Annotated in this window: 109 protein-coding genes, 1 tRNA gene and 1 riboswitch (2 of these 111 cut by a window edge); of the genes, 67 read left to right on the forward strand and 43 right to left on the reverse strand. The window is 63.0% G+C overall.

From position 1 onward, the window contains the following. Positions 1-1313: the 3' portion of a xylulokinase gene (locus AC3YMN_RS13300; protein ID WP_489890368.1), read on the forward strand. Its footprint begins 133 nt before the window's first position; only the last 1313 of its 1446 coding nucleotides appear in the window; its start codon lies beyond the left edge, outside the window; its stop codon occupies positions 1311-1313. Positions 1314-2005: 692 nt separating this feature from the next. On the opposite strand, the gene AC3YMN_RS13305 is transcribed toward AC3YMN_RS13300, so the two are convergent. Both AC3YMN_RS13305 and AC3YMN_RS13310 read right to left on the reverse strand, forming a co-directional pair. Then, entirely contained in the window at positions 2006-2797 is a 792-nt protein-coding gene (locus AC3YMN_RS13305) for a DUF2243 domain-containing protein (RefSeq protein ID WP_489890369.1), read from the reverse strand. 26 nt (positions 2798-2823) lie between these two features. After that, a complete protein-coding gene (locus tag AC3YMN_RS13310; protein WP_489890370.1) occupies positions 2824-3570 on the reverse strand; it encodes an SDR family NAD(P)-dependent oxidoreductase in 747 nt (248 codons plus the stop codon). 205 nt (positions 3571-3775) lie between these two features. Here AC3YMN_RS13310 and AC3YMN_RS13315 point away from each other — a divergent pair, with 205 nt between their 5' ends. After that, positions 3776-4225 carry a Crp/Fnr family transcriptional regulator gene (locus AC3YMN_RS13315; RefSeq protein ID WP_489890371.1) on the forward strand — a complete coding sequence of 150 codons (450 nt, stop codon included), beginning with the start codon at positions 3776-3778 and terminating at the stop codon, positions 4223-4225. Beyond that, complete coding sequence (locus tag AC3YMN_RS13320; RefSeq protein ID WP_489890372.1) at positions 4203-4490, forward strand: Crp/Fnr family transcriptional regulator; 288 nt, start codon at positions 4203-4205, stop codon at positions 4488-4490. The genes AC3YMN_RS13315 and AC3YMN_RS13320 overlap by 23 nt, the downstream gene beginning before the upstream one ends. A 4-nt stretch (positions 4491-4494) precedes the next feature. Here AC3YMN_RS13320 and AC3YMN_RS13325 read toward each other — a convergent pair whose 3' ends face one another. Together AC3YMN_RS13325 and AC3YMN_RS13330 are read right to left on the reverse strand one after the other, a co-directional pair. Next, entirely contained in the window at positions 4495-5229 is a 735-nt protein-coding gene (locus AC3YMN_RS13325) for a DUF4336 domain-containing protein (RefSeq protein WP_127752451.1), read from the reverse strand. Positions 5230-5302: 73 nt separating this feature from the next. Beyond that, positions 5303-5494, reverse strand: coding sequence for a hypothetical protein (locus AC3YMN_RS13330; RefSeq protein WP_127752452.1), 192 nt, complete (start codon positions 5492-5494; stop codon positions 5303-5305). Positions 5495-5791: 297 nt separating this feature from the next. Between AC3YMN_RS13330 and AC3YMN_RS13335 the strand changes: the two genes are divergently transcribed. Continuing rightward, positions 5792-6895 carry a M24 family metallopeptidase gene (locus AC3YMN_RS13335; RefSeq protein ID WP_127752453.1) on the forward strand — a complete coding sequence of 368 codons (1104 nt, stop codon included), beginning with the start codon at positions 5792-5794 and terminating at the stop codon, positions 6893-6895. A 67-nt stretch (positions 6896-6962) separates the two neighbouring features. Here the strand turns inward: AC3YMN_RS13335 and AC3YMN_RS13340 are convergent, their stop codons facing one another. Continuing rightward, entirely contained in the window at positions 6963-7520 is a 558-nt protein-coding gene (locus AC3YMN_RS13340) for a hypothetical protein (protein ID WP_489890373.1), read from the reverse strand. Between the two features lie 186 nt (positions 7521-7706). After that, a complete protein-coding gene (locus AC3YMN_RS13345) occupies positions 7707-8777 on the reverse strand; it encodes a LacI family DNA-binding transcriptional regulator (RefSeq protein ID WP_489890374.1) in 1071 nt (356 codons plus the stop codon). Between the two features lie 234 nt (positions 8778-9011). Between AC3YMN_RS13345 and AC3YMN_RS13350 the strand changes: the two genes are divergently transcribed. From AC3YMN_RS13350 to scpA, 16 genes are all read left to right on the forward strand, one after another. Then, complete coding sequence (locus tag AC3YMN_RS13350; RefSeq protein WP_489890375.1) at positions 9012-11378, forward strand: CaiB/BaiF CoA transferase family protein; 2367 nt, start codon at positions 9012-9014, stop codon at positions 11376-11378. A gap of 2 nt (positions 11379-11380) precedes the next feature. After that, on the forward strand, positions 11381-12193 hold the full coding sequence (locus tag AC3YMN_RS13355; protein WP_489890376.1) for a hypothetical protein: 813 nt from the start codon (positions 11381-11383) through the stop codon (positions 12191-12193). Continuing rightward, on the forward strand, positions 12186-12635 hold the full coding sequence (locus AC3YMN_RS13360; protein WP_172122843.1) for a MaoC family dehydratase: 450 nt from the start codon (positions 12186-12188) through the stop codon (positions 12633-12635). The genes AC3YMN_RS13355 and AC3YMN_RS13360 overlap by 8 nt, the downstream gene beginning before the upstream one ends. 153 nt (positions 12636-12788) lie before the next feature. Next, a complete protein-coding gene (locus AC3YMN_RS13365) occupies positions 12789-13226 on the forward strand; it encodes an acyl-CoA thioesterase (RefSeq protein ID WP_489890377.1) in 438 nt (145 codons plus the stop codon). An 11-nt stretch (positions 13227-13237) separates the two neighbouring features. Next, positions 13238-14353 carry a mandelate racemase/muconate lactonizing enzyme family protein gene (locus AC3YMN_RS13370; RefSeq protein ID WP_489890378.1) on the forward strand — a complete coding sequence of 372 codons (1116 nt, stop codon included), beginning with the start codon at positions 13238-13240 and terminating at the stop codon, positions 14351-14353. A 34-nt stretch (positions 14354-14387) separates the two neighbouring features. Continuing rightward, positions 14388-15980, forward strand: a complete 1593-nt coding sequence (locus AC3YMN_RS13375) for an ABC transporter substrate-binding protein (protein WP_489890379.1) — start codon at positions 14388-14390, stop codon at positions 15978-15980. 53 nt (positions 15981-16033) lie between these two features. Continuing rightward, positions 16034-17629 (forward strand): ABC transporter substrate-binding protein, encoded by a 1596-nt coding sequence (locus AC3YMN_RS13380; protein ID WP_489890380.1) that lies wholly within the window; start codon positions 16034-16036, stop codon positions 17627-17629. A gap of 57 nt (positions 17630-17686) precedes the next feature. After that, positions 17687-18622 (forward strand): ABC transporter permease, encoded by a 936-nt coding sequence (locus tag AC3YMN_RS13385; protein WP_172122847.1) that lies wholly within the window; start codon positions 17687-17689, stop codon positions 18620-18622. A 1-nt stretch (position 18623) separates the two neighbouring features. Continuing rightward, a complete protein-coding gene (locus AC3YMN_RS13390) occupies positions 18624-19508 on the forward strand; it encodes an ABC transporter permease (RefSeq protein WP_489890381.1) in 885 nt (294 codons plus the stop codon). Positions 19509-19516: 8 nt separating this feature from the next. After that, complete coding sequence (locus tag AC3YMN_RS13395) at positions 19517-21388, forward strand: ABC transporter ATP-binding protein (RefSeq protein WP_489890382.1); 1872 nt, start codon at positions 19517-19519, stop codon at positions 21386-21388. Between the two features lie 42 nt (positions 21389-21430). Further along, positions 21431-22420 carry an oxidoreductase gene (locus AC3YMN_RS13400; RefSeq protein ID WP_489890383.1) on the forward strand — a complete coding sequence of 330 codons (990 nt, stop codon included), beginning with the start codon at positions 21431-21433 and terminating at the stop codon, positions 22418-22420. 3 nt (positions 22421-22423) lie between these two features. Beyond that, the gene (locus tag AC3YMN_RS13405) at positions 22424-23377 is read left to right on the forward strand and encodes an NAD(P)-dependent oxidoreductase (RefSeq protein ID WP_489890384.1); all 954 of its coding nucleotides are present in this window, start codon (positions 22424-22426) and stop codon (positions 23375-23377) included. Between the two features lie 44 nt (positions 23378-23421). Continuing rightward, a complete protein-coding gene (hisD, locus tag AC3YMN_RS13410) occupies positions 23422-24750 on the forward strand; it encodes a histidinol dehydrogenase (protein ID WP_489890385.1) in 1329 nt (442 codons plus the stop codon). 3 nt (positions 24751-24753) lie between these two features. Further along, the gene (locus AC3YMN_RS13415) at positions 24754-26286 is read left to right on the forward strand and encodes an acyl-CoA carboxylase subunit beta (protein WP_489890386.1); all 1533 of its coding nucleotides are present in this window, start codon (positions 24754-24756) and stop codon (positions 26284-26286) included. 100 nt (positions 26287-26386) lie between these two features. Next, the gene (locus AC3YMN_RS13420) at positions 26387-28405 is read left to right on the forward strand and encodes an acetyl-CoA carboxylase biotin carboxylase subunit (RefSeq protein ID WP_489890387.1); all 2019 of its coding nucleotides are present in this window, start codon (positions 26387-26389) and stop codon (positions 28403-28405) included. A gap of 225 nt (positions 28406-28630) precedes the next feature. Continuing rightward, positions 28631-30766: a methylmalonyl-CoA mutase gene (scpA, locus tag AC3YMN_RS13425; RefSeq protein WP_489890388.1), complete on the forward strand. Its 2136-nt coding sequence runs from the start codon at positions 28631-28633 to the stop codon at positions 30764-30766. A 4-nt stretch (positions 30767-30770) separates the two neighbouring features. Here scpA and AC3YMN_RS13430 read toward each other — a convergent pair whose 3' ends face one another. Together AC3YMN_RS13430 and AC3YMN_RS13435 are read right to left on the reverse strand one after the other, a co-directional pair. After that, positions 30771-31802, reverse strand: coding sequence for a hydroxyacid dehydrogenase (locus tag AC3YMN_RS13430; RefSeq protein ID WP_489890389.1), 1032 nt, complete (start codon positions 31800-31802; stop codon positions 30771-30773). Between the two features lie 135 nt (positions 31803-31937). After that, on the reverse strand, positions 31938-32924 hold the full coding sequence (locus AC3YMN_RS13435) for a substrate-binding domain-containing protein (RefSeq protein WP_489890390.1): 987 nt from the start codon (positions 32922-32924) through the stop codon (positions 31938-31940). Positions 32925-33215: 291 nt separating this feature from the next. Between AC3YMN_RS13435 and AC3YMN_RS13440 the strand changes: the two genes are divergently transcribed. Together AC3YMN_RS13440 and AC3YMN_RS13445 are read left to right on the forward strand one after the other, a co-directional pair. Further along, complete coding sequence (locus AC3YMN_RS13440) at positions 33216-33947, forward strand: ATP-binding cassette domain-containing protein (RefSeq protein WP_172122859.1); 732 nt, start codon at positions 33216-33218, stop codon at positions 33945-33947. A gap of 12 nt (positions 33948-33959) precedes the next feature. Continuing rightward, complete coding sequence (locus tag AC3YMN_RS13445) at positions 33960-34976, forward strand: ABC transporter permease (protein ID WP_489890391.1); 1017 nt, start codon at positions 33960-33962, stop codon at positions 34974-34976. 16 nt (positions 34977-34992) lie between these two features. Here the strand turns inward: AC3YMN_RS13445 and AC3YMN_RS13450 are convergent, their stop codons facing one another. Beyond that, positions 34993-36333 (reverse strand): FAD/NAD(P)-binding protein, encoded by a 1341-nt coding sequence (locus tag AC3YMN_RS13450; protein WP_489890392.1) that lies wholly within the window; start codon positions 36331-36333, stop codon positions 34993-34995. Positions 36334-36673: 340 nt separating this feature from the next. On the opposite strand from AC3YMN_RS13450, the gene AC3YMN_RS13455 reads away from it, so the two are divergent. After that, positions 36674-38944 (forward strand): NADP-dependent malic enzyme, encoded by a 2271-nt coding sequence (locus AC3YMN_RS13455; protein WP_489890393.1) that lies wholly within the window; start codon positions 36674-36676, stop codon positions 38942-38944. Between the two features lie 52 nt (positions 38945-38996). Here AC3YMN_RS13455 and AC3YMN_RS13460 read toward each other — a convergent pair whose 3' ends face one another. Then, entirely contained in the window at positions 38997-39755 is a 759-nt protein-coding gene (locus tag AC3YMN_RS13460; protein WP_489890394.1) for a glycosyltransferase family A protein, read from the reverse strand. Between the two features lie 297 nt (positions 39756-40052). On the opposite strand from AC3YMN_RS13460, the gene AC3YMN_RS13465 reads away from it, so the two are divergent. Further along, positions 40053-42572, forward strand: coding sequence for an oligosaccharide flippase family protein (locus tag AC3YMN_RS13465; protein WP_489890395.1), 2520 nt, complete (start codon positions 40053-40055; stop codon positions 42570-42572). Positions 42573-42617: 45 nt separating this feature from the next. Continuing rightward, positions 42618-43676, forward strand: coding sequence for a glycosyltransferase (locus AC3YMN_RS13470; protein WP_489890396.1), 1059 nt, complete (start codon positions 42618-42620; stop codon positions 43674-43676). Between the two features lie 21 nt (positions 43677-43697). On the opposite strand, the gene fdhD is transcribed toward AC3YMN_RS13470, so the two are convergent. After that, complete coding sequence (gene fdhD / locus AC3YMN_RS13475) at positions 43698-44489, reverse strand: formate dehydrogenase accessory sulfurtransferase FdhD (RefSeq protein ID WP_489890397.1); 792 nt, start codon at positions 44487-44489, stop codon at positions 43698-43700. Beyond that, complete coding sequence (locus AC3YMN_RS13480) at positions 44486-46777, reverse strand: FdhF/YdeP family oxidoreductase (RefSeq protein WP_489890398.1); 2292 nt, start codon at positions 46775-46777, stop codon at positions 44486-44488. The genes fdhD and AC3YMN_RS13480 overlap by 4 nt, the downstream gene beginning before the upstream one ends. Before the next feature lie 227 nt (positions 46778-47004). Here AC3YMN_RS13480 and AC3YMN_RS13485 point away from each other — a divergent pair, with 227 nt between their 5' ends. Then, positions 47005-48090 carry an NAD(P)-binding domain-containing protein gene (locus AC3YMN_RS13485; protein ID WP_489890399.1) on the forward strand — a complete coding sequence of 362 codons (1086 nt, stop codon included), beginning with the start codon at positions 47005-47007 and terminating at the stop codon, positions 48088-48090. On the opposite strand, the gene AC3YMN_RS13490 is transcribed toward AC3YMN_RS13485, so the two are convergent. The 5 genes from AC3YMN_RS13490 to AC3YMN_RS13510 all read right to left on the reverse strand — a co-directional run bounded on the left by AC3YMN_RS13490 (position 48087) and on the right by AC3YMN_RS13510 (position 53201). After that, the gene (locus AC3YMN_RS13490) at positions 48087-48338 is read right to left on the reverse strand and encodes a helix-turn-helix domain-containing protein (protein ID WP_489890400.1); all 252 of its coding nucleotides are present in this window, start codon (positions 48336-48338) and stop codon (positions 48087-48089) included. The genes AC3YMN_RS13485 and AC3YMN_RS13490 overlap by 4 nt on opposite strands. 59 nt (positions 48339-48397) lie before the next feature. After that, entirely contained in the window at positions 48398-50215 is a 1818-nt protein-coding gene (locus tag AC3YMN_RS13495) for a YbhB/YbcL family Raf kinase inhibitor-like protein (protein WP_489890401.1), read from the reverse strand. A 133-nt stretch (positions 50216-50348) separates the two neighbouring features. After that, positions 50349-51527, reverse strand: coding sequence for a zinc-dependent alcohol dehydrogenase (locus AC3YMN_RS13500; protein ID WP_489890402.1), 1179 nt, complete (start codon positions 51525-51527; stop codon positions 50349-50351). Between the two features lie 102 nt (positions 51528-51629). Next, positions 51630-52607 carry a TIGR03885 family FMN-dependent LLM class oxidoreductase gene (locus AC3YMN_RS13505; protein ID WP_489890403.1) on the reverse strand — a complete coding sequence of 326 codons (978 nt, stop codon included), beginning with the start codon at positions 52605-52607 and terminating at the stop codon, positions 51630-51632. A gap of 3 nt (positions 52608-52610) precedes the next feature. Beyond that, positions 52611-53201 (reverse strand): cysteine hydrolase family protein, encoded by a 591-nt coding sequence (locus tag AC3YMN_RS13510; RefSeq protein ID WP_489890404.1) that lies wholly within the window; start codon positions 53199-53201, stop codon positions 52611-52613. Positions 53202-53308: 107 nt separating this feature from the next. Here AC3YMN_RS13510 and AC3YMN_RS13515 point away from each other — a divergent pair, with 107 nt between their 5' ends. After that, entirely contained in the window at positions 53309-53590 is a 282-nt protein-coding gene (locus AC3YMN_RS13515) for a hypothetical protein (RefSeq protein ID WP_489890405.1), read from the forward strand. 3 nt (positions 53591-53593) lie between these two features. Here AC3YMN_RS13515 and AC3YMN_RS13520 read toward each other — a convergent pair whose 3' ends face one another. The 4 genes from AC3YMN_RS13520 to AC3YMN_RS13535 form a co-directional block, all read right to left on the reverse strand. Beyond that, on the reverse strand, positions 53594-53974 hold the full coding sequence (locus AC3YMN_RS13520) for a hypothetical protein (protein ID WP_489890406.1): 381 nt from the start codon (positions 53972-53974) through the stop codon (positions 53594-53596). Between the two features lie 10 nt (positions 53975-53984). Then, positions 53985-54281, reverse strand: coding sequence for a hypothetical protein (locus AC3YMN_RS13525; RefSeq protein WP_489890407.1), 297 nt, complete (start codon positions 54279-54281; stop codon positions 53985-53987). A 66-nt stretch (positions 54282-54347) separates the two neighbouring features. Further along, positions 54348-54593, reverse strand: coding sequence for a DUF378 domain-containing protein (locus AC3YMN_RS13530; protein WP_127752492.1), 246 nt, complete (start codon positions 54591-54593; stop codon positions 54348-54350). Positions 54594-54703: 110 nt separating this feature from the next. Continuing rightward, complete coding sequence (locus AC3YMN_RS13535; protein WP_127752493.1) at positions 54704-54895, reverse strand: hypothetical protein; 192 nt, start codon at positions 54893-54895, stop codon at positions 54704-54706. A 114-nt stretch (positions 54896-55009) separates the two neighbouring features. On the opposite strand from AC3YMN_RS13535, the gene AC3YMN_RS13540 reads away from it, so the two are divergent. After that, positions 55010-55204: a hypothetical protein gene (locus tag AC3YMN_RS13540; RefSeq protein ID WP_489890408.1), complete on the forward strand. Its 195-nt coding sequence runs from the start codon at positions 55010-55012 to the stop codon at positions 55202-55204. Between the two features lie 46 nt (positions 55205-55250). Then, positions 55251-56075, forward strand: coding sequence for an MBL fold metallo-hydrolase (locus AC3YMN_RS13545; protein WP_489890409.1), 825 nt, complete (start codon positions 55251-55253; stop codon positions 56073-56075). Between the two features lie 21 nt (positions 56076-56096). Here AC3YMN_RS13545 and AC3YMN_RS13550 read toward each other — a convergent pair whose 3' ends face one another. From AC3YMN_RS13550 to AC3YMN_RS13560, 3 genes are all read right to left on the reverse strand, one after another. Continuing rightward, on the reverse strand, positions 56097-56507 hold the full coding sequence (locus AC3YMN_RS13550) for a VOC family protein (protein WP_127752496.1): 411 nt from the start codon (positions 56505-56507) through the stop codon (positions 56097-56099). 61 nt (positions 56508-56568) lie between these two features. Further along, on the reverse strand, positions 56569-56736 hold the full coding sequence (locus AC3YMN_RS13555) for a hypothetical protein (RefSeq protein ID WP_489890410.1): 168 nt from the start codon (positions 56734-56736) through the stop codon (positions 56569-56571). Positions 56737-56766: 30 nt separating this feature from the next. Further along, positions 56767-57273 (reverse strand): ferritin-like domain-containing protein, encoded by a 507-nt coding sequence (locus tag AC3YMN_RS13560; protein ID WP_127752497.1) that lies wholly within the window; start codon positions 57271-57273, stop codon positions 56767-56769. 302 nt (positions 57274-57575) lie between these two features. On the opposite strand from AC3YMN_RS13560, the gene nagA reads away from it, so the two are divergent. Then, the gene (gene nagA, locus AC3YMN_RS13565; protein WP_489890411.1) at positions 57576-58736 is read left to right on the forward strand and encodes an N-acetylglucosamine-6-phosphate deacetylase; all 1161 of its coding nucleotides are present in this window, start codon (positions 57576-57578) and stop codon (positions 58734-58736) included. On the opposite strand, the gene AC3YMN_RS13570 is transcribed toward nagA, so the two are convergent. Beyond that, on the reverse strand, positions 58737-59471 hold the full coding sequence (locus AC3YMN_RS13570; protein WP_127752499.1) for an SDR family oxidoreductase: 735 nt from the start codon (positions 59469-59471) through the stop codon (positions 58737-58739). Positions 59472-59880: 409 nt separating this feature from the next. Between AC3YMN_RS13570 and AC3YMN_RS13575 the strand changes: the two genes are divergently transcribed. Both AC3YMN_RS13575 and AC3YMN_RS13580 read left to right on the forward strand, forming a co-directional pair. Next, on the forward strand, positions 59881-61344 hold the full coding sequence (locus tag AC3YMN_RS13575; RefSeq protein ID WP_172122877.1) for a hypothetical protein: 1464 nt from the start codon (positions 59881-59883) through the stop codon (positions 61342-61344). 329 nt (positions 61345-61673) lie between these two features. Beyond that, complete coding sequence (locus tag AC3YMN_RS13580) at positions 61674-63110, forward strand: OmpA family protein (protein ID WP_489890412.1); 1437 nt, start codon at positions 61674-61676, stop codon at positions 63108-63110. Between the two features lie 9 nt (positions 63111-63119). Here the strand turns inward: AC3YMN_RS13580 and AC3YMN_RS13585 are convergent, their stop codons facing one another. Both AC3YMN_RS13585 and AC3YMN_RS13590 read right to left on the reverse strand, forming a co-directional pair. After that, on the reverse strand, positions 63120-64055 hold the full coding sequence (locus AC3YMN_RS13585) for an alpha/beta hydrolase (protein WP_489890413.1): 936 nt from the start codon (positions 64053-64055) through the stop codon (positions 63120-63122). A 68-nt stretch (positions 64056-64123) separates the two neighbouring features. Next, a complete protein-coding gene (locus AC3YMN_RS13590; protein ID WP_489890414.1) occupies positions 64124-66229 on the reverse strand; it encodes a lytic transglycosylase domain-containing protein in 2106 nt (701 codons plus the stop codon). A gap of 240 nt (positions 66230-66469) precedes the next feature. Between AC3YMN_RS13590 and dapA the strand changes: the two genes are divergently transcribed. From dapA to AC3YMN_RS13645, 11 genes are all read left to right on the forward strand, one after another. Beyond that, entirely contained in the window at positions 66470-67345 is an 876-nt protein-coding gene (gene dapA, locus AC3YMN_RS13595; protein WP_489890415.1) for a 4-hydroxy-tetrahydrodipicolinate synthase, read from the forward strand. 6 nt (positions 67346-67351) lie between these two features. Next, entirely contained in the window at positions 67352-67849 is a 498-nt protein-coding gene (smpB, locus tag AC3YMN_RS13600) for an SsrA-binding protein SmpB (protein WP_127752505.1), read from the forward strand. A gap of 154 nt (positions 67850-68003) precedes the next feature. Beyond that, positions 68004-68369, forward strand: coding sequence for a DNA-directed RNA polymerase subunit omega (gene rpoZ, locus AC3YMN_RS13605; RefSeq protein WP_127752506.1), 366 nt, complete (start codon positions 68004-68006; stop codon positions 68367-68369). A 144-nt stretch (positions 68370-68513) separates the two neighbouring features. After that, positions 68514-70805, forward strand: coding sequence for a RelA/SpoT family protein (locus tag AC3YMN_RS13610; protein ID WP_127752507.1), 2292 nt, complete (start codon positions 68514-68516; stop codon positions 70803-70805). A 39-nt stretch (positions 70806-70844) separates the two neighbouring features. Continuing rightward, entirely contained in the window at positions 70845-71264 is a 420-nt protein-coding gene (gene acpS, locus AC3YMN_RS13615) for a holo-ACP synthase (RefSeq protein WP_489890416.1), read from the forward strand. Between the two features lie 29 nt (positions 71265-71293). Next, positions 71294-72088, forward strand: coding sequence for a signal peptidase I (lepB, locus tag AC3YMN_RS13620; protein ID WP_127752509.1), 795 nt, complete (start codon positions 71294-71296; stop codon positions 72086-72088). Continuing rightward, positions 72085-72792 carry a ribonuclease III gene (gene rnc / locus AC3YMN_RS13625; protein ID WP_127752510.1) on the forward strand — a complete coding sequence of 236 codons (708 nt, stop codon included), beginning with the start codon at positions 72085-72087 and terminating at the stop codon, positions 72790-72792. The genes lepB and rnc overlap by 4 nt, the downstream gene beginning before the upstream one ends. Further along, positions 72789-73709 carry a GTPase Era gene (gene era, locus AC3YMN_RS13630; protein WP_489890417.1) on the forward strand — a complete coding sequence of 307 codons (921 nt, stop codon included), beginning with the start codon at positions 72789-72791 and terminating at the stop codon, positions 73707-73709. The genes rnc and era overlap by 4 nt, the downstream gene beginning before the upstream one ends. Positions 73710-73999: 290 nt before the next feature. Next, positions 74000-74710, forward strand: coding sequence for a DNA repair protein RecO (gene recO / locus AC3YMN_RS13635; protein WP_489890418.1), 711 nt, complete (start codon positions 74000-74002; stop codon positions 74708-74710). Positions 74711-74823: 113 nt separating this feature from the next. After that, a complete protein-coding gene (parC, locus tag AC3YMN_RS13640) occupies positions 74824-77121 on the forward strand; it encodes a DNA topoisomerase IV subunit A (RefSeq protein ID WP_172122886.1) in 2298 nt (765 codons plus the stop codon). A gap of 29 nt (positions 77122-77150) precedes the next feature. Continuing rightward, positions 77151-77468: a Dabb family protein gene (locus AC3YMN_RS13645; RefSeq protein ID WP_489890419.1), complete on the forward strand. Its 318-nt coding sequence runs from the start codon at positions 77151-77153 to the stop codon at positions 77466-77468. Here AC3YMN_RS13645 and AC3YMN_RS13650 read toward each other — a convergent pair. The 3 genes from AC3YMN_RS13650 to hemB all read right to left on the reverse strand — a co-directional run bounded on the left by AC3YMN_RS13650 (position 77465) and on the right by hemB (position 79866). Further along, a complete protein-coding gene (locus AC3YMN_RS13650) occupies positions 77465-78202 on the reverse strand; it encodes an arginyltransferase (RefSeq protein WP_489890420.1) in 738 nt (245 codons plus the stop codon). The two genes, AC3YMN_RS13645 and AC3YMN_RS13650, sit on opposite strands and share 4 nt — an antisense overlap. Before the next feature lie 61 nt (positions 78203-78263). Beyond that, complete coding sequence (locus AC3YMN_RS13655) at positions 78264-78782, reverse strand: RDD family protein (RefSeq protein ID WP_489890421.1); 519 nt, start codon at positions 78780-78782, stop codon at positions 78264-78266. 70 nt (positions 78783-78852) lie between these two features. Further along, the gene (gene hemB / locus AC3YMN_RS13660) at positions 78853-79866 is read right to left on the reverse strand and encodes a porphobilinogen synthase (protein WP_489890422.1); all 1014 of its coding nucleotides are present in this window, start codon (positions 79864-79866) and stop codon (positions 78853-78855) included. A gap of 98 nt (positions 79867-79964) precedes the next feature. Here hemB and AC3YMN_RS13665 point away from each other — a divergent pair, with 98 nt between their 5' ends. The 6 genes from AC3YMN_RS13665 (at position 79965) to AC3YMN_RS13690 (ending at position 84186) form a co-directional block, all read left to right on the forward strand. Continuing rightward, on the forward strand, positions 79965-80354 hold the full coding sequence (locus AC3YMN_RS13665; RefSeq protein WP_127752517.1) for a DUF6163 family protein: 390 nt from the start codon (positions 79965-79967) through the stop codon (positions 80352-80354). Positions 80355-80438: 84 nt separating this feature from the next. Beyond that, complete coding sequence (locus AC3YMN_RS13670; RefSeq protein WP_489890423.1) at positions 80439-80777, forward strand: DUF4440 domain-containing protein; 339 nt, start codon at positions 80439-80441, stop codon at positions 80775-80777. A 38-nt stretch (positions 80778-80815) separates the two neighbouring features. Beyond that, positions 80816-81628: a class D beta-lactamase gene (blaOXA, locus tag AC3YMN_RS13675; protein WP_489890424.1), complete on the forward strand. Its 813-nt coding sequence runs from the start codon at positions 80816-80818 to the stop codon at positions 81626-81628. A 240-nt stretch (positions 81629-81868) separates the two neighbouring features. Next, positions 81869-82378 (forward strand): transcriptional regulator LdtR, encoded by a 510-nt coding sequence (gene ldtR / locus AC3YMN_RS13680; RefSeq protein WP_127752520.1) that lies wholly within the window; start codon positions 81869-81871, stop codon positions 82376-82378. 340 nt (positions 82379-82718) lie between these two features. Continuing rightward, the gene (locus tag AC3YMN_RS13685; protein WP_489890425.1) at positions 82719-83885 is read left to right on the forward strand and encodes a L,D-transpeptidase family protein; all 1167 of its coding nucleotides are present in this window, start codon (positions 82719-82721) and stop codon (positions 83883-83885) included. A 94-nt stretch (positions 83886-83979) separates the two neighbouring features. Beyond that, positions 83980-84186 carry a DUF6898 family protein gene (locus tag AC3YMN_RS13690; RefSeq protein WP_127752522.1) on the forward strand — a complete coding sequence of 69 codons (207 nt, stop codon included), beginning with the start codon at positions 83980-83982 and terminating at the stop codon, positions 84184-84186. A gap of 42 nt (positions 84187-84228) precedes the next feature. Here AC3YMN_RS13690 and AC3YMN_RS13695 read toward each other — a convergent pair whose 3' ends face one another. Further along, complete coding sequence (locus AC3YMN_RS13695) at positions 84229-84645, reverse strand: BA14K family protein (RefSeq protein ID WP_489890426.1); 417 nt, start codon at positions 84643-84645, stop codon at positions 84229-84231. 184 nt (positions 84646-84829) lie between these two features. Between AC3YMN_RS13695 and glyA the strand changes: the two genes are divergently transcribed. From glyA to nusB, 3 genes are all read left to right on the forward strand, one after another. Next, positions 84830-86131, forward strand: a complete 1302-nt coding sequence (gene glyA / locus AC3YMN_RS13700) for a serine hydroxymethyltransferase (protein ID WP_127752524.1) — start codon at positions 84830-84832, stop codon at positions 86129-86131. Positions 86132-86140: 9 nt separating this feature from the next. After that, on the forward strand, positions 86141-86620 hold the full coding sequence (gene nrdR, locus AC3YMN_RS13705) for a transcriptional regulator NrdR (RefSeq protein ID WP_127752525.1): 480 nt from the start codon (positions 86141-86143) through the stop codon (positions 86618-86620). Between the two features lie 72 nt (positions 86621-86692). Beyond that, positions 86693-87187 (forward strand): transcription antitermination factor NusB, encoded by a 495-nt coding sequence (nusB, locus tag AC3YMN_RS13710; RefSeq protein ID WP_127752526.1) that lies wholly within the window; start codon positions 86693-86695, stop codon positions 87185-87187. A 55-nt stretch (positions 87188-87242) separates the two neighbouring features. Here the strand turns inward: nusB and AC3YMN_RS13715 are convergent, their stop codons facing one another. Then, positions 87243-87695 carry an outer membrane protein assembly factor BamE gene (locus AC3YMN_RS13715; protein ID WP_127752527.1) on the reverse strand — a complete coding sequence of 151 codons (453 nt, stop codon included), beginning with the start codon at positions 87693-87695 and terminating at the stop codon, positions 87243-87245. A 166-nt stretch (positions 87696-87861) separates the two neighbouring features. Between AC3YMN_RS13715 and AC3YMN_RS13720 the strand changes: the two genes are divergently transcribed. The 6 genes from AC3YMN_RS13720 to AC3YMN_RS13745 all read left to right on the forward strand — a co-directional run bounded on the left by AC3YMN_RS13720 (position 87862) and on the right by AC3YMN_RS13745 (position 92076). Then, on the forward strand, positions 87862-88389 hold the full coding sequence (locus AC3YMN_RS13720) for a ubiquinol-cytochrome C chaperone family protein (RefSeq protein WP_127752528.1): 528 nt from the start codon (positions 87862-87864) through the stop codon (positions 88387-88389). Further along, positions 88386-88931, forward strand: a complete 546-nt coding sequence (locus AC3YMN_RS13725) for a YceD family protein (RefSeq protein ID WP_127752529.1) — start codon at positions 88386-88388, stop codon at positions 88929-88931. Before AC3YMN_RS13720 ends, AC3YMN_RS13725 begins: the two co-directional genes overlap by 4 nt. An 86-nt stretch (positions 88932-89017) precedes the next feature. Further along, the gene (gene plsX, locus AC3YMN_RS13730; protein WP_127752530.1) at positions 89018-90088 is read left to right on the forward strand and encodes a phosphate acyltransferase PlsX; all 1071 of its coding nucleotides are present in this window, start codon (positions 89018-89020) and stop codon (positions 90086-90088) included. Further along, positions 90085-91062: a beta-ketoacyl-ACP synthase III gene (locus AC3YMN_RS13735; protein ID WP_127752531.1), complete on the forward strand. Its 978-nt coding sequence runs from the start codon at positions 90085-90087 to the stop codon at positions 91060-91062. Before plsX ends, AC3YMN_RS13735 begins: the two co-directional genes overlap by 4 nt. Before the next feature lie 222 nt (positions 91063-91284). Continuing rightward, the gene (locus tag AC3YMN_RS13740; protein ID WP_127752532.1) at positions 91285-91596 is read left to right on the forward strand and encodes an integration host factor subunit alpha; all 312 of its coding nucleotides are present in this window, start codon (positions 91285-91287) and stop codon (positions 91594-91596) included. Positions 91597-91620: 24 nt separating this feature from the next. Further along, entirely contained in the window at positions 91621-92076 is a 456-nt protein-coding gene (locus tag AC3YMN_RS13745) for a MerR family transcriptional regulator (RefSeq protein ID WP_127752533.1), read from the forward strand. 1 nt (position 92077) lies between these two features. Here the strand turns inward: AC3YMN_RS13745 and purU are convergent, their stop codons facing one another. The 4 genes from purU to AC3YMN_RS13765 all read right to left on the reverse strand — a co-directional run bounded on the left by purU (position 92078) and on the right by AC3YMN_RS13765 (position 95375). Beyond that, positions 92078-92947, reverse strand: coding sequence for a formyltetrahydrofolate deformylase (gene purU / locus AC3YMN_RS13750; RefSeq protein WP_172122903.1), 870 nt, complete (start codon positions 92945-92947; stop codon positions 92078-92080). Positions 92948-93086: 139 nt separating this feature from the next. After that, the gene (locus AC3YMN_RS13755; RefSeq protein WP_489890427.1) at positions 93087-94001 is read right to left on the reverse strand and encodes a DMT family transporter; all 915 of its coding nucleotides are present in this window, start codon (positions 93999-94001) and stop codon (positions 93087-93089) included. Between the two features lie 108 nt (positions 94002-94109). Then, positions 94110-94250, reverse strand: a riboswitch (FMN riboswitch). Next, entirely contained in the window at positions 94227-94655 is a 429-nt protein-coding gene (locus AC3YMN_RS13760) for a glycosyltransferase (protein WP_489890428.1), read from the reverse strand. (Overlaps the previous riboswitch by 24 nt.) An 84-nt stretch (positions 94656-94739) precedes the next feature. Then, entirely contained in the window at positions 94740-95375 is a 636-nt protein-coding gene (locus tag AC3YMN_RS13765) for a methyltransferase family protein (RefSeq protein WP_489890429.1), read from the reverse strand. A gap of 872 nt (positions 95376-96247) precedes the next feature. On the opposite strand from AC3YMN_RS13765, the gene AC3YMN_RS13770 reads away from it, so the two are divergent. After that, a tRNA-Pro gene (locus tag AC3YMN_RS13770) sits at positions 96248-96324 on the forward strand. Between the two features lie 37 nt (positions 96325-96361). Then, complete coding sequence (locus AC3YMN_RS13775) at positions 96362-97339, forward strand: phosphotransferase enzyme family protein (RefSeq protein ID WP_489890430.1); 978 nt, start codon at positions 96362-96364, stop codon at positions 97337-97339. Here AC3YMN_RS13775 and AC3YMN_RS13780 read toward each other — a convergent pair. The 3 genes from AC3YMN_RS13780 to AC3YMN_RS13790 all read right to left on the reverse strand — a co-directional run bounded on the left by AC3YMN_RS13780 (position 97336) and on the right by AC3YMN_RS13790 (position 100625). Then, positions 97336-98859 (reverse strand): undecaprenyl-phosphate glucose phosphotransferase, encoded by a 1524-nt coding sequence (locus AC3YMN_RS13780; protein WP_489890431.1) that lies wholly within the window; start codon positions 98857-98859, stop codon positions 97336-97338. The genes AC3YMN_RS13775 and AC3YMN_RS13780 overlap by 4 nt on opposite strands. 72 nt (positions 98860-98931) lie before the next feature. Next, complete coding sequence (locus tag AC3YMN_RS13785) at positions 98932-100029, reverse strand: glycosyltransferase family 4 protein (RefSeq protein WP_489890543.1); 1098 nt, start codon at positions 100027-100029, stop codon at positions 98932-98934. 44 nt (positions 100030-100073) lie between these two features. Next, complete coding sequence (locus AC3YMN_RS13790) at positions 100074-100625, reverse strand: polysaccharide biosynthesis/export family protein (RefSeq protein WP_172122908.1); 552 nt, start codon at positions 100623-100625, stop codon at positions 100074-100076. Between the two features lie 152 nt (positions 100626-100777). On the opposite strand from AC3YMN_RS13790, the gene AC3YMN_RS13795 reads away from it, so the two are divergent. Both AC3YMN_RS13795 and AC3YMN_RS13800 read left to right on the forward strand, forming a co-directional pair. Continuing rightward, entirely contained in the window at positions 100778-103318 is a 2541-nt protein-coding gene (locus AC3YMN_RS13795) for a Wzz/FepE/Etk N-terminal domain-containing protein (RefSeq protein WP_489890432.1), read from the forward strand. 8 nt (positions 103319-103326) lie between these two features. Then, positions 103327-104361, forward strand: coding sequence for a polysaccharide deacetylase family protein (locus AC3YMN_RS13800; protein WP_489890433.1), 1035 nt, complete (start codon positions 103327-103329; stop codon positions 104359-104361). Here the strand turns inward: AC3YMN_RS13800 and AC3YMN_RS13805 are convergent. Then, on the reverse strand, positions 104358-104567 hold the full coding sequence (locus AC3YMN_RS13805) for a DUF2842 domain-containing protein (protein ID WP_489890434.1): 210 nt from the start codon (positions 104565-104567) through the stop codon (positions 104358-104360). The genes AC3YMN_RS13800 and AC3YMN_RS13805 overlap by 4 nt on opposite strands. A 79-nt stretch (positions 104568-104646) precedes the next feature. Here AC3YMN_RS13805 and AC3YMN_RS13810 point away from each other — a divergent pair, with 79 nt between their 5' ends. From AC3YMN_RS13810 to AC3YMN_RS13825, 4 genes are all read left to right on the forward strand, one after another. Further along, complete coding sequence (locus AC3YMN_RS13810; RefSeq protein ID WP_489890435.1) at positions 104647-105774, forward strand: COX15/CtaA family protein; 1128 nt, start codon at positions 104647-104649, stop codon at positions 105772-105774. Positions 105775-105923: 149 nt separating this feature from the next. Further along, positions 105924-106388 carry a 50S ribosomal protein L13 gene (gene rplM / locus AC3YMN_RS13815; RefSeq protein WP_127752545.1) on the forward strand — a complete coding sequence of 155 codons (465 nt, stop codon included), beginning with the start codon at positions 105924-105926 and terminating at the stop codon, positions 106386-106388. Further along, positions 106388-106870, forward strand: coding sequence for a 30S ribosomal protein S9 (gene rpsI, locus AC3YMN_RS13820; protein WP_127752546.1), 483 nt, complete (start codon positions 106388-106390; stop codon positions 106868-106870). The genes rplM and rpsI overlap by 1 nt, the downstream gene beginning before the upstream one ends. A 358-nt stretch (positions 106871-107228) precedes the next feature. Then, the gene (locus tag AC3YMN_RS13825) at positions 107229-107867 is read left to right on the forward strand and encodes an SdpI family protein (RefSeq protein ID WP_489890436.1); all 639 of its coding nucleotides are present in this window, start codon (positions 107229-107231) and stop codon (positions 107865-107867) included. A gap of 65 nt (positions 107868-107932) precedes the next feature. On the opposite strand, the gene AC3YMN_RS13830 is transcribed toward AC3YMN_RS13825, so the two are convergent. Next, positions 107933-109237, reverse strand: coding sequence for a glycosyltransferase (locus AC3YMN_RS13830; RefSeq protein ID WP_164854767.1), 1305 nt, complete (start codon positions 109235-109237; stop codon positions 107933-107935). Positions 109238-109649: 412 nt separating this feature from the next. On the opposite strand from AC3YMN_RS13830, the gene AC3YMN_RS13835 reads away from it, so the two are divergent. Beyond that, the gene (locus AC3YMN_RS13835) at positions 109650-110864 is read left to right on the forward strand and encodes an LL-diaminopimelate aminotransferase (protein WP_489890437.1); all 1215 of its coding nucleotides are present in this window, start codon (positions 109650-109652) and stop codon (positions 110862-110864) included. 1444 nt (positions 110865-112308) lie between these two features. Here AC3YMN_RS13835 and AC3YMN_RS13840 read toward each other — a convergent pair. After that, positions 112309-112794: a F0F1 ATP synthase subunit B family protein gene (locus AC3YMN_RS13840; RefSeq protein WP_127752550.1), complete on the reverse strand. Its 486-nt coding sequence runs from the start codon at positions 112792-112794 to the stop codon at positions 112309-112311. A gap of 5 nt (positions 112795-112799) precedes the next feature. After that, positions 112800-112832, reverse strand: the final stretch of a protein-coding gene (locus tag AC3YMN_RS13845) for a F0F1 ATP synthase subunit B family protein (protein ID WP_173087532.1). The gene runs 618 nt beyond the window's last position; only the last 33 of its 651 coding nucleotides appear in the window; its start codon lies beyond the right edge, outside the window — the gene reads right to left on this strand; its stop codon occupies positions 112800-112802.

The raw sequence follows: 112832 nt of genomic DNA on the forward strand, positions 1-112832 counted from the left end.
CCGAGCAGGACCCGCGCGACTGGATGGCCGGCGTGTTGGCCGCGCTCGAGCGCTTTGCCGCCGAACATGATTTGAGCGGGCTGCAGGCGATCGGCATCTGCAGCCAAGTCAACACCCATGTGTTCGTCGATGGCGCAGGAGAGCCGCTCCTGCCCGCGATCACCTGGCAGGATACGCGCACGGCCCCCGATGCGGCCGCGCTCGAGGCGCAGGTGACGCCTGAGCAGAAGCTCGCCTGGTTTGGCGGCCCGGTGCCGATCGACGCCAGCCATGCTCTGTCACGCATGGCCTATGTCCGGCGCTTCGATCCCGCGCTTTATGCCCGCACCGCGCATGTGCTGCTGCCCAAGGATTTCTGCGTGCTGCAGCTGACTGGAGCCGTGGTGAGCGATCCCGTTTCGGCCGTGGGATTGGTCAATGAGCAGGGCTATGTCGCTGATCTGCTCGATCTCGTGCCCGGTGCCGCGGCCAAGCTGCCGCCGCTGGCGAGCTTTACCACCGTAGCCGGACGGGTGCGAGCCGGGCTGCCCTGTGCGGGCACCCCGGTGGTCGTGGGCGCCATGGATGCCTGGGGCGGCATGTTCGGCGTCGGGGTCGTGGGCAACGGCGATGCGATGTATCAAAGCGGCACCAGCGAGATTGCCGGGATCGTGTCCGCAACCGTGGTGCCGACGCCGGGGGTGATCCTGTTTCCGCCCTATGAAGGGATCGTCATGCATGCCGCGCCCACGCAAATGGGCGGCGCGGCGCTGGGGTGGTTTGCCGGAGTGCTGGGGCGCAGCCCGGCCGACACCGCGGCGCTGGCCGGCAGTGCCAAGGGAACGGTGCCGCTGTTCTTGCCGCATCTGCAGGGGGAGCGGGCGCCGCTTTGGGATGGGCAGACGCGCGGCGTCTTTGCCCGGCTCGATCCGAGCGCAGGCGCCCCCGAAATGGCGCGCGGCGTGCTCGAAGGGGTGGCCTATGCCGCGCGGCTGGCCTTTGATGCCCTGCGCCAATCGAGCGCTGTCGAGCCCGAGGTCATCAATATCGGCGGGGGCGGTGCCCAATCGGACCTCTGGTGCCAGATCCGCGCTGATGTTTTGGGCAGGCCCCTGCGCCGCTGCGTGGCGCCGGAATCAGCAGCGCTGGGCGCGGCGATCCTCGCGGGGCAATCGCAGGACGCGAGCACGCCGCTCGCCGAAGTGGTGCGCCGGCTGGTGCGGTTCGACCGGGTGTTCGAGCCCGATCCGGCGATGGCGGATTACCATGCCGCGCGCCTGGGGCAGTATCGGCGGCTTTATGAGGATCTGCGGGGGTTCAATAGCGGGTTCTGATGGGGCGGTTCCCGGTTCCGTAGTCTCAGTGACGTGGTGGGGTGGTGCGGTGGGTCGCTGATGGACCCCACCCTAGCCCTCCCCTCAAGGGGGAGGGACGGTTCGCGTTTGTGGCGGGGCTGGCGTTTGCAGCCTTGAGCTCTCTTGTTGTCAGCTCCGTTGAGGCAGTCAGGCCTCCCTCCCCCTTGAGGGGAGGGCTGGGGAGGGGGTGGTGCGGTGGGTCACTGATGGACCCCCACCCGCGGCCCCTCCCCTCAAGGGGGAGGGGAGGCATGAGCCAGGAGGATTGTTCTTGTGGAACAGCCTTAAAGCGCGGGGGTGGTACCCAGACCGAGTGCCCCGATGCACACCCTCCCCCTTGAGGGGAGGGATGGGGTGGGGGTTCAGGCCCGTCCACGAGGTGGGTGGTTGCTTAAGCCCTCGAAATCGGGGGCGCTCCACACAAAACTCCACTCGCGCCCCGACGCCTGCACCCCCACCCTAGCCCTCCCCTCAAGGGGGAGGGGACGGTTCGCGTTTGTGAAGGGGCCGGTGTGTGTTTGCAGCCCTGAACTATTTTGTTCTTCAGTCTCAATGTCGGCAGTCTAGCCTCCCTCCCCCTTGAGGGGAGGGCTGGGGAGGGGGTGTTTCTGGTGATCACTGATGGGCCCCCCACCCCCGGCATGAGCACCTCTATCTGTGCAATTGCCCGCCTAAACCCGGAACCAGTCCAGGCACCCCAGGGGCAGGATGGAGTTGCTGACGAGGAGGGCGCCGTTTTGGTAGAGGGCGGTGGTGTTGCCGCCCTGGGAGAGGTCGACGGCCCAGAGCTGGTTGTTGGGATCGCTCCAAAGGAGCCGGGCGCCTGATTGCTGGATGGCGGTGAGCGCCTCTCCGGGAGTAACGCCGGGGCGGAACATTACCATGACGCTGTCCAAACCCGGCGCCGGAAGGGCGGCGAGGGGAGCGGCGACGACGACGGCGAGAACCAGGGCCAGGGGCGAGCTCATCACCCGGCGCCCGCCGGTGGGACGGCGACGCAGAAACAGGCCGGCGACAAAGGGAATGATGCCGAAGAGCGCGAGCCAGAGCAGGTCCCAGAACAGGGGATTGTCCACATCCATGCGGATGCGGTGAATGCCCAAGAGCCAATGGGAGAGGACGGCATCGATGATATGCCAGGTGCCAAAGCCGAGGAGCGCCATGGCAAGCAGCAGCCGGTCGGCGCCCTGTTGGGCAAAGGCCTGCCGCGAGCGCCACAGCAGCCATAGGCCAATGGCGGTCACGATATACATGAGCAGGTGGAACAGCCCGTCGCTCATCACCAACACGCGCAGGTCCTGGCGGGCCTGTTCGAGCCCGCTCAGCAGATGATGCCATTGCAGCACCTGATGCAGCAGGATGCCGTCGAAAAACCCGCCGAGCCCGAAACCGATGGCAAAACCGGCCCAGCCGAGGCGCCCCCCCAGGTTCTTGCCTTCGGTTGCCGCCATCGCCTGTGCCATTCCTTGCCTCCGGATTTGAGAGTGGCTCAGTAAGTTGCGCGGCCACCCGACAGATCAAACACCGCCGCCGTGGTGAAACTGTTTTCCGCCGACACCAGCCAGGCCACCATATTGGCGGCCTCCTCGACCTCGAGGAACCGGCCGCGCGGAATGCGGCTGAGCATGTAATCGATGAACTCGGGCTTGAGTTCATCGAGGATGCGGGTTTTGGCCGTTGCGGGGGTGATGGCATTAACTGCGATATTGTATTTGGCCACTTCCTTGCCCACGGCCTTGGTCATGCCGATGACACCAGCCTTGGCAGCGGCATAGGCGGCGGCATTGGGATTGCCTTCCTTGCCGGCGATGGAGGCGATGTTGACGATGCGCCCGTAATTGCGCGCCTTCATGCCCGGCAGCACCGCGCGATTGACGTGAAAGGCGCCGTTGAGATCGATATCGATCACCCGGCGCCATTCATCGAGTTCGTATTCATCGAGCGGGGCGTTCTTGCCGGCAATGCCGGCGGAATGCACGACGATATCAAGGCTGCCGGCTTCCTGCTCAACCTGGGCGACGGCTGCGGCGACGGCATCGTAATCGGTGATGTTGAGGGTGATGGTCGAGGTAGCGCCGCCAAGGGCGGTGCGCGCCGCGTCCAGCAATTCGCTGTTCATGTCCCACAGGCACACGCGGGCGCCCGAGGCCACTAGCCGCTGGGCAATGGCAAAGCCCAACCCTTGCGCCCCGCCCGTCACCACAGCCACGCGTTCGCGCAAATCGATCTGGTTCATGCCTTGCTCCTCCGGCTTGTTTTTCGACCGTGTCAGTTCCCCCGTCGCGACGGGGGCTGTCAACACCTCCTCTTAGGCTTTGTGTCCGCTGGCGTACCCAACGGGAAACCAGCGCCCGATGCGCTAGAGGGGATAGCCGTTCGTCGGCGCATGGGCGTGAGCGGTTGGGAGATGCCTTTTGCTCTTGCCCCCAGGATAAGAGCTTATGACACTACAGCAATCCGCCGTCCTCAATCGTTTGCTCGCCCTGTTGCCCCCGGCCGATTTTGATCTTCTGGCACCCCGGCTGGAGCCGGTGCAGCTGCCGCTGCGCACGGTGCTGGCCGAGCCCGACCAGCCGGTGGAGCATGTCTATTTCATGGAGCGGGGACTTGGCTCGATCCTGGCGATTTCAGCAGAAGGACAGCAGGCGGAAGCGGGCATTTTCGGGCGCGACGGCTTTGCCCCGACCGCGCTCGCTTTCGGGGCCGACCGGACCATCAATTCGGTGGTCATCCAGGCGGAAGGCGAGGGCTTTCGCATCACGCGCGCCGACCTCGCCGAGGCCATGGCGCAAAGCGCGGCGCTTGGGACCATGCTCGCGCTTTACATCCAGACCCTGCAATACCAGTCCGGCTTTACCGCGCTCTCCAATGCCGTGCATCCAGTTGGATGAGCGGCTGGCGCGCTGGCTGCTGATGTGCCACGACCGCTATGACGGCGACGAAATGGCGGTCACCCACGAATTCCTTTCAGCTATGCTGGCAGTACGGCGCCCCACGGTAACGACGGCGCTGCATGTGCTTGAAGGCAATGGCTTTATCGCGGCCGAGCGCGGCTATATCACCATGCGCAATCGCGAGGCGATGGAGCGGTTTGCCCAAGACGCCTATGGCAAGCCCGAAGCCGAACATCGCCGCTTGATCGGTCCGATGCGCTAAGGCGTCAGGCGGGCAGCAGCCAGCGTAGCGATTGCTGCAATTGCTGCCTGCCGTTCTGCTCGAACCAGCGGCCATGGGCAAAGATCACCCGTTCCGGATCCAGCGCGACGAGCCGCGCCGCGGCCGCCGATGCCGCCGCACCACCGGCCTTGAAGGCGGCACGGGCATAAACCGGCGCTTTGCCGTCGGGCGCGGCCGAACCCACCAGCTTGGCGCCGATCTTCATCAACGGGGGCAGCTTTTCGGGCTCCACATTGACCACCAGATCGGTGAGCACCAGGCTGTGCGAGGGGCGGTGGAACAGGGCGGCTTCTGCAATGGCGCCGCCGCGCACCACCACCACTTCGACCTCACCATTCCATTCGCCAGGCGCCCCGTCTTCCAGCACCCGATCGAGCTTTAGATCGGCCTTTTGCACCGCCGGCCGCTCCTTGAGCGTCGGGGCACCCCACGAAACGACGCCGGGATAATGCTCCTGCCATTCCTTCATGAATGACCAGTGCACGGTGTTTGGTGCCACCAGATGCCCGATGCGGCCGATCGTCTCCAGCCGCGCGCGCAGCTCGAAGCTGAACTGAGTGGGTGAATGGAGCACCAGCTCCCCATTGCCAAGCCGGATCACCGTCATGCGCAGGGGAATGGGCATGCCGGCCAGATGCATGGGGCCACTATCGACGATCCAGAGATCTGGGGCGACGGGCTTGGGCTCGTTGATGGGTAGATAAGCAACGCTCGTCATGCGGACCTCCGGAGTGGGGAGGTTGGATAACGCCCCCGCGCCGCAAAGGTCGCGCCGCTTTACCTGGAGCACCTCAGCGCGGCGCCGGCGAGGTGTAAAGATCAACCAGCGCCTTGGCACGCTCGACCACGAGGTCGAGCCCTTCTTCATAGGAAGCGGAAACCTTGGTGGGCAGCAAGGCGCGGGTGGCCTGTTCGGTCACTTCTGCTGTCAGGATCTTGTCTGCCAGAACCACGATGACGTGCCTTTTGTAGTAAACCAGCAAGAACCCGACCCTTGAACATTGCGCCCGACAACGCAGAGGGTGGCTGGTGGTTTCGGCCGGTTTCTTGGGAAATCGAGAAAGTTTGCCGGGCGAGAGTGTTGACAACCCGGGAACCGCCGCCCCGCCTCGTGTTTTCTATGCCATTGGAAAATCACAACATTGCGTGGCGATGAGGTGACCAGCGCGGCCGCTAGCCAGGACGTGACGGGTGGTGGCCACGCGTGCAGGGGTGTAGTAGCCATTCCCATCGAGCTCCTTTTTGAGCCAGGTTTCTCCCGCAAACGAGTATCGCCCTCGATGAATCCCGTTCTTTCCACCCGTATGGCCAGGCTGCGCGAGCGGATGGCTGCCACTTCCACCGACCTTGTGGTGATCGGCCCGTCCAGCCACATGCTCTATCTGGCCGATCTGTCGCCCCATGGCGACGAACGCCCGGTGCTGCTGATGGTCAGCCAGAGCTTTGCGGGTTTCCTGATGCCGGCGCTCAATGTCGACAGCGCCCGCCAGCACACCGATCTGCCGTTCTTTCCCTGGGCCGATGCCGAAGGGCCCGATGCCGCACTCGAGCAGCTGCTACAGGCGACGGGCGTGCCGCGCAGCGGCGCTTCGGTCGTGCTCGATGAAACCATGCGCGCCGATTTCGCCCTGCTGGTGCTCGATGCGCTGCCGGGCGCCCAGCGCCGCTTCACCGGCGATACGGTGAGCTATCTGCGTTCGCGCAAGGACGAGGCCGAATATGCCGCGCTCAAAGCCAGTGCCGTGCTCAACGACGCCGCCATGCTCGCGGGCTTTGCCGCGCTGCGGCCGGGGATCACCGAGCGCGAAGTGGCCGATGTGATCGGGCAGTTCTACAAGGATCATGGCGCGGCGCGCGAATTCACCAGCATCTGCTTTGGCCCCAATGGCGCCTTTCCCCATCACCACACCGGCGACACCCAGCTCAAGGCGGGCGATGCGGTGCTGATCGATACCGGCGCGCGCATCGGCGGCTATCCCTCCGACATGACGCGGGTGGGCTATCTCGGCACGGCGCCGGAAGGGTTCGACGAGATCCATGCCGTGCTCGACCGGGCGGTGGAGGCGGCGATCGCGGCGGCCAAGCCGGGCGTCCTGGCGCGGGAGGTCGACAAGGCGGCCCGCGATGTGATCACCGCGGCTGGCTACGGCCCCAATTTCCTGCACCGCACCGGGCATGGGCTGGGGATCGACATCCACGAAACCCCCTATATCACCGCAACCTCCGACACGGTGCTGGAAGAGGGCATGGTGTTTTCGATCGAGCCGGGGATTTACCTGCAGGGCCGGTTCGGCCTGCGGCTCGAAGAGATCGTCATCATCCGCAATGGCGTGGCGGAGATCTTGTCGGATCTGCCGCGCACGGCGATTGCCGGCGGCGCCTGAGCGAAGGGGCAAAGAAATGGGGAGGGCGCCGGGCGCTCTCCCCATTTGGTCGGCACTGGCGGCGCGCCTAGAAGGACCAGCGCACGCCTAAGGTATTGGCATTGGCGCCTTCGCCCATATGCCCAAGCGTATTCCAGCCGCCCGAGCGGTGCTGCAGGCGCCAGAAAAATTCCATATCCGGATTGTCGTGGGTGGAGATGCTGAGCTCCGGGGCCATGTAGAACAGGAACGTGCTGTCGCCATCGCGCTTTAGCTCGCGCACCACTTCGACATCGAGCGGATTGGTGATCAGGGACAGCCCGCCGGTGATGCTGGCCGAGATCTTGATCTTGTCGGTGTTGATGAACCCGTCCGAGCGCGCCACGACGCCTGCCCACACTTCGCCGGCAAAATCGGGGCCCTTGCGCACGGCCGCGCCGCCCTCGAGCCCGAGGCGGAAGCCGTTTTCCTGCCCAAGGAAGAAGTGCTGATAGCCGGCGCCCAGCATATAGGCGTCCTGATAATCGGTGGCGATGAAGTTGAAGGTTTCGCCGACCGATTCGCTGGAATAAACGCCACCGAACAGGAACACATTGCCGTTCTTGTCGAGAGCGGGAACCTCCACTTCCTGGGCAAGAGCCGGCATCGCCAAAGCCCCCACAAGCAAGCTGCAAACCGCAAAGCTGATCACGCGTCCCAAACGAAAACTCCTTACTGCAAGCCTGGCTCACCCAGCATCTCAGATGGTTCGGTCAAAACCAAGGCCGAATTGGCAATTGTGCCCGTCGCGGAGCCGCTTGTGTCGGGAGCGCAACAAGAGAAAGCGGCACCCTTAAGCGGAGGGCGCCTTGAGCGGCAAGGCTTCGGTGTTGCCGCCCATGGTGGAGCGCCGCACGATGAGTTCGCCACTGAGCGGGTTGTGGGAAGGCGCAAGCTCGGGATTGGCGAGCTGGCCCAGGATCAGCTCGACGGCCTTGTCGACCATGGCATCCACTGGCTGGCTGAAAGTTGTGAGCGAATAATGGGGCCAGCGCGTGAGCTCGACATCGTCGAACCCCGCTACGGCGATGTCCTCGGGCACGCGCAGGCCGGCCGCCTCAGTCAGCGCATCCATGCCGCCCGCAGCAAGGATGTCATTGGCGAAAAACACCGCGTCGGTGGCTTCGCCGCGCGCGATCTCGAGAGCCGAGCGATATCCAGCCTCATAGCTGTATTCACCGCCCGCAATGCAGTGGCTGAGGCGCATGCCGAGTTCCGCCACCCGGGTGACAAAGGCATTCTGGCGCTCGAGATTGGTCGAGGTATGGGGCAGGCCGGCCACATAGGCGACGCGCTGCCGGCCGATGGCATAGAAGTGGTCGGCAATAGCGCGGCCCCCCTCGATGTTGTTGCAGCTGACGGAAGTTAGGCTGAGATCGGGAATGGTGCGGTTGACCAGCACCGCTGCCCGTCCTTCGGTGGCCCAGCGCAGGGAAGCGCCGGACAGCACGGTGGCCGAAATGATCACCACCGCATCGACATTGTATTTCCGCAGGGCCAGCAGCTGCTCTTCGATATTGGACCCGCGGGTGATGTTGAACATGAGGCTCTGCAGACCCACCCGCTGCAAGCCGCGCGAGAGCTTTTCGATCAGGCTGGGATAAAACGGGTTCTGCATCTCCGACACGACAATGCCCGCAATATTGCTGCGTCTGGTGGAGAGCATGGAGGCGATGGCATTGGGCTGGTAGTCGAGCTCTTCGGCCGCCCGCAGGATGCGCTGCCGCAATTCCGGTGAGATCGAACTGCCCGGCGTGAAGGCGCGCGACACGGCTGACTGGCTGACACCCATCAGGCGCGCCAGTTCACGCGCCGTACGGGGCTTATGGCGCAGTTGCAGTGCCTCGGGGTCGGTCTTGGTCATCTAGCGTCTCGATTGTCTGGGCAGCATAGCGCATCGCTCCAGCTTAGGACATATCTTTGCATACGGATGCAAACAAGCGGTTGCATCCGTATGCAAGCGTGTTATCGTCGAGCTGTGGCAGGCCAAAGACTTCGTAGAAAAGTCCGGCCAACGCCGATCCGTCCGCGCCATTGGTGCGGCAGGGAGGTGAGTGCGCTGCAATCCTGTTTGCTTGACTTGTCATTGGGAGGGGCCATGACGGGCGCCTTGGACCACCTGCGCGTGGTCGATTATTCAGATACTCTGGCCGGGCAATATTGCGCCCGCCTGCTGGCCGATTACGGCGCTTCCGTTATTCTTGTGGAAGGACCGGACGGCTCGCCCGTCCGCCGCATGGCCCCGTTTTCGCGCCACGGCGATTCCCTGCAGTTCTTCCATCTCAATTCGGGCAAAAGCTCACTGGTGCTCGATCCCGATGCACCCGATGCCGATGAGAGGCTCGCCATGCTGCTGGCCGGCGCCGACATTGCCGTGCTGCCGCCCGGCGCCGATGCGCAACGGATCAGCCGCGACAATCCCTCCTGCATTGTCGTGCAGCCCAGCGGCTTTGGACTGGACGGCCCGCGAGCGCAGTGGCAGGGTCCCGAGATCGTGCTGCAGGCCCTGTCGGGCATGATGCACAATAATGGTGCGGCGGGTCGCGAGCCGCTGTTCGGCACAGGTAACCGCGCCGCCATGGCCAGCGGCATCGGCGCATTTATCGGCGCGCTCGCGGCGGTTTATGCGCGCGGCGAAGCGGGGCCGGGCCAGGTGGTGCGGATCGATGCCGCCGAAACGGCTGCTGCCATGTGCTTCCCCTATGTGATGCAGCATATCTATAACGGCTCCGTGCGCCAGCGCACCGAACAGGCCGTGCAGGCGGGCCAGGTGCTGTGCCGCGATGGTTGGGTGTGCATCTGGATCTATAATTTCCGCTGGCATGCCTTGCTTGGCGCGCTGGAACTGCCGGAACTCGAGCATGATCCGCGCTTTGCCGATCCCGCTGACCGGCGCGCCAATTGGGATACCCTGTTTGCCATCTTCCAGGCCAAGGTCGCCGATCAGGAGGCTGAGGCGCTGGTGGAGCGGCTGCAGCAGGCGCAGGTGATTGCGGCCAAGGCTTATCGCCCATCCGAATTGATCAACAGCCGCCATCTGCGCGAGCGCAATTATTGGCAGACCCTGGACGGCCGGACCGTTCTTGGTGCGCCTTTCCGCTTGTCAGCGACGCCACGCCAATTGCGCTCGCTGGCACCGGCACTGGGTGCGGGCCCGACCGAAAACCTCCCATCGGCGCGGCCCGCGCCCAGCGCGCCGCCTCGCCACGACAAGCCCCTGCAAGATATCCGCGTGATCGAGCTGACGACCGCCTGGGCTGGACCGATGGCTGGCCGGGTGCTGGCCTATTTCGGCGCTGAATCCATCCATGTGGAAGCACCCAACCGCGTCAATTCCTGGCGGCTCAACAAGGACAGGCCTAACCCGGTCAATTTCCCCGACCGTGAACCCGGGGCCCGCTGGTATGACCGCTCATTCCTGTTCAACTCCCAGAACGTCAACAAGCTCAGTTGCATCCTCAACCTCAAGACCGAGGAGGGCAGGGAGACCCTGCGGCGCCTCGTTGAGGTGGCCGATGTGCTGATCTGCAATTTCCGGCCCAATACGCTCAAAAAGCTGGGGCTGGACTACCAAAGCCTCACCGCCATCAAGCCCGACATCATCGTCGCCGAGCTGCCCGCCTTTGGCGTGAGCGGGCCCATGTCCAACCATGCGGCCCTCGGGCCCACCATGGAAATGGCGGCCGGCATGTCGGCGATGATCGGCTATCCCGGCGGGCAGCCCGAAGTCACCGGCCCCTCCTATCTCGACCCGATCGGAGGCTTCAATTCGGCGGCTGCGATTCTCACGGCCCTGGTGCATCGCCAGCGCACGGGGGAGGGGCAATATGTGGAGATTCCGCAGGTGGAAGCGGCCATGCACCTGATCGGCGCGGAAATCCTCAAGGCCGCCGAAACGGGGGATGACCCGCCGCTCAACGGCAACCGCGTGCCCTACGCGGCCCCGCATGATGCCTTCCCCGCGCGGGGCGATGATCAATGGATCGCCATTGCCGCCATGGACGAAGCGCAATGGCAGCGCCTGTGCGCCGCAATGGGCACGCCGGAGCTAGCGAACGATCCGCGCTTCTCGAGCCTCGATCGTCGGCGCGACAATGATGAGGCGTTACGTGCCATCATCGGGAGCTGGACGGCCGACAAGGACAAGCATGCCCTGGCCCAGCAGTTGCAGGCAGCCGGCATTGCCGCCGCGCCGGTGCAGAACCCCAAGGATTTGGCCGAGGATCCCTATCTCGGATATCGCGGCTTTTTCACCGAACTCGAGCATCCCGATGCCGGCCGGCACCCGCATCCGAGCCTGCCCATTCACCTCAGCGCCACCCCAGGCGCGCAGATCCGCTCCGCCCCCACCTTTGGCGGGCACAACCGGCATGTGCTGCAATCCATCCTGCGTCTGCCGCCCGAAGAAATCGCGCGCATCGAAGCCAGCGACGCCATGGGCACCGAACCTTTGGCGGGAGCGTGACCATGCTCGACAAAGCCGATTTTCCCCGTGAGCTTGGGGTGCATGTGCTGCTCGACGACGCCCCGCATTACAAGGGCTCGATCCATGATGATGCGGTGGCGCGGGCGCGCGGCTACAAGGCCGCGTTGATCCCCGGCGCCTTTGTCTATGGCCATATGAGCCGGCTCGCGATCGAAGCCTGGGGCATGGACTGGGCGGAGCGCGGCGCCATGACAGCGCGTTTCCGCAAGCCCGTCTATAACCACGACGATCTGGTCGTGAAGGGCGAGGCGCTGGAGGATGATGGGCAGTTCCTGCGCAGCGCGGTGACCGTGCTGAATGGGGACGGTGAAATCGTCGCGACCGGTTCCATTTCACTTGCCCACGCCCCGCAAGAACCGGCCCCTGGGCGGGAGCTGAGCTTGCTGCTGCCGCCCCACGAGGCGCCGGCGATCAAAGCCGGTGAGTTGCCGGTGGGCGCGCCGCTGCATAGTCGAAATCGCATGCTGACTCCCGAGGACGTTGCCGTCTCCAAAAGTGCCTTTGCCGAAACCCACCCGCTTTATGCACAGAGCGGCATCGTGCATTCGGGCATGCTGATGCGGCTGGCGATGGGCGACACCAATAGCGGCTGGAAGTTCCCCGCGGCCGTGGTGCTGGTGGAAACCGAAACCCAGCATTTCCGCCCGGTTTACCCCGGCCAGGCCATCCGCACCGCTGGCTGGATCGCCCAGACCTATGAGCGCAAGGGCAAGCACTACTTCGTGGCCGAGGAATTTTTCCTGGCTGACGGGGAGATCGCGGCGCGCTTCCGGAGAACGCAGATCTATGGCTGAGAACTGGATCGAAACGGTTGAGGGATTGTCGGTCAGCTACACTGCTTCCCCCAGCGCCGAGGATGTGGCGCGCTTTGTCGAGCTGAGCGGGGACGACTATGAGGCCCATACCGATGAGGCCTTCATGGCCGGCTCGCAGTTCGGGCGGCGCATCGCCCATGGCGCATTGCTGGTGGGCTATATGTCGGCCGCCGGCACCAAGGCGATCCGCGCGTCGCAAGGGCGGGGCAACACTACCGTGCCGGTGTCGCTCGGCTATGACCGGATGCGCTTTGTAGGGCCAGTGTTCTTTGGCGATACCATCACCGTGACCTACACGGTAACCGGTGTTGACGCGGAGCGCCGCCGCTCGGTGGCAACGCTCGAAGCGAGCAATCAGGACGGGCAAACCGTGGCTGTGGCCGAGCACATCATGAAGTGGCTGCATCCGGATGCAAACTAGCTGTTCGGGCCGCTTGCATACGGATGCATATAATGTAAGGTGAATGCAACGCATGGATAAGAACGGCACGCCAAGCCGTCGCCATGCCGCAAAGGGAGAAGCCCCATGACTAGAGCGGAGCTGGCCATGCCTGCTCGCGCGCGCGGCTGAGCGATGGAGCGTCAGCCACCCGCCCGCCGCGCCGACTACCGCTGGTTCTGTGTTGTTTCGCTGCGCTGGAACGACATCGACATCGTCGGTCACGTCAACAATGCGCGCTATTACGAGTTCTTCGACACGGCCGTGTTGCAGTTCCTGCACCAGCAGGACTTCGGCATCGGTAAGGGCGGAGCGAGCCTGGTCGTGGCTGAAAATGGCTGCCGCTTCCTGCGCGAAATCGTCTTCACCGATCGGCTCGAAATGGGCCTGCGGGTGGAGCATGTCGGCTCCTCCTCCGTGCGCTACGGGCTTGCCGCCTTCACCAACGAGAACGAGACGGCCGTGGCCCAGGGCCACTTCGTCCATGTGTTCGTGGACACCCAAACCAAGCGCCCGGCGCCTTTGCCCGAACCGCTGCGCCAGCATCTGCAATCCATCCACCATCCCGCCTGAAAGATCCGACCGTGGCTACAGCTTCAACCATCAGATCCGTCGATGCCTTCCAGGTCGCCTGGAACCCCGGTGATCCGCCGGGCCGCCGCACCGCCTTTGTGCGCGTCACCACCACTGAGGGGCTGGTGGGCTATGGCGAGGCCTCGCCGATGTATGGCGGCGAACACTCGCTCTGGGTGTTGCGCGATGCGGCGGACTCGCTGGTGGGGGCCGACGTGCTCGACCATGCGGTGATCTATGACCGCCTGCTGCACCGCTATATCAAGCTGGGGCCCGAAGGGGCGGTCACCGGCGCCTTGGCGGCGCTCGACATTGCGCTTTGGGACCTCAAGGGCAAGCTGTTCAACCAGCCCATCTACAAGCTGCTGGGCGGCGCCTGGCGCACCGAAGTGCCGTTCTATGCCTCGATCGGCGGCAATGCCAATCGTACCGTTGATGAGACGGTGCGGGTGGTCGAACAGCGCTGGCTGGCCGAAAAGCCGGCCGCCATCAAGATCCGCTGGGATGGCGACCGCACCCGGCAGGACTATGACATTCCCGGCGACATCGCCAAGGCCAAGGCCGTGCGTGAACTTGTGGGGCCGGACTTCCCGCTCGCCTTTGATGCCAACAACCAATATTCGGTCGGCGGCGCTATCCGGGTCGGCCGGGCGCTCGAAGAGCTGGGCTATGTCTGGTTCGAGGAGCCGGTGCAGCACTACGATGTGCGCGCCATGGGCGAAGTGGCCCAGCGCCTCGACATCACCGTTTCGGCGGCCGAGCAGACCTATACGACCCAGGCCCTTGTCGACATGATCAATGCCGGCGTGCGCATGGTGCAGCCCGATATCGTCAAGATGGGCGGTATCACCGGGCTCATGCAATGCGCCGCCATTGCTTACGCCCATGGCGTGGAACTGGTGCCGCACCAGACCCAGCCCACGATCGGCCACATGGCCAATCTGCATGTGCTCGCGACCATCATGCACCTGACCAAGCCGGCCGAATTCGCCGATCCCGACACCCGCATGTATCCCGGCTTCCGCAATCCGCCCAAGCCGGTGGATGGCAAGTTCCAGATCCCCTCGGCTCCTGGCCTCGGGCTCGAACTGGTCGATGCCGAACTCGAACAACGGCGCGTCCGCTAGAGCCGCGCGACCACAAGAACAAGAGGAGACCCCAATGACCCTGAACCGCCGCAACTTCCTGGAACTGGCCGCAGCCGGCACCGCGCTGTCCGCGCTGAGCATTTCGGCCGCCCATGCCCAGGGCGACGACACGATCCGCATCGGCATTGCCGCCAACAATCCGCGTCACTCTGATCCCAACCAGACCACGCAAGGGCCGGACAACTGGGCCGTCGAGCAGATGTACGAGCAGCTCGTGCGTCCCGAAGATGGCAAGTTCGCGCTGACGCCAGATGACTACCAGCCGGTGCTGGCCACCGAATGGACCATGTCCGAGGATGCCAAGACCTGGACCTTCAAGCTGCGCGAAGGCGTGCAGTTCCACCGCGGCTATGGCGAGATGACCGCCGACGACGTGGCGTTCACCTTCCTCAAGGCCAAGGACTTCGGCACCGGCCGGGTGATCTTCGCCAATATCGCCGATGCGGTCGCCAATGGCCCCTATGAAGTGGTGATGAGCCTGCACCAGCCCGATGTCAACTTCCTGGGCACGACGGTCTTCTCGCTCAACGCCAATATCGTCTCCAAGAAGGCCTATGAGGAAATCGGGGTGGAGAAGTTCACCACCGACGCCGTGGGCACCGGCCCCTATGAACTGGCCAAGTACGACTCCGAAAGCGGCACCTATCTCAAGCGCTTCGAGGACTATTGGGGCGAGCCGGCCAAGGTCGGCAATATCGAGTGCCTGTATATTGCCGATACCACGGCGCGCACGCTGGCCCTGGTGTCAGGGCAGGTGGACATGATCGAGGCGGTGCGCGCACCAGGCTGGATCGACTCGATCCTGCAGCGCGACCCCAACATGAAGGTCGACATGACCGTGCCGGGCTCGTTCAACACCCTTCACGTCAATCTCACCCGCGCGCCCTTTGACAATCTGCTGGTGCGCCAGGCATTGATGCATGCGATCGATCGCAAGACCGTGGCCGAAGCGCTGGCACCCATGGGTGGCGTACTGGTCGGCTTGCAGCCCGACTTCTTCCCGCCCGGGCTCAAGACCGAGGATCTGCCGCCCGAGCTGCGCTACGAATATGATCCGGAAAAGTCCAAGGCCCTCCTGGCTGAAGCGGGCTTCCCCAATGGGGTGACCTTTGATGCCCTTTGCAGCCAGCGCGAGGATTATTCCTCCACCATGCTGATCGTGCAGGAGCTGATCCGCCCGGCCGGGTTCAACATGAACCTCATCATCGGCGATCACACCGCCTACCACGCCGACAACCGCTCGGACAAAAACACCCTGGCGATGCATGCCTCGAGCTATCCGCCGATTCCGACCCAGATCTACATCCAGCAGCTTTATTCCAAGGCTGAGGTGAAGGCCGATGGCTCGGGCGGCGGCAATTACAGCCATTATGGCGTGGCCATCCCGGGTGTTGATGCACTGCTCGAGCAGGCGCTCAGCGCCACCGACTACGACACCTATCTGCAATTGTGCCGCGAGATCGAGCTGCAGGTGCTGCGCGACCTGCCCCTGATCGGTCTGTCGACACTGTCCTACACCATGGTGCGCAATCCGCGCCTCGACCTCGGCTACGAGGTGGAGAGCGGCTACGCACGGTGGCGACTGCATCGCGCCACCAAGGCGTGATCCATGCCGGCGCCGGACCCATCCGGCGCCGTTCAACCAGGGAGGAGGAACCCATGGCTTTGAACAGACGGAGTTTTCTGGAACTAGCGGCAGCCACCACGGCTTTGACAGCTATTGGTGTGCAGGCCAGCCACGCGCAGGACGCCGATACCCTGCGGATCGGCATTGCCGCCAATGGCCCCCGCCACTCGGACCCGAACCTGACGACACAGGGCTCGGACAACTGGGCCACCGAGCAGATGTATGAACAGCTGGTGCGGCCCGACGATGGTCGCTTCGCGCTGACGCCGGAGGAATATCTGCCCACCCTCGCAACGGAATGGACGCAATCAGAGGATGCCAAATCCTGGACGTTCAAGCTGCGCGAAGGGGTGCAGTTCCACCGCAACTACGGCGAGATGACTTCGGAGGACGTCGTCTTTTCGTTCGAGCGCGCGATCAAGGAAGGCACCAACCGCACCATCCTTTCCAATATCGAGAGTGTGGTCGCGACCGGCCCCTATGAGATCGCCATCACCCTCAAGCAGCCCGATGTGAACCTGCTGGGCACTTCGATCTTCAACAACAACACTTCGATCGTCTCGAAAAAGGCCTATGAGGAAATCGGCGGCGAGGCTTTTGCCACCGATGCCGTGGGCACCGGACCATACGAGTTGGTGCAGTTCGACCCTGAATTCGGCACGCGCCTCAAGCGCCATGAAGGCTATTGGGGCGACAAGGCCAAGATCGCCACTGTCGAATGCGTTTATATCGCCGACACCACCGCCCGCACCCTGGCGCTGTTGGCTGGCGACGTGGACATTATCGAAGCGGTCCGAGCGCCCGGCTGGATCGACTCCATCCTGCAGCGTGACCCCACTCTCAAGATCGACATGACGACGCCGGGCTCGTTCAATACGCTCCACATCAACCTGACGCGCAAGCCGTTCGACAATCTGCTAGTGCGCCAGGCGCTGATGCATGCGATCGATCGCCCGGCCGTTGCCGCGGCACTGGCGCCGATGGGTGGGGTCATGGCGGGCCTGCAGCCCGACTTCTTCCCTGCCGGCTTCAAGACCGAGGATCTGCCGGCCGAGCTGCAATATCCCTACGACCCCGAAAAATCCAAGGCGCTGCTGGCCGAGGCCGGTTTCCCCAATGGCATCAGCTTTGACTCGCTGTGCTCCCAGCGGGAGGACTATTCCTCGACCATGCTGATCGTGCAGGAGCTGATCCGCCCGGCCGGGTTCAACATGAACCTCATTATCGGCGATCACACCGCCTACCATGCCGATAATCGCTCTGACAAAAACACCCTGGCGATGCACTCCTCGAGCTATCCGCCGATCCCGACCCAGATCTATTTCCAGCAGCTGGCTTCGGCTTCGGAAGTGAAGTCGGACGGCTCGGGCGGTGGCAATTACAGCCATTACGGCGTGGCCATGCCCGGCATCGACGACCTCCTGAACCAGGCGCTGACCGCTTCGGATTACGAGACCTATCTCGACCTGTGCAAGCAGATCGAGCTGCAGGTACTGCGTGACCTGCCACTGATCGGGCTCTCGACGCTGGGCTTTACGGCGGTGCGCTCGGCCAAGGTGGACCTCGGCTACGAGGTCGAGAGCGGCTATGCGCGCTGGCGGTTCCACCGCGCGACCAAGACGGTCTAACCCAATCCCCTATCCGGGCTCCCGACGGGAGCCCGGCCACTCCAAGGCGGTGCACTCATGGCCAGATATCTGCTTCTTCGACTGGGCGATGCCATTCCAACCCTGTTCCTGGTGTTGACCCTGGTCTTTATCGCCATGCGCATCCTGCCGGGTGATCCCGCGCTCGCCGCGCTGGGCGACGCGGCCTTGCCCGAACAGCTGGCCGAGTTCCGCGAGCGCATGGGCCTCAATGTCCCGCTCTGGCAGCAGTATTTCAATTTCCTCGGCGGCGTGCTGACCCTCGATTTCGGCCGCTCGCTCCTGTCCAACACGCCCGTGCTGACGCTGATTGCGCAGAACCTGCCCTATACGATCGAGCTGACCCTTGCCGCCATGGCCATGGGCATCGTCGCCGGCATTCCCATGGGCGTCCTGGCCGCCACCAATCGCAATAAGCTTCCCGACACTGGCGTGCGCCTGTTCTCGCTGATTGGCTATGCCATTCCCGACTTCTTCCTTGGGGCGCTGCTGCTGATCACCTTCGCGCTCAATCTGGGCTGGTTCCCGATCAATGGCGCGGGCACCGATTTTGCCAGCCGCATGCACCATATCTTCCTGCCGGCGCTGACCCTCGCTTTCGTCAAGGCGGCCTTTCTTGGCCGGCTGACGCGCACGAGCCTGCTCGAAGTGCTGGGCAAGGACTATGTGCGCACCGCCCGCGCCAAGGGCGCCCGCGAAAAGCGGGTTATCTATAATCACGGGCTGCGCAACGCCATGCTGCCCATTACCACCGGGCTGGGCCTCAGCCTGCTCTCGACGCTGTCGGGCTCGGTTGCGGTGGAGCTGGTGTTCAATCGCCCCGGTATCGGGCGCCTCTTGATCGATGCCATCGCGCAGCGCGATTACGCGGTGATCCAGGGCGGCGTGCTGGTCTTTGCGGTGTTTGTGGTCCTCATCAACCTCCTGATGGACCTTGTTTATGTCGTCGTCGATCCTCGTGTGCGGGTGAGCTGATATGACTGTTGTAACCAACGATCCCGTTCGCCTGGCTCCCGCCCAGCCCAACGCCTTCCAGAAGGTCGCCAAGCTGCTGTTCGGGCGCATCGAAACGACGCTCGCCACCATCATGATCGGCATTTTTATCCTGGTCGCGCTGCTCGCGCCGTGGCTCGCGCCCTATGATCCGCTGGCCCAGTCGATCCTCAAGATCAACCGGCTGCCCAGCGCCGAAAACTGGCTCGGCACCGACCAGTTCGGCCGCGATGTGCTCAGCCGCCTCATCTATGGTTCGCGCAATTCGCTGCTGTTCGGCTTCATTTCGCCGGTGCTGGCTGCCTTGTTCGGCACCCTGCTCGGCGTGACGGCCGGCTATTTCGGGGGCGTCACCGACCGGCTGATTTCGCGTGTGATCGATCTCTTGCTGGCCTTCCCCGAATTGCTGCTGGCGATCCTGATCGCAGCCGTGCTCGGGGGCGGGTTCTGGAACATCATCGCGGTGATCACGGTGGCCTTTATTCCCGGCTTTGCCCGTGTCGCCCGCGCCCAGACGCTGTCGATCAAGCAGGAGCCGTTCGTGGAGTCGGCGATTGCCACGGGGGTGCGCACCCCGGTGATCATCATCCGCCACATCATCCCCAACATTATGGCTCCGATCGTGGCGCTGATGACGCTGTGGGTAGCGTCGGCCATCCGTATCGAGGCCTCGCTGAGCTTTTTGGGCATCGGCACGCGCGCGCCCAATCCGAGCTGGGGCAACATCATCCGCGATGGCCTCAATAGCCTCTTTGGTTCGCCGTGGCCGATCATCGGCGCCGGCGTCGCCATTACGCTCGTGGTTCTGTCCTTCAACCTGGTCGGCGACGCGATCCGCGATGCGCTCGACCCCTCGACCGCCCGATAGGAGAAATCATGGCCAATACGGGTGCTCTTGCTGTTGAACGCGTCGTGCCCGATCCCGCGGCCGAGTCGGTGCTGTCCGTGCGGGATCTGCGCACATCCTTTCTGACCTCCAACGGGTGGGTGGAGATTGTTAAAGGCCTCTCCTTTGACATCGGGGCCGAGGAAACGGTCGCCGTGGTCGGGGAATCCGGTTCGGGCAAGTCGGTGACGGCGCTTACGATCATGCGCCTGCTTGATCCGGCCGCGAGCCGCGTCGAAGGCTCGGTGCAGTTGGAGGGTCGTGAACTGCTGACGCTGCCGCCAGCGGAGATCCGCACTGTGCGCGGTCGCCAAATGGGCATGATCTTCCAGGAGGCCATGACCAGCCTCAACCCGCTCCAGACCGTGGGCCAGCAGATCGCCGAAGTGCTGACCATCCATGGCCAGTATTCCGGCCAGGCAGCGACGCAGGAAGCGTTGCGGCTGCTCGAGCGCGTACGCATCCCGGGGGCCGCGTCCCGCCTCAAGGATTATCCCCATTCGCTCTCTGGCGGCATGCGCCAGCGCGTGATGATCGCCATGGCGCTGGCCTGCAAGCCCAAGCTGCTGATCGCCGACGAACCCACGACCGCGCTCGACGTCACCATCCAGGCCCAGATCCTGCAGCTGATCAAGCAGCTGCAAAAGGAAGAAGGCATGGGCGTGCTGTTCATCACCCATGACATGGGCGTGGTGGCCGAGGTCGCCGACCGCACCGTGGTGATGCTGGAAGGGCGGGCGGTAGAGTCGGACACCACGGAGGCCATCTTTGCCCGCGCGCAGAACCCCTATACCCGCGCGCTGATTGCCGCGGTGCCCAAGCTGGGCGAGGGCAGTGAACACGGGCCGCAGCATTTCCCCATTCTCGATCGCGCCACCGGTGTCATCGTGCCGGGTCGGCAGCGTCCCGATACGGTGCGCCGTGATGCAGAGCCAGTGTTGCGGGTGCGCGAACTCGTCAAGCGCTTCGACATCCCCGGGGGCCTCTTTGGCGGGCCAACGGGCCGCGTGCATGCCGTTGAAAAGGTGAGCTTTGATCTGCGGGGCGGGGAAACGCTCTCGCTGGTGGGGGAATCCGGGTGCGGCAAGTCCACCACCGGCCGGGCGATCATGCGCCTGATCGAGCCGCAAAGCGGGGAGATCAGCATCGGCGGCACCGATATTCGCGCGCTGGACAAGGAGCGAATGCGCGGCATGCGCCGGCACATCCAGATGATCTTCCAGGATCCCTATGCCAGCCTCAATCCGCGCATCACGGTGGGCGACGCCATCGCCGAGCCGTTCCTGACCCATAAGCTGGGCACCAAGGCCCAGGCGCGCGACAAAACCATGGACCTGCTCAAGCGCGTCGGGCTCACCCCGGAAATGGCCAACCGCTATCCCGCGCAGTTTTCGGGGGGGCAGCGCCAGCGCATCTGCATCGCCCGGGCGCTGTCGCTCGAGCCTAAGGTGATCGTGGCCGATGAAAGCGTTTCGGCGCTGGACGTCTCGATCAAGGCGCAGGTGGTCAATCTGATGATGGACCTGCAGGAGCAGTTCGGGCTGTCCTACCTCTTCATCTCCCACGACATGGCCGTAGTGGAGCGCATCAGCCATCAGGTGGCAGTGATGTATCTCGGCGAGATCGTTGAGAAGGGCCCGGTCGCGGCCGTGTTCGGCAATCCGCAGCACCCCTATACCAAGCGCCTGATGGCGGCCGTGCCCGTGCCCGATCCGGCCCGCCGCTTGCAGGTGCGCCCCGTCAACAATGACGAGATCAAAAGCCCGCTGCGTCCGGTGGATTTCGAGCCACCCAAGCGGGAATACCGGGAAATCTCACCCGGCCATATCGTGCAGATCTGGGGCGATGACTGGAAGGTCTAGAGCCTTCTTCGTCCCCGAGTACCGAACAACAAGGATGTTTTCATGAGTTTTCAGGCCCTCGTCACTGACCGCAGCGCTGATGGGACGGTTTCCTCGGCGCTCCAGACGCTCACCGACGATCGCTTGCCCCAAGGCAATGTCACTGTGGATGTCGATTGGGCCGGGCTCAACTACAAGGACGGGCTGTGCCTGACCGGGGCAGGGGGGCTGGTGCGCAACTATCCCCATGTGGCGGGTATCGATTTTGCCGGTACCGTGCGCGACAGCGAAGACAGCCGCTACAAGGCGGGCGACCCCGTGGTGCTGACCGGCTGGCGCGTGGGCGAAGCCCATTGGGGCGGCTATGCCCAGCGCGCCCGCGTCAATGCCGATTGGCTGGTGCCGCTACCCAAAGGACTGACGACGCGCGACGCCATGATCGTGGGCACGGCTGGGCTCACCGCCATGCTCGCCATCAACCGGCTGGAAGCGGCGGGGCTAAAGCCGGACGCCGGCGAAGTTCTGGTCACCGGCGCGGCCGGCGGCGTGGGGACCGTGGCGCTGTCGCTGCTGGGTAAGTTGGGCTACACCGCCGTGGCGCTGTCGGGCCGGCCCGAGCATGGCGACAGCCTCAAGGCGCTGGGCGCCGCCAGCATCCTGGCCCGCGACGAATTCCTCGCCCAGCCCGACAAACCGCTGGAATCGGCGCGTTGGGCAGCGGCCATCGACAATGTCGGCGGCCCCATACTCGGCAAGCTGCTCAAGCAGGTCAAATATGGTGGCGCGGTTGCCGCGATCGGCAATGCGGCCGGCATCGAGCTCAACACCAATGTGCTGCCCTTCATCTTGCGTGCAGTCTCGCTGCTGGGCATCGACAGCGTCATGCAGCCCTATGAGGCGCGCATCGCGGCCTGGTCGCGCATCGCCCAAACTCTTGATCTGACCGCCTATGGCTCCATGGTCGAGGAGATCGGGCTTGACGGGCTGCCCGATGCGGCCGGGCGGATCCTCGCCGGCCAGGTCAAGGGCCGCGTTCTGGTGCGGACCCGCTGATCGATGACCCCGGTTATCGCCCACCAATACGGCGAGCGGCTGGCCGCTTCGGTGGCCGCCGAACTGCCCCAAGGCGTGCGCTTTGACGCCCTCGAGCCGACGCCGCACACCGCCTGGCAGGTGCCGCCTGGGGCTGACGTGCTGCTGGTCAGCCAGGACAGCGCCGCGGTGGGCCTCCATCCCGGCATGCCTGAGCCCGCCGGCTGGCCGTTCAATTTGCGCTGGGTGCATCTGCGCTCCACCGGCATCGACAAATACCCGGCCTGGGTGTTTGCCGTGCCAAAGGTGACGGTGAGCCGGGGCACTTCGGCCGTGCCGATCTCGGAATATGTGCTGGCGTCCATGCTGAGCGTCGCCAAGCGCATTCCCGAGATCTGGACCGATGCGCGCAGCGTTTGGCGCCATCACAAATTGGGTGAGTTGCATGGCAGCACGCTCGGGATCATCGGCTTTGGCGAGATCGGCCGGGCCGTTGCCGAGCGGGCGCTGCCTTTTGGCATGACGGTGCTGGCGACCCGCCGCTCGCCCCGCCCCAGCGGCATGGAGGGCGTCGAGATCGTCTCGCTCTCAGATCTCCTTGGCCGCTCCGACCATATCGCCCTTTGCGCGCCGCTCACGCCGCAAACCCGCGGCATGCTCGATGCAGACGCGTTTGCCGCGCTCAAGCCCGGCGCCCATCTCATCAATATCGGCCGCGGCGCGGTGATCGATACTGAGGCCTTGCGCGCCGCGCTTGATGGGCCACTGGCCTGCGCCACGCTCGATGTCACCGATCCCGAGCCGCCACCGGAAGGCCACTGGCTCTACACCCATCCTCGCGTGCGCCTGTCCCCGCATATCTCGGGCAGCTCCCCGCAAAGCAATCGCCGCACCACGGCGTTCTTCATCGCCAATCTCGAACGGTTCATGCGCGGGCAGGAGCTCGACGGTCTGGTCGACCCGTCCGAGCGCTACTGAGCGCCGGCCCGCTTATTCCCTTTCTCCCTCCACAAGGATGCACCATGCCTCAATGGCTCAAGCGCGGAAAAAACCTCGAGGAGCGCGCCGCCGCCGATCGGCAGGTGCGCAGCACGGTCGAAACCATCCTGGCCGATATTGAACAGCGCGGCGATGCTGCCGTGCGGGAACTGTCGGCGCGCTTCGACAACTGGGATCGGCCCGATTTCCGCCTGACCCCGGCCGAGATCGACGCCTGCCTCGCCCAGCTGACGCCGCAGGACCTGCACGACATCGAATTTGCTCAAACCCAGGTGCGCAACTTCGCCCAAAAGCAGCGCGCGACCCTGCAAGATCTCGAAGTGGAAACCCTGCCGGGCGTGACGCTGGGGCATCGGCATGTGCCCATCAACGCGGTGGGCTGCTATGTGCCGGGCGGCAAATATCCGCTGCTGGCTTCCGCGCATATGTCGGTGATAACGGCCAAGGTGGCAGGCTGCGCGCGCGTCATCACCTGTGCGCCGCCCTTCAACGGCAAGCCCGCCCCGGCGATCGTTGCCGCCCAGCACATGGCCGGTGCCGACGAAATCTATGTCCTGGGCGGCATCCAGGCGATCGGCGCCATGGCCATCGGCACGCAAAGCGTCGATCCCGTCGACATGCTGGTCGGCCCCGGCAATGCCTTTGTCGCTGAAGCCAAGCGCCAGCTTTATGGCCGCGTGGGGATCGATCTGTTTGCCGGACCGACCGAAACCCTGGTCATCGCCGACGACACGGTGGATGGCGAAATCTGCGCCACTGACCTCTTGGGCCAGGCCGAGCACGGCCCGACCTCGCCGGCGATCCTGTTGACCAATTCCGAACAGCTGGCACGCGAGACGATGCGCGAGATCGAGCGCCTGCTGGGCATCCTGCCCACCGGCCCGGTGGCCCGGCAGGCCTGGGAGGATTTCGGCGAGGTAATCGTTTGCGAGAGCTACGAGGAAATGCTGGCCGAAGCCGATCGGATTGCCTCCGAGCACGTTCAGGTGATGACCGATCGTGACCTCTGGTTCCGCGACCATATGAGCAATTATGGCGCCTTGTTCCTGGGCCCGCGCACCAATGTCGCCTATGGCGACAAGGTGATCGGCACCAACCACACCCTGCCGACCCAAAAGGCGGCGCGCTACACCGGAGGGCTATGGGTGGGCAAGTTCCTCAAGACCTGCACCTGGCAGCAGGTCACCACGGACGAGGCCTCGGCAGCCATCGGGGAATATGGCTCGCGCCTTTCCATGCTGGAGGGTTTTGTGGGTCACGCCGAGCAAGCCAATCTGCGCGTGAGGCGCTATGGTGGGCGCAATCTGCCCTACGGCACTGCCGCAGCGCCGCGCACTCAAGCAGCCGAGTAAGCCATGAAAGCCGTTATTGCCGAACTTGAACACAAGCGGGCCGGAGCGAGACTGGGAGGCGGGCAAAAGCGCATCGACACCCAGCACGGCAAGGGCAAGCTGACGGCGCGCGAACGGCTCGATGTGCTGCTGGATCCCGGCAGTTTCGAAGAATACGACATGTTCGTCACCCATCGCGCGACCGAATTCGGCATCGGTGAAACGGTGATCCCCGGCGACGGTGTGGTGACGGGCTGGGGCACGATCGAGGGGCGCCTCGTTTACGTGTTTTCCCAGGATTTCACCGTGTTCGGCGGGTCGCTGTCGGAAACCCATGCCGAAAAGATCTGCAAGATCATGGATCTGGCCATGCAGAACGGCGCGCCGGTAATCGGGCTCAATGACAGCGGCGGCGCCCGCATCCAGGAAGGGGTGGCCTCGCTCGGTGGCTATGCCGATGTGTTCTGGCGCAATGTGCAGGCTTCGGGCGCCATTCCCCAAATCTCGGTGATCATGGGGCCCTGCGCGGGCGGGGCGGTCTATTCCCCGGCGATGACCGACTTCATCTTTATGGTCAAGGACACGAGCTACATGTTCGTGACCGGCCCAGATGTGGTCAAGACGGTCACCAATGAAAGCGTGACGCAAGAGGAACTGGGCGGCGCTTCCACCCATACCAGGATTTCCTCGGTGGCCGATGCGGCCTTCGAGAACGACATCGAAACCCTGCTTGAAGTGCGGCGCCTCTTCGGCTTTCTGCCGCTCGCGGCCGGGCAGAAGCCGCCGCGCCGCCCGACCATGGATCCGCTCAACCGCCATGATCCTTCGCTCGATACGATCATTCCAGACAGCGCCAACCAGCCCTATGACATGCGCGAAGTGATCGAGAAGGTTGCCGATGAGGGCGATTTCCTCGAGATCGGCAAGGATCACGCCGGCAATATCCTCTGCGGCTTTATCCGGCTCGATGGCCATCCGGTGGGGGTGGTGGCCAACCAGCCGCTGGTGCTCGCGGGGTGCCTCGATATTTCGGCCAGCAAGAAGGCCGCCCGGTTCATCCGCTTTTGCGACTGCTTTGAAATTCCCGTGCTGACCTTTGTCGATGTGCCCGGCTTTTTGCCGGGCGTGGCGCAGGAATATGGCGGCATCATCAAGCATGGCGCCAAGCTCCTTTTCGCCTATGCGGAAGCCACGGTGCCGCTGGTCACCGTCATCACCCGCAAGGCCTATGGCGGGGCCTATGACGTGATGGCGAGCAAGCACATCAAGGCCGATGTGAACTATGCTTGGCCCTCGGCGGAAATCGCGGTGATGGGGGCCAAGGGCGCCACGGAAATCCTTTATCGCTCGGAGCTGGGGGACAAGAACAAGATCGCCCAGCGCACGACGGACTACGAAGCGCGCTTCGCCAACCCGTTCGTCGCCGCCGAACGCGGCTTCATCGACGACGTCATCATGCCCCACGGCACCAGGCGGCGCGTGATCCGGGCGTTTTCGACATTGAGGCACAAGCAGAGCCATGCGCCGAGGAAAAAGCATGGGAATATTCCGCTGTGATCCGGCTCGAAGTACCCCCACCCCAGCCCTCGCAACGTGGGGGAGGGAGCCGCGCCGGTGCACTGGACGGCCCACGCATGACTTCTGATGAGGACCAGCAATGACCATCACCAAACTCCTCATCGCCAATCGGGGCGAGATTGCTTGCCGCGTCATCAAAACAGCCAAGCGGATGGGGATTGCGACGGTTGCGGTTTATTCCGATGCGGACCGTGATGCCCTACATGTGCAGATGGCCGATGAGGCCGTGCATATCGGGCCGTCGCCGGCGCGGGACTCTTATCTCCAGATCGACAAGATCATCGCCGCCTGCCGCCAGACAGGGGCGCAGGCGGTGCATCCCGGCTATGGGTTTTTGTCGGAAAATCCGCGCTTTGCCGAGGCGCTTGAGGCCGCGGGGATCATCTTTGTCGGCCCACCCGTCCGCGCGATCGAGGCGATGGGTGACAAGATCACGTCCAAGAAGCTCGCGGCCGAGGCGGGGGTGTCAACCGTGCCCGGACATATGGGGCTGATCGAGGATGCCGAGGAGGCGGTGTCGATCAGCCAGTCCATCGGCTACCCCGTGATGATCAAGGCTTCGGCGGGCGGTGGCGGCAAGGGCATGCGCATTGCCTGGACCGATGCCGAAGCGCGCGAGGGCTTTGAGCGCTCCAAGTCGGAAGCGGCGTCCTCCTTTGGCGATGATCGCATCTTCATCGAGAAATTCGTCACCGAACCGCGCCATATCGAAATCCAGCTGATCGGCGACAGCCACGGCAATGTGCTTTATCTCAACGAGCGGGAATGCTCGATCCAGCGGCGCAACCAGAAGGTGATCGAGGAGGCGCCATCGCCCTTTCTCGACGAAGCGACGCGCCGGGCCATGGGCGAGCAGTCGGTCGCGCTGGCCAGGGCGGTGGGCTATACCAGCGCCGGAACGGTGGAGTTCATCGTCGATGCCGAGCGCAATTTCTATTTTCTCGAGATGAACACCCGCCTGCAGGTGGAACATCCCGTCACCGAGCTGATCACCGGCCTCGATCTGGTGGAACTGATGCTGCGCGTGGCGGATGGCGAAGCGCTGCCCCTGACGCAGGCCGAGGTGCAGCGGAACGGCTGGGCCATTGAATCGCGCCTTTATGCCGAAGATCCCTATCGCAATTTCCTGCCTTCGACCGGGCGGCTGACGCGCTATCGTCCCCCGGCCCAAAGCCACACGCCCGAGCTCGTGGTGCGCAACGACACGGGCGTGTTCGAAGGCGGGGTAATCTCGACCTTTTACGATCCCATGATCGCCAAGCTGTGTACCTGGGCGCCCACACGCCTGCAGGCCGTAGAAGCCATGGCGGTGGCCCTCGACAGTTTCGAGGTCGAAGGGGTGGGCAACAATTTGGCGTTTCTCTCCGCCGTCATGGACCAGGAGCGCTTTCGCGAGGGGCGGCTGACCACCGGCTATATTGCCGAGGAATTTCCCGACGGTTTTGCCGGCGCGCAATTGCCACGCGGCCGGCTGATCGAGGTGGCGGCAGCGGCGGCCATGCTGCGGCTGACCGAGGAGGACCGCAAGGGGCTCGTGTCCCATTCTCCCATTGGCGGGGCGGTGGAAGTCTATGGCGAATGGGTGGTGGTGATCGAGGGCGAACAGGTGCCCGTCAAGCTGCACCGCCTCGATCCGGCCGGCAGCTGGGAGCTTAACCTCTTTGATACGGCGCTGACCGCCGCAAGCTTTGCCTGGCAGCCCGGCGACAGCCTCGCCACCATCGAGTGGTCGACCGGCGAAACGGCAGTGCTCAAGGTCGAGCCGACCACATCGGGCTGCCGCATCCGCTATCGGGGGGCCGACCTCAAGCTTTTGGTGCTGCCGCCCCATGTCGCGGCCCTGCTCAAATACATGCCGGTCAAGACGCCGCCCGATATGAGCCGGTATCTGCTCTGCCCCATGCCCGGCCAGGTCGTTCGTATCGACGTGGCCGAGGGCGAGGTCGTGGAGGACGGCCAAACTCTGGCCATCGTGGAGGCGATGAAGATGGAAAACGTGCTCAAGGCCGAAAAGCGCGCCCGGGTCAGCAAAATCCACGCCGCCCCTGGCGCAGTGCTGGCCGTGGACGCGGTGATCATGGAATTCGAGTCGGTGTGATGCACATGCAGGTCTGGACTGCACCGCTGCCGCAGCTGCCGCCTCCCTCCCCCTTGAGGGGAGGGAATGAGGGAGGGGGTCGCTCCGTGGTGAACCGAAGGACCCCCACCCCGACCCTCCCCTCAAGGGGGAGGGAGGCCCTCTCCATCATCCGGTTATCACGCGCACTCCGCCTGCGGCTCCTTCCTGTCCTGGAGACGGAGTGGGCACGTATTGGGGGTAATCATGTCTGACGCCATAACTAACTTCACCCACTGGGCTACCCTGGCCCAAAAGGAACTGCGCGACACGCCTGTTGCGGCGCTCAACCGGGATTATGGCGGCACGCGGGTCAAGCCGGTGTATTTCGCCGAGGACGCGCCTCGAATGGACGAGGTGCCGGGCGCCGAGCCGTTTACGCGCGGCATTCGGGCGACAATGTATGCCAATCGGCCTTGGACGATCCGGCAATATGCGGGCTTTTCCACCGCCCGGGAGTCCAACGAATTTTACCGGCAGGCGCTGGAGCGCGGGCAAAAGGGGCTGTCGGTGGCGTTCGATCTCGCGACCCATCGCGGCTATGACAGCGATCATCCTCGCGTGATCGGCGATGTGGGCAAGGCGGGCGTGGCCATCGACAGCGTCGAAGACATGAAGATCCTCTTTGCCGGCATTCCGCTCGACCAGATGAGCGTGTCGATGACCATGAATGGCGCGGTGATCCCGGTCTTGGCCATGTTCATCGTGGCGGCCGAAGAGCAGGGCGTCCCCCAGGCCAAGCTCGAAGGGACCATCCAGAACGACATTCTCAAGGAGTTCATGGTCCGCAACACCTATATCTATCCGCCCGAGCCCTCCATGCGGATCGTGGGCGACATCATCGCCTATACCGCCCGGCACATGCCGCGCTTCAACTCGATCTCGATTTCGGGCTACCACATGCACGAGGCCGGGGCGACGGCGGTGCAGGAGCTCGCCTATACGCTGGCCGACGGCATCGAATATGTGCGGGCGGCGCAGGGGCGCGGGCTCGATATTGACGCCTTTGCCGGGCGGCTGAGCTTTTTCTTCGGCATCGGCATGAACTTCTTTCTCGAGATCGCCAAGCTCCGGGCGGCGCGCCAGCTCTGGAGCGAGATCATGACGGGGCTGGGGGCCAAGGACCCGCGCTCCAAGATGCTGCGCACCCATTGCCAGACGTCGGGCGTGTCGCTGACCGAGCAGGACCCGCACAACAATATCATCCGCACCACGATCGAGGCGCTGGCCGCGACCCTGGGGGGCACGCAGTCGCTGCACACCAATTCCTTTGATGAAGCCATTGCCCTGCCGACCGAGTTTTCGAGCCGGATCGCGCGCAACACCCAACTTATCCTCCAGCACGAAACCCGCATCACCGATGTGGTCGACCCGCTGGGCGGCTCGTTTTATATTGAGGCGCTCACGGCTGAACTGGTGGCCGGCGCCAAGGCGCTGATCGGGGAAGTGGAGGCCATGGACGGCATGACGGCGGCCGTGCAAAGCGGTGGCCCCAAGCTCGCCATCGAAACGGCGGCCGCGCAGCGCCAGGCCCGCATTGACCGCGGCGAGGACGTGATCGTAGGCGTCAACCGCTTCCGGCTCGATGCCGAAGAGCCGCTCGCCACCCGCCAGATCGACAATGCCAAGGTTCGCGACGAACAGGTCGCGGTCCTGGAGCAGGTGCGCCGCACCCGTGACGAGGCCCTGTGCCAATCCATGCTCGCGGCCCTGCGGGAGATGGCGGCCATGGATGAAGGCAATCTGCTCGAGGCCGCCGTTGCCGCGGCGCGCGCTCGCGCCACGCTCGGGGAAATCAGTGGGGCGCTGGAAGATGTGTTTGGCCGTCATTCGGCCACGAACCGGGTGATCTCGGGCATCTATGCCGCCAGCTACGAGGGTGACCCCGAATACAGCACCGTCGCCGAGCGCGTTGCCGCGTTCAAGGCGAGCCGGGGCCGGGCGCCCTCGCTGCTGGTGGCCAAGATGGGGCAGGACGGGCACGATCGCGGCGCCAAGATCATCGCTTCGGCTTTCGCCGATCTGGGCTTCGCGGTGCATCTGGGGCAATTGTTCCAGACGGCGCAGGAGGTGGCCGATGATGCCGCCAGGCTCGATGTCGATGCCGTTGGCGTATCGTCGCTGGCGGCCGGGCACCTGACGCTGGTGCCCGAGTTGATCGCGGCCCTGCGGGAGCGGGGACTTGGCGACACCACCGTGATCGTGGGTGGCGTGATCCCGGAAGGGGATTATGCCTTCTTGCTGGATGCGGGCGTCGCGGCCATTTTTGGCCCCGGCACCAATGTGCTGTCCGCTGCCTTTGCCCTCCTGGACCAGATCGAGGGCCGTCTCAGCAACCGCTAACCAGTCAGTTCTTGTCGACCGGCCTCGAGCGCATGCGGGACACCGTTTCGCGCTCCGCCCGCTTGCCGCGCAGCGGCGGCAGGCCGCGATCGAGCAGCGCCATATCCTCGAGCACCATGTCGCCCATGCGCTTGAAGGCGATATCGAGGGCCCCCGCCCGATGCGCCGAGCGCAATAGTCCCTCAAGAGTGCGGGCGGGATGATTGAGGGGCAGCGGCTCTTCGGGGAAGACATCGGTTGCCGCCCGGATATGACCGCTGCGCACCGCCTCCATCAGCGCCTCGAAATCCACCACGTCGGCGCGGCTGAGGAGGATGAACGCGGCGCCCGGGCACATACTGTTGAAGGCCTCAGCGCCAAGGAACGCCTTGTTTTCCGAGGTTACGGCCGCGACGACGAACACGAAGTCGCTTTGCGTCAGCACGTCGTCGAGCGTCGCCGGCACGACGCCATGCTCTTGGAGCAGCGATGGTGGCAGCCAGGGGTCGAACACGCGAATCCGGGCGCGAAAGCCGGCGAGGAGCCGATTGAGCGTGCGGCCCAGATCGCCAAAGCCGATAATCCCGATCTCCGAGCCGCTCAGCAGCCGGGCGCTCCGGTTGCCGTCGCCGCCCCAAAGCTCGGTGCCGGTGCGGAAAGCCGCATCATTGCCGCTGATCCCGCGCGCCAGATCGAGCGCCAGGCCGAGGCCCAGCTCCGCTACCGGCTCGGCAAACACCGCTCCGGTGGTGACCACATGGATGCCCCGCTCGAACAACGTGTCGTAGGGCATGTTGTTGATGAGATTGCTTTCGACATTAAAGACGCAGCGCAGATTGGCGAGCTGGTCAAGAACGGCCGGGCTGATTGGCGGCTGACCCAGAATATAACGCGCCGCGGCGAGACTTTCTCCGGGGACGGCATCGAGCGCGGTTGGCTCGATCTCGAGCACCCGATAGCGGGCCAACAGCGCGGCGCGCGCTTCGGGCGTGAAGATGAGATCGATGCTGCGGGGTTGGGGCGCGCTGATGATGAGGGGTTTGGCGTCGGAAGGCATAGGGCACCATGGCGCGGCAAAGGCGTGCCGCGGCGCGCTCGCCGCCACGGTCACACCCGGTCTGCCGGTTGTTGGGAGAAAGGCAGGCGGCGGAACGCTCCGGGAGCGCCCCGCCACGGCGATCACTGGGCTGAACTATTGGCAGGCGCCGGGATCGGCCTGGGTGCACTTGTTGAATTCGAGATAGGTGAATTCTTCCACCGGCTCGCCTTCGATCAGCTTGATCATCAGGTCGGGGGCCTGGTGGCCCATCTCGAAGGGCTGCTGGGCCACATTGGCGTGCGAACGGCCTTGCTTGAACGCCTGGACCTGGGTGTCGAGCAAGTCGGAGGATACGATCACGATCTCCTTGGATTGGAGCTTGTCCATGATCGGGTCGGTGACCTGGGTATAGGCCTGCGGGCTGAACTGGGCCCAGCCGCCAACGAGGAAGAGGGCGTCGATATCGGGATTGGCGGTCAGCACGTCGGTGAGCTGGGTATTGGCCAGCGCCGAGTCGTCATTGGTGTAGATGGGGCAGCCTTCCACTTCGGTCCAGCCACCTTGACCGGTGAGGCGGTCGGTGTTTTCGGCGCCCGCGAGCGTGTCGCGCGCGCCGGCGACGCGCTCATTGATGTTGGCCGCCGCCACATTGCCGAGCTGGAAGCAGACCGTGCCGCCCTCGGGCTTGAGCGCCATCAGCTCCTTGGCGATTTCCTCGCCGAGCAGATAATTGGAGTGCCCGATGAAGCCCTTGCGCAGATCGGCATCGGCTTCCAGCAGATCGGCATCGATGGTCATGGTCGGGATGGTGGGCGCGCGCTGGCGCAAGAGGTTCGCCATGGCCGGGGCGTTGGACGGCGAGATCGCCATGGCGGCAACGCCGCGGGTCAGCAGATCGTCCACAATCTGCACCTCGCCTGCTTCATCCGATGACAAGGCGGGGCCGGTATAGGTGCAGATATACTCGGAATCCGGGTTTTCCTCGTTCCACAACTCGCAGCCCTGGTGCATCTCCTCGAAATAGGGATTGTCGAGGCCCTTGACGACGATGGCGAGTTCTTTCTTGTCCTGCGCCATGACCGGATTGCAGGCCATGACGAGGGCGCTGCCGGCGAGCAGCAGCCAAAGTTTGGTGTTCATTGTCTCACTCCCATATTCTCAGCTCGGGCTCGTTGGCCCGCAACAATAAGCAGACACGGACAACACGCCCGCTCCTCAGTCGGCTTCAATAAAGTCGGGGTCTTCAACTGGCTGAAAAGCCGCCAGCCTCCTCACAATACAATGCTTAGTACCCGCAAGCGCGAAGTCAACTGGCTAGTTCGAGCGGTTGTGCTTGGCTCAGCCGAGCAGGAGCATTGACGTGCCCGACTGGGCCAACCTAAGCTTGCCGGCAAAGGAGGCGGGCAAACCGCCGGGGCGAGGAGCGATGGCATGAGCGTGTTGGAGCTGGACCACGTGTCCAAGCACTATGGTGCGATCCAGGCCCTGAGTGATGTTTCCCTCACGCTCAATGCCGGGGAATGCGTGGGGCTGGTGGGCGACAATGGCGCGGGCAAGTCGACCCTGGTCAAGATCATCGCCGGTAACTTCCACCCGAGCAGCGGCGAAATCCGGATCGATGGGCAAAAGACCGATCTGCATAGCCCTAAGGACGCGCGCACCAAGGGAATCGAGATCGTCTACCAGGACCTGGCGCTGGCCGACAATCTGACCGCGGCCGCCAATATCTTCATGGGCCGCGAGCTCACCAATGGCTTTGGCATTCTCGATTATCGCGGCATGTACAGGCGGGCAGGGGAGCTGTTTGCCGAGCTGAAGTCCGAAACCCGGCCGCGCGATGTGGTGCGGCGTATGTCGGGCGGGCAGCGCCAGGCCGTGGCGATTGCGCGAACGCGGCTATCCAACCCCAAGATCGTGCTGATGGACGAGCCGACGGCGGCCATCAGCGTGCGCCAGGTGGCCGAAGTGCTCAACCTCATCCGGCGCCTCAAGGACCAGGGCATGGCCGTAGTGCTGATCAGCCACCGCATCCCCGATATTTTCGAAGTTTGCGACCGGCTGATCGTGCTGCGGCGGGGGCGTAAGGTTGGCGACAAGCGCGTCGCCGACTCCTCGCCCCAGGAGGTCACCGGCCTCATCACCGGCGCCATCGAACAGGTCTAGGGAGCAACAGAGATGGCCGCCGATTCATCCCTTTCGAGCGCGATCGACCAGCAAACCCATCGCGGTTTCCTCCCCTGGCTGCTCAGCCGGCAAGTGTTCTGGGTGGTGGTCGCTACCCTCGGGGCCTGCCTCTTCCTGTCGCTCTACACCTCGACCTTTGGCACGGCGCAGAACCTCTTCAACGTCACCCGCAACTTCGCCTTTGTCGGCATCATCGCGCTGGGCATGACCGCGGTGATCATGACGGGAGGGATCGATCTTTCGGTGGGCTCGACCGTGCTGGTCGCCGCCATTGTCACCAGCACGCTGATGGCCAGCGGGCTGCCATTGGGTATCGCCATGCCGGCAGCTTTGGGGGCAGCGCTGCTGATCGGCCTCGTCAACGGGGTCTTTGTCGCGGTTCTGGGCATGCCGCCTTTCGTGGTGACGCTGGGCATGATGTCGATCGCCCGCTCGCTGGGCATGGTGCTGTCCAACAACAAGCTGATCTACGAATTCGGGCCCGACCAGGGGCTGCTGTTTGCCATTGGCGGGGGCTCGGTGGTGTTCTTTGGGCTCCCCGTACCCAATCCGCTGCTGGTGATGATTGCCCTGGCGCTGGTCACGGGCTTTGCTTTCCGCTGGACCAAATGGGGCCGCCATGTACTGGCCATCGGCGGCAATGAACATGCCGCCGTCCTCACCGGCATTCCGGTCAAGGCCGTCAAGGTTTCGGTCTATATGTTCGCCGCCTTCACCGCCGGCCTCACAGGCTTTCTCGAAGTGGGCTGGCTCGGAGGCGTCAGCACCGGGCTGGGCACCGGCATGGAACTGACGGTGATCGCGGCGGCCGTGATCGGGGGCGCCAATCTCTCCGGCGGCAGCGGCTCGGCGCTCGGGGCGGTGATGGGCGCGGCGCTGATCGAGGTGATCCGCAACAGCCTGATCCTCCTGGGGATCAGCACGTTCTGGCAGGGCACCTTTGTGGGCTCGGCCATCGTGCTCGCGGTCGCCTTCAACAAGCTGCGCGACAAGGACACCAGCGAGTAGCGGGGCAGGGAAGCCCCTAACTCTCGAGGATCTTGCGCGCGATCGCGGCGGCTTGCACCCGGATATCGGGCACGGCCTCGATCTCGAAGAACCGCCCGCGCGTCAGCGGACCGAGCGCCAGCAGGTGCCGCGAGGGCTGCCCTTCGGCATTGACCACAAAGCAGTCGGGGCTGACATCGAGCCCGATATGGAGCGGGTCGGGGCGGGCGGCGCCGCTGGCCACGAGGTCGCGGATCACCGGATTGGAGCTCGAAAGCACATCGACGCTCACCCCGCCGCAATCATAGACCCGGGCGATATCGAGCGTTTCGCGCTCCTGCGTGCCCCGGCGGCGGATGGTGGCACGGACCCCTTCTGGAGCGCGGTCGATGCCGACAAACTCGGCCGCGACGAGGCTCACCTGACCCTCGGTGACCGCTTCCTCGAGACGCTGATGCAGCTCGGGTGGCAGCCGGTGGCGGTGAATGTTCCACCACGGCCGCAAATGGCGCAGCGCCTGGCGACGCGTGTGATCGGACCAGCTCTGCCAGATGCGCTGGTTATAAGGGCGAAGGCCATCAACGACGCTGCGCCAGTCGCCACCATTCGCCTCGGTCTGCGCCACAAGGCCCCGGAACCAGCCCATGAATTCGGGCAGGGACGCGCCAAAGGGCACATCGGCCTCCGCGATGCTGAGCGGGGGAACATCGCGGTGCCCCTTGGGCAGCAGCCCATTGCGCGACACGACGAGCGTTGGGCCGCGATGCTCGGCTTTCGCTAGGGACAGCCAGGCATCTACCATGGAAAGACCCGAGCCCAGGATCATCACCGGCGCATCTGGATCAAGCGGCGTATCGGCCTCCGAGCCGACGCGCACGGCAATGCCGCGTCCGCGGGCCGGCTGGGTTTCGTGCCCCACCGCCAGCACGGCAAACCGGCTGGTGATGCTCGACCCGTTGGCGAGCAGCGTTTCCACCTCGCCCCGGCCTTCGGTGAGGCGCACAACTTCTTCGTTAAGCACGACGAGCCGCCCCGGTCGCGCCTGGGCTGCTTCGGCAAGCACATCCTCGAGATAAGCCCCATACAGCCGGCGCGGCACGAAGACCCAGGAGCCGGTGGGCGCCGGATAGTCCCGGGCCTGCAGCCAGCGCCAGAAATGATCGGGATCATCGGCAAAGGCGCTCATGCCACGGGCGGGCACATTGACCTTGTGGTCGCGCTGAGTCGCGGAATAAGCGACGCCTTGCCCAACCTGTCCCCGGCGCTCCAAAAGGGTCACGCGGATATCGGCGGCCGGATCGCGCAGCAAATGGGCGGCCAGCAACACGCCGCTGGCACCCCCGCCGATGATAGTCACTGCCAGCTCTCTGTTGCTCATCGAGAGCCTCCCTAACTATGCCCGGCTATGGACCCGTAGCCTCTAGCGATCCAAGCGCGCACAGACAAGCCACGCAGGGATGCTGCCGAGGGGAACGTCCATTGAAGCATCGACGTTGCCCCCTCACTCCTCCTGAGGAGCCTTCTGACCTTAACCTCAAGAGCTCTAAACCTCAGGGCCATACGACCAAAGCATAGCTTTTCACGCCGCGCGGCAACTGGTCTCAGGAAGCTGCGCTTGCGCAGCGGCAACACCAGAGGTGTTTTGCCATGCCCTGGCTGCGCGTGCATGTTAACGGCGGAACGGCTCGCCCGAACTGCTGCCGAAAAGGAAACCACCCATGGCCGACGACAACACCACGAGCCTGCGCGACGCCGCGCTGCATTTCCACGAATATCCCAAGCCCGGCAAGCTCGAGATCGTGGCGACCAAGCCCCTCGCCAACACCCGTGATCTGTCGCTGGCCTATTCGCCCGGCGTGGCGATTCCCTGCGAGGAAATCGCCGCCGATCCCCAGGCCGCCTACAAATACACCTCCAAGGGCAATCTGGTTGCCGTGATTTCCAACGGCACCGCCGTGCTGGGCCTGGGCAATATTGGCGCGCTGGCCTCCAAGCCGGTGATGGAAGGCAAGGCGGTGCTGTTCAAGAAGTTCGCCGGCATCGATTCCATCGATCTGGAGGTCAACGAGCAGGACCCCAAGCGTTTCATCGAGATCGTGGCCCCGCTCGAACCCAGCTTTGGCGGCATCAATCTAGAGGACATCAAGGCCCCCGAGTGCTTCGAGATCGAGGAAGCGCTGCGCGAGCGCATGAACATCCCGGTGTTTCATGACGACCAGCACGGCACCGCCATCATCGTAGCCGCTGCCGTGATCAACGCCATGCGCCTTGTGGGCAAGGACATCGCCAAGGCCAAGATCGTTACCTCTGGCGCGGGCGCGGCGGCCATTGCCTGCATGAACATGCTGATCGCCGTCGGCGCCAGGCGCGAAAACATCTGGATCGCCGATAGCAAGGGCCTCGTCACCCGCAAGCGCGACAACTCCGTCGATCGCTGGCGCGGTGCCTTCGCGCAGGACACCGACAAGACCGAGCTCAGCGAAGTCATGGCCGGGGCCGATATCTATGTCGGGCTGTCCAAGGCCGGCGCGCTCAAGCCCGAAATGATGCGCGACATGGCGCCCAATCCGCTGATCCTGGCGCTGTCCAACCCCATCCCCGAGATCATGCCCGAACTCGCCCGCGAAGCGCGGCCGGACGCGATGATCTGCACGGGGCGCTCGGACTATCCCAACCAGGTCAACAATGTCCTCTGCTTCCCGTTCCTGTTCCGCGGGGCGCTCGATTGCGGCGCGACCGTCATCAACGAGGCGATGAAAGCCGCCGCGGCCGAAGCGATCGCCCAGCTCGCCCATGAGCCGGGCCTCGAAGCCAGCAGCCATGGCGTGCCTGCCATTTTTGGGCCGGACTATCTCATCCCCAATCCATTTGATCAGCGCCTGATCCTGCGCATCGCCCCCGCCGTAGCAAAGGCGGCCATGGACACGGGTGTCGCCCAGCGCCCGATCGAGGACTGGGCTGCCTATCGCGACACGCTGCACCGCTTTGTGTATCGCTCGGGCCTCGTCATGAAGCCCATGATCGAGCGGGCTCAGGAAAGCCTCAAGCGCATCGCCTTTGCCGATGGCGAGGACGAGCGCGTGCTGCGCGCCACCCAGGTGCTGCTGGAAGACAAGATGGGCCGCGCGATCCTGATCGGCCGCCCTTCGGTGATCGAGCAGCGCATCGCCCGCTTCGGCCTGACGCTGCAGGCCGGGCGCGATTTTGACGTCATCAACCCCGAGGACGATCCGCGCTATCGCGACTATGTGGACCTGTTCCACTCGCTGGTGGGCCGCAAGGGCGTTACCCCCGACACGGCCCGCACCATTGTGCGCACCAACACCACCGTCATTGGCGCCTTGGCCGTCAAGCGCGGCGAAGCCGATGCGCTGATCTGCGGATTGCAGGGGCGCTTCATCAAGCATGCGCGTGATATCCAGTCGATCATTGGCCTCGCGCCGCAGTCGCGCCAGCTTTCGGCGCTTTCCATGCTGGTAATGAGCCGCGGCGTGTTTTTCCTCGCCGACACCTATGTCAACATCGATCCCAGCGCCGACGAGATCGTGGCCATCACGCTGCAGGCGCGCGACCACCTCAAGCGCTTCAATATCGAGGCGCGGGCGGCGCTGCTGAGCTATTCCAATTTTGGCTCGCGCGAGGGCGCCACGAGCCTCAAGATGCGCGAAGTGTTCGAAAAGCTGCAACAGGTCGCGCCTGACCTCGTGGTCGACGGCGAAATGCAGGGGGATCTGGCGATCAACGAAAACCTGCGCGAGCGCTATGTCCCCAACTCGCTCCTGCGCGGCGAAGCCAATCTGCTGATCTTCCCCAATCTGGAAGCAGCCAACCTTTCCATGACGCTGCTCAAGGAGCTCAACAACGCCCTCCCGATCGGTCCCATCCTCATGGGCACCAACCAACCCGCCCACATCCTCGCCCCCTCCGTCACCAGCCGCGGCATCGTCAACATGGCCGCAGTCGCGGCCAGCGAAGTGGGGGTGGGGTAAGAAGTTGAAACTCAGCAGGTCGGAATGCCCGACCTGCGATCTCGTCCTATGGCTAGGGTATCAAGCCATAGGACGCTTCCATCGCCCTGATCTGCTCATCATTGCCGCCGCCCCCGACATTCTGGTGCCACAAGGCGTCAAGGTCGGTTTCGGGCCATTCAACAATGTCGAACCAGTCACGGGCGCGACATTGTTCGGTTCCGGCAAGCCGGCTCATCCAGAAGAACCAGATATCATCGCCGCGCGGACATAGCCGCTTGAAGGCACTCTCACTAGTGACTTCGTCTGAGAAGGCTCTGGGCGGGTAAAGCACACCACCAACCCCGGTGGGAAACAGCCGGTGCTTGGCTCCTTCTGCCTGCCGCAGCCTTGTTGCATGATCCCACGTCCGATAAGGTTCGAGGCAACCAAGGGCGTCTAGCCGGGCGAGATGAACCCGCGCCCCAACAACGGCACTGGGCTTTTCCCGCGCCACGGCAACCAAGCTTTCCAGCCAACGTGGCGGGTAATAAACATCGTCATCTGCAGTTACGAAATAGTTTCCCGGCCACACATCAAGTGCCGGTATCAGCTTCTTATAGGATCCAAGGTCGGCGCATTCGCGGATCTCTAGGCCAAAGGATTGTAGAGCGCTGGTGTCGGAAGGGAGCTGGCCACGATCCCGCTCGCTCACCCATAAGACGACGCGATCCGGGAGAACAGTCTGGTCGAGCAGGCTACGTATGGTCTTGCCGAGATGGGGAAAGCGGCGAGGATATGATGTGAGCGTAATGGTGAGTGGAGCTCCCAGTCCGTGGGGAGCTTTAGCCACCACCCTTGGAAAATGTCTCGTCCGATGTAAGGCCCTTTGCAGCCTGAACTGGTCGCTGATTTTGTCAGCAAGCCTTCTTGCCCGATAGCTACCGTACAAGCGCCTTCTCCATTCCCCGGGTGTGAAATCAGCCGTCCCATGGGAACAAGTTCTACTCCAGCCGTGGCGTCCTGGAAGGCTGGTAGGGGTTTGTACGTTCTATGCAGTCTGGTGTTCCGCATGGGCTTAGTGGCTTCGGCCAGTTGCCACATCACCTTGCTTATTGGGTGGACCTAACATTCAGACGGAACAACCTGATTGAGCGAACACCAATCACCTGCAGCTATTGCTCGCTGCCCGACTGAGCTCAAGCCGGCCGAGATGCTCCCGCGGGTGAGTGTTGTGATTGCAGCATACAATTGTGCGGGCTTCATTGACCGTGCGATTGCCTCTGCCTTGGCGCAGACGGGCGTGCAGGTGGAACTGATCATCGTTGATGATGCCTCCACCGATGACACCGTCGCGGTCTTGCAGGGGGTTGCTGCTACCGATGCTCGAGTTCGCGTTCTGCTTTCTGATCACAATGCAGGGCCATCGACGGCGCGAAACCGGGGGTTTGAAGCCGCTGTTGGAGACTGGATCGCTGTGTTGGACGCGGACGATGCCTTTCTGCCGGGGCGTCTAGAAGCGCTGGTTCGAACGGCTGTTGCGCTCCACCTCGACATCGTAACCGACAATTTTGCGTTCTATAGCGCATCTGACGGGACCGTGAGCGAACCGGCATTCAGGGTCGAGCCAGCAAACCAACTGCTTGATCGTTATGCCTTTTTGACCGGAGCTCGCCCCTACAATGTCGAGCCCGATTTCGGATTGCTAAAGCCCATTTTCAATCGGGATTTCTGGCAGAAACACGAGCTGCAATATCCCACCGATACCAGACATGGCGAAGATTTCGAGTTGATCTTCACGGCCCTTCTGGCCGGGGCGCGCTACGGTCTGTGCCGTAGCCAATGTGGTTACCTCTACACCACCCGTGATTCCGGTCAGAGCCGCACGGTGATCAATGACCGCGGACTGATCCGGCAATCTCAAAACCTGCTTGGCGGGGCTGAAGCGAAACACGACCCTCGTCTACGCAACCTGCTGGCACGACGCATTGGGGCTCTGAGGAGCCTGGAGCTTGATCGGTACTGGGCCTCACAAGCTCCCGGCAGACGGTTGCAGGCTGCCCGTCGCGCAATGTGTTCCCCCGCTGGTCTGGCCTGGTTAGCGAGCAAGATCGCTCGGAAGTTTTTGCCTCCCGGTCGTCCGTCAGGCCCGGCAGAAGAGGATGTTCAAACGCCTGGGGAGGCATCACTGAAGAAGGCTTCAGGATACGGCCTGGCGATCAGTTTTGCAGCGCAGCTGCTCCGGTTTGTTCTGCAGTTCATCACTTCGATCATAATGGCGCGGCTGCTTCTGCCGGAACATTTTGGGCTGCTGGCGATGGCAGCGCCTATCTTGGGGTTTGTTCAGCTCTTTGCTGATCTGGGACTGACACAAGCCACAGTACAGCGACCCAAAATTAACCAGACCGAATTGAGTTTCATGTTCTGGATCAGCGCCGCGGTCAGCATCGGCATGGGGCTGATCGTCATCCTCGCCGCTCCGCTCGGCGCCGCATTTTACGGCGAGCCGAGCGTCGCGCTGATCATCATGGCTCTGGGCGCAATCATGATGGTTGGCGGACTAGGCATACAGCATGGGGCGCTGCTGAACCGAAACCTGAGGTTCGGTTCGCTTGCAGCAATCGACATTATCTCGTTCGTTGTGGGCGCGCTGGCCGGCATTGTGGCAGCGATTCAAGGCGCCCAATACTGGGCCATTGTGATCAGCCAGGCGCTCACCACGCTGACTGCCGTCTCGCTGAGCTGGGTTCTGGCTGGTTGGCGACCGTCCGGCTTCGCGATGGTTCCGACCGCCCGCTCGCTCCTGGGATTTGGAGGGAACGTTACTGCTTTCAACGTCTGCAATTACTTTGCGCGCAATCTGGACAACGTTTTGATCGGCCGCTTTCTGGGGGATGTGCAGCTTGGGTATTACGACAGGGCATACAAGTTGCTGTTGCTGCCATTGGCCCAAATCAACGGCCCCATCGGCAAGGTTGCCACGCCCATTCTGGCTAGGAGCTTAGGGGACACTCTGAAGTACCGGAGGATATATCAGCGGTTGTTGTCGCTGATCATTATCCTGACCTATCCCGGGGTGATCGTTGCCTGCGTCGCTGGACCGCTGCTGGTGGAGACAGTTCTTGGCAGCCAGTGGGCTGCCGCAGGTCCTGTGTTCCAGGTCTTGGCCGTAGGAGCCCTTTTCGCACCCATAAGCAACAGCACTGGCTGGACTTTCACGACCCAAGACCGCACGGACGAAATGAGGAACTACGGCCTGCTGAGCTCCATCGCCTTTAGCGTCTCCTTTGTTGTCGGCCTGCAATGGGGAGTAATGGGGGTCGCAGCCTGCTACATCATTACGGGCTGCGTGCAGGGACCCTTGTTGTGGTGGGCATCCACACGCAAGGGACCAATCACAACGAAGATGCTATTTGCAATCATCGGACCCTATGTTGTGGCGCTGCTGCCGACCGCATTGGCGGTCACTGTCGTACTCGGTACGCTTCAGTCTGGCCCGGTAGCCCTCATCAGCATGCTTGTGTCGGCCTATGTCGTGTTTTTGGCAACGGCAGTGCTGTTCCCATCAGCCAGGGCGATGCTACAGGATCTCACCAGACAGGCGCTAAGCTTGTTGGCTGGCAGCAGGCTCAACAGGATCAAAGGTAAGGTTCCTCATGCCTCTGCTTGAACGGGCGATGATAAGTCACCTCCTTGTGCAAGAACGGGCTAATGCATGAGAATTTTGTTCGGGAGCGCGCATCCGTACATTCCTCAGATGTTGGGCGGTGCTCAATCGAGCACTCATGATCTCGCCCTCGGATTCGCAAGGCACGGCCACGACGTAGCTGTGTTGGGCGGATTGCAAGGTGACGGTTGGCTGGGTATCCGAAGCAGGATTTCGCTAAAGCTTGGCAGACGATCGTTCGTTCAAGACTCGTTGCTTGGGTACCCCGTGTTTCGAGCCTGGTTCGCGTGGCAAGCAGCAGGGGAGGTCGCCACTTATTTCAAGCCGGACGTTGCGATACTGCAGTCACAATACCCTGTCAAACTGGCAGTAGCACTGGAAGGTACACCCGTCAGGCGCTTTATTTATCTGCGAAATGCCGAAGCAGATGCTTGGGGCGGAGATCCCAGTGCTCTGAAGAACGTCGAATTCATAGCGAACTCTCAGTTTACGGCGTTGTGGTTTGAGAGCCGATGCGGAATTGCTGCTCCAGTTGTTTATCCCATTGTGGCGCGTGAAGAATATGCAACCAAGGTTGCAGGTTTGAACGTAACCTTCATCAACCCGCATCCTCAAAAAGGCGTAGACTTAGCGATCGAGGTCGCCCGCTTATGTCCAGAAATCCAGTTTCGTTTCGTTAGGTCTTGGGGTCTGTCCCAGTCAGATCAGGCGAGCCTTGATCGCCAGCTGGCAACAATAAACAACGTCAGTCTAATGCCGCCGACCAGAGACATGAAGTCCGTGTATGCCAATGCAAGGATCGTACTCGCTCCAAGTCGCTGGGAAGAAGCTTTCGGCAGGGTCGCTGCGGAGGCGCACATAAACGGAATTCCTGTCGTGGGAAGCCGACGCGGGGGCCTCCCGGAGGCAATCGGGCCAGGCGGGATGATAATCGAGCCTGACGCGCCGGCATCAGTGTGGGCTGAGGCCGTACGGCGACTATGGCACGACGAGGCATTCTGGACAGAGAAGTCCGAAGCAGCAAAAGCGTATTCTCTGCGACCGGAAATGAATCCTGACAAGCAGATCCAGCGTCTCCTTCAGATACTTGGGGGCAGCCCAAGGTAGGGGAAGTCGCTGCCCCTCCAGCTATCCCACCCGCCAGCCATGCGTGAACACCTCGAAGCCATCGTCTCGCGCCACGCCGAGGAGGGTGATGTTGGCGGCTTGGGCGGTTTGGATGGCGAGGGTGGTGGGGGCGGAAATGGCGAGGAGGATGCCGGTGCCGAGCACGGCGGCTTTTTGCACGAGTTCCACCGAGATGCGGCTGGTGAGGAGGAGGGCAGCCTCGGCAGTGGGCAGGTTCTGGCAGCGGGCAGCGCCGGCGAGTTTGTCGAGCGCATTGTGGCGGCCGACGTCTTCGCGCAGCGCCAGGAGCCCCGCAGAGGGCTGCCAGAGCGCCGCGGCGTGCACGGCGTGGGTTAGGGCGTTAAGTGACTGGGCGGGCCGGAGCGCTGCTACCGCCGCCATGATCTGGTCGGGTGACAGGGTGAGTTCGCTCGTCACCCGCGGCGTGGTGCGCAGCGCCTGTTCGAGGCTCTCGATGCCGCATAACCCGCACCCAGTGGGGCCGGCCATGGCGCGGCGGCGGGCGGCGAGGGCGCGCGCCCGTTCTTCGGCGACCCAGAGGCGTGCTTCCATGCCGGCGGGGTGCTCGACGATTTCGAAGCGCTCGATTTCGCCGAGCTCGGCAATCATCCCCTCGGTCAGCGCGAAGCCGATCGCGAAGTCTTCAAGATCGGCCGGCGTCGCCATCATCACGGCATAGGTCGAGCCATTGACCACCACGGCCACGGCCGCTTCAGTGGCAATGTCGCGCCCGGCCGGGTCAAACTGCCCGGCCCAGCGCTGATGCTGCACGGACTGATGGGTCGGGATCACGCCGGCACGATCCGCACCGGCACCGACTTGGCGGCCGGCACATGGCTTTTCTCGGCGTGCTGGTAGACCGGGATCAGCACATTGCATTCGGGATAATAGCCGCCGCAGCTGCCTTTGGGCATGTCGTATTTAATGGCGCGCAGCCCGCCGAGACGACGCGGCACGCCATCATCGGCCACCGTTTCGAGGGCGACAGTGCTGCCATCGGCAATGCCGAAGCGCGCCATGTCCTCGCCATTGAGGAACAGCACGTCGCGGGTGCCTTCCACGCCGCGGAAGCGGTCGTGATAGCCATAAACGGTGGTGTTGAACTGGTCATTGCTGCGCAAGGTGATGAGGCGCAGCACATCGGGATCCTTGCCATCATCAAAGCTGCCGCCCAGAGCCGAGGGCACCTTGAAATTGGCTTTGCCCGTATTGGTCTTCCATTGGCGGTGGCTGGCGGCGATCGGGCGGCGGAAGCCTTCGGGCTTTTTGATGCGCTGGTTGAAGTCCTTGAACATTTCGGGCCAGGTGCGCTCGATGGCGTCGCGCACGAGGCTATAATCGCCCACCCACTGGTCCCAGGGGATATTGGGATTGGGGGGCAGGGTGGCCTTGGCGATCTCGGCCACGATGCGCGGCTCCGACAGCAGATCGGGGCTGGCCGGCTCGTTGATGGCGCGTGACTGGTGGATCACGGCGGTGGAATCCTCCACCGTCACCACCTGCTTGCCGGTGGCTTGCCGGTCATATTCGATCCGCCCAAGGCAGGGCAGCAGGAACGCCGTCTTGCCGCAGAACAGCTGGCCGCGATTGAGCTTGGTGGCGATCTGCACCGTCAGGCGCATCTTGGGCCAGTGCTCTTCCATCGGCCCATGATCGGGCACGGCGCGCAGGAAATTGCCGCCAAGCCCGATAAAGGCGTCGATCGTGCCATTGATGATGCCCTCGCAGGCTTCCACCGTGGTGGTGCCTTTTTCGCGCGGCGCCTTGAACTGGTAGAGTTCCTCGAGCCGGTCGAGCGGCACGAGTTCGGGCTTTTCAGCGATCCCGACCGTGCGCTGGCCCTGCACATTGGAATGGCCGCGCACCGGGCAGATGCCGGCGCCGGGCCGACCGATATTGCCGCGCAGCAGCGCCAGATTGACCAGCATCTGCACCGCTTCCACCCCCAGCTTATGCTGGGTGATGCCCATGCCATAAACCACCATGGCGGCGGGGGCGGCGGCATAGATTGCGGCGGCGCGCTCGATCTGAGCGCGGGTGAGCCCCGTTTCGCGCTCGAGATCGGCCCAATTCTGCGCTTCGGCAAAGGCGCGGAACTCCTCCATGCCATGGGTGTGTTCGGCAATGAAGGTGTGGTCCAGCACCGGCTGGCGGTTCTCGGCTTGCGCCTTGGCGTCGGCCTCGAACAGCCATTTGCACATGCCGATCACCACCGAAATATCGCCGCCCGGGCGCACCTGGTAGTATTCCCGGCTGATGCGGGTTTCGTGCTGCGTCAGCATCTGCACCGGGTTCTGCGGATTGACGAACCGCTCGAGCCCCCGCTCCTTGAGCGGGTTGAAGCTGACAATTGTCGCGCCGCGGTCGCTGGCTTCCTGCAACTGGTGCAGCATGCGCGGGCTGTTGGAGCCCACATTCTGGCCGAAAAAGAATAGGGCATCGGCGGATTTGAAATCGTCCAGCACCACCGTGCCCACCGGCACCCCGATGCTTTCGGCCAGACCCACCGAAGTGGATTCGTGGCACATATTGGAGCTGTCGGGCAGGTTGTTGTTGCCATAAAGGCGCGCCAGCAGCTGATACATATAGGAGGTTTCAAGCGACGCCCGGCCAGATGCATAGAACACCGTGCGCTTGGGATCGATGTCGCGAATGGCGGCCAGCTCGCGTCCGATGCTGGCAAAGGCTTCGGTCCAGTCCACGGCTTCGTATTTGTCGGTTTGGGCGTTGTAGCGCAGCGGCGTCGTTAGCCGGCCAATGGCCTCGAGGTCGTGGTCGGACCAGGTCTTGAGCTCGCTCACCGTGTGTTCGGCAAAAAAGCTCGGTGTCACCCGCTTGCGCGTCAGCTCCCAGGCGGTCGCCTTGGCGCCATTTTCGCAGAACTCGGCGGGATGGGATGGCACCGGCTTGGCCCAGGCGCAGCTGACACAGGCAAAGCCCTCGGGCTTGTTTTGCTTGCGCAGCGCCAGGGGGCCCGTCGCCAGAATGCCTTCGCTGTCCAGATATCTGCTGACGGACTTGATTGAACCCCAGCCGCCAGCCGGCCCGCTATAGGGCGCGATGGTGATTTTTCTGGCCATGAGACGCTCGCTTTCATCGACAGCTTGGTTAAGTTCAAACACCCCCGACGCTAACCGGTTGCGACGCGAGCGGAAAGACTGCCCGCAACGGAAAATCGGCTTTCTCCCTTGCGTAGATCAAGAATAGAAGCCAACAACTGCAGTCACTTGGCGCAGTTGATTGATTCAACCCTGGAGCTTGGCCACTGTCCGACAAGCAAACACAACTGGGTGACGCCTCCGTCCGAGTGGCTCGGAAGGCCGATATTGTCGTGATTGGCGCCGGGCAGGCGGGTTTGTCTGCCGCCTATCACCTGCGCCAGCGCGGCATTGTCCCGGGCCGCGGCTTTGTCGTGCTCGACAGTGCCGATGCCCCAGGAGGCGCCTGGCAGTTCCGCTGGCCCTCGTTGACCCTCAGCACGGTCAATCGCGTCCATGATCTGCCGGGGCTGGCTTTTGGCGACGCGATCGCGCTGGATGATCCGCAAGTGCAGGCCCGGGTGGCGGTGCCGCAATATTTCGCTGAATATGAACGCAGGTTCGAGCTGCCGGTGCTGCGGCCGGTCAGCGCGCGCTGCGTGGTCAGCCGTGGCGAGCGGCTGCGGATCGAAACGGCCCGGGGCGTGTTCTCGGCCCGGGGCATCATCAACGCCACCGGCACCTGGACGGCGCCCTTCGTGCCGCATTATCCGGGGGCCGAGACGTTCGGCGGCGAGCAATTGCACACCGCCGACTATCAGGGGGCCGAGCACTTCCGCGGCAAGCATGTGGTGGTGGTTGGCGGCGGCATTTCGGCCATCCAGCTGCTCGACGAAATCTCGCAGGTGACCACGACGCTCTGGGTAACCCGGCGTGAGCCGCAGTTCCGCACCGGACCCTTCGACATCGAAGCCGGCCGGACCGCCGTCGCTATGGTGGAGCAACGCGTGCGGGCCGGCCTGCCGCCACTTTCGGTCGTGTCGGTGACGGGCTTGCCCGAAACGCCGGCGATATCAGCGATGCGGGCGCGCGGCGTGTTGCAGCGCCATCCGATGTTCAGCGAGATCACCGAAACCGGCGTGCGCTGGAGCGATGGAAGGGAAGAGCGGGCCGATGTCATCCTCTGGTGCACCGGCTTTCGCTCGTCGCTAGATCATCTTGCCCCGCTCGACTTGCGCGAAGAGGGCGGTGGCATCCGCATGGGCGGGCGGCTGGCCACCCAGGTCTTGCGCGATCCGCGGGTTCATCTGGTCGGCTACGGCCCGTCGGCGTCCACCATCGGCGCCAACCGCGCGGGCGCCGCGGCCGCGGCCGAATTAATCGCGACGCTTGGCCTCGGCAAAGCCGGGAGCTAGCGCCCGCGCAGGCGGCCGATCAAGAGGGTAATCATCTCCATGCCCTCGGGCGTGAAGCTGACCGAATTGTCTTCGCGCGTGGCGAGGCCAAGCTCTTCGAGTTCGGCAACGGCCTTGGGATCGGCGTGGTGGCCCTTGCCGTCATTGGCGATCACTTTGGTGACGGGATCGCCGCTTTCGAGCTGGTGATAAATGGCAAAGGCGAATACTGCGAGGGCCGCATCGCTCAGGGTGTCGGGCGTGGTCATGGCTTGATCCTTGCTGGCGTGGAACGCGCCCGGGCGCGCTCCCGCGTGATCCGAGCTAGCTAGTTCTTGGGTTTTTCTTCGGAGGGGCGCTGGTAGGTGCCCACCACTTCGCCCTTGGCCAGCACATGGCCTTCCATTGCCGCCAGCACGTCTTCGCGTTTGGCCCCGAGTTCCACCGGCAACTCGGCCAGATCGAGCGCAAAGACCTGGAAGTGGTAGTTGTGGGCGGGATCCTCAAGCGGCGGGCGGGGGCCGTAATAGCCCGTCTGGCCGCGGCTATTGCTGCCTTGCTTGGCCCCTTCGGGGTCCTGCAGCACCGGATCGGTGTTGATGCCCTCGCGCAGTGTCGTGACATCAGCGGGGATGTCGAACAGCACCCAATGCACGAAGGGCTTGGGCTCGTCGGCATCGGGATCATCCATGATCACGGCGAAGGACTTTGTGCCTTCGGGCGCCTCGTCCCAGGAGAGGGCAGGGGAGGCATTATGCCCTTCGGCGGCATGGGCGATGGGGATCGCACCATTATCCGCAAAGCTCGAGCTGCTGACAGCAAGCGTGCCGTCGGCCTCCACGAGATTGATCGCGATATCGGAAGGCGCGGGTGTTTCGACCAGATTGGGCGTGCTGCCCGCGGCAGCCGCATCGCTGCCTGCCCCATCCTCGCCCTCATAGCTGATGCGGTAGAGGATGCCGTTGAAATCGTCGGCCAAGAGCAGCGAGCCATCGATATCCTCGGTCAATCCGGCAAGCCGGGCGAGGAAGTCATAGCTTTGATCATCGTTCTCGATCAGCCAACCAGTGGCAAAGGAGGTCCAGTCCTTGGGCGCGCCGTCCTCGAAATCGACCCGGGTGATTTCATAGCCGCTCGGCGGGCGGCGGTTCCAGGAGCCGCGCATGGCGATAAAGGCATCGCCGCGATATTCCTCGGGAAAGGCCTCGCCCTGGTAAAAGGTCATCTGCATGGGCGCGGCATGGGCGGTATAGCCGAGCAGCGGTTCCTCGCTCGCCTCGGCCCATTCCTCCAGCGTAATGCCCTCGGGCGGATTGTCCTGCGGATTGAAGTTGGAGAAGTCGTAGATATAGGGCCAGCCATATTGCTTGCCTTGTTCGACGAGGTTGAACTCTTCCTTCTGCTCCTCGTCACCCAGCCAGTCGGTGCCGTGATCGGCCCCGTACAGCTTGCCCGTCCCGGGCTCCCAGCCAAAGCCGATCGTATTGCGCAGGCCCGAAGCAAAGATGGTGCGGGTCTTGCCATCAGGGGTCGCGCGCAGAATTGTGGCGCTTTCCGGGTTGGACTCGTCACAAGCATTGCAGGTCGAGCCTACAGTTATATAGAGCATCCCGTCCGGCCCGATCGCCAGCGTGCGGTTCGGGTGCTGCCCGGCATCGGGAAGATCGTCGATGATCCGCGTCAGCTCGCCAAAGCTGCCATCCTCCTGGATCGGAGCGGTAAAAACTTCCGTCGCGGTCGCGAGATAGGCGGTATCGCCATCAATGAAGATGCCATGCATGCCGGGGCGGCCGGCAAGCTTGGCGAAATCCTCGAACTTACCGTCGCCATCCGCATCGATCAGCCGAATGATGTCGCTTTCCTGGCGGCGGGTGGCATAAACATGCCCGTCCTCGTGCACCGCCAGCATGCGGGTATTGCCGAGATCCCGGCCCACCACCTCGACGGTGAAACCCTCGGGCACCGTGATCTTCCCGGCTAGCTCGGCGTCGTCTTCAATCTCGACCGGGCTGGGCTCGAGGATCGACCCCTCGATAGTCACATCGGAATATTGTCCAACAGTGCCCTGCGGCTGGGCGGCGGCCGGAGTGGCCAAGGCCAGCAACACGGTTGCGGAGGTGGCGAGGGCGGAAGAAGCTCGGGTCATCGGGGTTTCGTTCCTGAGGGGTTTGGTTAATCCAACTCCTCAGGCCCGGTTCCCGATCCCCGCCAGCAAGAATTTGCTGGCACCAGAGGCATAAGAGAAGGCAGGCGGGCGCCCGATAGGGCGCCAACCTGGGTTAAGCGCCGGGCTTCATCACCACCTTGATGCAGCCATCTTCTTTGTCCCGGAACTTGCGATAAAGCTCGGGCCCTTCCGATAGATCGGCCTGGTGGGTGATCACGAAGGTCGGATCGATTTTGCCGTCCACCACCAGCTGCAGCAGCGGCGCCAGATAGCGATGGGTGTGGGTCTGCCCAGTCTTAAGGGTGAGACCCTTGTTCATGAAGGCGCCCATCGGCACCTTGTCGAGCATGCCGATATAAACGCCGGGCATCGAGATCGTGCCGCCCTTGCGGCAGCACATGATGGCCTCGCGCAGCACATGCGCCCGGTCGGTGCCGAGACCCACCTTCTGCTTGACGTTGTCGATCACCGAATCCGGTGCGCCGCTCGCATGGGCCTCGGTGCCCACGCAATCGATCACCCGGTCCGGGCCGCGCCCATTGGTCATCTGGAACAGCACGTCATAGGGGCTGGCGTTGTCGAAATTGATGGTTTCGGCCTTGCCATGCACCTCGGCCATCTTGAGCCGCTCGGGGACATTGTCGATGGCGATGACGCGGCCCGCACCCATCAGCCACGCGCTCTGGATGGCGAACTGCCCGACAGGGCCGCAGCCCCAGATGGCGACCGTGTCGCCCGGCTCAATCTCGGCATTTTCCGCGGCCATATAGCCCGTGGGGAAAATGTCGGACAGGAACAGCACCTGCTCGTCGGTGAGTTCCTCAGGCACCTTGATCGGGCCGACATCGGCAAAGGGCACGCGCAGATATTCGGCCTGCCCGCCGGCATAGCCGCCCAGCATGTGCGAATAGCCAAAGAGGCCCGAGGGCGAATAGCCCATCGCGGCGCGAGCGATCGCCGCATTGGGATTGGAGCGATCGCACAGAGAGAACATCTGGTTCTGGCAGAACCAGCACTGCCCGCAGGCAATGTTGAAGGGCACGACGACGCGGTCGCCGACCTTGAGCTTGGTGTTGTCCTTGCCGACCTCCACCACTTCGCCCATGGTTTCGTGGCCGAGCACGTCCCCTGACTCCATCGTGGGCATGAACCCATCATAAAGATGCAAATCCGAGCCGCAGATCGCGCAGGAGGTCACCTTGATGATGGCGTCCTGGCCATGGACGATCTTGGGGTCATCGACGGTATCGTAGCGAACATCGCCTTTGCCGTGCCAGCACAACGCTTTCATTGGGTTCTCCAGGGTTGGTGCGGCCAGCGCCAGTCGCGCCTTCCGCAGGAATAAGCCTCGGAACCGAGCCGATGCTCGTTCCCGCTGGCCTTTGCTGCGTGGTTAACGCGCGCTCGCCGTGATCCGATCCAGTCCCGGCAACACCTTGGTGCCAAATGCCTCGATAAACTCCGCCTGGTTGCGCCCAACTTGGTGCAGATGCACTGCGGTCGCCCCCAATTCGCCGTAAGCCTCGATAGCGGCGCGATGCCGGCCAAGATCGGCCGACACGAACACTGCTTTGGCCATGTCTTCGCGTCGCACAAAGCGCGTGGCCGCATCAAAGTCGCTGGGACGGCGCAGATCCCAGTTGACCTCGCCGCCAATGACATTGGCCGACCATTGATCCAGCGCCTGCTCGAACGCCTCGTCCTCGGTCGCCGCCCAGCACAGCGCGTGCTGGATATGAACGGGCTTGTTCGCACCGCCATTGTCGCGGAAGGCCTCAATGGTCGGACGGATCTCCTCCACATCGCCGCCGGTGATCAACAAGCCATCGGCCCACTCGGCAACAAACGCTGCGGTCTTGGGGGTAATGGCGGCGCCAAACAGCGGCACCGGCTGGGCGGGGCGGGAATAAAGCTTGGCCTCCACCACTGTGACCCTGCCGCGATGGGTGACGGTTTCGCCGGCAAACAGCGCCCGGATGACCGCGGCACACTCGGCCAGCACGGCATTGCGCTCGGCCTTGTCGGGCCAATAGGTGCCGGTGATCGATTCATTGAGCGCTTCCCCGCTGCCGAGAGCCAGCCAGAACCGGTTAGGAAACATTTCCCCCAGCGTTGCCGCGGCCTGCGCGACGATGGCCGGGTGATAGCGATATCCCGGGGCCGAAATGGAGCCGATCGGAAAATCGGTCACTGCCATGGCGGCCCCCAGCCACGACCAGGCAAAGCCCGAGTGACCCTGCCGCTCGCTCCAGGGATGAATATGGTCCGAGGACTTGGCGCAGGAAAATCCCGCTTCTTGCGCCTGTTGCACCAGCTTGAGCAGGCTCGAGGGAGCAAACTGTTCGTGGGAAGCGTGATAGCCGATCTGCATGGATTATCCCTCGCGTCGCCATTGATCGAGCACGTCCTGCGTGGTGCAGGCCGTCAGCTGGATGCCAAAGCGGCTGTCATAGATGGAAAGCATTGCGGCGTGAGTTTCGGCCGCCGAGCTGCACACCGCATCCTTGGGCAACACGACGTGGTATCCCAGATCGATCGCGCCCATGAGGGTGGACAGCACGCACACCTCGGTTTCGCCGCCGGTAATCACCAGCGTGTCGACCCCTTTGGCTTGCAACTGCTGGTGCAGCGCGCCTGACCACCAGGGTGAATAAACCGGTTTGTCGATCACTGCGGCCGGCGGAACAAAGCGCTGCAGCGAGGGGACCAGGTCCACCATCTCAGGCGCCATGTGCTCGCGCAGCATATTGGGCCAGGCCTCGTAATATTCTTGCCAGCTCCCCTGCGCGTCTTCAGCCCGCTCCGGCGGCACAAAGCGGGTGAATACCGTCCGCGCGGCGTGAGGCTCGGTCAGTGCCTCGATCGCGGGCAGCACGCCGGCAAGCGTTTCGACATGCCAGTCGGTCTCCTCCGCGAACATGCGTTGCATGTCCACGCAGAGATGCACACAATTGGTGAAATTCATGGTTGATCCGCACAAGTAAGTGCCGCGTCAACGCCACCCCATGGCGATTGTTCCCGGACGGAACACACCTCCACCCTCGGCATTATCGTTGCAAACGGAGACGGCAAATGGCCAAAGACGCACCCACCACCGACCAGTTGCGCCAGGAAATCGACAGCGGAGCGACCGGCGAGAAAATCGGCTTCCCCGATCCCGCCGCGGCCCCACTCGGGACCGATGCTGAAGCAGGTGGAAGTCCCCCAACCGCCTCGGAGCGCAAGCTGGACGCCGCCAGCCGGCCGAAATACCGCCAGGGACCCAAGATGCCGGGCACTGCACTTTATGCGATCTTTGTAGCGATCGGTGCGGCCGTGGTGGTCGGCGCTACGCTGCTTGGCACCATGCGCTGAGCCTTAGGCGTCGCGTTCGCCTTCAATCCCGCGCGCGAGGTTGTAAACCTCGCGCGAATTAAGGTCCGTGTCGGAAACATCGCCAATCGGTTCCCGGTTTCGGTCGGCCGCGATCTCGCCCCATGCCGGGTTCCAAAGCAGATCGTCCTGCAGCACCACGACGACTGCGGCAAAGCCATGCAACTGCCGGGCTGCCTCGGCAGCAGCAAAGGCGCTCGCGACATCATCATATTGTGCTTCGTCGCCGTCCACATCGCCGCTTGCCGGCCACCAGACCGCAGCAAATGGACGCCCGTCCGGACCCGCTTCGATCCCGACGGTTACGGCATTGCCGGCGTCTTCACCAACAGCGATCCGACGATAAGAGCCTTGTTCGCCCGCCATCTCGCCCACCCTATTGTTGATCGTTGTAGCGCGGCTTGGTCATCCCCACGGTACGAGCCAGCTCGGTGAAGTCAGCCGTCTCGGGAGACTCAAGGGCAGTCTGCAACAAACGGATGGGGAAACACACGGCATCGCGCTCGGCTGGAGACAGGCTGTTCATCCGCTCGGCACCTATGGCCATGGCTTCGGTCTTGCGGAACGCCAGGTCGAGCTGCTCGGTGCTGACAACGCCGGCATCGATCAGGGCGCGGTTCACCGCGGCAAGCGCCAGGTAAAGCCCTTCGAGCTGTAGATTGGCCGTATTCAATTTCCCCTCCATGCTAGACACAAAAAACTGGCGGCAGAGCGTGGCTCCGGCCGCCGGCGCATAAAACTACAGGCGCGTCGTCGTGGTGGTGCCGCGCTCGGCGATCACTTCGTCCGTGGACATGGCCTTGAAGAACGGCACCAGCTGGTAGATGGCCGACAGGCCGACAAGCACGTAAACGATACGGGCGATTGCCCCGTCCTGGCCGCCAAACAGTTGTGCCACCAGATCGACCTGGAAGGCGCCAACCAACAGCCAGTTGATGCCGCCGATGATGATTAACAGTAGAGTAATCAGATTGAGAGCCTTCATAAGTGCCTCCTGGGCAGGTTATGAACAAACAAGCACGCCCGGACCCTTTGGGTTCCGTAAAACCGCGCAGCTCTTTAGTATTACCCTAAATACCGGGCGCGATGGCGTTGTCAGCCCATCGACATGTAAAAGATCGTCCCCGCAACAACGATAAAGACGATTACCGCCACCACGATGCGGACAATGCTGCCGCGTGGGTCCTCGCCCAATACGGCGCGTTCCGCCGGGCCACGTCCGCGGTCGGTCACGGTCGCCGAAGTCTCTGATTGCGGCTGGTCGCTGGGGGTCCCGTCCTGTTCCATTTCAACTCCCATGTTGCTGCTACTGCAACCGCCGTGGGCCTAGGCAGTTCCACTCTTCATTGGGAAACCAGCCCCACCGGGTCCCGATAACGTGCGTTAACTGGGAGAACAGCGATGAGCAGCAGTAAAGTGACTACCGGCGCCAACGACCGTCCCAAGGACGAAACCATTGCCCAGACCGGCGCAGGCCTTCCCGACGATACCTCCTTGCCGGTCGATGTCAGCGACGAGGACGTCGAACGCGCTCGTCAGAAACTGACTGAGGGAACGCCATTTGCCGCGGGCGGTCAAAAAACACCGGGCGCCTAGTCGCCCACTACTATGCCTTGACCATCCGCAGCACAAAGGAACCACCATGGCTGTTCAGATCCCCCTGAGCCAGGACGCCCGAGCCGACGAAACCAAGCAGGACGAGCATTTGCGCGAACTGGCGCCTGATCTAGCTTACCTGCGCATCGTCATGGTAAATGTGGTGTTCATCGGCGCCCCGACTGGACCCTGGGTGCTGGTGGATAGCGGGCTGCCCGGCTCGCGCAACAAGATCCTCGACGCCGCAGAGTCGCGCTTTGGCGCAGTGCCGCCTTCGGCCATCATCCAGACCCATGGCCATTTCGATCATGTCGGAGTGCTGGAAGATCTGGCCCGGCACTGGAATGTGCCCGTATACGCCCATGCCCTCGAAGCGCCGTTTCTGTCGGGGCAAGAGGCCTATCCACCCCCAGATGCGGCGGCCGATGGCGGCATCATGCCCAAGCTGGCGCCGCTGTTCCCGCGCGATCCCGTCAATGTCAGTCAGTGGCTGCAGTTCCTGCCGCCCAGTGGCGCCGTGCCGGTGCTGCCCGGCTGGCGTTGGCTGCACACCCCGGGGCACACCCGGGGCCATATCTCGCTCTGGCGAGAAGCCGACCGGACGCTGGTGGCGGGCGATGCGATTATCACCACGGGTCAGGAATCGGCTTATGAGGTCATGGTGCAGGAGCCCGAAATGCACGGGCCGCCGCGTTACTTCACCCCGGACTGGATCGCGGCGGAACAGTCGGTGCGCCTCCTGGCAGCGCTGGAGCCCGAGCTCGTGGTCACCGGCCATGGCCGCGCAATGAGCGGTTCTGAAACGCGAGCGGCCTTGCATCAGCTTGCCGAGAACTTCCGGGAAATTGCCGTACCGCGCAGCCAGAAATAGGCTGCGCGGCAGGGGATCAGATCAGGCGACGGTGCGGCGGGGTGGGATCGTGTACCGTGCACCTGGCGAAACCACATCGATCACATGGCCATCGAGATCGCGCAGCACCGCGCGCGTCAGGGGGCCAAAGGTGGTGGGCTCCTCGATGATCTCGGTACCGAACGGGCGAATGGCCTCGACGGCTCCCGCCACGTCCTCGACGACCACTTCGAGATAGGCGCCTTGCGGCTCACCCCGCGCGGCGCGGGGCACGAACTCGCTCACCCAGTCGATCAGCCCAAGTTGAAACTGGCTGTCCGGGCTTGCCGCCAGCACCACATACCAGGCTTCCTGGTGCACGATCTGAAAGCCACAAAGGGCTTGGTAGAACGCGATGTTGTCGGCGATATTGCGGGTCAGCAGATTGATCGAAATACGCTGCGCTATGGGCATGAAAACCTCTTGTTGGGCAGAAAAAGGGGAGGGGCAAAGTGCCTGCTCCTCCCGGATGCCGTCATGGATTGTTGTCGTCTTCGGCCTCGGCACCGATCGGGCCATCGGCCCCCGGCACGTGATGGTCTGAAGTCTTGCCCTCGCTGGGCTTGTCTTTTTTCGGCTTCTGGTCCGCCCCTTTAGCGGGGACGTCATCGGTCTTGCTGTGGCTTACGGGAGTTTTGCTCATTTGCTTCTCCTTGGCGGCGATCCGGCGCGATTACCTCTTGGCCGTTTCGCCCACTTCGCGCAGCGCTGCATATTGCAGGGTGACTGGCTCGATATGCTGGTCGAGCCATGCCGCCATGTCCTGCTCTTCGCGCAGGTTCTGCGTCAGCAACTCAACGGCGCGCGTGTCGCCGATATGGTTGGCCAGCGCCAGCAGCGACTTGTAGGCGGCGATTTCGAAATGCTCGAACGCGTAGTTGGCAAACGAGTTCTTGACGATCTCGTCGGGCGCGACCGTGTGGCCAAGGGCTGCCATCGCGCCAGTGAAGGACAATGCCATGTCCTTGAGTGTTGAATTGTCGCCACCCATGCCCTCGAGCAACTGGTCAAGGCGTGAGAGCTGCACTTCAGTTTCGGCGATATGCTGCTCCAGCCGGCGTGCCACCTCGGGATAGTTCTCGATGCGGCTCACCTGCGGCTTCATGATGGAAAGGGCCTGGTTCTCCATGGCATGCGCATTCCGAAGGCCGCTCAGGAAGATGGAAGATACTTCATTCATGATGTTGTCCTCAGGTTATGGCAGGGTCGAAACACCAACTCTCGCCTGGGGTGACGGTTCCCGTATCGGCGCCCTGGCTAGTCATCCTCGCTCGTGACCCGCAGGCGAAAGTGCATCAAGGCTGGGCGCAACAACTCGTGGCGTGCTGAAAGCGGCCTCCGCCGCCACCTCCTCCCGCAGTCGCCGCTTTGCTTACAGCAGGCTCGCTCCGGCCCATTTGTTTGCTATATGAGCCGCGATGCAGCCCGGTCTGCCCGAACAATCAGCCGTGGATCTCGGCTCAACAACAGGGACCTCCGCCCATGAGCGATCTTCTGGCCATTTCCGGCGCTCCGATCTTTGATGGCGAGCGCTGGCACGAGAATGCAGCATTGCTGGTGGAGTTCGGCCACGTCTCCGCGATCGTGGATGCACATCAGATTCCCGGCAATGCCGAGCGCGTCGTGCTGGAGGGCGGCAGCGTCGTGCCTGGGTTCGTTGATCTCCAGGTCAATGGCGGCGGTGGCGTGCTTTTCAACAATGATCCCTCCCTTGAGGCCATCCGCACGATCTGCGCCGCCCATGCCCAGTTCGGCACCACGGCGCTGTTGCCGACCTTGATCACGGACACTCCCGAGGTCAACGAACGCGCCATTGCGGCCGGCGCGCAGGCCGCCTCTGCTGGGGTGCCTGGTTTTTTCGGGCTGCATCTGGAAGGCCCGCACCTCGCAGTGGCGCGCAAGGGCACGCACGATCCCAGCCTGATCCGGCCGATGACCCCTGCCGATCTCGCGCGACTGCAAGCCGCTGCAACACTTCTCCCGAATATGATTTGCACGGTGGCCGCTGAAACCGTCACTCCAGAGCAGATTGCCGCGCTGGCCGAGGCAGGCGTCACCGTCAGCATCGGCCATTCCGATGCCGACTATGCCACCGCTTCGCGCGCCTTTGCCGCGGGAGCTACCATGGCCACGCACCTGTTTAATGCCATGAGCCAGTTGGGCCATCGGGAGCCGGGAGTGGTCGGTGCCACGCTCATGCATGGCGCAGTGTTCGCGGGTCTCATCGCCGACGGGATCCACGTCCATCCCGCCGCCATTTCCGTTGCGCTGCGCGGCAAGGCCGGTCCGGGGCGCATCTTCCTCGTGACCGACGCGATGTCGCAGACTGGTACCGACCTGCGCACGCTGACACTTAATGGCCGCACCATCTATCGCGCCGATGGCGCGCTGCGCCTGGCTGACGGCACCCTCGCTGGCGCCGATCTCGATATGATCGACGCCGTCCGCTTCATGCATTCCGAGATTGGCGTGGCTTGGGAGGAAGCATTGCGGATGGCCTCGCTTTATCCAGCCGAAGCTATTGGGGCCGAAGCCGAGCACGGCCATCTCCGCCCCGGCGCCGTTGCCAGCTTTGTCCATCTCTCCGCGTCGCGAGAAGTGATGGCCACCTGGATCAACGGCACCGAGCAATATCGAGCTTAACTAGCCGCGGCCAATATACGGCATGGTGGTCGCCATCACCGTCATGAACTGCACATTGGCCTCGAGCGGTAAACTCGCCATATAGAGCAAGCCCTCCACCACATATCGTAGATCGAAAGTGGGCTCGGGCGCGATCGTCCCGTTAGCCTGCAGCGCTCCGCCGTTCATCCCGCTCGTCATGTCAGTGGCGGCGTTGCCGATGTCGAGCTGGCCACAGGCAATGTTGAACGCTCTCCCGTCCAGCGAGATCGCCTTGGTCAACCCGGTAATCGCGTGCTTGGATGCAGTATAAGAGGCAGCGCCCGGGCGGGGCGTATAGGCCGAGATCGAACCATTATTGATGATGCGCCCACCCTGCGGCGTTTGGCTGCGCATCTGCCGAAAGGCTTCGCGAGCAACGTAGAACGCGCCGTTGAGATTGGTGTCGATCATTTCCCGCCAGGTTTCCACGGGCAGGTCACCGAAATTGGTGGTGGGCGCAAAACGCCCCGCATTGTTGAAGACGAGGTCGATCCGCCCGTAACGCTCCACTACGCCGGCAAAGAAGGCCGCGACCGCCCGGTCATCGGTGACATCGCAGCGTGCCCAATGGCCATCAATCGAATTGGCTACGCTCTCCAGCGCTTCCGCGTTTCGTCCGCAGATCGCTACCTGATAGCCTGCTTCTGCCAAACCCCGGGCGGCCGCAAGGCCGATTCCCGAACTCCCACCGGTTACTACCGCAACCTTGCTCATGCTCACCCTCGCCCAGTTCCCAGCACAATGCCGCCATCTTTTGCCAAAGCATGATGCCACACCAAGCAGTCAAAACCACGGCTTCAACTCGTTAAATCTATCCCGATCCCCTGCTAAGTGGCTCGCGCGGCAAGCAAATTAACCCGATGTTAACGACTATTAACAGGAAGTTCACGTTCCTGTGCTGAATCTGCAACATCCACTTCGCAACCATATTGCTGCGGCGGCAAAACGGCCTGTCTGTGATTGCGTACTCTGGGCGTATGCGTAGAGTGGGTCTTGCGAATCCATGCATGGGATCGTTTGTCGGTCGCGACGCGACGGCAACACACTGCACCACGATAGTGTGGTCGCGTTACGGCACCGCTGGGCAACCGGCACCAAGAATTGACTTTGGAGGTCAACAACAATGAAACTCAAGAGCCTTATCCTCGGTTCTGTTGCTGCTGCCGGTCTCTCGACCGCTGGCTTCGCCGCCGACCTGGGCGTTCTCACTTCGCTCGACGTTTGTGACTCGCTTGGCCTGTCCGGCCTGACGATCTCGTCCGACACCAACTGCCTGCAGATCTCGGGCGGCGTTGCTTACGAATTCCGCTTCGGCGATTACCGCGCTGCTGATGACGATGCCCTGACGCCAATTGGCAACGAATACTGGCTCCCCGGCAACGTTGGTAGCCCTGACTTCATTGGTCCCGATTTTGGCGGCGAGAACCTCGGGCCTGGTGGTATTGCACCCGGCGTTCCTGGCGAGTCGAATGACTGGCAGACCAAGGTTACCGCATGGCTCAAGTTCGTTGGCACCTCGTCGAGCGATTTTGGCCCTGCCAAGGCTGTCCTGACACTCAAGCAGGTTGACGCCGTTCGCTACCGCAACGAAGCTCCCAGCCCATGGGGCGATGACGAGCCGCTGCATATCGATGAGGCTTATGTCTCCATCGGCGACACCACCACCATCATGGCTGGTCGCAAGTCTTCGATCGCCTTCTTCGGTGACAGCCAGCCGCTCAACTTCCTCGGCACCTTCGGCTACAGCGGCGTCGACAACGGCGTGATGTTCGACAACGACGACGAACTCGACGTTCTCGGCGGCTCGGTAATCCAGGTTACCTCGGATGTTGGCAATGGCGTCAAGGTCGGTGTTGGTCTCGAAAACATCGATGGCCGTGACGCTTGGGGCGTGCAGAATGTCGCCACCGATCGGATCGGTTCGTTGGTTGGTGTTGTCAGCTATGCTGGCGAAAACATCACCGCTCACCTGACCGGTTTCGGTATCGGCGTGATGGACGGCGAAATCGACGAGTGGGGCGCTCATGCTGGCGTCACCGGCAAGTTCGACGCGTTCCGTATCACGGCCGCTGCTGGTTACTACAACAACGACATCTTCGAAATCGACCGCTTCCACGGCCTGGTGTCGGGTGCTGCAACCTTCGACATGTTCACTCTGGCTCTGACGGGTGAGTATCAGCGTTCGGAAATCGCTGGTGAGGTCAACGATGGCTACGGCGTCGCTGGCTCCGTTGGTGCCAACGTCACCGAAGGTGTGTCGATCAACCTCGGCGCTCGTTACTTCTCGGCTGACTTCGAGGCTCCTCCGGCTAACTTCGCCGGCACTGCCCAGAGCGACGCGCTCCAGGTGGCTGCCCAGTTGATCTTCGCGGTCACCGAGACCCTGAAGCTCACCGGCGAAATCGGTGGCTACTTCAACGAAGACCTGCTGCCGCTGCAGACCGCAGACGCAGACGACAATGTCTACTACGGCGCTGCTCGTCTCGATTGGTCCCCGAGCACCGACTTCACCTCGGGCGTTCAGGCTGAAGTTTACTCGAACGAGGCTTACCGCCTGACCGTTCGTGCACAGAAGACCTTCGAATAAGCTGAGCTAGCTTCGGCTAGTCGTTTGGAAGGCCCGGCATTGCCGGGCCTTTCTTTTTTGCCTGCCGCATTAATCGGGGCTTCACTCGTGTCGCCGATGCTGCCCCCAGCATTCGGACAGCGGCAGGCGCGACAAAGTCGCCAATCCCACCATTGCTGCAGAAAAAGGCCGTAATTACCGGCAAGTATTGAGCTATCAGGAAGCGAGCACCAGCCGTGAGCAGATACGTTCCCCTTCAACAGGTCCTTCAATCGGCGTTGCTGCTGGTGACCGTTGTTTCGTTGCCAATCGGGATAGCGGCCAGCTCCGCCGTTTTGGCTCAGGCGCAAGTGGCCCCGCGAACCTCGCAATCCATTATCGACCTCCCCGCGCCGCGGGTAGAGGACTACTGGATCTCGGCGACGCGGCAACCCGGTGGAGCGCTGGTCTTTGATGGCTATGCCCCCGATGAGGCCACTCGCGATCGCTTGGCTGAGGTGCCCGGTGCCGATGTGAACTGGCTCAAGCTTGGCAGTGGTGCGCCCGAGCTTTATGACGCGGGCCTGCAATTCGGGATCAAGGTGCTGGAGCGGCTAGGGGAGGGGCGCTTCGCGCTCCGCCAGAACATTGTGACGCTGAGCGGCGTGGCCCGCTCCGGCTATGATCATGATCTGATCATGCAGAGCCTTGCAGGCCTTTCGGCGGGCCTGGTGCTCGCCCGGGCGGAGATCGCGCTTCCTGAACCCGCCGCCTATAGCTGGTCGGCCAGCAAGTCCGCTACCGGGGAAGTGCTGCTATCGGGTTCCTTGCCCACGAGGGATCTGGGTCTTGAAGCCTTGTCGCATGCCGGTCCCTCGGCAGTTGACCAAACCAGCATCGCGCCAGGCGCCCCGTCGGGCTTTGGCGAGAATATCCTGGCTGGGCTCGATGCCCTCCAATTGCTGCGCTCGGGCACTGTTCGGTTTGACGGCACAGGCTGGAGCCTTACGGGCGAACTGCCCCTGGATCGTGATGAGACCGCCGTGACCGAGGCGCTCGATGCCGGCCGCATTCCGCCCGCGGCTTGGTCACTCAAGCTGGCTCAGGCGCCCGCACCAAGGCCCCAGTCTCCCACGCCTGCGGCTGCTGCGCCCGCCGAGCCACGCCCCGCACCAACAGCCATGCCGTCAACTCCCCCACCCGCCGAAGCACCCAGCGCTCCCGAGCCTGTCGAGGAGCCCGCCACGCCTTCAGTGCCTGCCGCACCGGCAGTGGCCCCGGTTCAAAGCCCGGCGCCCGCGACGAGCGCGCCCGCACCGGCGCAGGCGCCCGCTGGGCCACCACCTGCACCAGCCAAGGCCCCCGCAGCGCCCACGCCGCCACCAGCCGCCAAGCCAGCTGCAGCCGCCCCAACTCCCGCCCCCTCGTCCACCAAGGCAGACCTCACCGCTTGCCGCGCGACGCTGGCGGAGTTCTCTGCCCGCAATTCCATTCTCTTTTCATCTGGAGCCGCGCGGATCGCGCCGGAATCCGAGGGCGCGCTCGACGAGCTGGCTGGCGACCTCGCCGCCTGTCCGGAGGCCGTGGTGCATATCGAGGGTTATACCGATTCAGAGGGCGACGATCGCGCCAATCTGGCCCTGTCTGTCGCCCGCGCCGAGGCTGTGGTTGATGCACTGATCCTGCGCCGGATCAGCCCCGATCGGCTTTATGCCGTCGGTTATGGGGAATCCAACCCCATTGCCGACAATGCCACGGCCGAAGGCCGCCGGCTTAATCGCCGTATCGTCGTCACCATTCCCGAATAGCGGGTCGCCCTACGCCGCTTTGCCGAGCTCTTGTTTGCTGATCCCGACCAGAAAGGCGCAGATGGCCTCCATCTCTTCCTTCTGGTCGAACAGGGCCGGGGAGCCTTGCCCGGCAATGGTCAGTGCCTGGGCGTCCGGCCGGCGGCGGGCCATTTCGCGAAAGATTTGCGGGCGCAACTGGTCGGTAAGCTGGGTGCGCAGCAATTGCAGGGGCGCACAGCGCAGGGCGTCGAACATCGGCCATTGCGGCTCCAGTTCATCATCGATGCTGATGCTATTGAGCGCCTCAAGCAGCTTGGCGTGATAAAGGGGCTTCGCGCGGCCCCGCCGATCCACGAAATGCGTGCGACCCATCAGTGCTTCGAGCCGTGCGTCGCCCAGCCCGGGATAGTCCCCGGCCAGCATGCGCCGGAAGCTGGCCGTTAGATTCTTCGTCCCGCGCAGGCTTTCCACATGGCCCATATTGTTGCGCAGCCGCACGATCCCGCGCGCGTCGGTTACCGGCCCCGCGTCGAGCAGTACGGTCCCCGCGAGCAGTAATGGATGCGCCACGCTCAGCGCCATGGCGACTTGCCCGCCATAACCCTGGCCAAGCACCACCGCGCGATCAATGCCAAGGGCGGCGAGAACACCCGCGACGTCCTCGGCCGCCCGCACGGCGCCATAGTCGGCAATGCGTTGCGGATCGCCCGAGCGGCCGCGGCCCGGCAGATCCAGCAGCACCGCTGGCCAGCGCCCCCCGTCAAACCCGCGGAAGAATGCCGCGAACTCGGTGAAATCGCTCATGTTGCGCTGAAAGCCGGGAATGCAGAGGATCGGCAACCGCCGGCTCGACAACTGCCCCTGCACATGCACGGCGATGGGCGTGTCGCGTGCGGTGATGGTCTGGATCGGCAAGCCGGCAAAAGCCGGGTGGTCGGGTGGAACGAAGCGCTTGCGGGCCATTAAGCTTCTGCTGTTGAGGTGGCCCCAGTTACGCCAGCCGCCCTCCGGTTCTCAAGCAAAATCGCGGCTCATCGAATGCTGCGCAGCGCTGCTTGCGCGGAAATGGCGTCATGCCCGAGCCTCTCGCGATACACGAGGTAATTGCCCATAACCCGCTGCACATATTTGCGCGTTTCGGGGAAGGGGATCAGTTCCACCCACAAGACCGGATCAACATTGTCGGCGCGCGGATCGCCAAACGCCTTGATCCACTTGTTGGCATTGCCAGCCCCGGCATTGTAAGCCGCCGCCGCCAGCAGCAGCGAGCCATCATACCGCTTCAACTGCGCCTCGAGATAGAACGAGCCCAAAAGCGCATTATAGCCGGGATCGCTCAACAACCGTTCGGGCGAATATTCGACCCCCACCTTGGCTGCGGTTTCCTTGGCGGTGCCCGGCATCAACTGCATCAACCCACGCGCGCCCACCGACGACACGGCGTCGATCTGGAACATGGATTCCTGCCGCACCACCGCTAGCACCGCCGCAGGGTCGGCCTTGAGCTTGGCCTCGACAATGCGCTCGTCCTTGGGGAAGGCCAGGAGGTCAAGGGCGATGCCCTGCTGCTCGGCGGCCGCAGCGATGGCGATGGCAACATTCTGTGCGCCAAGTTCCTGCGCCAGACGCCCGGCCAGCAACAAGTCGCTGGGTTGAGTGAGTTCACTGCCAAATTGGCGCAACAGCGTCAGGGCCATGCCGTGCTGGCCATTGGCTTCCAGCATCCGGATCGCACGCACCACTTCATTGGCTTCAAACAGTGCAGCGCTGTCGCGCCAACTGGGCAGGGGGCGAATGCCTGCCCCGGTCTGCCCAAGTTCGGCCCGGGCCAATTGGCCATAATAGGCGGTTGGATAAGCGGCGGCTGCGGCAAAGGCGGCTTTTGCCGCTTCCGTGTCGCCGAGCTGGCCTTCGGCGCGAGCAAGCCAGTATTTGGCCTGCGACACGCTATCAGCCAGGGTGGCATGAGTAGCCATTTCGCTGAAATGGGTCTTGGCCAGTTCCGCGTCTTTCAAGAACGACAGTGCGATCCAGCCGGCATGGAAATTGGCCTCCACGAGCCGACCATCGGAGCCATGGGTAAAGCCTGCCGCTGCCGCAAAGGCGAGCTCCGGCTTGCCAGCCGCCAGCAATTGCCGGATCAGCCCGCGCCGCTCGCCCCACCACAGCGTTGCTTCGGGCACTTCCCCTTTGGCGCGATTGAGCCAGGCGACTGCATCGTCCCACAATTCGAACTGCCGCGCCCGTTGCGCCCGTGAGAACTGATAGACCGGGTGGTCCCGCACGGCAGGATCCACCTTGTCGAGCAGCGCCTTGGCATTGGGGGCATCGCGGGAAACTGCGGCACGCGCCACCACCAGGGTTTTCTGGGCTTCGCTCAGATAGGGCAGCAGCCTTTCGCTGCCCTGGGCGCGGTCATGCATCATCAAATAGGTGGCGCGCGCCCAATGCGCCTCGCGATCCAGCGCCGAACCCAACTTGGCCAGCACGCGCGATTCCTGTTCGCGCGTTAGCGCATTTTCACTCCACACGCGCCGCGCGAGAGCCGCGCCCCGTTCTTTGTCGCCGCTTGCGAGCAGGGCCTGCGCCAGCCGGATTTGGGCTTCGAGCGTCGCGGGCTCGTCACCGAGCGCGGCAATCACGTCGGCGTCCTTGGGTCGCTGCGCCAGCAGGGCTTGTTCCACCCGGCTCTTGAATACGCTGCCCCCGGCAAAAGCCGGGGCGGTCGCGGCGAATTCGGCAATATCGTCAAAGCCAACGTCCCCGCGATGGAAATAGATCGCGGCCCATTGCAGCGCCCGTCGCTCGGCGAGGTTTGGCAGCGCCTTGGCCTGCGTGAAAGCAGTGCGAGCCTCGCCATCGGCGAGCGCCGCTAAAGTTTCCTGGAACGCGGCTGAGCCTTTGGGGTCAGCTTTAGCCGCTGCTGGCACGCTGCTCGGCATTGGGCGAACTGGTGCCATGCCCATGCCGGCCATGACCGGGGGCGCGGCTGCCGCGAGCAGGGGGGCAGGGGGACTTGGCAGTGAGCCGGTGATCACCGGGTCTTGCCCCTTGTGGGCTGCCAGATGCGACACGGGGGTCGCCGGCAGCAGCGCCAGCGTCATCGCCAGAAGGCTTGCATAAATATGGCCGGTCATCGTCGTGCCTTGCTGGTTGATCCACATCTGGCCGGCGCCACTTTCTTGCGAGAAGCGCCAGCTTGCCCTATGAGGGTAAACGCTGTGTTGCTGCCTTGTCGGCTAGCTTGCCTTTGCAGGCTCCCTTGTGGTCGCTGGCGACAAAAACTATGCTGCCCAGTCTCAGGAGCCCACTATGAGTGGGTCTATTGCATTCGCCCAAGTCACAAGTGTGGCACTCAACGAGGAAATTTCCATCAAATGCTGCGAGGATCAATAACGGCGCTCATCACCCCCATGCTCAACGGGGCGGTGGATGAGAAAGCCTTCTCGAGCTTTGTGGACTGGCAGATTGCCGAAGGCACGCATGGGCTGGTTCCTGTTGGCACCACCGGCGAAAGCCCGACCGTGACCCATGCCGAACACCAGCGCGTGGTCGAAATCTGTGTCGAGGTCGCCAATAAGCGCGTGCCCGTGGTCGCGGGCGCCGGCTCGAACTCTACTGACGAGGCGGTCTCGCTCGCGCGCTTTGCCGAAGCCACGGGCGCCGACGCAGTGCTCTCGGTTGTGCCTTATTACAACAAGCCCAACCAGGAAGGGCTGTTCCAGCATTTCTCCGCCGTTGCCAGCGCGATCGGCATTCCGGTTATTCTTTATAGCGTCCCCAGCCGCACCACCGTCGATCTCACCGTCGATACCATTGCGCGCCTGCGCGAAGCCCATGCCAATATCATCGGCGTCAAGGATGCCACTGGCAGCTTCGAGCGTGCGGCCATGCAGCGCGCCAAGCTCGGTGAGGACTTCATCTTGCTTTCGGGCGATGACAGCTCGGCGCTGGGCTTCAACGCCCATGGCGGCCGGGGCTGCATTTCGGTGTCCGCCAACGTGGCGCCGCGTCTTTGCTCGCAGATGCAGGATCTGTCCCTAGCGGGTGACTTCAAGGCCGCGCTCGCGATCAACGACAAGCTCGCTTATCTCCACAAGGACCTGTTCATCGAGCCAAGTCCTGCTCCCGCCAAATATGCGGCCAATCGCCTCAATCTATGCGCCAATGAGATGCGCCTGCCGATCTGCCCGATCAGCAAGCCCGCTCAGGAGGCTATGGACTTTGCAATGGCCCATGCAGGTCTTATCTAGGCCCCTATGTCCGCAAAAAATGACAAAGCCAAGAACGGCGTGATCAGCCATGGCCTCGTGGCTGAAAACCGCCGCGCGCGCTTTGACTATGAAATCGTCGACACCCTTGAAGCAGGCTTGGTGCTGACCGGCACCGAGGTTAAATCCTTGCGCCTGGGCAAGGCCCAGATCACCGAAGCCTATGCCTCGCCCGAAAGGGGCGAACTGTGGCTGATCAATGCCCATATTCCCGAATATCTGCAGGCCAATCGATTCAACCACGAAGAGCGCCGCCCGCGCAAATTGCTGGTGTCGCGCAAGCAGTTGGCGCGCCTCGATGCCGAGGTGTCCCGCGCCGGGAACACTATTGTGCCCCTCAAGCTGTTCTTCAACGATCAGGGCCGCGCCAAGGTGCTGATTGGCCTCGGCAAGGGCAAGAAGAACTATGACAAGCGCGAAACCGAGCGCAACCGTGACTGGAACCGCGACAAGGCCCGCATCATGAAGGAAGGCGGCCGCGGCTAAATGGCTGGGGCAGGGCAGTCCCTTTCCCCCGCTGGCTCTTTCGGTGCCGGAACCATTCGGCGCCACCTGCATTTCTGCTGTCGCACCAAACCTTGTGCTGTTGCCGGCATTGGTGTAAGCAACCCCTTCATCCCCATCCAATTTGGAGACGTCCGTGGCCCGCGTCACCGTTGAAGACTGCATTGAAAAGATCGAGAACCGTTTCGATCTGGTTCTCATGGCCGCTCATCGCGCCCGCATGATCGCCTCGGGTGCGCAGATCACCGTCGCCCGTGACAACGACAAGAACCCGGTCGTCGCCCTGCGCGAGATCGGCGATGGCGCAATCTCCCCAGAAGATTTGCGCGAGGACTTGATCCATTCGCTGCAGAAATATGTCGAGGTCGACGAGCCCGAGCAGCATGCTGCGCCCTTGATTGAAAGCGGCGACGAAGATTCGCTCAACTTCGACACCATCAGCGAAGAAGAGCTGCTGCGCGGCATCGAGAGCCTGGCTCCGCCCGAGCGTCGAGACGACTAGGAATTTAGCGGCGATTAGCCGGATCTGCAGATTGCACGATCTGGCAATATCCCTATATCACTGGGAGGCGTTCGGCAGCTGTCGGACGCCTCTTCTCATTTGGTTTCAATGCACTAAGCTCACCGCTGGCGGGGCGGCCCTGATATGATGCGGCAATACGAGCTCGTCGAACGCGTTCAGGCGTATAACCCGAACGTCGACGAGCAGCTTTTGAACAAGGCCTATGTCTATGCCATGCAAAAGCATGGCACGCAAAAGCGCGCCTCGGGCGACCCCTATTTTGCCCATCCTCTCGAAGTCGCCGCGATCCTCACCGACCTCAAGCTCGATGATGCCTCGGTTGCCGTGGCGCTGCTGCACGACACCATCGAGGACACCGACGCCACCCGCGCCGAGATCGACCAGCTCTTTGGCCCCGAAATCGGCGCCATTGTCGATGGCCTGACCAAGATCGAGCGCCTCAACCTCGTCTCGCGCGAAGAAGCCCAGGCCGAAAACCTGCGCAAGCTCCTGCTGGCCATCAGCCAGGATGTGCGCGTCCTCCTCGTCAAGCTGGCCGATCGCCTGCACAATATGCGCACGCTGCAATATATGCCGGCCAACAAGCGCGAGCGCATCGCCCAGGAAACCATGGATATCTATGCTCCCCTCGCGGGCCGCATGGGTATGCAGGACATGCGCAACGAGCTTGAGGACATCTCCTTCAAGATCCTGCAGCCCGAACATTACAAGGCCATCACCGAGCGGCTGGACCAGATGAAGGTCCATTACCGCGAAGCCATCGATACGATCTCGACCGAGCTGACCGAGCGCCTCGCCAGCGAAGGGATCACCGCGCGCGTCAAGGCCCGGGTCAAGTCGCCCTTTTCGATCTTCACCAAGATCGAGCGCAAATCCATCGCCCTCGAGCAGCTCTCGGACATGATCGGCTTCCGGGTGATCGTGGGCTCGATCGACGAGTGCTACCATACGCTGGGCGTGGTCCACACCCGCTGGAAGCTCGTGCCCGGTCGCTTCAAGGACTATATCTCCGTCCCCAAGCACAACGACTACCGCTCCATCCACACCACGATCGTGGGTCCCGGCCGGCAGCGCGCCGAGCTGCAGATCCGCACCGAGGAAATGGACCGGATCGCCGAATTCGGTATCGCCGCCCATAGCCTCTACAAGGATGGCGCCTCCGCCGATATGGGCCGGCTCGAGCAGGAATCGCAGGCCTATGGCTCGCTGCGCTCCACCATTGAGCATCTGACCGCCGGCGCCACCACCGAGGATTTCCTGGAATCCACCAAGCTGGAGCTGTTCCAGGATCAGGTGTTCTGCTTCACCCCGCGCGGCCGGCTGATCGCGCTGCCGCGCGGCGCCACCCCCATCGATTTCGCCTATGCGCTCCACACCGATATCGGCGACACCTGCGTAGGCGCCAAGATCAACGGCGCCATCCTGCCGCTTGTTACGCAGCTGCGCAGTGGCGATGAAGTCGAGATCATCCGCGACCGCAACCACCTGCCGCCCGCCAACTGGATCGGCATTGCCGCGACGGGTAAGGCCCGCTCGGCCATTCGCCGTTCCGTGCGCAACGCCGCCGCCCAGCGCGCCCTGGCGCTTGGCGAGAGCGTTCTCAACATGCTGCTCGATCGTGAAGGTGTGTCCCTCGAGGAAAGCGAAGCCAAGGCGCTGGCCGAAGCCCTGCATATGCCGAGCAAGCGCGAACTGCTGATCGCGGTGGGCGAAGGCAAGATCGGCAGCGAGCAGCTGGGAACCGAACTCGCCGCGCTCAAGGGCCTCCGCAAACGCCGCCGCAAGCTTGATCTGCCCGTCGCCGATACTGCCGATGGCTGGTTCGCTCTGCGCGCCACTGACCTCTTCCGCTTTCGCGTGCCGGGCGGCCAGCGCGCCGGCGCCCGCGCCCGCGCCGCTCTTGCCCAGCTCGACTTCCACATGCCTGTGACTATTTCGGGGGAGGGGGTCGTGCCTGGCGATCGCTTGGTCGGCATCCTGCAGCCCGATGTGCCGATCACCGTTTACCCCATCCATTCCGAAGCCCTGGTCGACCTGCACGACAGCGACGTGGCCTGGGTGGATGTGCGCTGGAACCTCGATGGTGGCGGTGAAGAGCGGCTTTACCCCACTGTGGTCACCATGGAATCGGTCAACCGCCCCGGCTCGCTGGCGCAGATTTCCTCGGCCATTGCCGCCTGCGACGCCAACATCAACAATCTCGTGATGCGGATGATTTCGCCCGACTTCCACCAGATGATCTTTGAAATCGAAGTGCGCGACCTCGCCCAGCTCACCGATGTGCTCGCGACCCTCAAGCGCAGCCCGGGCCTGTCTTCGGTGCAGCGCGCCGGCATGCGCGAAGCCGGCATGATCTCGACCCTCGAATGGGATGGCCGGGTTGAACGGAGGGGCAATGACGAAGACCTGGAGTAAACCCGCTTTGCCAAACCCTGTCGCCGCCGGAGCCACGCCATGATCATCGGCTTGGGCTCGGACCTCTGCCAGATCAACCGCGTCGAGCAAACCCTTGCGCGCTTTGGCGACCGCTTCACCCAGCGCTGCTTCACTGAAATCGAGCAGCGCAAGTCCGATCGCCGCGCCGAGCGTGCCGCTTCCTACGCCAAGCGCTTCGCCGCCAAGGAGGCCTGCTCCAAGGCTCTGGGCACCGGCCTTAATTTCGGCGTCTATTGGCGCGACATGGGCGTAGTGAACCTTCCCTCGGGCAAACCCACAATGCAGCTCACCAATGGAGCGGCGCGGGCGCTGGAGCGTCTGGTTCCCCCCGGCCACGAGCCGCTGATCCACCTGACCATCACCGATGATGCCGGCTTGGCCCAAGCCTTCGTGATCATCGAAGCGGTGCCGGTTGACCAACCCACCACGACGCCTTAACGCTTCGGCGTAGCTTAACGGGATTATTCATGAGCCAGCCCGCCGGAAAAACTGTCAAGAAGGCCGAAACCAACGAGTGGTGGGATACCATTGTTGTTGTGGTCGAGGCCCTGCTGATCGCCATCGTGCTGCGCTCGTTTTTGTATCAGCCCTTTTCCATCCCCACCGCCTCCATGCAGCAGACGCTGATGATCGGCGACTACTTCGTCGCCAACAAATTCGTCTGGGGTTATGGCAAGCATTCCTTCTCGCTGGGACGCTACGGCGATTTCACGCTGCTCGATTTCGAGCTGCCTATCAACAGCCGCATCCTGGGGCGTGATCCCAATCGGGGCGATGTCGCGGTGTTCCGCCCGGTGCCGCAGAACATGGAATACATCAAGCGCATTGTCGGGCTCCCCGGCGATCGCATCCAGATGCGTGAGGGCCGCCTTTACATCAATGGCACCATGGTCGAGCGCGAGTTCATCGGCACTGCCATGGATACCGACAGCGAAGGCGATACGCGCGAAGTTGCCGTTTATCGCGAAACTTTTCCCGATGGTAACGTCCACACCATCCAGGAAATCGGCGATAACGGCCCGCTCGACAACACCCCCGAATATGTCGTTCCCGCCAGCCACTATTTCATGATGGGTGACAATCGCGACCGCTCCGCCGATAGCCGCGTCCTGTCTTCGGTCGGCTATGTGCCCGCAGTGAACCTGATCGGCAAGGCTGAAGCGCGCTTCTTCTCCATCAAGGACAATATCCCACCCTGGCAGCTCTGGCAGTGGCCGGCCAATGTGCGCTGGGACCGGATGTTCCAGCAAATCGACAAATGAGCCGGCGGGCCCGTTCTCACGAAAAGCTGCAGTTTCGACTGGGCTATCAGTTTGCCGACGAAGACCTGCTTGAACGGGCGCTGACTCATTCCAGCGCCGTTTCACCGTCGCGGCGCATCGAGCGTTCCTATCAGCGGCTCGAATTCCTGGGCGATCGGGTGCTTGGCCTCGTTGTGGCCGATATGCTTTACCGGCGCTATCCCAAGGCCAATGAGGGCGAGCTTTCGCGCACGCTCAATACCCTGGTGCGCAAGGAAACCTGCGCCGTCATCGCGCGCCAACTCGATCTCGGCTCCGAGCTGCGGCTGGGCGAAAGCGAGGCGCGCACCGGCGGCGCCCACAAGGAAGCCATTCTGGGCGATGTCACCGAAGCGGTGATCGGCGCGATTTTTTGCGATGGGGGGCTCGGCAAGGCCTATGAATTCGTCGAGCGCTTGTTTGAGGAATTCCTGAGCGAAGGCAATGCCGGCCGCGCCGATGCCAAAACGACGCTGCAGGAATGGGCCCAGGCGCGCGGGCTCGAGCCACCCGCCTATACCCAGACCGAGCGCACGGGTCCCGATCACGCGCCCGAATTCACCATCACCGTTTCCCTTGGGGATTTTGAGCCCCTCAGCGCCACCGGCCCTTCCAAGAAGATCGCCGAGCACAAGGCCGCCGAACTCTTCCTGGTGCGCCAGCAGGTCTGGAAGGATCCCGCATGACCGACATTACCCCCACTGACACCTCCTGCGGCTTCATCGCCCTGGTTGGCTCCCCTAACGCCGGCAAGTCGACGCTCCTCAATGCCCTTGTCGGCACCAAGGTCTCGATCGTTACCCACAAGGCCCAAACCACCCGCTCGCAGGTGCGCGGCGTCGTCACCATCGACAAGGCGCAACTGGTGTTCATCGACACCCCCGGCATCTTCACCCCCAAGCGCCGGCTCGAACGCGCCATGGTGGAAAGTGCCTGGGGCGGGGCAGGGGATGCGGACCTCGTCGCCTTCATCGTCGATGCCGAAAAGGGGCTGACGTCCGAGATCGAAACCTTGCTGGAAGGGCTGGCCAACGTCACCCATCCCAAGATGCTGATCCTCAACAAGATCGACACCATCAAGAACGAAGCTCTTCTGGCCCTCAGCCAGGCGATCAACGAGAAGGTGCGCTTTGAAGCGACCTTCATGATTTCGGCCCTTAAGGGCTATGGCGTCAGCGACTTCATGGATTGGTGTATCAAGCACATTCCGCCCGGCCCTTGGCACTTCCCCGAGGATCACCTCACCGATCTGACCATGGCGATCACCGCCGCCGAGATCACGCGCGAAAAGCTGTTCCTGCGCGTTCATGACGAGATCCCCTACAACGCTACGGTCGAGACCGAGAGCTTCAAGATCCAGAAGGACGGGTCCTACAAGATCGACCAGGTGGTCTATGTCACCCGTGATAGCCACAAGAAGATCGTCTTGGGTGCCGGCGGGCAAACCATCAAGGCCATCGGCGCGGAATCCCGCAAGGAGCTGATGGCGATGTACGAAGTCCCCATCCACCTCTTCCTCTTCGTCAAGGTGCGCGAAAAATGGGCCGACGACCCCGAGCGCTACCGCGAAATGGGCCTGGAATTCCCCCATGGGAAAAACTGAGCGCTTCGCCTTTCTGCATCTGAGCTCTCAGTCGACACCCTCCCCCTCGCGGGGAGGGATCAAGGGTGGGGGGCGGCTGGCCAGTGAGCCGGGGCTCTTGCACCCCCTCCCATCCTCCCCCATCAAGGGGGAAGTGCTGGCCCAGTGCGTTCCCGGCGCCCTTCCACGGCCCAGTCGGGTGAAAGCTCTCTTGTCACCGGGCCTCCAGTCGACACCCTCCCCCTTGTGGGGAGGGATCAAGGGAGGGGGTCCCTCAGTGCCTCGCCAAAGCCCCCGGACCTCCCCCTGAAATGGAATGGACCGGCGAAGGCCTGCTGATCGGGGTGCGGCGCCATGGCGAAACCAGCCTCGTGGCTGAAGCCATGGTGGCCGGGCGCGGCCGCCATTTGGGCCTCGTGCGCGGCGGTCGCTCTTCCAAGCTTGCGGCCGCCCTCCAGCCCGGCAACACCGTGCAACTGGTCTGGCGCGCGCGCCTCGAGGATCATCTCGGCATCTTTGCCGTGGAACTCCTCACCGGCCGCGCCGCCATCCTCATGGCCGACAAGGCCCGGCTCTACCTCAGCCAGCTCGTCTGCGAACTGCTGCGCCTGCTGCCCGAACGCGACCCCCATGATCGCCTCCTCGCCATGGCGCTGGGTCTGCTCGATCGCCCGCTCGATGGCATGGCGCTCGCCCGCTTTGAGATTGCCGTGCTCGACGAACTGGGTTTCGGGCTCGATCTCTCCGCCTGCGCCGCTACCGGCGTTACGGACGATCTGACCCATGTGTCCCCCCGCACGGGTCGCGCCGTTTCCAGCGCCGCCGCCCAGCCCTATCTTGATCGCCTGTTGTCCTTGCCCCCCTTCCTGCTGAACGAAGACGACACTGCCTCTCCTGCTGAGCTGGCCGCCGCGTTTCGCCTTTCGGCCCATTTCCTCGATCTGCATGTCTGGTATCCCCGCCAGCTGGCGCCACCTGCGACGCGTGAAACCCTGGTTGCAATCCTCACCACCGCCGCTTAGCGGCCAAGCGGGGCCGCAGCACCGCAATGTCTGGGCAAAAACCCCAGAAACCCTGCGCATTGGGGGCTTTGCGGCTATAGTGTTTCCCGATTCGTTCTCCTGAAAGTGCTGTGATGTCAGACGCCGATACACTTCCGCCCGCCGACAACCAGCGCGTTGTCGATCTGCGGCAGGCGCTGGAAGAACGCTATCTCAGCTATGCGCTGTCCACGATCACCCAGCGCGCGCTGCCCGATGCGCGTGACGGGCTCAAGCCCGTCCACCGCCGCATCATCCACGCCATGCGCCTGCTCAAGCTCGATCCCAATCAGGGCTACAAGAAATCGGCCCGTATCGTCGGCGACGTGATCGGTAAGTTCCACCCCCACGGCGACCAGTCGATCTACGACGCGCTGGTGCGCCTCGCCCAGGACTTTGCCCTGCGCTACCCGCTGGTCGACGGACAGGGGAACTTCGGCAATATCGACGGCGATTCCGCCGCCGCCATGCGTTACACCGAATCGCGCATGACCGAAGTGGCGACGCGCCTCCTTGAAGGCATCACCGAAGACGCCATCGATTTTCGCCCCACCTATGATGGCGAAGACGAAGAGCCGGTGGTGCTCCCCGCCAATTTCCCCAATCTCCTTGCCAACGGCTCCACCGGCATCGCCGTGGGCATGGCGACCTCCGTGCCGCCCCATAACCTCGTCGAGCTGTGCAATGCCGCGCTCAAGCTGATCCACAATCCGGCGGCCACGGTCGATGAACTGATCCATCGCGATTTCGCGGCTCCCCCCAGCAACGAAGATCTGGTGCGCGGCCCCGATTTCCCCACCGGCGGCCAGCTGGTTGAAACCCGCTCCGCCATTGTCCACGCCTATGAAACCGGCCGCGGCTCGTTCCGCCTGCGCGCCCAATGGAGCAAGGAAGAAAAGGGCCGCGGCGTTTACAACATCGTCGTCACCCAGATCCCCTATGGCGTGCAAAAGTCGCGGCTGGTCGAAAAGATCGCCGAGCTGCTGCTCGCCAAGAAACTGCCCCTCCTCAAGGATGTGCGCGACGAAAGCTCGGACGATATCCGCCTCGTCCTTGAGCCGCGCGCGGGCACCGTCGATGCCGTGATCCTCATGGAGCAACTCTTCCGCGTCACCGATCTTGAGGTCCGCTTCCCGCTCAATCTCAACGTGCTCGATCGCGGCACGCTGCCGCGCGTGATGAGCCTGGCCGATGCGCTCAAGGCCTGGCTCGACCACCGCAAGATCGTGCTGGTGCGCCGCTCGCAGCACCGGCTGCAGCAGATCGCCAACCGCCTCGAAGTGCTTGAAGGCTATATCATTGCCTATCTCAACCTCGACGAGGTGATCCGCATCATCCGCGAGGAGGACGATGCCAAGGCCTCGTTGATGGCGACCTTCTCGCTCACCGACAACCAGGCCGAAGCCATCCTCAACATGCGCCTGCGCTCCTTGCGCAAGCTCGAGGAACTGGAACTGCGCCAGGAGCACAAGAACCTGACGGCCGAAAAGGGCCGCCTTGAAGCGCTGCTCGCTTCCGACAAGCGCCAATGGGGCGAAATCGCCAAGCAGGTCGAAGCCCTCAAGAAGGCCTATCCGCTTTTTGCGGAGGACGGCTCGCCCCATCCGCTGGGCGCCCGCCGCTCCATCCATGGCGCCGCCCCCAATGCCGATCACGCCGAAATCACCACCGCCTTTATCGAGCGCGAGCCGATCACCGTGGTTCTGTCGGAAAAAGGCTGGATCCGCAGCCTCAAGGGTCATGACGCCGCCATCGACGAAAAGGGCTTCAAGGCCGGCGACCGCCTCAAGCTCGCCTTCAACGCCGAAACCACCGACAAGCTCCTGATGCTGACCACCGGCGGCAAGGTTTATACCCTCTTTGGCGACAAGCTGCCGGGCGGGCGCGGCCAGGGTGAGCCGGTGCGCATCATGGTGGATATGGATGAGGACCAGGACATCGTGTCCCTCTTCGTGCATCGCCCCGGCGCCAAGCGCATCATCGCTTCGTCCAATGGCTACGGCTTTGTCGTGGGTGAGGACGAGATGATCGCCAATACCCGCAAGGGCAAGCAGATCCTCAATGTCACCGCCCCCGATGAAGCGCGCCTGCTCGTGCCCTGCGAGGGCGACCGGGTCGCCGTGATCGGGCAGAACCGCAAGCTCCTCGTCTTCCCCCTGAGCCAGCTCGCCACCATGAACCGCGGCCGCGGCGTGCGCCTGCAGCGCTACAAGGATGGTGGCATTTCCGATCTCAAATGCTTCTTTATCGCCGATGGCCTGACCTGGACCGATAGTTCTGGGCGCACCTTCACCAAGCCAGCCGAAGAGCTCACCGACTGGATGGGCGATCGCGCCGCCGCCGGCCGCCAGCCCCCCAACGGCTTCCCCCGTAACAACAAATTCGTCGGCTAGCACACCGACCCGCACCCGAAAGCCCGGCCATGATCCGCCATTGCGTCTTCTTCCGCTTCCGCCCCGAAGTGCCCCAGGACGAGCGCGATGCCATCTATGCCGGGCTCAATGCGCTGGTCGGCCGCCTTCCGGGCCTCTTGTCCGCCCAGTTCGGCCCCAATGCCTCGCCCGAAGGGTTGGGGCAGGGCTTCAACCATGGCTTCATCATGGATTTTGCCGATGACGCGGCCCGCGATCATTACCTGGTCGACCCCGATCATGCGCAAGCCGGCGCCCGCCTCGTTGCCGCCCTCCAGGGCGGCCGCGACGGCCTCATCGTCTTTGATCTGGAGATGAACGGAGCCTAGGCCGCTTCCTCGAGCCGGCACCAGCCCAGTGTGCCTTTTTGCACTTCCAGGGGCTGGAACTGCGCCTTGTAGGCCATTTTCGGCGAGTTCTTCACCCAATAGCCCAGATACACATAATCGAGCCCCGCGGCGCGTACCTGGGCGATATGATCAAGGATCAGGAACGTGCCCATGCTACGATGGGCCAGGTCCGGATCGTAGAAACTGTAGACCATCGAGAGCCCATCGGGCATCACATCGGTCAGCGCCACTGCCACCAGCGGCATATCCGGGTGGTTGCGCAGCCGATATTCCACCAGCACCGATTGCACGGGCGTGTCCTCGACCATGTATTCATAGTCGACAAAGCTCATCTGCGTCATGCCGCCCCCGGCATGGCGGGAATCGAGATAGCGCTTGAAGAGGTCGTATTGCTCTGATGTCGCCGTGGTTGGGCGCACTTCGATGGCGAGGTCGTCATTGTTGCGCAGCACGCGTCGGAAGCGCTTGGACGGCTCGAAGGCGTCGGCCACGATCCGCACCGATTGGCAGGCGCAGCAATTCTCGCAGGCCGGGCGATAGATCAGGTTCTGGCTGCGCCGGAACCCGTTCTCGCTGAGCAGGTGATGCAGGCTCGCTGCCCGCCGCCCCGACAAATGGGTAAAGAGCTTGCGCTCCTGCTTGCCGGGCAAATAGGGGCACGGCATCGCTGCGGTCAAAAAGAGCTGGGTCGTTTCTGGTGTCTGGTCGGTCAACGCGGGACCTTTAGCTGCCAAGACGGGAACTGTAATCCGCTCCCGTCCGCCCTGCAATCGTTCAATATGCTTGGTTCATGCGCGCGCGCTGCATCCGCCAGTGGCGCTCCATGGGGGAGCGACGCAGCATCAGCGTGCCGGTCAACAAATCGTGGATCATCTGCCGGCGCGGCGTGAACAGCGCAAACAGCAGCGACACGGGCCAGGAGATCCAGACCGTGACCCAGAACACCGCGGCATGCAGGATCGCCATCCCGCCATTGAGCGGCTGCCCGCGCGCCGGCGTCAGCACCAGATCCATCATCTGCATGCCCACGGTCGCCCGCCGGGCCGAACCCAGGGTGACAGCATAATACAGGATGACGGACAGCGGCACGACCAGCGCCAGGGCACCCCAGGCCAGCCCGAAGGTCAGGAAGCCGGCGATCAGCCCGACAAAGCTCAGCACCAGGACGATAACGCCCATGATGACGAGGTCGATCAGATAAGCCGACACCCGCCGCGTCAGCAGGCCCTGGAACAGTTCCGGGGCCGTCGCGGGATCGGGCAGGGCAGGGGCGGCGGAGTAAGTTTGGTTCATGATCGATAAATCGTCATGGCCGCGTCCCTGTGCAAGACCTTCGCTTAAAGGAATGCGCAGGTGGGAGCGCTTACTCGCCCAGCGCCCGCGCCACTTCCAACGCATAATAGGTCAAAACGCCATTGGCGCCCGCGCGCTTGAAGCCATGGAGGCTCTCGAGGATCGCGGCGCCCCGATCGATCGCGCCCGCCGCGGCGGCCATCTCGATCATCGCGTATTCCCCGCTCACCTGATAGGCATAGATGGGGATGTTGAAGCTGTCCTTGGCGCGCCTGATGATGTCGAGATAGGGCATGCCCGGCTTGACCATCACGCTATCGGCGCCTTCGGCGATATCCTGCTCGATTTCGCGCAGCGCCTCGTCCGAATTAGAATAATCCATCTGGTAGGTCAGCTTGTCGCCCTTGAGCCGGCTGCCCGAACCCACCGCTTCCCGGAACGGCCCGTAAAAGCACGAGGCATATTTGGCTGAATAAGCCATGATCTGAGTGTCGTCGAACCCTTCGGCATCGAGCACCTGCCGGATCGCGCCCACGCGTCCATCCATCATGTCCGAGGGCGCAATAATATCGGCGCCCGCCTGCAGCTGCACCAGCGCCGAGCGGATCATCACCGATACGGTCTCGTCATTGAGTACGCGGCCGTCCTGCACCAGCCCGTCCTGCCCATCGCTGGAGTACTCGTCCAGCGCCACATCGGCGATGAGCCCAATCTCGGGCACCGCGCTCTTGATGGCGCTCAGCGCCTGGCACATCAGATTGCCCGAGTTATAGGCCTCTTCGGCCCCTTCGCTGCGCAGATGGTCGGGCGTATTGGGGAATAGCGCCAGCGCCGGAATGCCCGCATCGCGCGCTTCGCGCGCTGCTGCCACGCACAAATCCACGCTCAGCCGCTCCACACCCGGCATCGTCTCGATGCTCGAGCGCTCATTGCTGCCCTCGATCACGAACAGGGGCCAGATCAGGTCAGCGGGGGTGAGCATGGTTTCGCGCACCATTGCCCGGCTCCACGCCGATTGCCTTGTCCGGCGCAGCCGCCGCCCGTCAAGGAACCCCATATCGTGCTTCTGCCAATACTCGGCCATCACTAAAACTCCTTTGCGCCCATATCCATAGCAGCGCCCGCGCTCCCCCGAAAGACATTGCCTTGTCCAGTGCTTTGCAGAGGGTTAGAACTGCGCGCATGGAATTCAACGCCCGCTCCACCGCCCTTTATGTCCGCGTCATTGCCCTGGTGAGCCTGATGCTCGGCCTCAACGATGCGGCACGCCTCCTTGGCGTGCAGCTGGGGGCACAAAGCCCGATCGAAGCCTGGGGCGTCACTGGCTTTGTCTATCTCGCCATTTTCGCCGGCGCCCGGCTCTTTGCCGCAGTGGGCCTTTGGATCAAGGCGAGCTGGGGCGCGGTGCTCCTCGTCGGCGCCACCGGCGTCGAGCTCGTGCTCTACCTGCTCGGCAATCCCGATGTCACCATGACCGCACCCGGCTTTGCCGTGCGCCTGTTCCTCGTCGCCGCCATCATCGTGCTCTTTGCGCTCAACTGGCGCCACCGCCGCGCCCAGGCCGCCGACTGACGCCCCCATCGGCATTGCCGCGCTCCTGCCACGCTGTTGCGAAACCATGGCACCGAGACCGCAATCAACCGGGGGAGGTTTCCAGTGGATGACCTTTGGCAGATCGAGCGTAGCCTCTGGCTCGATGGCGTTGAGGCTTACCGGGCCCATATGGCCGGCCAGTGCCTGATGGCCTTCGGCCCGGTGGGGACCATGGCTAACGCGGCAATCCTTTCCAGTCTCGAGCACGCGCCGCGCTGGTCCAGCGTTGCCTTTGCCAGTCAAATCGCCATCCGACCTGGCGACGTTCTGGCTGTTTTGTCCTATGAAGCGCTGGCCGAGCGCGCCGGCGCCCCGCCTTACCGCGCTCTCTGCACCTCGACTTACCTTCGCCAGCCCCAGGGCTGGAAGATCGTGCAGCATCAGCAAACCCAGCTCTCCTGAGCCTGCCCAAAACTTTCACCCGATCTCCTGGAGTGTTCATGCAGCCCGCCGTTTTTGTCCTTGCCGCTGCTCTCCTGCTGCTGCCACTGCAGGCAACTCAGGCCAAGACCATCTGCACTGTTGTGGCCGATGCGGAGAGTGGCACCATCCTGCTGGAAGAGGGGGATTGCCGCACCCGCGTCACCCCGGCATCGACCTTCAAGCTAGCGTTGAGCGCGATGGGCTATGACGCCGGCGTTCTCTCCAATGCCACTACGCCTACCCTCCCGTTCCAGCCCGGCTACCCCGATTGGGGTGGGCCGGAGTGGCAGCAGCCCACCAACCCGCTGCGCTGGATGAAGCATTCCGTGGTCTGGTTCTCCCAACAGATCGCCGCAAAGCTTGGCGTCGAGCGCCTGCAGGGCTACGCCCAGGATTTCGGCTACGGCAATGCCGACTTCGCCGGCGATCCCGGTCAGGACAATGCCCTTGAGCGCGCCTGGATTAGCTCGTCCCTCCAGATCGCCCCGGTCGAGCAGGTGGCGTTCTTGCGCCACCTCGTCAATGGCACTCTGCCGGTGGAGCGGCACGCAATCGACATGACCATGGCCATTGTCGAGAGTTGGCCGACCTCCGCTGGCTGGACGGTTTCTGGCAAGACCGGATCGGCCTATCCGCGCCGGGCTGATGGCTCGTTCGACCGCGCCAGGGGCTGGGGATGGTTCGTCGGCTGGGCCGAGCACGACACCCGGCGCCTGGTCTTCGCGCGCCTCCTGCAGGACGAGGAGCGGCAGCGCAGTTCAGGGGGAATCCGGGCGCGCAACGACGTATTGGAGCACTGGGATGAACTTGTCGTGAGGCTTCCTCAGTAGAGCTCGCCGAGCCGGCACATGAAGCCACTGCCACCCGACGTTTTCACGAGGTTTTCCTCCTTAACTCCCTCTTTAGGTTACAATTGTGTTGGTGGGTGTAACGAAGAATAAAGCCAAATTCTCGTTGTTTTCCCGTAAGATAGTTTTAAGCGTGTGGCTTAGGCGCATGTTAGCGGGGGACGCCATATTTTCCTCTCATGAGATGCGAAAAGTCGCACGGACAGCAACAGCGAGGCTCAAATGGTAGGCAAATCGAACGCCAGCGAGGCCATGGTACCCGAGCAGCCCAAGCGGCTGAAGCCACTCTATCTGGAAGCCGTTTCACGCGTTGAACGGCTGCATCGCCGCCTGCTCGACCTGATCAAGGACGAGTTTGACCGCATGGGTTGGGACGACATCAACCCGGTTCAGGCGCTGCTGATGTTCAACATCGGCGATGCGGAACTGACTGCAGGGGAGCTGCGCTCGCGGGGCTATTACCTGGGATCCAACGTTTCCTATAACCTCAAGAAACTCGTCGAAAGCGGCTATATCTTCCAGGAACGCTCGCGTTCGGACCGCCGCTCGGTGCGCATCAAGCTTTCCCCCAAGGGTGAGGAAGTGGCCGAGGTGATCGACGAACTTTATGACCGTCATCTCAAATCCATCGACAAGGTCGGTGGTCTGGGGGATGACGAGTTTGACGGCCTCAACAAGGCCCTCGCGCGCCTCGAACGCTTCTGGGTCGATCAGATCCTCTACAAGCTCTAGGCTCGTCTTAGTAAAACTGTAGCAATGGTGCCACACACCAAGTGAAACGCTGGCCTCGGCCGGCGTTTACTTATTTGTGCCGCAAACTCACGACACAGCGCTGGTTACGCGGTTGAAACCATTTCCCGCGTAATGATGGTTCCTGAATTCTAAAGCTCGCCCGTTCGGGTGACCCTGGCGGTGGGCTGCGGAACACGATGGTAAGACCCTCGCAACTCGCGACGGGCAAATTGGATGTGTTTAGATGCGGTTGAATCGACGTTCACTCCTCCGGTCCATGGCCGTTGCCGGAGCCAGCGCTGCCCTTCCTTCCGCCGTTTGGGCGCAGGACGGCAGCATCTTGGATCTGTTCTCGGGCAATCGGACCCTGCGCGAAATCGACTCCGACGGCAACACGGCCGCCGCCGAAGCCTTGATTGCGACCAATGAGCCGATCCTGTCCTTTGATACGGCCTATAATCTGCAGCTGGCGATCTCCCAGTATGAGCCCTTTGTCGCCGCCGGCGGCTGGGAAGAAGTCCCGCAGGAAGCTTATGGCCTGTCCAGCGGCAAGAAGGGCAAGCCGGCCATCGCGCTCAAGCGCCGCCTGATCTCGTCGGGCGATATGGCGCTGGTAGAAAATGTCGATGATGTGGTCGATGAAGTCACCGATCGCGGCATCCGCACCTTCCAGGCGCGCCACGGCCTCATCGTCAACGGCAAGATCGACGAGCCCACCTGGTACGCCCTCAACGTTCCCGCCCAGACGCGCCTCAACCAGCTCTACCTGAACTTCCAGCGGGTGCAGAACCTCGCGCCCAACCTGTCCGAGCGCTATGTGGTGGTCAACATCCCCGCCGCCACCATCGAGGCGGTTGCTGGCGGCATGGTCGAGCAGCGCCACGTCGCCGTTGTCGGCCGTGTCGATCGCGCCACCCCGATCATGGCCAGCAAGATCAGCCAGATCAACTTCAATCCCTATTGGCACGTGCCCAAGTCGCTGGTCCGCAAGGACCTGACCAAGTACATGCAGGAAAACCCCAACTACTTGGCCGAGCAGAACATCTTCATCTATGATGGCTCGGGCAACAAGATCGATCCTGCCACGATCAACTGGGCCAATATCAGCGATGCAGAAGTGAACTACATGTATCGCCAGGAGCCAGGCGCCGCCAACTCCATGGGCCACTGCAAGATCAACTTCTATAACCCCTATGACTGCTACCTGCACGACACCCCGACCAAGGCTCTGTTCGGCGAAAATGCACGGTTCCACTCTTCGGGCTGCGTGCGCGTCGAAAGCGTGCATCAGCTGGTGAGCTGGCTGTTGCGGGACAATGGTGACTGGACCCAGGACCGGGTCAACGCCACCTTCGAATCGCTGCAGCGTCTCGACGTCAAGTGCGAGGGTCAGGTGCCGATCCACACCACCTACATCACGGCCTGGGCCAACCGGCAGGGTACCGTTAGCTTCCGCGACGACGTTTACAACTTCGACGCGCAGGGCAAGACGACCTTCGAAGCCTAAGCGACGCACCTATCGAGGCCCTCCTTCGGGAGGGCCTTTTTTGTATGGTCCACAATTGAGGGCAGGGCGGGAGTAGCATCCGCCCGGAGACAAGATGAACGACGTTCAGGTTCTGTTTGAATTCGTTCAGGTTGGCGCCCAGATGCGCGTCGCGGCCATCGACAGCGCCACTGGGACCGAGGTCGTGGTGATCACACCGGCCGCCGCAACCCGCACCCAGATGCAGCAAGTCGCGCTCGCCAAACTTCGCCGGCGGCTCGCCGAAACGCCGGCACCCGCCGCAACACCACGTCTGTTCTAGTAAAAAGCCCGGCAAACCCGGGCTTTTTGGAGGAGCTAGCTGCTAGAGATTGCAGCGGTGACGATAGCCGTCATAGCCGAGGAACGTATCGGTGCGCGCATCATAGGAGCGATAGCGCGCATAGCAGGCCCGAACATGGGCACTATAGGACGGCCCGTAATCATAAACCGGGCCAATCAAGCGATCACCCCGGCGATTGTCGTTGGCGATGGCTCCGCCCACGATTGCGCCAAGGCCAAAGCCCAGCACACCGGCGGCAACTGCGCCACCGCCATTACCGCGCCAGCCGCGATGATGATGCCGACGCGGGCGCCAGTCGCCCCGATCATGCCAGTCGCGATCGTGCCAGCCGCGATCATGGCGACTGAACAGGCCCTGCGCCTCGGCGGGGACCGATCCGGAAAAGGCCAGCAAGCCGGCCATAGCTACGGCGCCTACGGTATTGATGATGGTTTTCATGATAAACTCCTGCCCCCACGTGGCCGGCCTATCCGGTCTCCAACTGCTAAAATGATCCAGCGGCCCGCAAGTTGCGTCACATAAGCGAATAGCTAACGCGCCCTTGGATTGAGCCCGCGCTTTGTGCTACAGGCTGCGCCATACCACCCACCATAACCCAATATCTTGGATTCTGGAGTACGCCATGAGCGCTGCTGCCTCTCTTCCGCTCTTTCCTCGGTTCTTCTCCGCCGGTCTGGCAGAAACCGATCCTGAAATCGCGGGCGCTATCAGCAGCGAACTGGGTCGGCAGCAGCACGAAATCGAGCTGATTGCTTCGGAAAACATCGTCTCGCGCGCTGTGCTTGAAGCCCAGGGCTCGATCATGACCAACAAATATGCCGAGGGTTATCCGGGCAAGCGCTACTATGGCGGCTGCCAGTTTGTGGATATTGCCGAAAACCTCGCCATCGAGCGGGCCAAGCAGCTGTTTGGCGCCGGCTTTGCCAATGTGCAGCCCAATTCCGGCTCGCAGATGAACCAGGCCGTGTTCCTGGCGTTGCTGCAGCCCGGCGACACCTTTATGGGCCTCGACCTCAATTCGGGCGGGCACCTGACGCATGGTTCGCCCGTCAACATGAGCGGCAAGTGGTTCAACGTCGTGTCCTATGGCGTGCGCCCCGATGATCACCTCCTTGATATGGACGAAGTTGAGCGCCTCGCCCACGAGCACAAGCCCAAGCTGATCCTGGCCGGCGGCACCGCCTATTCCCGCTTCTGGGACTGGGCGCGCTTCCGCCAAATCGCCGACGCGGTTGGCGCTTACCTGATGGTCGATATGGCCCACATCGCCGGTCTCGTTGCCGGCGGTGTCCATCCCTCCCCAGTGCCCCATGCCCATGTGGTCACCACCACCACGCATAAATCACTGCGCGGTCCGCGCGGCGGCATGATCCTCACCAATGACGCGGACATCGCCAAGAAGGTGAACTCCGCCGTGTTCCCAGGCCTGCAGGGCGGGCCCCTGATGCATGTGATCGCCGCCAAGGCCGTCGCCTTCAAGGAAGCGCTGCAGCCCGAGTTCCGCGCTTATGCGCAGCAAGTCGTCACCAATGCCCGTGCTTTGGCCGAAACGCTCAAGTCCCACGGGCTCGATGTTGTCTCGGGCGGCACTGACAACCACCTTATGCTTGTGGATCTGCGCAAAAAGAACGCCACGGGCAAGCGCGCAGAGCAGGGGCTTGGCCGCGCCTATATCACCTGCAACAAGAACGGCATTCCCTTCGATCCGGAAAAGCCATTCGTGACTTCGGGCATTCGCCTCGGCACGCCCGCCGGCACCACCCGCGGCTTTGGCGTCGCTGAATTCCAGGAAATCGGCAACCTCATCGTTGAGGTTCTCGATGGTTTGCGTGAAGCCAATTCCGAAGAGGGCAATGCCATGGTCGAAGCCGCGGTGCGCGACAAGGTCGTCGCCCTCACCAACCGCTTCCCGATCTACCAGTAAGGCTTAGGCATGCGCTGTCCCTATTGCGGCGACGACGATACGCAGGTCAAGGACAGCCGCCCGACCGAAGATTCCGGCGCCATCCGGCGCCGGCGCATCTGCACCGGCTGCGGCGGCCGCTTCACCACTTTCGAACGCGTGCAACTGCGCGACCTAACCGTGGTCAAAAAGAGTGGGCGCAAGGTCCCCTTCGACCGCGAAAAGCTGGCCCGCTCCGTTTACACCGCCCTGCGCAAGCGCTCGGTGGATCCCGAGCGCATCGAGCGCATGATCTCGGGCATCGTGCGCCAGCTCGAATCGCTCGGCGATGTGGAAGTCACCTCCGACCAGATCGGCGAATATGTTATGGAAGGGCTCAAGGGGCTCGACGACGTGGCCTTTGTCCGCTTCGCCTCGGTCTACAAGAACTTCTCGGCTGCCGACGACTTCCGCTCGTTTCTGTCCGAATTGGCGCAGGCCAACAGCAGCCCGCCACTGCCTGAAGACTGATCCCGTGTTTCACCCGGTCGCGCTTTTCCGACGCGCAATGAACCGGCCACCCCCCATTCGAGTTACCCCCTCATGGCCCAAGCCCCCAAACGCGACCCGCAAACCGACCGACCCGCCAATCAGCGTGGTGCTGCCCGGCTGGCAGCGGTGCAGGCGCTTTATCAGATGGATGTCGGGCACCAGAGCCTGGAAGACACCCTCGCGCAGTTCGGCGCCTTTCATCTCGGCCGCGAGATCGAGGGCGAGCAGTATCTGCCCGCGGACGCCGATTTTTTCCGCCAGATCGTAGTTGGCGTCGCCAAGCACCAGCTCGAGGTCGATCCTGCCGTTGATCGGGCGCTGGCCGAAGGCTGGCCCATGGAACGCGTCGATGCCACGCTGCGCGCCATCCTGCGCGCCGCCGCCTTTGAACTGCTGCGCCGCCGCGATATTCCGCCCCGCGTCGTCATCACTGAATATGTGGATGTGGCCAAGGCCTTCTACGAGGACGATGCCAGCGGGCTGGTCAATGCCACGCTTGATGCCATGGCGCGCGAACATGGCAACAACCTCAGCGAAACGCTCTAGCCAATAAAAAAGCCCCGGTCTCCCGGGGCTTTTGTGTCACTGGGGCAGCCTTGCCTCAGAACGAATTGAGGATCGAATCCACAAACGAGCGATCCTCGCCAAACGATGGGGTACGGCGGCTCTCGATGGTCACCGTCTTGCCGTCGGCCAGCGAATACACCGCCTTGTCGACCACCTTGTTGTTCTTGTCGAAATACACCACCAGCACCGTGCGGGACTTGATGTTGGTCAGCCCGAAATTGGTCTGCTGCACCTTGGTTTCTACATAGTAGAAGGCCGACTGGTCGCCAAAGGTATTGGTGGTCTGGGGTGAGCCGAGCACCAGCGTCACCAGTTCCTTGCTTTGGCCGACGCGAATCTGCGCCAGCGCGCTCTCCGAAATTTCATAGCCCTGGGTCCGGTTTTTGACAAAGGCAGTGCTGCTACCGGTACAGCCGGCAAGTGCCACGGCAATCACAGCGGCGGCAGCAAACGGCATCATCGGTCCGAGGGCGAAACGCACAGGCATGAATTTGACTTTCCAGATGGCACTCGATTATAGCCGTCCCCACGAATTCGTGGTCTTTCCGGCCGCCGAAATGTGTACCTGCCAAGGCGCCAATCTGGCAAGGTGGCAATCACCCGTCCGCAGGTCCTGCTTCGTGTTTGACCGATCAAGACGCTGAGCGCAATCCATGATCCTCTCCCTGTTCCGCAAGAACCCTGCTGCCGAGCCCGTTTACGCCGTTTATAGCGCCATTGTGTCTCAATCCCGGCAGCCGCTGTTCTATCGCGACTGGGGCGTGCCCGATACCGTCACTGGGCGTTTCGACATGATCAGCCTGCATCTGGCCCTGTTGTTCCGCCGCCTGCGCTCGGAAGATGCGCGCACCAAAGAATTCAGCCAGGCCGTGTTTGACCTGTTCTTCAAGGACATGGACCGCTCCCTGCGTGAAATGGGCGTCGGCGACATGGCAGTGCCCAAGAAAATTCAGAAAATGGGCAATATCTTCTTTGGTTTGCTCGCTGCCCTTAATGTTGCCATCGACAGCAATGATCGTGCAGCTCTCGAATCGGTGCTGACGCGCAATGTGCTCGATGGCGCCGAGCCGGCCCAGGTCGCGGCGCTCGCCGATTATGTGCTGGCGCTCGATGCGGCTTTGGCGCGCCAGTCGAGCCAGGCGATCACCACTGGCACCCTTTCCTTTGAGGTAGCGGCATGAAGCACACTGATGCACCCATTATCGACGCAGTGATCCGGGTGGATCGGTTGCCTGCAACGGGCCGCGAGATCGAGGTTCACCCCCAAGCCGCAGCACTCGCTGCGCTGGCCGAGCAACTCAAGCTATCTGCCGTGGAGCAATTCGGCGCCAAACTGGTGGCGACCCCACTGCGCGGCGGCATCCGGGTGCTCGGTCGGCTGACCGCGCGCATCGTGCAGCCTTCCGTCGTGACCTTTGAGCCAGTGGTGCAGGAGATCGACGAGCCGGTGGACCGCGTCTTCCTGCCCGAGCCCGATCAGGCCCACAAGGCTACGCCCGGCTCGGAACTGTTCATCGACCTCGAGGATGATGATTTTCCCGATCACATCGACGGGCCCGAGGTTGACCTCAGCGCCTTGCTGATCGAGACCCTGGCCCTGGCCATCGATCCCTATCCGCGCTTGCCCGGCGAAAGCCTCGACGCCTTGGGTATTGTGGCGCCCCCCGAAGATCAGGGGCCGTTCGCGAGCCTGCGCCAGCTCAAGACTGGCGACGATAAATAAGAACTTGCCCTCTTGGCCGGGCTTGCGCCGACCCCATGGTGGGGTATGGTGCCGCCGAGCCTTCCGGGGACCAACCATAGGCCGAAATGACTGACACGATAACCATCTCAGTGGACGCAATGGGTGGCGACAACGCCCCCCGAGCCGTAATCCACGGTGCGCTTTTGGCCTGGCGCGAGCACCCCGATAGCCGCTTCATCTTCCATGGCCGCCAAGAACAGATCAGCCCCTTGCTCGATGAGTTCTCCGAGCTAAAGCCGGTCAGCACCGTCAATCACTGCGAAGCGGTGATCGCCATGGATGAAAAGCCGAGCCAGGCCCTGCGCAAGGGCAAGGGCACGTCGTCCATGTGGATGGCTATCCAGGCGGTCAAGGATGGCCAGGCCGATGTGGCAATCTCGGGCGGCAACACCGGCGCCCTGATGGCCATGGCAACTTTTTGCCTCCGGCCCATGGAAGGTATTGCGCGCCCCGGCATTGCGGCGATCTGGCCTACGCTGCGCACCGACATCATCGTGCTCGATATGGGCGCCACCATTGGCGCCGATGCGCGCCAACTGGTGGACTACGCCATTCTGGGCTCGGCGCTCGCTCGGGCGCTATTCAACCATGAATCCCCCACCATCGGGCTGCTCAATGTGGGCACCGAGGAAGTGAAGGGCCTTGATTCCATCAAGGAGGCCGGCCGCATCCTCGCCGATGCCAGCGGCGCCGGTTTCACCTATCATGGCTTTGTTGAAGGCGATGATATCGGCAAGGGCACGGTTGATGTGGTCGTCACTGAGGGCTTTGTTGGCAATATCGCTCTCAAAACCGCCGAAGGCACCGCCCGCCAGGTTGGCAAATACCTGTCCAACGCCCTCAAGGCCAATCTGATGAGCCGAATCGGCGCGCTCTTTGCAATGTCGGCCCTCAAGCAGCTACGCCATAGGATGGATCCTCGCACCGTCAATGGCGGCGTGTTCCTGGGCCTCAATGGCGTTGTCATCAAGTCCCATGGCGGCACCGATGAAATCGGCTACAAGAGTGCCCTTGGCCTTGCCTATGAAATGGGGCGTAACCGCCTGATCGACAAGATCGGCGACAGCATGAAGCGTTTCCCCGTCAGTGCCGTTGCCGAAACTCCACCTCCACCATCCGAGGCGAACCCGGCGTGACCAAGACTCGTTCTATTATTCGCGGCGTGGGCGCCTATCTGCCCGAAAAAATCCTGACCAATGCCGAACTGGCCAAGATGGTGGATACCTCCGACGAGTGGATCCAGCAGCGGGTCGGCATCAAGGAGCGCCACATCGCCGCCGAAGGTCAGTTCACCTCTGATCTGGCCGTTGCGGCCGCCCAGCAGGCGCTCGATGCCGCCGGCATGACGCCCCACGACATCGACCTCATCATCGTCGCGACCACCACGCCCGATTACACCTTTCCGGCCGCGGCGACCTTGGTGCAGATGAAGCTGGGCATGCATCACGGCATGGCCTTTGACCTGCAGGCGGTATGCTCGGGCTTTGTGTATGCGGTCGCTACTGCCGACAGCTACCTGCAGAACGGCCTTGCCAGCCGCGCCCTCGTGATTGGTGCCGAAACCTTTTCGCGCCTGCTGGACTGGACCGATCGCGGCACCTGCGTCCTGTTCGGCGACGGCGCCGGTGCGGTGATCATGGAGCGGGTGGAAATCGCTGATGGCGCGCCCGATCGCGGCGTTCTTGCCTCCGCCCTGCGCTCCGATGGCCACCATTGGGACAAGCTCTATGTGGATGGCGGCCCGTCCTCCACCAAGGGCGTCGGCCATGTGCGCATGCAGGGGCCCGAAGTGTTCCGCCATGCCGTCGGCAAGATCACCGATGTGGTCTACGACACGCTCGACAAGGCCGGCTACACCGTGGACGACCTCGACTGGTTCGTGCCCCACCAGGCCAACCGCCGCATCATCGATGGGGCAGGGGCCAAGCTCGGCTTGCCCCCCGAAAAGGTGGTGATCACCGTTGATCGCCACGCCAACACTTCGGCCGCCTCAGTTCCCCTCGCGCTCAGCGTTGCGGTGGCCGATGGCCGCATCAAAGAGGGTGACCTCGTGATGCTCGAAGCCATGGGCGGCGGCTTCACCTGGGGTGCTTCGCTTATTCGCTGGTAAGCCTTTTTGGCTGCATTGACCTGAGGTGTTTCAAGGCGTTAGTGTTAACGGCGGGCCGGAGGAGCCCGGTGCGGCAATCGCTGGAAGCATGTGAACTGAGCGGGTGGCAACACTGTTCTGTGGCCGCTGCCCGGGCGAAACGCGCTGGGTGCTGCCGCCACAAGCAGGCAAGCAATCGGCCTGTTTGCATGGGCCGGCCCTGACGTCCAAACGGGGGTGCGAATGACTCAGAAGACAGTAACGCGGGCTGACTTGGCGGAGGCCGTTTATGGCTCGGTAGGTCTGTCCCGAACCGAATCGGCGGAATTGGTCGAGCGCGTGCTCGATCTGATCTCAGAGGCGCTGATTTCGGGCTCCAATGTGAAGCTCTCCTCGTTCGGCTCCTTCCAGGTACGCTCCAAGAACGAGCGCATCGGGCGCAATCCCAAGACTGGCGAGGAAGTACCAATCCTGCCCCGGCAGGTTCTTGTGTTCAAACCCAGCAACGTATTGAAATCCAAGATCAACAAATCTATGGTCACCGCTGAAAAGTAAGGCGTTTCTGCCAAGGGGTGTGTGTTGGACAAGTCTCCCGACGCCTTCCGGACCATTTCCGAGGCCGCTGAAGAACTCGACCTGCCCCAGCACGTGCTGCGGTTCTGGGAGACGCGATTCTCCACGATCAAGCCTCTCAAACGCGGCGGCGGGCGCCGCTATTATCGACCCGAAGACGTGCTGCTGCTGCGCGGCATCCGTCATCTGCTCTATGATCAGGGCTTTACCATCAAGGGCGTCCAGCGCATTCTCAAGGATCAGGGTAGTCGCTATGTCATCGCTGTGGGCGAGGGCAAGCCGGTGGAAGACATCTTGCCCATGATCGAAATGGCCGAAGAAGCCGGCGACGAAGCCGAGATCGAAGAAGCGGTGATGACCGCCAGCCCCGCGCTGGATAAGGAGGCGCGCAACAAGCTCTCCGACGTGCTGCGCGAACTCCTGGAATGCAAGCGCCTGCTCGAGCGGGCGCGCGAAACCTGATCTAGCCGAACACCACCGTTTTGTGCCCGTTCAGCATCACCCGGTTTTCGAGGTGCAGCTTGACGGCCCGCGCCAGCACTCGGCTCTCGATATCGCGGCCAGCCGCCAGCATATCCTCAGGGCTCATCGAATGGGTCACCCGTGCGGTTTCCTGCTCGATGATCGGGCCTTCATCGAGGTCCGGCGTCACATAATGGGCCGTGGCCCCGATCAGCTTGACCCCGCGCTCATGGGCCTGGTGATAGGGTTTGGCGCCCTTGAAGCTGGGCAGGAACGAGTGGTGGATATTGATGATCTTGCCAAAGAGCCGCGTCGACAGCGTATCGGACAGCACCTGCATATAGCGCGCCAGCACCACGAGATCGGCGCCGCTTTCCTGCACCAGCGCCAGCACCTTGGCTTCCTGCTCGGCCTTGTTGCTCGTATTCACCGGCCACAGATGGAACGGGATGCCTTCGTTATCGGCGATCCGCTGCGCCTCAGGGTGGTTGGACACGATAGCCACCACCTCGGCATCGAGCCACCCAACGCGGATCTGGTAGAGCAGGTGCAGGAGGGCATGGTCGAACTTCGAGACCATGATCACGATCTTGGGCCGGCGCGACAGCGGCACCAGCGTGGTCTTCATCCCGAACCGCTCAATCGGGGCGCGCAGCGCCCGCTCCAGCGCATCGCGATCGACGCCCTCGGGCGCAGCAAAGGCCAGCCGCATAAAGAAGGTGCCGGTCTGGCGATCCCAGAACTGGTTGCTTTCGGCGATATTGGCACCCAGCGCCGCCAATTCGGTGGTCACCGCGGCAACAATGCCCGGTTTGTCCACGCAGCTTAGCGTCAGCACATATCCAGCTTGTTGCTCGCTTGTCGGCGCCATTGATTCCCTCCGCCTTGTTCTTGGGCTGGCGAGGAGATAGCGCCCCCCGGCACGATCGACAACGCTTTCCCGGCGGAATGCTCAATCATTCCGAATCAATCGCCTCCCGGGAGAGTCTGGGGCGCCGTAGCGCCCCGGCTCAGCGTGACGCCGGAACGCTGCGCCCGTTATCCTGCCGCATGATGAACAGCGATGCCCCTACGATCAACAGCGCGCCGGGCCAGAACCAGAGATCTGGCGCCTGCGACAGGATGAGCCAGCTCGCCAGCACATTGAGCGGCAACTTGAGATCATCAAAGGGCTGCAGATAGGTCGCGTCTGCCACCGCATAGGCCTTGGCCAGCAGATACTGCGCTGCCGCCGACAAGAACCCGATCAGCACCATCAGCCACAGCACTTCGCCGCCCGGAATGGCCAATCCGGTCGGGATCAGGAACAGCGCATTGGCGGGTGTCATCAGCAACATCAGGTAGAGCGTGATCGATTCGGGCGTTTCGAACCGAGTGAGATATTTGGTCAGCAGCGACGATCCCGCCCACAGCGCCGCCGCCAGGATCGGCAGCAGTGCCGCCCAGGTGAACACCGAACTCCAGGGCTGCAGGATAATCATCGCGCCGGCAAACCCGGTTACTGTCGCGACAATCCGCGGCAACCGCACCTGCTCGCCCAGAAACAGCCAGGCCCCAAGAATGATGAAGAAGGGGGAGGTCATCACCAGCGCGATCACCTGCCAAAGCGGCACGCCAAAGGCAAAGGCAAAGCCAAAGGCCTGCGCGCCGGCCGCAGACAGCACGATGCGCACCAGATGCACCATCGGATGGCGCGTCTTAAGCGCGCGCAGCCCCATGTTCCACACCAGCGGGATGCAGAGCACGGCGGCGATCAGATACTGCCAGAACACGGCAGAGGTGGAGGGAAAGCCCAACTGATAAGTGGCAATGGGCGTGGCGACATTGACGCCCGCATAGGCAATCCCGGCGCCTAGCATCAGCATGGCGCCCTGGATGGAAGGTGAAATCTGCCGACGGGGGGAGGCGGAGGCAATCTGGCTCAACGAGTTATCCTTTCGCGTAAGACCCAGCTACCTCAGGGTTTACGGGAAGGAATGGCGCTCACCCCCCGCAGCGGCACAACCGCAACGAAGCTCAAGCTCCATAGCCAGACCCGTTCTCTCTCATCCGGACTATAACCGTCGGCTCCGGAATCACACCGGATCTGCTGACCCCGACCTGCGCCGGGCGCTCGCGGGCTTGGGTTTCCCCTTACCGCCGGTGGGGAATTACACCCCGCCCTGAGAACGAATGCAGGAAACATCTCCTGCATCGCCAAACATAGGGCAGGGGAGCAGGCCAGACAAGACGGGGACACCGGTGTAACCGATAGGGCTCGCATGCGTCCTAAGGCGCTCCGAACTCGGGCGAACTTGGTTGTCATCTTCCAGCATGAAGAAGTAGTCGGCGTGAAATGCGTTCTCCAGGCTAAAGCAGTCGTCAAGATTTTGGACGCCGAATTTCTGCGGCTGGTTGTGAACATAGCGAACGCGCGGATCCGCTAGCTCCTCGAGCACACTACGCGCGCTGCCATCTGGGCAATCATCGCGCACCTCGCAGATCCATTCGCCATGGCTTTGCGCCCGTAGGCACTGAATGGCTCGTTGGAGCGGTTCCGAGCCACGGTAGGTCGGGGTCCTGACAAGCACCAAAGGCATACGACCCTTCGCCCTGACGGCTGTAACTGTTGTCCAATGTTCAGCTACTAGGCCAAATCGGCGTTGTGTTCGCTGCGCCTCAAATCAGAATACACCAGGCACCAGCCGATAAGGCACGGCAGCAGTGAAATCACGATAGCTTGCATCGCGCGCTAAGACTCTTTCCTCCGCCAAGATGCGCCCGATCTGAAAAGCAAATGCTGCAGAATAAACCGCCAGGTTGAAGACGCTTGGGTAGGAGAGGAGGAATCCAATCTGGGTCAAGATGTAGCCGGCGTACATGGGGTGGCGAACCAGCCGATAGGGACCTTTTTTCTTCACCCCCCGGTTCGCTGCCACGGCTCCGAAGCTCCGTCGCAACGTTAATTTGGCAGCGATCTGGACAGACATTCCAACCAACATCAGCGCTGCGCAAAGAGCCTGCGGAGCAAGCCCTTCATTTCCAGAGGGCTGTACCAGGAGCGGCGTTGCAGTGCCCAAAAAAGCGAGCAGCCAATCCCCAGGTAGCATCGAAACTTCGGTAGTGAAGCACCTGAAAAGCACAAAAAAGAGAACTGCGCCTTCCGAAACAAGAGCGATAAGCGTGATGATGCTTCCGGTTGTCAACCACGATTGACCGAGCTTCCATGCGAAGAAGCTGAAAATTACACTCAGCACGACGCGCTCTAGGGCGTCCAAAAAAACTTGAACATTATTGCGGAGCGGCTGTGATGAATGCATCTTATCTCGCAGCATGTCGGGTGTACGAGCTAACAATTATCTCGTAAACGAACCCCATATCGAACTGGAATTTTGCCGAACACTTATAAAACGTACTTAACAACGGGTTTAAAGGAGCAATTCTACGTACACAGAACTTGCCTGGTAGGTGTTTGATCTGTCCCTGCCAATCCTGGGCAGTTCATCGCGCCCCAGCCTCTCCCTCCTTTGGGGTTTCGGTTAGGGTCGTTCTATTTCGATTAGCCAGATCGCCTTTTGCTTTAGCTATGGCAGGCAGGGGATGGCCTGCTGGTTTTGGTGGCAATAAGCTCAACGAGCCGATGCGGCTCTAGCGTGCCCTCTAAGAAGCTCTGATCAAGCGTAGCCTCGAACATTGCGACAAACTACTCTTTGTCCTCAGTACCTCCGGACGTCCGGGCAGGAGCCAATCAATGTGGCGCATCCTCCAACCAATCCGCTGCTCTTGTTTGGCGCTCAGTTCCATCTCCCCTCTCCCATTAGCTTTGGACCGGAGGGGTGGGAGGGGCATCCAGTGGGTGGGGTCTCGACCGCCTTTCTCAAACTGGCAATTCCAACATCCTCCGCCCCAAACGGTCCAGACGCATCGCTGCAGGTCTGGTCAGCCGCGAAGCCGCTAGACGGCGGTAGAACCCCAAGAATACGGTCCCATCCTTCGGCGCGTCATCTATCGTATTCTACTGTGCCATCTGCCTTGCTCCACCGCCGTGAACGAAAAGCGCAACCTCTGTGACGCTTTGGTGGGGCTTTCTCCCACTAACAGCGTTTTTCGACGTCGAATTTTCGGTTTGTTCCTTTGTTCCCGAATTTCGGGGTTGCCTGAAAACCCTAGCTTCTCTATGTGTCCCGGCAGTCGGGGCGTAGCGCAGCCTGGTAGCGCATTTGTCTGGGGGACAAAGGGTCGTCGGTTCAAATCCGGCCGCTCCGACCATTTTCAATTCACGCTTCAAGAAGCGGGCACACCCGCCATGCCGTTGCATCAGCGCGATCTCGAATCCGTGCGAACGCTCTGGCCGCAGCTCGGCACGGCCACCCTCACCCTCATCAATCATTCCGAAAACCACACTTTTCGCGCCGATCTGCCCGGTGGCGAGCGGTTTTGCCTGCGCGTTCATCGCCCGGCCTATCAAAGCCCGGTGACCATCGAGAGTGAACTGACTTGGCTCGCCGCCCTCGAGCGCGACACCGATCTGCCGCTGCCCCAACCCGTGCCGGGCGCCAATGAGCGCCTCTTGCAGACCGTCACCACGGCGGCGGGAGAATCGCGCAATGCCGTGCTGTTCCGCTTCATTGCCGGCACCGAGCCAGCCATCGACGCCGAGCTGACGCCGCTCTTCGCTACTCTCGGCGATTATGCCGCCCGCCTCCATGCCCATGCGCTGGCCTGGCCGCGCCCCGCCGGCTTTGTCCGCCAGGCATGGAACGCCGCCACCATTCTTGATCCCGATGGCCTCTGGGGCGATTGGCGCGTAGCCCCAGGCGTAGACGGCGCCATCCGCCCGCTGCTCGACCGACTCGATACCGAACTGCGCGCCCGCCTTGCGGCTTATGGCACATCGAGCGAACGCTACGGCCTCATCCATGCCGATATGCGGCTGGGCAATCTCTTGGTGGATGGCGACACCGTCAGCCTCATCGATTTCGATGACTGCGGCTTTTGCTGGTTCACTTATGATTTTGCTGCGGCGATCTCGTTTCACGAAACCCATGCTTCGGTGCCCGACCTGCGCCAGGCCTGGCTCGCCGCCTACACAGCGAAACGCTCACTCACCCCGGCCGATATTGCCTCGATCGATTCCATGGTCATGCTGCGCCGCATGGCGTTGTTGACCTTTATCGGCTCCCATATCGAAACCGAGCTCGCCCAAACCCATTTGCCCGGCTTTGCCCAAGGCACCGCCGAGCTCGCCGAGCGCTATCTCGGCGGCGCGCTCTGGCCGGGCTAGTAGGCGTTCTCGTTCTTGGACACCAGCGAGACCGGCGTCAGCAGCACGATGTAAAGATCGAGCAGGATCGACCAGTGCTCGATATAATAAAGGTCGTGGTTCACGCGCTGCATGATCTTGTCGATCGTGTCGGTTTCCCCACGCCAGCCATTCACTTGCGCCCAGCCGGTCATCCCGGGCTTGACCCGATGCCGCGCGAAATAGCCTTCCACCGCCTCGTAATAGAGCTGGTTTTCCGCCTTGGCCTGCAGCGCATGGGGGCGGGGGCCGACAATGGAAAGCTCCCCGCGCAGCACATTGAACAGCTGCGGCAACTCGTCGATCGAGGTGCGGCGGATGAATTTCCCCACCTTGGTGACCCGCGGATCATCCTTGGTCACGAGCTTGCTCGCGCTCTGGTCGATCATGTCGGTGCGCATGGAGCGGAACTTGAAGATGCGGATCAGCTCATTGTTGAAGCCATGCCGCTTCTGGATAAAGAACACCGGCCCCGGGCTCTCGAGTTTGATGGCGATGGCCGTGGCGACCATCACCGGGGACAAGACGATCAACGCCACCAGCGCGACGAGCTTGTCGAACAGCCACTTGAAGATGAGGTTCCAGTCCGAAATCGGCCGGTCGGCCATGTCGAACACCGGCACATCCCCGACATAGGAATAAGCCTTGTTGGTGAATTTGAGCTTGCTCATATGCGCCGATAGCCGGATGTCCACCGGCAGCACCCAAAGCTGGGTCAGCATCTCCAGCACGCGCTTTTCGGCCGATAGCGGCAGCGACACGATCACGAGATCCACCGGCGTGCGCCGCGCAAACTCGAGGAGGTCGGCCACCTTGCCCAGCTTGGGGCACCCATCCACCGTGTCGGGCGAGCGATCATCCACCCGGTCATCGAACAGGCCCAGAAGCTTGATGTCGTTGTTGGCGCTGGCGCGAATCTGGCGGATCAGCACTTCGGCGTCGGCGCCACCGCCCACAATCGCGGTGCGGCGCTTGAGCCGGCCCCGCTCGGTCCAATAGCCAACCACCCCGCGCAGGCTGAGCCGATAAGCGATCAGCGTTGCCGCGCCCACCCCATACCAGCCAATCAGCCAGACGCGGGAAAACATGTCCCCGGCCTTGAAAAAGAACATGCCCACGGTGAGCGCCACCATCACCAGCGTCCAGCCCACAAGGACGCGGCTGATCTGGTTGAAGATGGTGCGATAGGCGGCAATGCGGTGGGTGCGCGCCGCGTTGAACAGCACATTGGCCAACAGGCAAGCGCCAATGATCACCGGTACGTAAAAGCCGGGTTCATCGAGCTGCACATAGAAATGATAAATGCCGTAGCCCAGCGTGGCCAAAAGCAGCGCTTCGATGATCTGCGCGACGCCAACGATCACGGGACCCGAGATCACCCCTTCCACCGGCTGGGCGATGATGGCTTCAGCCTGGGGCGAAAGCGCGCGTGGGCCAGGTGTTTCTCCCAAGGCCTTATTGACGTGTTCAACCACGGCCTGTTGGGGATCGACACGAAACATGGCGCAGCAACTACTCCCTGGGAAGGGAGCAGTGTGGGTCAAAAGGAATGAAAACTCAGTGAAATTATGACGCTAAGGCTTATCTAACAGGCCGCGGTAAAGGGCTTCGATCTGCCCGCTCATCTGCTCGAGCGAGAAGTTCTGGCGGACAAAATCGAGCCGCGTTGCCATCTCTGCTTGCGCTTGTTCACGATGATCCAGCGCCTGCTGCATTGCTGCCCGCAAGGCCAGCGGATCGTTGGGCGCGACGAGACTTCCGGCCGTCGGCCCGAAGATTTCGGGAATGCCCCCCACCCGGGTGGCAATCACGGGCAGCTGCCCCGCCGCCGCTTCCAGCACCACATAGGGCAGTGATTCCGCCAGCGACGGCACCACCGCGCACCAGCCCTGAGGAAAAACTTGGCGCGCCGGCATTGCGCCGGGCAGCACGACGCGATCGCTCAGTCCCAACTGCCCAATCCGCTCGATCAGCGACTGCCGGTCGCCACCATCACCCGCCATCACCAGCCTTGCCGGCGATCCATCGGGGCGACGCACATCCACCAGTGCTTCCACCAGCACAAAGATGCCCTTGAGTTGACGCAGCTCGCCCACGAACACGAAGTCCGCCGCATCGGGAGCCGGGGGCAGGGGCACGAACTCTTCGCGCGTCAGCCCATTATAAATCACCACTGTCGGGCAACTCGGCTCGGCGATCAGGGCGGCATAGGTGGCCTTGGCATAGGCGCTCTCAAAAATGATGGCGCCGGTTTGCCTGAGCAGCGCCCGCTCCAGCAGGTGGAACACCTGTCCTGATCGGCTGGCCGAGGAGAAATGCAGCACTCCGCCATGGGGCGTATAAACCGCCGCGGCCCTTGCCCCGGCAAGCCGTGCCAACCGCGCATAAAAGCCACCCTTGGCGCCATGCCCGTGCAGCACATCGATATCGAGCTTGCCCGCCAGCCGGCGCACTGCCAGCGGCGTGGCGAGGTCGCCCGCGCCCAACACGCGCGGCATGGCGAAGCGGTGAATGCCAAGGCTTGCATGAGGGAGGAGGGCGGTCAGCCTGGTTTCGGTCTGCGCGTCATTGGCGAGGCTGTCGACCACCAGCCCGACCTCATGCCCCATTCCAGCAAGGGCCCGCGTCAGGTCGGCGACGTGCCGAAACAGCCCGCCCACTGGGGCGCGCATCACTTGCAGGATCCGCAGCTTGCCTGTTTGGCGCCCCGCCACCCCTAGAACCAGCGCTCCAGCACAACAATCGTGTCGCCGGGGTAAATTGGGAAGTCGAGGTCGACCGTGCCCTTGGCCATCTGGTCACCCTGACGGCGATACACCACCGCCTTGTTGCGATCCGCCGTGTCGCTGAACCCGCCCGCCGTGCTGATCGCGGCCCGAACGGTCATGCCATGGACATAGGGAAACTGGCCGGAATTGCCGATCTCGCCCTGGATAAAGAACGGCCGGTATTCCGCCACTTCCACTGCCACGTCGGGGTTGCGCATATAGCCATTGGCCAGCGCCCCGGCCAGCCGCCGGCTCGCCGTCTGGGTGGTTTGCCCGCGCACCTGCACCGGACCCACCAGCGGAAACGCCACCGAGCCGCTGTCATCGACGCGGTAGGTGTCGGTCAACTGTTCGTCGCCATAAACGGTCACGCGCAAAGTATCGCCTGTGTCGAGCTGATAGGGCCCCTTGGTCTCGACCAGATAGGTTGCGTCGCGTGTGGTTGCACAGGCTGCAAGAGGCATCACCAGGGCAATGGAAAGTATTGGAAGCCAGCGCATGCAAATCTCGGCATTTGAGTTGCGCTACTTTTGTCCTGCCATGGTTAAGATTTTGCTTAGTTCGTCGCTTGCCGGTCGCGCTTTGCGAGCAGCTTAACGGATTGCTTACCACGCCGGCGCAATAACAAGGCAGAACTTGGGCGAGGTAGGCGATGTCTTATGAGGCGCAAACCGTGCAGGACGCACGGATCGATATGGCTGCGCTGAGCGGGGCAGTCCTGCGGCGGCTTCCGCGCATCATCCTCGTCACCTTGGTGCTGCTCGCCGCAACCTTTGCCATCCTGATGTTCATGCCGCGCCTTTACGAGTCGACGGCGGGGATCCTGGTGGAGCCGCGCAGCAATATTTACACCCGCTCGGCCAACGAGCAGGCTCCTTCGGTGACCGGCGCGGAAGCCGGGGTCGTGTCCAGCCAGATCGAACTGATCAAGTCGCGCGACACCCTGTTGCGCGTGATCGACCAGCTCGGTCTGCGCTCGGTTGCCGAATTCAATGGGGGCAGTGCGGGCTTCTCCCCGCTCGCCATGCTGACCCAGATGCTGGGCCGTCCCAGCGCCCCCAACAACATTGATGAAACCGTTCTGGCCAATATCTATGATCGGCTCACCGTGATCCAGGAGCGCGACTCGCGCATCATTTCGGTGATCTTCCGCTCGACCGATCCGCAGCGGGCCGCCGATATCGCCAATGCCATTGCCGCGGCCCATGTGGCGCGCCGCGCCGAGCTGTCTCTTTCCGACACCGCCGAGGCATCTGGCTGGCTCGATGCCGAGATCCAGAAACTGCGCAGCCGCGTCACCGAAGCCGAGGCCGCCGTCGCCAATTTCAAGGTCGACAACGACCTCTTTGTTGGCAACAACAATACCAGTCTCGTCGACCAGCAGCTTTCCACCATTGCGACCCAGATCAACGCCGCCCAGGAGCGCAAGAACGCCGCCCTGTCGCGCGCTGCCCTGATTCGCGGCCTCTTGGAGCGCGGCCAGCCCATCGACGGCGTCGCCGATGTGCGCGACTCCGCCGTGATCCAGCAGCTCAGCCAGGAAAAGGCGCGCCTCCAGGGCGAGCGGGCCCAGCTTTCGGCGACCCTGCTCGGCAACCATCCCAATATCCGCGCCGCCGACGCCCAGATCAACGAACTCAACAACCAGATCGCCATCGAGGGCCGCCGCGTCGCCGAAGCGCTCGAAGCGGAAGCCCAGATCGAAGCTGATGTGGAAGCATCGCTCCGTGGTGATCTCACCACCGCCAAGACCTCGGCCTCCACCGCGACCCAGGACACCGTCACCCTCGACAGCCTTCAGCGCGAAGCCGCGGCCCAGCGCAATCTGCTCGAAGGCTACCTGCAGCGCTATAGCGAAGCCGCGTCGCGCACTGACACCAACTCGACTCTCCCCGATGTGCGGGTGGTGACCATGGCCGCTCCCGCCGTCACGCCTTCTTCGCCACGCACCCAGTTCACCTTGATCCTGGTGGGGCTGGCTTCCCTGCTGCTCCAGCTGGGCCTCGTCATCTTCAACGAGCTGATCTCGGGCCGCGCCATCGCCCCCGCGCGCACCCTCGTCGTGCAGCGCAACCAGGATGAGCTCGACGCCGTCCCCTTCCAGGAAGCCGAGCTCGAGCCCGACCAGCGTTGGGAAGAACCCGAGCCCGCCACCGCTGAACTGGGCCCCGAAGCCGCACACCTCATCGACGCCGACGAGCCCCTCCATCGCTATGCCGAGCCCGTCTTTGCCGACGAGCCCGAGGCCATCACGCTCGCTGACGAAGCCGGGGACGAGGAGGATGAGGATGGGGACGCCGAGGACGAGGATGAGCCCGTCATGATCGAGGTTCCCGTGGTCGCCCAGGCCGAGCCCCTCGTGCCCGTCGTGGTGGTCCCCATCCTCGCTGCGCTGCCGCCAGCCGACGAAGCCGAGCCCGAGCCTGTCGCGAGCGACGAAGAAGAGGCGGACGTTCCCGCCCCCGAGCAGGTTTCCGCCGAAGACGGCCATGCCCGCCTGCGCCGTGCCCTGCTTGAAGTCGCGCCCGATCTCGTGGTCGAGGACGAGCCCGAACAGCAAACTATTCCCGACGCCCTGGCCCACGCCTATGCCGCATCCCATCTGGACACGCCGCGCCTCCACTACCGTGATGAAAAACTGCCCGACACCGTCGCCTTCAGCGACCTGGCTGCCGATCTCGCACTCGGCCGCACCCGCCTCGTGATCCTGGCCGGTCTCGCCGGTCATGACGAAAGCGCCGCCATGGCCGAGGAACTGGTGGGCGATGCCCTTGCCAGGGGTCTCAGCGTTGCTTTGGTTGATGCGGGCAGCGCCCGCCTCACCGAGGAGCCCGGCCTGTCCGATCTGACCAATGAAGCGGCAAGCTTTGGCGAGGTCGTGCACAAATCGGCCGACAACAGCTTTGCCGAAGTGCCATGGGGCCAATCCCCGATGCTCGATCGCCGATCCACGAGGCCCGTGACCCTGGTCGAAGCTTTGGGCGACATCTATGAGGTCGTGGTGCTGCTGACCGGTCCCGCTGGCCCCAATTCCACCCTGCCCATGTTCGAGGCGCTCGATGGCCGGGTTATCCTCGTCACCGCCTCCATCGACAATGTCGACCAGATCGAGCAAACCCGCGAACAGATGCTGGAGGCCGGTTTCGGGCTGGTGGAAGTTGCGTCCTTCCCCGAAGAACGTGTCGCGGCCTGAACCGCGCCATGTCGCTCAAATACACCGCCATCCGGGCCATGTTCGAGGCCTTGTGGCTGTCCCGGCTACCGGGCCTTGTGCGTACGCTGTCGAACGCGCGGGGCGTGATCTTCACGCTTCACCGCGTCCTGCCCGAAACCCCGCCCGATTTCTCGCCCAACGCAATCCTCCAGATCGAGCCCGCCTTCCTCGACTACGTGATCGAGCGGCTGCGCGACCTCGGGGTCGACATTGTCTCCCTCGATGAGGCCATCGCGCGCCTGGCCGCCCCCGCCAAGACCCGCCCCTTTGCCGTCCTCACCTTTGACGACGCCTACAAGGACAATCTCCACTACGCGCTGCCCATCCTTGAGCGCCACGCGGCTCCTTTTACCCTTTATGTGCCCACCGCCCTAGTCGATAGCACTGGCGATGTCTGGTGGCAGGCCATCGAGGACATCATCGCCGCCAACAACCGCATCGCGATCGCGGGCGAGCCCGGCCCACGCGACACCCTGACAACAGCCGAGAAACAAGCTGCCTACGATGGCCTCTACTGGCGCATGCGCCAGATGCCCGAGCCCGACCGCGTCGCGTTGCTCCATCGTTTCGCCGCCGACCACGGCTTTGACCTGGCCGCTCATTGCCGCGCGCTGATCATGGATTGGGCCGAGCTCACCACGATGGCCACCAATCCGCTCTGCACCATCGGCGCCCATACCGTGCAGCATTACGAACTCGCCAAACTCCCGCCCGAAGACGCCCGCAGCGAAATGGCGCGCTCGGCCGACATCCTTGCCGAACGCCTCGGCACCCGTCCAATCCATTTGTCCTATCCCATCGGCGGCCCGGCCTCGGCCGGGGAGCGCGAATTCGCCACCGCCCGCGAACTCGGCTTTGCTTCGGCCGTCACCACCCGGCCGGGCGGGCTTTATCCGCACCACCTCCAGGCACTCCACGCGCTCCCGCGCGTGTCGCTCAATGGCCTGTTTCAGAACCGTCGCTATGTGGATGTGTTTGCCACCGGGGCGCTCTTCACCTGGCTGGGCAAGATCGGCGCTTAAGCGCTGTCGGGCTTGGCCATCCAGCGGATGATCGCCATGGCCGGCAAGCACCAGCCCATGCCCACCACCAGAAAATAAACGATCAACACCAGTGGGTGCAGGCCAGCCGGAAATTGCAGATACATCGCCGTGCCAAGCCATAGCCAGGCCACGATGGACCCCAGCAGCAAAACAATGCCGATCAACTTGCGGTTACGCTGGGTCATGTGCGGCAACGCGCCTGTTGCGAGAAATGATGGCCGGGCATACCACTCGCCTGCCTTTCACGATACCGGGAATACGCCCGTGACTCTTGTCCACGATGCCGCACTGAGCCCTGCCATTTCGCCAGCTGCCGATCGCCTGCGTCCGGTGCGCATCTGGCTTTATGGCCTGGCCGCCTTTGTGTTGCTGATCGTGGTTGTGGGCGGCATCACCCGGCTAACCGAATCGGGCCTCTCCATCACCAGCTGGAAGCCGATCACCGGTGCCATTCCTCCGCTGACCGAAGCCGATTGGCTCGCAGAATTCGAAGCCTACAAGCAGATCCCGCAATATCAGGTCAACAACACCTGGATGTCGCTGGCCGACTTCAAGATGATCTTCTTTTGGGAGTGGTTCCACCGCCTGCTCGGCCGGGTGCTGGGCTTCCTCTTCATTGTGCCCTTCGTTGTTTTCCTGTTCCAGAAGCGCCTGCCGCGCACGCTGGCGCTGCCGCTGTTCGGCCTTTTCCTGCTCGGTGGTTTTCAGGGCGCGCTGGGCTGGTGGATGGTGTCTTCGGGGCTGACGGAACTCACCTCGGTGTCGCAATACCGCCTCGCCGCTCACCTCACGGCCGCCGGCGTACTGCTGATCGCACTGACCTATGTGCCCCGCTCCATCGATCCAAGGCCGGTAACGGGGCAGGTGAGTGCCAAGCACCTCTGGAGCGCCGGACTGCTTCTCGTCCTCATCATGATCCAGATCGCGGCCGGCGCCTTTGTTGCCGGGCTCGATGCCGGCATGGGCTATAATACTTGGCCCCTCATGGACGGTGCCCTTGTTCCCAACGGCCTTGGGGCCATGCAGCCGGGCTGGCGCAATCTTTTCGAAAACAACCTGACCGTTCAGTTCAACCACCGCATGATCGCCTACGGCATCGTGCTGTATATGGTCTGGCTGCTTTGGGCGCAGGCGAGGGCAGGGGGCTTTGCCGGCGTTCACCGCTGGCTGCCGCGTCTTGGCCTTATCGTGCTGCTCCAGGTAGTCCTGGGCATTTCCACCCTCCTGTCCCAGGTGCAGATCGACCTTGCCGTGGCCCACCAGGCCGTGGCCTTCATCCTGGCCGGCGCGGTAACGCTATACTTGGCCGATCTGCTACGCGCCGCGCGCTCCGCTGGCGTCCAGCGCACGGCTTCCCCCGTCTCAGTCGGCCCTGCAGAACCGATGCGGTAATATAATACCGCCTCTGTAAGCGCTTGTTTGTGTTGACGATTTTATTCGTGCTTGACGCGAGCCCATTCTCCCTCTACACGCCCACTCGAACATGCCGAAAACTGCTCTCGAGCTGTGGTCGGCAGGCATAGCTTTCTAAGGATATCAACATGACCACTTACTCGGCAAAACCGAGCGAGATCGACAAGAAGTGGCTCCTGATCGACGCCGAAGGGCTGGTCGTCGGCCGCCTCGCGTCCATCATCGCTTCGCGTCTGCGCGGCAAGCACAAGCCCACTTTCACGCCTCACATGGACATGGGTGACAACATCATCGTCATCAATGCCGACAAGGTGAAGCTGACCGGCCGCAAGCTCGATCAGCACCGCTTTTACTGGCACACCGGCTACCCCGGCGGCATCAAGGACCGGACTGCCCGCGAGCTGCTGGAAGGCCGCTTCCCCGAGCGCGTTCTGGAGAACGCCGTGCGCCGCATGATGCCTGGTGGCCCGCTGACCCGCGCCCAGCTCAAGAATCTGCGCGTCTATTCGGGTGCCGAGCATCCCCACGAGGCTCAGGCTCCCGAGCAGCTCGATGTTGCCGCGATGAACTCCAAGAATGTGAGGGCTAAGTAATGGCCGAGACCATCAACTCTCTTGAAGACCTTGGCACTTCCACTGTTGCCCCGGCCGTCAACACCGCTCCCGTCCATGTCCAGAAGCTCGACGCGCAGGGCCGCGCCTATGCCACCGGCAAGCGCAAGAACGCCGTTGCACGCGTCTGGATCAAGCCCGGCAAGGGCAATCTGGTGATCAATGGCCGCGAATTCGCTGCCTATTTCGCCCGTCCCGTGCTGCAGCTCATCGTCAAGCAGCCCATCGTCGCGACCGAACGCACCGACCAGTATGACGTCACGGTCACTGTTGCCGGCGGCGGTCTGTCCGGCCAGGCCGGTGCCGTTCGTCACGGCATCTCCAAGGCCCTCAACTTCTTCGAGCCGGACCTGCGTCCCGTGCTCAAGAAGGGCGGCTTCCTGACCCGCGACGCCCGCGTCGTCGAACGCAAGAAGTACGGCAAGGCCAAGGCCCGCAAATCCTTCCAGTTCTCCAAGCGCTAAGCTTCGGATTTTTCATTCGCGACTACGAAAGGGGCCGGGCAACCGGCCCTTTTCTATTGCGGTGAAGGCGCGTGCTGCGTAGTCCCGCTGCACATGCTCGTCCCAGATCTCTCCACCCCATCGCCTCCCTCCCCCTTGAGGGGCTTCGAACCGGCCGCAGGTGAAATCGCTCCGGTGGACCGATTTCAGGTGAGAAGGCTATGAGAGCTGCGCTCGAATGGCTGAGAGGGTGGGGGTGCCGGCCCCTCCACGGAGTGGAGCCCCGCTGCCCACCTGGTTTCAAACACCAAGGCCCCACATCCCCACTTCCCATCCTCCCCCACCCGCCTATATGTGACGGGCCTCCGGACCCCGCGTCATGCCCAGCCTCGTTACCCGCTTCCACCTGCTTTTGTTTGGCGTCACCCTGGCCATTGCCGGGGTCGCCCTCATCCATGTGCCCGAGGGCTATGTCTTTGTGGCCCATTGGCAGGGCAGCACCGCCGATTGGGCTTGGCCGCGTGACATCGCCCTGGCGGTCGCCCCGCTGGTTGAACTGGCGCTGATGGGTGGTTTCTGGCTACTCGGTCGCCGCCTCTCCAATAAGCAACTGGCCGATACCCGCCACATCCTCGATCCCGCTCTGACCCTCGCGCTTGCCATTGCCACGGCATGCCAGTTCGCCCTCCTGATGCAGGGTGTCGGCTCCGATCTCGATTTTTTCCGCGCCACCGCCTTTGTGCTGGCTGGCGTCCTGCTCGTGCTGGCGGCAGTGCTGTTCGAGGCTGAACGCCACACATATCGCGGCTTGCGCCTGCCTTGGCCGATCGCCTCCGACCGCGCCTGGCGCCTCGTCCACCGCCTCACCGGCCTGTCCTGCGTAGCCCTGGCCTGCCTCCTGATCTGGCTCGGCTGGATGGATGCCGGGGCCGGCCCACTGGTTCTGGCCATGGGCGCGAGCCTGCTAGCCGTTCCCCTGTTGGCCGCGACGCTCAGTGCACTGACGCGGCGCCTGTAACAGGCCCGGGATCAACAAAAAGGGGAGGCCGCTGCCTCCCCTTTTTCTTTGTCTCGCAACGCGCCTCAGCCCACCAGCTTGAGCGCCGGGCGCCGCGGCTTGGTGCGCACCGGCTTGTAGTTGGCCATCACGCCCTCGATTACGTCGATCGCCTTGCCCGTGCCGTCCTCGGCCTGCAGCAGTTCGGCAATCTCCCCGGCATTGCGCCGATAGGTCTCATTGGTGCTGAGGTCCTGCAGCGCGGCCGCCAATATCTCGGCAGTCAGCTTGCGCAACCGCACCGGCTTGGGCCCGCAGCCCATCTCATACACCCGCCGCCCCCAATAAGGCTGGTCGATCGCCTGTGGCACCACAAAGGTCGGCCGCCCCAGATGCAGCCCCGCCGAGGTCGTGCCCGCCCCGCCATGATGCACCACCCCGCTCACATAGCGGAACAGCTTGTCATGCGGCGCCTTTTCGAACGCAAAGATGCTGTCGGGCAGATCGGACGGATCGATCCCGCCCCAGCCGCGCGCCACCACCGCGCGCCCGCCCCAGAGCCGCACGGCCTCTTTCAAGATCTGCGTATTGCGCTCCGCCCCGAATGGCATGGAGCCAAAGCCGATATAAACCGGCGCATCCCCGGCGGCCAGGAACCGCTGGAACTCGGGGGAGGGGTGCCAGTCGTCATGCGTCTTGAGCTGCCAATAGCCCGTCACCAGCGCCGTCTTGGGCCAATCGCGCGGCCGCGGCGACACGGCTTCGGAATAAGCGTAAAGCGTCGTCAGCGGCGTGCCTTCGGTATTGGTGAAGAGCCCCCCCATCAGCCGCGCATCGAGCCCCATCAGCTCGCGCCGCAGCTTGTTGCGCGGCAGGTTCCAATAAGCCTGCTGCACGGTCGCCGCCGTATAGGACAGCTTGTTGAGCGCCGGCCCTAGATCATTGCCCACGTAATACATGCACAGCGGAAACTCGCTGGTCGAGTTGAGCGGCTGCAGCGCCGTCATGATCGCGGGAATCTTGAGCGCTTCGGCAATGTCGATGCCAAAGCTGGTATTCATGTTGATGATGATCGCGTCGCACCCCTGGCACATATTCCAGGCATGGCGCGCCGCCGTATCCACGATCTGCTGGCCCTGGCGCAACAGCGCGGGCGCATTGATCAGCATGGATTGGCTCATCGCGTTCTCGAACCGCGATTGCTGCAAAAATGCCTGGATGGAGGGTCCGAGGGAATGGAATTCGACGCCCCGGCTTTCGATCAGGTCCTTGAACTCTTCGGAAGCCCCAAGCACCGTCTCGTAACCGCGCTCCTGCAGGGCGATTGCGAGGGCCAGGTAAGGTTGAACGTCGCCTTGCGTTCCAATCGTCACCAAGGCTATGCGCTTCAAGATTGGACCTCGTCATCCGCTGCATGTGGTGCGGAAATCGGCCTGCGGCAGACCATTTACAATACCCGGGTCAGCATTTATGAACAACGAACCTTTAGCCGGTTTTCATAACTACGTCGCATCTTAAGGGCAAGAGTCATGCCGTTTCCCCACATGATTGCATTGGTTGGAGCCTTGCTCGCCGGCAGTCCCGTGGCAGCCGCCACGGTCGGGGCAGCGGCGAACGCCCGCTAGCTCTTCCCGCTGGGCCACGGTGTTGGCCGGGAAGAGCCGAACAAATCTGCGATCCCTTCGAGAACGCTTAACCCTGTTCAAACCATAATTCCGCGACAATAAGCCAGTCTGTTGCAGACTGCGCGGCCCCAGCGCGTTGTCGCTAGCAAGGTCCCACCCCGGACCGCCCGAGGATTCCATGAGCGAAGATTTCCACCGCATCCGCCGTCTCCCGCCCTATGTTTTTGCCCATATCGACCCGATCAAGGCCAAGGCGCGCGCCGATGGCGTCGACATCATCGATCTGGGCATGGGCAATCCCGATATGCCCACCCCCGAGCACATCGTGAACAAGCTCCAGGAAGTGGTGAAGGACCCGCGCACCCATCGCTATTCCACCTCGCGTGGCATTCCGGGGCTGCGCAAGGCGCAGGCGAGCTATTATGGCCGCCGTTTTGGCGTCAAGCTCAACCCCGATACCCAAGTAGTCGCCACCCTTGGCTCCAAGGAAGGCTTTGCCAATATGGCTTCGGCCATTACCGCCCCGGGCGATGTGGTGCTGGTGCCCAACCCCACCTATCCCATTCATTCCTTTGGCTTCATCATGGCCGGCGGCGTCGTGCGCTCCATGCCGGCCGATCCCAATGAAGATTTCATGCGCTCGCTCGATCGCGCCGTGCGCCACTCCATCCCCAAGCCCATCGCGCTGGTCTTGAACTATCCCGCCAACCCGACCGCCTATACGGCCTCGCTCGATTTTTACGCCGAAGTGGTCAAGTACTGCCGCGCCAACGACATCTTCATCCTGTCCGATCTCGCCTATTCGGAGATCTATTTCGACGAGAAGGACCCGCCGCCTTCCGTGCTGCAGATCCCGGGCGCCATCGACATCTCGGTCGAGTTCACCTCCATGAGCAAGACCTATTCCATGCCCGGCTGGCGCGTCGGTTTCGCCGTCGGCAATGAGCGCCTGATCGCCGCCCTTGCGCGCGTCAAATCCTATCTCGATTACGGCGCCTTCACCCCCATCCAGGTCGCCGCCACCGCCGCCCTCAACGGCTCCGATGAAGTGATCGAGGAAGTGCGCAAGATCTACAAGGCGCGCCGCGACGTCATGGTGGAAAGCTTTGCCCGCGCCGGCTGGGACATCCCGGTCCCCAAGGCCACCATGTTCGCCTGGGCCCCCATTCCCGCCCAGTACGCCCATATGGGCTCGCTGGAATTCGCCAAGATGCTGATCCAGGAGACCGGCGTCGCCGTCGCCCCTGGCGTCGGCTTTGGCGAATATGGCGATCAGTATATCCGCCTGGCATTCGTCGAAAACGAACAACGCATCCGCCAGGCCGCCCGCAACGTCAAAAAACTCCTCGGCACCAAAACCGGCACCGGCAACGTCGTCCCCCTGACTGCGTAATTTTGGGCAGGGCAGGGGTTAATCCACTTCCCACCCCACCTAACCCATCGCGCAAGTCCTCGATCCGCCTAACTCCACCCCCTCCGTCCCCCTCCCCTTGAGGGGAGGGGTCAGGGGTGGGGGTTCAGGCGCCTGGGCGCTCTCTGGTGTCTCTGTAGGGCACCAGCAGCATCGACCATCCTGCACCACCCCATCAGCCTGCCTCCCCTCCCCCTTGAGGGGAGGGGCCAGGGGAGGGGGTTCAGGCCGATCGGCAGCAGTGGGAGGCGCTAGGATTAACCGGTGCTTCCGACAATGCTCCACTGGGCGGAAGAGCCCGAACCCCCACCCTCAATCCCTCCCCTCAAGGGGGAGGGAAGCCCGAGAGCCGCTGGCGCCGCACTAAGCCAAGCTACCAATCGGCATCGAGGCTGACTGGCTGATCCATACCTATCCAACCACCGGCCCTCCGTCCCCTCCCCCTTGAGGGGAGGGGTCAGGGGTGGGGGTTCAGGCGCTTGGGCTACCCTCGAGCTGCAAACAGCGCACCATAAAGAACCCTCCGCCCACACCACCCCATCAGCCTGCCTCCCCTCCCCCTTGAGGGGAGGGGCCAAGGGAGGGGTCGCCGTGTGGCCCATTGGGGGACCCCCACCCTCATCCCTCCCCTCAAGGGGGAGGGAGGCACAAGAACCGCTGGTTCCGCACTAAGCCAAGCTACCGGTCCCGAGCTGAGGCTACGTGGCCGATCCATACCTATCCAACCACCAGCCCCTCCGTCCCCCTCCCCTTGAGGGGAGGGGTCAGGGGTGGGGGTTCAGGCGGATGGACAGGAGTGGAGGTCACGAGGAGTTGCCGGTGCTTCCGACAGGGCTCCACTGGCGGAGGAGCCTGCACACCCACCCTCAATCCCTCCCCTCAAGGGGGAGGGAAGCACAAGAACCGCTGGTTCCGCATCAAGCCCAACTATCAGCCAACAGCTGTGGCTGACCGGCCAACTCCCCATTCAGCCCACCAGCCTGTCCGTTCCCCTCCCCCTTGAGGGGAAGGGTCAGGGGTGGGGGTTCAGGTGGATGGACAGGAGTGGAGGTCACGAGGGGTTACCGGCGCTTCCGACAGGGCTCCAATGGGCGGAGGAGCCAGCACCCCCACCCTCAATCCCTCCCCTCAAGGGGGAGGGAAGCACAAGAACCGCTGGTTCCGCACTAAGCCCAACTTCCAACCAACAGCTGAGTCTTACCGGCCAGTTCCCCACTCAGCCCACCGGCCTATCCGTTCCCCTCCCCCTTGAGGGGAGGGGCCAGGGGTGGGGGTGCAGGCGGATGGGCGGGATTGGAGGCCCGGGGATCAACCGGTGCTTCCATCTCAGGCCTCTGGTCGGCGGAGGGGCCGTACCCCCAACGCCAAAACACAAAAAAGGCGGGTCCGAAAACCCGCCTTCTTCAAACTTCAAACCGCAAAAGCCTTAGTTCAACCGCGAACCCACATCGGCAATCGCCCGGTCGACTACCTGGCCGCCCCGATTGTTCATCTCGTCGGTGAGCACCACGCGCGCAGCCTCAATGGCAACATCGGCGGAGCGGGCGCGCACTTCGGCAATGGCCTGGGCCTCTGCCTGAGCGATCTTGTCTTCCACCGTCTTGGTGCGGCGGGCGACAAGTTCAGCCAGCGACGCCTGGGCTTCATTGGTCAGGCGCACGGCGTCTTCCCGAGCGGTGGCGATGATGCTCTCCGCTTCGCTTTCGGCCGCAACACGCTTTTGCTCATATTCCACCAACAATGCCGCGGCTTCTTCGCGCAACCGCTTGGCTGCTTCCAGCTCATCGGCGATCTGCCGGATCCGGCCGTCGAGTAGTTTGGCAATGGTTTTGGGAATGCCGAAATAGGCAGCCACGGCAAAAAACAGAACCAGCGCGACGGTGGCCCAGAAGCTGTTATCCATCCATTCCATGCTGCTTACTCCTTGCCAACTTTGGCGACTGCAGCGCG

The sequence above is a fragment of the Devosia sp. Z11_6 genome, from assembly GCF_058133665.1.

Bases quoted from the DNA above. Each gene is read 5' to 3' on its own strand.
- AC3YMN_RS13385 (WP_172122847.1), top strand. From the start codon at position 17,687: ATGGCCAGATATCTGCTTCTTCGACTGGGCGATGCCATTCCAACCCTG.
- AC3YMN_RS13415 (WP_489890386.1), top strand. From the start codon at position 24,754: ATGAAAGCCGTTATTGCCGAACTTGAACACAAGCGGGCCGGAGCGAGA.
- AC3YMN_RS13500 (WP_489890402.1), bottom strand. From the start codon at position 51,527: ATGAAAGCGTTGTGCTGGCACGGCAAAGGCGATGTTCGCTACGATACC.
- AC3YMN_RS13570 (WP_127752499.1), bottom strand. From the start codon at position 59,471: ATGAGCAAGGTTGCGGTAGTAACCGGTGGGAGTTCGGGAATCGGCCTT.
- AC3YMN_RS13535 (WP_127752493.1), bottom strand. From the start codon at position 54,895: ATGGAACAGGACGGGACCCCCAGCGACCAGCCGCAATCAGAGACTTCG.
- AC3YMN_RS13715 (WP_127752527.1), bottom strand. From the start codon at position 87,695: ATGCCTGTGCGTTTCGCCCTCGGACCGATGATGCCGTTTGCTGCCGCC.
- purU (WP_172122903.1), bottom strand. From the start codon at position 92,947: ATGGCGCCGACAAGCGAGCAACAAGCTGGATATGTGCTGACGCTAAGC.
- acpS (WP_489890416.1), top strand. From the start codon at position 70,845: ATGATCATCGGCTTGGGCTCGGACCTCTGCCAGATCAACCGCGTCGAG.
- AC3YMN_RS13380 (WP_489890380.1), top strand. From the start codon at position 16,034: ATGGCTTTGAACAGACGGAGTTTTCTGGAACTAGCGGCAGCCACCACG.
- AC3YMN_RS13655 (WP_489890421.1), bottom strand. From the start codon at position 78,782: ATGAACCAAACTTACTCCGCCGCCCCTGCCCTGCCCGATCCCGCGACG.
- plsX (WP_127752530.1), top strand. From the start codon at position 89,018: ATGACTGACACGATAACCATCTCAGTGGACGCAATGGGTGGCGACAAC.
- AC3YMN_RS13365 (WP_489890377.1), top strand. From the start codon at position 12,789: ATGGAGCGTCAGCCACCCGCCCGCCGCGCCGACTACCGCTGGTTCTGT.
- nrdR (WP_127752525.1), top strand. From the start codon at position 86,141: ATGCGCTGTCCCTATTGCGGCGACGACGATACGCAGGTCAAGGACAGC.
- AC3YMN_RS13740 (WP_127752532.1), top strand. From the start codon at position 91,285: ATGACTCAGAAGACAGTAACGCGGGCTGACTTGGCGGAGGCCGTTTAT.
- AC3YMN_RS13590 (WP_489890414.1), bottom strand. From the start codon at position 66,229: ATGACCGGCCATATTTATGCAAGCCTTCTGGCGATGACGCTGGCGCTG.
- AC3YMN_RS13360 (WP_172122843.1), top strand. From the start codon at position 12,186: ATGGCTGAGAACTGGATCGAAACGGTTGAGGGATTGTCGGTCAGCTAC.
- AC3YMN_RS13435 (WP_489890390.1), bottom strand. From the start codon at position 32,924: ATGAACACCAAACTTTGGCTGCTGCTCGCCGGCAGCGCCCTCGTCATG.
- AC3YMN_RS13645 (WP_489890419.1), top strand. From the start codon at position 77,151: ATGATCCGCCATTGCGTCTTCTTCCGCTTCCGCCCCGAAGTGCCCCAG.
- smpB (WP_127752505.1), top strand. From the start codon at position 67,352: ATGTCCGCAAAAAATGACAAAGCCAAGAACGGCGTGATCAGCCATGGC.
- lepB (WP_127752509.1), top strand. From the start codon at position 71,294: ATGAGCCAGCCCGCCGGAAAAACTGTCAAGAAGGCCGAAACCAACGAG.
- AC3YMN_RS13510 (WP_489890404.1), bottom strand. From the start codon at position 53,201: ATGAATTTCACCAATTGTGTGCATCTCTGCGTGGACATGCAACGCATG.
- AC3YMN_RS13445 (WP_489890391.1), top strand. From the start codon at position 33,960: ATGGCCGCCGATTCATCCCTTTCGAGCGCGATCGACCAGCAAACCCAT.
- AC3YMN_RS13585 (WP_489890413.1), bottom strand. From the start codon at position 64,055: ATGGCCCGCAAGCGCTTCGTTCCACCCGACCACCCGGCTTTTGCCGGC.
- AC3YMN_RS13780 (WP_489890431.1), bottom strand. From the start codon at position 98,859: ATGTTTCGTGTCGATCCCCAACAGGCCGTGGTTGAACACGTCAATAAG.
- AC3YMN_RS13495 (WP_489890401.1), bottom strand. From the start codon at position 50,215: ATGACCCGAGCTTCTTCCGCCCTCGCCACCTCCGCAACCGTGTTGCTG.
- AC3YMN_RS13760 (WP_489890428.1), bottom strand. From the start codon at position 94,655: ATGCCTTTGGTGCTTGTCAGGACCCCGACCTACCGTGGCTCGGAACCG.
- hisD (WP_489890385.1), top strand. From the start codon at position 23,422: ATGCCTCAATGGCTCAAGCGCGGAAAAAACCTCGAGGAGCGCGCCGCC.
- AC3YMN_RS13340 (WP_489890373.1), bottom strand. From the start codon at position 7,520: ATGCCGGCTCTTGCCCAGGAAGTGGAGGTTCCCGCTCTCGACAAGAAC.
- AC3YMN_RS13765 (WP_489890429.1), bottom strand. From the start codon at position 95,375: ATGCATTCATCACAGCCGCTCCGCAATAATGTTCAAGTTTTTTTGGAC.
- AC3YMN_RS13400 (WP_489890383.1), top strand. From the start codon at position 21,431: ATGAGTTTTCAGGCCCTCGTCACTGACCGCAGCGCTGATGGGACGGTT.
- AC3YMN_RS13555 (WP_489890410.1), bottom strand. From the start codon at position 56,736: ATGAGCAAAACTCCCGTAAGCCACAGCAAGACCGATGACGTCCCCGCT.
- AC3YMN_RS13790 (WP_172122908.1), bottom strand. From the start codon at position 100,625: ATGCGCTGGCTTCCAATACTTTCCATTGCCCTGGTGATGCCTCTTGCA.
- AC3YMN_RS13695 (WP_489890426.1), bottom strand. From the start codon at position 84,645: ATGAAAACCATCATCAATACCGTAGGCGCCGTAGCTATGGCCGGCTTG.
- AC3YMN_RS13325 (WP_127752451.1), bottom strand. From the start codon at position 5,229: ATGACGAGCGTTGCTTATCTACCCATCAACGAGCCCAAGCCCGTCGCC.
- AC3YMN_RS13690 (WP_127752522.1), top strand. From the start codon at position 83,980: ATGAACGACGTTCAGGTTCTGTTTGAATTCGTTCAGGTTGGCGCCCAG.
- AC3YMN_RS13550 (WP_127752496.1), bottom strand. From the start codon at position 56,507: ATGCCCATAGCGCAGCGTATTTCGATCAATCTGCTGACCCGCAATATC.
- AC3YMN_RS13515 (WP_489890405.1), top strand. From the start codon at position 53,309: ATGGCCAAAGACGCACCCACCACCGACCAGTTGCGCCAGGAAATCGAC.
- era (WP_489890417.1), top strand. From the start codon at position 72,789: ATGACCGACATTACCCCCACTGACACCTCCTGCGGCTTCATCGCCCTG.
- AC3YMN_RS13795 (WP_489890432.1), top strand. From the start codon at position 100,778: ATGTCTTATGAGGCGCAAACCGTGCAGGACGCACGGATCGATATGGCT.
- AC3YMN_RS13545 (WP_489890409.1), top strand. From the start codon at position 55,251: ATGGCTGTTCAGATCCCCCTGAGCCAGGACGCCCGAGCCGACGAAACC.
- AC3YMN_RS13490 (WP_489890400.1), bottom strand. From the start codon at position 48,338: ATGACCACGCCCGACACCCTGAGCGATGCGGCCCTCGCAGTATTCGCC.
- AC3YMN_RS13440 (WP_172122859.1), top strand. From the start codon at position 33,216: ATGAGCGTGTTGGAGCTGGACCACGTGTCCAAGCACTATGGTGCGATC.
- AC3YMN_RS13350 (WP_489890375.1), top strand. From the start codon at position 9,012: ATGACGGGCGCCTTGGACCACCTGCGCGTGGTCGATTATTCAGATACT.
- rpsI (WP_127752546.1), top strand. From the start codon at position 106,388: ATGGCCGAGACCATCAACTCTCTTGAAGACCTTGGCACTTCCACTGTT.
- AC3YMN_RS13395 (WP_489890382.1), top strand. From the start codon at position 19,517: ATGGCCAATACGGGTGCTCTTGCTGTTGAACGCGTCGTGCCCGATCCC.
- rnc (WP_127752510.1), top strand. From the start codon at position 72,085: ATGAGCCGGCGGGCCCGTTCTCACGAAAAGCTGCAGTTTCGACTGGGC.
- AC3YMN_RS13420 (WP_489890387.1), top strand. From the start codon at position 26,387: ATGACCATCACCAAACTCCTCATCGCCAATCGGGGCGAGATTGCTTGC.
- AC3YMN_RS13375 (WP_489890379.1), top strand. From the start codon at position 14,388: ATGACCCTGAACCGCCGCAACTTCCTGGAACTGGCCGCAGCCGGCACC.
- AC3YMN_RS13355 (WP_489890376.1), top strand. From the start codon at position 11,381: ATGCTCGACAAAGCCGATTTTCCCCGTGAGCTTGGGGTGCATGTGCTG.
- rplM (WP_127752545.1), top strand. From the start codon at position 105,924: ATGACCACTTACTCGGCAAAACCGAGCGAGATCGACAAGAAGTGGCTC.
- nagA (WP_489890411.1), top strand. From the start codon at position 57,576: ATGAGCGATCTTCTGGCCATTTCCGGCGCTCCGATCTTTGATGGCGAG.
- AC3YMN_RS13505 (WP_489890403.1), bottom strand. From the start codon at position 52,607: ATGCAGATCGGCTATCACGCTTCCCACGAACAGTTTGCTCCCTCGAGC.
- AC3YMN_RS13720 (WP_127752528.1), top strand. From the start codon at position 87,862: ATGATCCTCTCCCTGTTCCGCAAGAACCCTGCTGCCGAGCCCGTTTAC.
- AC3YMN_RS13345 (WP_489890374.1), bottom strand. From the start codon at position 8,777: ATGACCAAGACCGACCCCGAGGCACTGCAACTGCGCCATAAGCCCCGT.
- AC3YMN_RS13665 (WP_127752517.1), top strand. From the start codon at position 79,965: ATGGAATTCAACGCCCGCTCCACCGCCCTTTATGTCCGCGTCATTGCC.
- AC3YMN_RS13335 (WP_127752453.1), top strand. From the start codon at position 5,792: ATGAATCCCGTTCTTTCCACCCGTATGGCCAGGCTGCGCGAGCGGATG.
- AC3YMN_RS13575 (WP_172122877.1), top strand. From the start codon at position 59,881: ATGAAACTCAAGAGCCTTATCCTCGGTTCTGTTGCTGCTGCCGGTCTC.
- recO (WP_489890418.1), top strand. From the start codon at position 74,000: ATGGAATGGACCGGCGAAGGCCTGCTGATCGGGGTGCGGCGCCATGGC.
- AC3YMN_RS13390 (WP_489890381.1), top strand. From the start codon at position 18,624: ATGACTGTTGTAACCAACGATCCCGTTCGCCTGGCTCCCGCCCAGCCC.
- AC3YMN_RS13725 (WP_127752529.1), top strand. From the start codon at position 88,386: ATGAAGCACACTGATGCACCCATTATCGACGCAGTGATCCGGGTGGAT.
- AC3YMN_RS13775 (WP_489890430.1), top strand. From the start codon at position 96,362: ATGCCGTTGCATCAGCGCGATCTCGAATCCGTGCGAACGCTCTGGCCG.
- AC3YMN_RS13610 (WP_127752507.1), top strand. From the start codon at position 68,514: ATGATGCGGCAATACGAGCTCGTCGAACGCGTTCAGGCGTATAACCCG.
- AC3YMN_RS13320 (WP_489890372.1), top strand. From the start codon at position 4,203: ATGCCGTGCATCCAGTTGGATGAGCGGCTGGCGCGCTGGCTGCTGATG.
- AC3YMN_RS13315 (WP_489890371.1), top strand. From the start codon at position 3,776: ATGACACTACAGCAATCCGCCGTCCTCAATCGTTTGCTCGCCCTGTTG.
- AC3YMN_RS13405 (WP_489890384.1), top strand. From the start codon at position 22,424: ATGACCCCGGTTATCGCCCACCAATACGGCGAGCGGCTGGCCGCTTCG.
- AC3YMN_RS13450 (WP_489890392.1), bottom strand. From the start codon at position 36,333: ATGAGCAACAGAGAGCTGGCAGTGACTATCATCGGCGGGGGTGCCAGC.
- AC3YMN_RS13430 (WP_489890389.1), bottom strand. From the start codon at position 31,802: ATGCCTTCCGACGCCAAACCCCTCATCATCAGCGCGCCCCAACCCCGC.
- blaOXA (WP_489890424.1), top strand. From the start codon at position 80,816: ATGCAGCCCGCCGTTTTTGTCCTTGCCGCTGCTCTCCTGCTGCTGCCA.
- AC3YMN_RS13840 (WP_127752550.1), bottom strand. From the start codon at position 112,794: ATGGAATGGATGGATAACAGCTTCTGGGCCACCGTCGCGCTGGTTCTG.
- AC3YMN_RS13305 (WP_489890369.1), bottom strand. From the start codon at position 2,797: ATGGCACAGGCGATGGCGGCAACCGAAGGCAAGAACCTGGGGGGGCGC.
- AC3YMN_RS13560 (WP_127752497.1), bottom strand. From the start codon at position 57,273: ATGAATGAAGTATCTTCCATCTTCCTGAGCGGCCTTCGGAATGCGCAT.
- AC3YMN_RS13530 (WP_127752492.1), bottom strand. From the start codon at position 54,593: ATGAAGGCTCTCAATCTGATTACTCTACTGTTAATCATCATCGGCGGC.
- AC3YMN_RS13825 (WP_489890436.1), top strand. From the start codon at position 107,229: ATGCCCAGCCTCGTTACCCGCTTCCACCTGCTTTTGTTTGGCGTCACC.
- AC3YMN_RS13310 (WP_489890370.1), bottom strand. From the start codon at position 3,570: ATGAACCAGATCGATTTGCGCGAACGCGTGGCTGTGGTGACGGGCGGG.
- AC3YMN_RS13540 (WP_489890408.1), top strand. From the start codon at position 55,010: ATGAGCAGCAGTAAAGTGACTACCGGCGCCAACGACCGTCCCAAGGAC.
- AC3YMN_RS13470 (WP_489890396.1), top strand. From the start codon at position 42,618: ATGAGAATTTTGTTCGGGAGCGCGCATCCGTACATTCCTCAGATGTTG.
- AC3YMN_RS13805 (WP_489890434.1), bottom strand. From the start codon at position 104,567: ATGACCCAGCGTAACCGCAAGTTGATCGGCATTGTTTTGCTGCTGGGG.
- AC3YMN_RS13520 (WP_489890406.1), bottom strand. From the start codon at position 53,974: ATGGCGGGCGAACAAGGCTCTTATCGTCGGATCGCTGTTGGTGAAGAC.
- AC3YMN_RS13800 (WP_489890433.1), top strand. From the start codon at position 103,327: ATGTCGCTCAAATACACCGCCATCCGGGCCATGTTCGAGGCCTTGTGG.
- ldtR (WP_127752520.1), top strand. From the start codon at position 81,869: ATGGTAGGCAAATCGAACGCCAGCGAGGCCATGGTACCCGAGCAGCCC.
- AC3YMN_RS13455 (WP_489890393.1), top strand. From the start codon at position 36,674: ATGGCCGACGACAACACCACGAGCCTGCGCGACGCCGCGCTGCATTTC.
- dapA (WP_489890415.1), top strand. From the start codon at position 66,470: ATGCTGCGAGGATCAATAACGGCGCTCATCACCCCCATGCTCAACGGG.
- AC3YMN_RS13785 (WP_489890543.1), bottom strand. From the start codon at position 100,029: ATGCGCGCCCCAGTGGGCGGGCTGTTTCGGCACGTCGCCGACCTGACG.
- hemB (WP_489890422.1), bottom strand. From the start codon at position 79,866: ATGGCCGAGTATTGGCAGAAGCACGATATGGGGTTCCTTGACGGGCGG.
- scpA (WP_489890388.1), top strand. From the start codon at position 28,631: ATGTCTGACGCCATAACTAACTTCACCCACTGGGCTACCCTGGCCCAA.
- nusB (WP_127752526.1), top strand. From the start codon at position 86,693: ATGGCCCAAGCCCCCAAACGCGACCCGCAAACCGACCGACCCGCCAAT.
- AC3YMN_RS13835 (WP_489890437.1), top strand. From the start codon at position 109,650: ATGAGCGAAGATTTCCACCGCATCCGCCGTCTCCCGCCCTATGTTTTT.
- AC3YMN_RS13480 (WP_489890398.1), bottom strand. From the start codon at position 46,777: ATGGCCAGAAAAATCACCATCGCGCCCTATAGCGGGCCGGCTGGCGGC.
- parC (WP_172122886.1), top strand. From the start codon at position 74,824: ATGTCAGACGCCGATACACTTCCGCCCGCCGACAACCAGCGCGTTGTC.
- glyA (WP_127752524.1), top strand. From the start codon at position 84,830: ATGAGCGCTGCTGCCTCTCTTCCGCTCTTTCCTCGGTTCTTCTCCGCC.